Raw genomic sequence first — 111547 nt, 5'->3', positions numbered from 1 at the left:
GCGTCGCCCAGTCGAAGGTGCCGTGCCCGATCTTGTCTTCGGCGAGCGAGTACGCCCCGATCGCCGACGCCAGCATGATCAGGCCGCCGAGGAACGAGTAGAGGAAGAACTTCACCGCCGCGTACTGCCGGTTCGCGCCGCCGTAGCCGCCGATCAGGAAGTACATCGGGATCAGCATGATCTCGAACAGCACGTAGAACAGGAAGACGTCGGTCGCGGCGAACACGCCGATCGTGAGCGCCTCCTGCAGCAGGATCAGCGAGAGGAACCCGCCCGCGCTGCGGCCCGGCGGCAGCTTGTCCAGCGTGCCGAGGCCGCCGACAACGATCGGCACCAGCAGCGCGATCACCGCGATCATGATCAGCGAGATGCCGTCGGTGCCGAACGAGATGTGCACGCCGAAGCTGGGGATCCAGTCGAAGCTCGACGTCTGCTGCAGCCGTGCGCCGGAAGGCGAGTAGCTGAGCCAGAACGGGATCACGAGCAGGAACTCGAGGATCGAGAACCCCAGCGCGGCCAGCACCGCGGCGCGGTCGTTCCCCTTGAGGAACGCCAGCACCAGGGAGCCGGCGAGCGGCACCAGGATGAGGATGAGCAACCAGGTCATCAGGAGAACCTCACCAGCAGGAGAGCCGCCAGAAGCAGGAACGCGCCGCCCAGCATCGAGAGCGCGTAGGACCGGACGAACCCGGTCTGGAGCCGCCTCAGCCGGCCGGAGCCGCCGCCGAGAGAGGCGGCGAGGCCATTGACCGCGCCGTCGACGCCGCGGTTGTCGACGAACACCAGCGCCCGCGAAAGCCAGGTGCCCGGGCGGGCGACCAGCGTCTCGTTGAGGGCGTTGCCGTAGAGGTCCTTGCGGGCCGCGCGGGTGACGAACGAGACCCGCTGCGGCTGCTCGACCGGGACGTCACGCCGGAAGATCAGGTACGCGATCAGCACGCCCAGCACGGAGAACACGATCGCGGCGACGGAGATCACCCAGGCGTCGAACGGCGCGTGGTGGGCTTCCTCCAGTTCGCCGACCGAGGGAGTCAGCCACTCGGCGAAGCGGTCACCCAGGGCGAAGAACGCACCGGCGCCGACCGAGCCGACCGCCAGCACCGCCATCGGGATCCACATGATCGCCTTGGACTCGTGCGGGTGGAAGTCCCGGCCATCGCTGGACTTGATGTCCTTCCAGCGCTCCTTGCCGAAGAACGTCATCACCATCAGGCGCGTCATGTAGAACGCGGTGAGCCCGGCACCCAGCAGCGCGGCGCCGCCCATCACCCAGCCGCGCCAGCCGCCCTGGCCGAACGCTGCTTCGATGATCGCGTCCTTGGTGAAGAAGCCCGACAGCGGCGGGATGCCGATCAGGGCCAGGTACCCGAGGCCGAACGTGATGAAGGTGATCGGCATCTTCTTGCGCAGGCCGCCGAACTTCCGCATGTCGACCTCGTCGTTCATGCCGTGCATGACCGATCCGGCCCCGAGGAAGAGCCCGGCCTTGAAGAAGCCGTGCGCGACCAGGTGCATGATGCCCAGCGCGTACGCGATGGGCCCGAGCCCGACCGCCAGCATCATGTAGCCGATCTGGCTGACCGTCGAGTACGCGAGGACCTTCTTGATGTCGTCGTACGCGCAGCCGATGATGCACCCCAAGAGGAGCGTCACCGTGCCGACCAGCGTGACGATCAGCCGGCCGTCCTCGGTGGCGTTGAAGATGTCCTTCGAGCGGGCCACCAGGTAGACGCCCGCCGTCACCATCGTCGCCGCGTGGATGAGGGCCGACACCGGGGTCGGGCCCTCCATCGCGTCCGGGAGCCAGGCCTGCAGCGGGAACTGGCCGGACTTACCGCAGGCGCCCAGCAGGAGCAGGATCGCCATCGCGGTGATCGCGCCCGGCGAGAACTTGCCGTCGCCGACCGCTTGGAAGACCTGCGCATAGCCGGTGGAACCCGCGTACTTGAACATGATGAAGATCGCCAGCGCGAGCCCGACGTCGCCGACGCGGTTCATCAGGAACGCCTTCTTCGCCGCGGTCGCGGCGGACGGGCGGCCCTGGTACCAGCCGATGAGCAGGTAGGACGCGAGGCCCACACCTTCCCAGCCGAGGTACAGCGTCACGAAGCTGTTGCCCAGCACCAGGATCAGCATCGACGCGACGAAGAGGTTCAGGTACGCGAAGAAGCGGTACCGGCCCTCGTCGTCGGCCATGTAGCCGATCGAGTAGAAGTGGATCAGCATGCCGACGCCGGTGATGAGCAGCACGAACGTCAGCGAGAGCGCGTCGATCCGCAGCCCGAAGTCGATCTGCAGCGCGCCGGCCGGGATCCACGAGTACAGCTTGGTGTCCGTCGCGGTGCTCGTGTCCGCGGTGAAGAACAGGATCAGGCCGTAGACGAAGGCCAGGGTGACGGTGGCACAGCCGAGCAGATGCCCCCACGCCTTCGCGCGCTTGCCCGCCAGAAGCAGGATCAGGGCGCCGAGGGCAGGGAAGGCCACCAGCAGCCACGATGATGCGGTCACTCGGCGATCCTTTCAGTGGCGCGAAGCGCCTCCGTTGAGGGTGGGCGGTGGGGATGAGGCGGCACTAGTACTTCAGCAGGTTGGTGTCGTCGACCGAAGCCGAGCGCCGGGTGCGGAAGATGGCCATGATGATCGCCAGGCCGACCACGACCTCGGCGGCCGCCACGACCATGACGAAGAACGCCATGATCTGGCCGTCGAGCCCGCCGTTGATCCGGGCGAACGTGACCAGCGACAGGTTCACGGCGTTGAGCATCAGCTCGATGCACATGAACACGACGATCGCGTTGCGCCGCACCAGCACGCCGACCGCGCCGAGCGCGAACAGCAGCGCCGACAGCAGCAGGTAGTACGTCGGGGTCATTCCTTCTCCCCCTGGGTTTCCGAAGAGTCCGAGCCGACCAGCGCGTGCGCGTCGGGGTGCGGCGTGTCGTCCGCCACCAGCTTGCGTTCCTTCGCCAGCTCGATCGCCGAGGTGGACTCGATGATCGCCGAGAGGGACTCCGGGGCGATCGAGCCGTCCGGGAGCAGCGCCGGCGTCGCGACCGAGTTGGCGGTGGCGAAGACACCCGGGCCGGGCAGCGGCGAGGGCCGGTCGTGCTCACCGCGGAAGCGCAGCAGCACGAGCTCCTTCTGCGTGAGCTTGCCGCCCTTGCCGTGCCGGTCGGTGAAGGCCAGCACCATCGCGCCGATGGCGGCGGTGATGAGCAGCGCCGACGTCAGCTCGAAGGGGAACAGGTAGTCGGTGAAGATCAGCCGGCCCAGGCCCTTCGGCCCGCCGCCCGCGGACGACGTCGAGTCGAGCGGGATCGCCGGGGTGACGTTGGCCAGCGCCCGGTAGATGCCGGTCGCCAGCAGCGCGGCCATCCCGATGCCGAGCACGGTGGCGGCGAGCCGCTGTCCACGCAGGACCTCGACGACCGAGTCGGAGCTCTCGCGGCCGACCAGCATCAGCACGAACAGGAACAGCATCATGATCGCGCCGGTGTAGACGATGATCTGGGTGAAGCCCAGGAACGGCGCCGACTGGATCATGTACAGCGCGCCCAGGCTCAACATCGTGAGCACCAGCCACAGCGCCGAGTGGACGGCGTTGCGGGAGAAGATCATGCCGAGCCCGCCGAGCAGGCAGAGCGGGCCGAGGATCCAGAACGCGATGGCCTCGCCCGTCGAGACGCCGGCCGCGGCGCCCGTCGGAGCCTGGGCCAGGAGTGCGGCGATCACTTGACGCCCTCCCCGCGTGCCAGCTCGGGACCGTTGACGTAGTAGTCCTGCTCGTTCTCGCCCAGCCGCATCGGGTGCGGCGGCTGCTCCATGCCGGGCAGCAGCGGGGCGAGCAGGTCTTCCTTCGTGTAGATCAGCCGCTGGCGGTCGTCGTCGGCCAGCTCGTAGAAGTTGATCATCGTCAGCGACCGCGTCGGGCACGCCTCGACGCAGAGGCCGCAGCCGATGCAGCGCAGGTAGTTGATCTGGTAGTCCGCGCCGTACCGCTCGCCCGGGGAGAACCGGGCTTCCTCGGTGTTGTCACCGCCCTCGACGAAGATCGCGTCCGCCGGGCACGCCCACGCGCACAGCTCGCAGCCGACGCACTTCTCGAGGCCGTCCGGGTGGCGGTTCAGCTGGTGCCGTCCGTGGTACCGCGGGGCGGCGGGGGCGCCGGCCTCGGGGTACTCCTCGGTGGCGACCTTCTTGAACATCATCCCGAAGGTGACGCCGAAGCCCTTGACGGGATCAAGAAACCCCATCTTGCGCTCCTTCCTTTGCGGTACCGACGGCCGCCGGCTTGCGGCGGGCCGCCTTCGCCTCGGCCTTGGCCAAGGCCTTCTGACGCGGGGTGGTCTGCGGGACCTTGAGGTCCAGCGGCGGGACCGGGAAACCGCCGCCGGTCACCGGAATGGTCTCGCTCTCCTCTTCGCGGCCCGCCGCGCGGACGTAGAAGAACAGGGCGATGACGATGAAGATGGCGACCGCGGCGATGATGATCGACGCGGTGTTCCAGGTGATGACCTTCGCGAAGGTCACCATGACGATCCACACCAGGTTCAGCGGGACCAGGACCTTCCAGCCCAGGCGCATGAACTGGTCGTAGCGCAGGCGGGGCAGCGTGCCGCGCAGCCAGATGAACCCGAACAGCAGGATGAACATCTTCGCGAAGAACCACAGCACCGGCCACCAGCCGGTGTTGAGGACGTTGTTCCCGATCAGCGACAGCGGCCACGGGGCCATCCAGCCGCCGAGGAACAACGTCGTCGCGAACGCCGAGACGATCACCATGTTGACGTACTCGGCGAGGAAGAACATCGCGAACTTCATCGAGCTGTACTCGGTGTGGAAGCCGCCGACCAGCTCCGACTCGGCCTCGGGGAGGTCGAACGGGGCGCGGTTGGTCTCGCCGACCATCGAGATCAGGTAGATCACGAAGCTCGGGACCAGGTAGAGGAACCACGCCTTGTGCTGCGCGCCGACGATGTCGGCCAGGTTCAGCGAACCGGCCTGCAGGATCACCGCGACGATCGAGAGGCCCATCGCGATCTCGTAAGAGATCACCTGCGCCGCGCTGCGCATGCCGCCGAGCAGCGGGTACGGCGAGCCGGACGACCAGCCGGCGAGCACGATGCCGTAGACGCCGATCGAGGAGCAGGCCAGGATCACCAGCGCGCTGACCGGCAGGTCGAGCAGCTGCAGCACGGTCCGCTCGCCGAAGATCGACACGACCGGGCCGAACGGGATGGCCGACAGCGCGATCAGCGAGGGCACCACGCACATGACCGGCGCGAGGAAGTACACCTTGCGGTCGGCGGTGTCCGGGATGATCTGTTCCTTGAACGGCAGCTTGATCGCGTCCGCCAGGGACTGCAGGTAACCGTTCGGGCCGACGCGGTTGGGACCCGGCCGGTTCTGCATCCGGCCGACGGCCTTGCGCTCCCAGACGATCAGCAGGATCGTCAGGATCGGGCCGATCAGCAGGACGACCACGCACTTGAGCAGGATCAGCCACAACGGGTCGTCCGCCAGCAGCGCCGCCCGCGTCGCCGCGTCCGGGACGCTCCCGACAGCAGCCTCGGTCAACAACGGTGTCACTGTTCACCCCCAGCGAGGTTCACGACGGCGCCGTGCCCGGCGCCGAGCGTCTTGAACACGGCGGAGCCGTCGGAGTTGCCCGGCAGCCACACGACGCCGTCGGGCAGGTCCGCGATCTCCACCGGCAGCGTGATCGCACCGCGTTCGGTGCTCACCTTCACGGTCGTGCCCAGCCCTTCGGCGGTCTTCGCGGACAGCCGCGCGACCGACGTGCGCTGAGTGCCCTTCAGGTGCGGCTCGCCGTCCTGCAGCGACCCGTTGTCGATCAGCTGGCGCCAGCTCGACAGGACCGCCTGGCCGGCGCCCGGAGCCGCGGTGGCCCCGCCGGTCTCGGCGGCGACGTTGCCCCAACGCAGGGCCGAGGCCGGGGCGAGCTTCTCGAAGTCACCGCGGGCGGCCGCCGGCGTCTGCGTGAACAGGTCGGCGTCCATCTCGACGGCGAGGGTGTCGAGCACCCGGCAGTCCGGCAGGGCGCCGGTGCCCTCGAGGGTGACGTCGAACGGGCGGGTGCGGCCCTCCCAGTTGAGGTAGCTGCCCGCCTTCTCGTCGGAGGCGGCCACCGGGAGCACGACGTCCGCGCGCTCGGTCACCGCGCTGTGGCGGAGTTCGAGGCTGACGACGAAGCCGGCGCCGTCCAGCGCGCGCAGCGCGAGGTCCGGGTCCGGCAGGTCGAACGGGTCGACGCCACCGACGATCAGGCCGCCGAGCTCACGGCCCGAAGCAGCCTGCAGGATGCCGGTGGTGTCGCGACCCGGCGTGGCCGGGATCGGGACGCCCCAGGCGTTTTCGACGGCGACGCGGGCCGCGTCGTCGCCCACCCGGTGCCCACCCGGCAGCAGCGTCGGCACGCAGCCGGTCGCCAGCGCGCCCCGGTCGCCGGCGCGGCGCGGGATCCACGCGAGCCGGACGCCGGTGCGCTCGACCAGGTCGTGCAGCGCGGAGAACAGACCGGGCACCTGGGCGGCGCGCTCGCCGACCAGGACGATGGCGCCTTCGCCGCGGAGCCCCTCGTCGAGGTCCGGCGCGTGCTTGGCGATGGCTTCGACGGCCGCGGCCTCCTGGCCGGGGACGCAGGCGAGCAGCTCGCCGAACGTCTTGCGCACCGACGACGTCGTCCACTGTCCCAAGTGGACGACCCGGGTGCGGTTCCTGCGGGCCGCCTTGCGCAGCCGCAGGAACACGATCGGCGCCTCGTCCTCGGGCTCGAACGCCACGCACAGGACCGTGCGGGCCCGCTCGATCTCGGTGAAGGTGACGCCGGACTCCGGCGTCACGCCCACGACGTGCGAGGTGAGGAAGGCCAGCTCCTCGGCCGAGTGCGGCCGGGCGCGGAAGTCGACGTCGTTGGTCTGCAGCGCGACGCGGGCGAACTTCGAGTACGCGTAGGCGTCCTCGACGGTCAACCGGCCACCGGGCAGGACGCCGACGCCGCCGTTCGCGCGGGCCTCGACGAGACCGGCGGCCGCGGCGCGCAGCGCGTCGGTCCAGGACGCTTCCGCCAGCTCACCGGTCTCGCGGTTGCGGACCAGCGGACGCCGGATGCGGTCCTCGGCGCCGGTGTAGCGGAAGGCGAAGCGGCCCTTGTCGCAGATCCACTCCTCGTTGACCTCGGGGTCGTCGCCGGCCAGCTTGCGCTGGACCTTGCCGCGCCGGAAGTCGGTGCGCTCGGCACAGCCGGACGAGCAGTGCTCGCAGACGCTTGGCGAGGACACGAGGTCGAACGGGCGGGAGCGGAACCGGTAGGCGGCGCTCGTGAGGGCGCCGACCGGGCAGATCTGGATGACGTTGCCGGAGAAGTAGGACTGGAACGGCTGGCCGGACGTCGTCCGCGAAGCCAGGTCCAGGACGTCCGCCGTCTCCGCGGTGCCGATCTGCTGGTGGGCGCCGCGTTCGAGGAGCTCGATGAACGGGTCGCCGGCGATCTCGCTGGAGAACCGGGTGCAGCGCTGGCAAAGGACGCAGCGTTCGCGGTCCAGGAGCACCTGCGTCGAGATCGGCAGCGGCTTCGGGAACGTCCGCTTCGTGTCGACGAACCGCGACTCCGTGCGGCCGTGGGCCAGCGCCTGGTTCTGCAGCGGGCACTCGCCGCCCTTGTCGCAGATCGGGCAGTCCAGCGGGTGGTTGATGAGCAGCAGCTCCATCACACCCTGCTGGGCCTTGTCCGCGACCGGCGACGTCAGCTGCGTCTTGACGACCATGCCGTCGGCGACGGTCATCGTGCAGGACGCCTGCGGCTTCGGCATCGGCCGGCCGCCCATCTCGACCTCGACCAGGCACTGGCGGCAGGCGCCCGCCGGCGAGAGGAGCGGGTGGTCGCAGAACCGCGGGATGACCGTGCCGAGGCGTTCGGCCGTGCGGATCAGCAGCTCGCCCTTGGGGGCGATGACCTCTTCGCCGTCGATGACCAGCTTCACGTGGCCCTCGGGGACCACCGTCTCGGCCGTCTCGGGCTTGTCGGGGGCGATCGTCATGATGCCTGCGCTCCCACGAGTTCGGGCTTGGTCTGTTCGTGCCGGTTCTTCTCGCACAACGCGAGGAACTCCTCGCGGAAGTACTTGATGCCGCTCTGGATCGGCGACACCGCGCCGTCGCCGAGGGCGCAGAACGACCGGCCGAGGATGTTGTCGCAGACGTCGAGGAGGGTGTCGATGTCCTCTTCGGTGCCGTGGCCCTCGACCATCCGCTCGAGGATCTGCGCCAGCCAGTACGTGCCCTCACGGCACGGCGTGCACTTGCCGCAGGACTCGTGCTCGTAGAACTGCGTCCACTTCATCACGGCCCAGGGCACCGACACGGTCTCGTTGAAGACCTGCACGGCGGTCGTGCCCAGCATCGACCCGGCTTCCGCCGCACCTTCGAAGTCCAGGGGAACGTCGAGGTGCTCGGCGGTGAACATCGGGGTGGAGGAGCCGCCCGGGGTCCAGAACTTGAGCGGGACGCCGTCCTTCATGCCGCCCGCCATGTCGAGGAGCTCGCGCAGCGTGGTACCGAGCGGGCACTCGTACTGGCCGGGCTTCTCGACGTGACCGGAGATCGAGTAGATCTTCGGGCCGGGCGACTTCTCGCGGCCCATCTCGCGGAACCAGCTCGATCCGCCGTTGACGATGAACGGCGCGCTCGCGATGGTCTCGACGTTGTTGACCGTGGTCGGCGCGGCGTAAAGACCTGCTGCGGCGGGGAACGGCGGCTTGAGCCGCGGCTGGCCACGACGGCCTTCGAGCGAGTCGAGCAGCGCGGTCTCTTCGCCGCAGATGTACGCGCCCGCGCCCGCGTGGACGGTGATCTTGAGGTCGAAGCCGGAGCCGAGGATGTTCTCGCCCAGGTAGCCCGCCGCTTCGGCCTCGCGCACGGCCGCGTTGAGGCGGCGGATGCAGTGCAGCGCCTCGCCGCGGACGTAGATGAAGCAGTGGTTGGACCGCATCGCGTACGAGGCGATGATGCAGCCCTCGATGAGCGAGTGCGGGTCCGCCATCATCAGCGGGATGTCCTTGCAGGTACCCGGTTCGCCTTCGTCGGCGTTGATCACCAGGTAGTGCGGCTTGTCGAAGTTCGGCGGCATGAACGACCACTTGATGCCGGCCGGGAAGCCCGCGCCGCCGCGGCCGCGCAGGCCGGAGTCCTTGACCAGCTGGACGAGCTGCTCCGGCGTCCCGGCCAGGGCCTTGCGGACGGCCGTGTAGCCCTCGAGCGCCTCGTACGTCCCGATCTGCCAGGAGTTCGGCGACAGCCAGCGCTTCGTGAGGACCGGCGTAATGGGATCTGCCATTACTTCTTCTCCACTTCAGGCAGCGGAACGTCTTGCGCGACGGGCGCGACCCAGCCGCGCTCCTGCGCGATCTGCGCGCCCCGCAGGGTTTCGACAGCCTGCGAAGGACCGTCGACGTCCGTGCGGTACTGGCGTTCGTCCTCCGGGAAGAACCCGGCGAGCTGCAGCTCGGCGCCCCGGAAGCTCGACAGCGGCGCGCCGCGCGTCGGGGCCGGCTTCTTGCCCGCCCGCAGCGCGTCGACCAGCGCGACGGCCTTGTCCTCGGTCTGGTTGTCGAAGTACTCGTAGTTGACCTGGATGACCGGCGCGAGGTCGCAGGCCGCGAGGCACTCGGCGTGCTCGAGGGTGACCGAGCCCGGCTCGTTCGGCGTACCCGCGGTCTCGTTGTGCCCCAGCGGGTCTTCCTCGGAACCGAGGTGCGTCTGGAGCCTCTTGTAGATCGCGTCGCCACCCATGGCCGCGCAGAGCGTGTTGGTGCAGACGCTCACGAGGTGCTCACCGCACGGCTTGCGCTTGTACATCGTGTAGAACGTCGCGACCGCGCTGACCTCGGCGTCCGACAGCTCGAGCTGCGCCGCGCAGAACGCGATGCCCTCCTGGCTGACGTAGCCCTGCACCGACTGCACGAGGTGCAGCAGCGGCAGCAGCGCCGAGCGGGACTGCGGGTAGCGCGCGATCAGGTCGTGGGCCCGCGCGACGACGCCTTCGTCGAAGATGTCTTCGAGCGGCGTGTCTTCGATGATGCCGGCGGCGACCACGGGGTCGGGCGCGATGGCGACGACGTCGACGTCCGGCCCGGCCGCGGCGTACGTCGTCGCAGCGTCCTTCGGGCCCGGTTCGGGAACAGCTGAGGTCATCGGTCCACTCCCCCCATGACGGGGTCGATCGAGGCGATCGCGGCGATCACGTCCGCGACCAGGCCGCCTTCGGCCATGGCGGGCATCGACTGCAGGTTCACGAAGCTCGGTTCGCGCACGTGGACCCGCAGCGGCCGCGTGCCGCCGTCGGACACCAGGTGCGCGCCCAGCTCGCCGCGCGGCGACTCGACCGCCGCGTAGACCTGACCCGCCGGCACCTTGAAGCCCTCGGTGACCAGCTTGAAGTGGTGGATCAGGGACTCCATCGACTGGCCCATGATCTTCTTGACGTGCTCGAGCGAGTTGCCCATGCCGTCGCTGCCGATGGACAGCTGCGCGGGCCAGGCGACCTTCTTGTCCTCGACCATGACCGGGCCCGGCTCGAGCTTCTCCAGGCACTGCTCGATGATCTTGAGGCTCTCGTGCATCTCGTGCACCCGGATCAGGTAGCGCGACCAGCAGTCGGCGCCGTTGTCGACCGGGACGTCGAAGTCGAACTCGTCGTAGCAGGAGTACGGCTCGGTCTTGCGCAGGTCCCACGGGAGGCCGGCGCTGCGCAGCACCGGACCGGTGACGCCGAGCGCGAGGCACGCGTCGACCGGCAGGTACCCGACGCCCTTGAGCCGGTTGCGCCAGATCGGCTGGCCGGTGAAGAGCTTGTCGTACAGCGGAAGGCGTTCCTTCATCGTCTTGACGAATTCGGTGACCTTCTCGCGGTAGTCCTCGGGCATGTCCTGCGCGAGGCCGCCGGGGCGGATGAACGCGTGGTTCATGCGCAGGCCGGTGAGGTGCTCCAGCAGGTGCAGGACGACCTCGCGCTCGCGGAAGCCGAGCGTCATCGCGGTGGTGGCGCCGAGCTCCATGCCGCCGGTGGCGATGTAGACCAGGTGCGAGCCGATCCGGTTGATCTCCATCAGCATCACGCGCAGCAGCTGCGCGCGGCGCGGGACCTCGATCTGGAGCAGCTTCTCGACCCCGAGGCAGTACGCCATCTCCGTGAACAGCGGCGCCAGGTAGTCCATGCGCGTCACGAAGGTGACGCCCTGGGTCCAGGTCCGGTACTCGCAGTTCTTCTCGATGCCGGTGTGGAGGTAGCCGATGACCGACCGCAGCTGCGTGACGGTCTCGCCCTCCATCTCCAGCACGAGCCGGAGCACGCCGTGCGTCGACGGGTGCTGCGGGCCCATGTTGATGACCATGCGCTCGTCGTGCGCCGCGTCGGCGATGACGTCGTCCCAGTCGCCGCCGGAGACCGAGTAGACGCGGCCTTCGGTGGTGTCGCGGGAGTCGGCGTAGTTGACGTCGTCGGTGCTGTCGCTGCCGGTCTCGGTGGTCGACGTGCCCGTGGTGACGTCGGACAGGTTCTCAGTGCTCAATTTCGCCTCCGCGGGAGGAAGTACGTCGGCGGGTGCTCACGAGTACGACCTCCGCTGGTCCGGCGGCGGGATCTCCGCGCCCTTGTATTCGACCGGGATCCCGCCGAGCGGGTAGTCCTTGCGCTGGGGGTGACCGTCCCAGTCGTCCGGCATGAGGATGCGGGTCAGCGCCGGGTGGCCGTCGAAGACGATGCCGAACATGTCCCAGGCCTCGCGCTCCTGCCAGTCGGCGGTCGGGTAGAGCCCGACCAGCGACGGCACGTGCGCGTCCTCGACGTCGAGGGTGACCTCGAGGCGGATCCGGCGGCGGTAGGTCAGCGACGTGAAGTGGTACACCGCGTGCAGCCGCTGCGGGACGTCGACGCCGTAGTCCACACCGGACACCGAGGACAGCAGCTCGAAGCGGAGACCGCCGTCGTCACGCAGCACCTTCGCGATCGCGGGCAGCTGCTCGCGGGCGACGTAGAAGGTGATCTCGCCGCGGTCGACCGTGGTCTGCAGGATCGCTTCGGCGGGGATCTTGTGGTCCGACAGGGCCGCGTAGAACTCGTCGGCGAACTGGTCGAACCAGCCGCCGTACGGGCGCTCGGCCGGCGCGGGGCTGTAGGCCGGGAGCCGGACGCCGCCGTAGCCGGAGGTGTCGCCGGAGCCGTGCACGCCGAACATGCCCTGGCGTTCGCGGCCGGTGACTACGGGCTCGGCCGCGCCGGGACCCTTGGCCGTCAGCCCGGTTTCGGCGCGTTCGGCGCTGGACTGCTCTTCGCCGGGTTGGGGGTTCTCAGTCATCGCTCTACTTCTTCGCGTACTTGATCGACGACGCGACGAGCTCGGTGCGGGCCCCGCTGGCGGCGCGGATGGCGGCGCGGCGGGCGTTGATCGGCTCGTCCTGGATCTTGGCGTGCAGCTTGAGGATCGCGTCCAGCAGCATCTCCGGCCGCGGCGGGCAGCCGGGCAGGTACATGTCGACCGGCACGACGTGGTCGACGCCCTGGACCACGGCGTAGTTGTTGAACATGCCGCCGGAGGAGGCGCAGACGCCCATGGCGAGCACCCACTTGGGCTCAGCCATCTGGTCGTAGATCTGACGCAGGACCGGCGCCATCTTCTGGGTGACCCGGCCGGCGACGATCATCAGGTCGGCCTGCCGCGGCGTCGCGCTGAAGCGCTCCATGCCGAAGCGGGCGATGTCGTAGCGGGAGCCGCCGACGGTCATCATCTCGATCGCGCAGCAGGCGAGCCCGAAGGTGGCCGGCCACATCGAGTTCTTCCGCGACCAGTTGACGAGACCTTCGAGACTGGCCAGCAGGATGCCGTTGGGGAGTTTCTCTTCGAGGCCCATGGGTCTAGTTCCAATCCAGGCCGCCGCGCCGCCACACGTAGGCGTACGCGAAGCCGACCGTCGCGATGAACAGCAGGATCTCCACCAGGCCGAAGGTGCCCAGCGCGTCCGCCTGCACGGCGAACGGGTAGAGGAAGACCATCTCGATGTCGAACAGGATGAACAGCATCGCGGTGATGTAGTACGCCACCGGCATCCGGCCGCCGCCGACGAGCGGCTGCGGGGACGGCTCGATCCCGCACTCGTACGCGGCGAGCTTGGCCTTGTTGTAGCGGCTGGGGCCGACGAGCGGGCCCAGCAGCACCGACAGCACGGCGAAGCCGAGCGCCAGGACGAACAAGATCACGATGGGCAGGTAGGGCTTCAGGCTGGGGGCCTCTTGCGCCAGCTGCACCGTGTCGGTTCGGGTCAGCAACGTCAGCACGGGGTCTTCGCCATCCTTTCCGCGCCGATGCGGTTGTGCTTGTGGTGGGAACCGCTTGGCCTCGTCGGCACCCTAAGGGACCTGGGTCACACCGCCGAGGGTCAGGGTCTCCTTACGGCCCGTGGCTGGACCGCGCGGTGCTTGTGAAATAGTTCACAAGCCACTCGTCGCGGATGTGAAGGGATTCACAAAGCATGGGGGGAGTGTAGGACGCGACTCACATTCTTGTCCCTAGACCCCCATGTTATAAGGGTGACCTAACCTCCGGCGCCAACGTTGTCACGGCTCGGCAACGGCCCGCGCGCGACCTGCGCGAAGGCCTCTCGAGATAGCCCGTCGGCCGGACAATCCGGGCGCTGACCTGTGACCGATCCCACTGGCCGTACGGCCAACTTGCTACGCCACCCGAGTGTCCGCACGCGAAAAGCGCCCCAATGTGGCCTTCGGTGCGTTCAACGCACCCAAGGGGCCCTTCGGTGCGTTGAACGCAACCAAGGCCGCCTTGGGGCGCTCGGGAACTCGGGTCAGCGGGGGGTGGGGGTGGCGCGGGCCAAGGCCGAGATCAGGCGGTCGACGCCGTCGCCGCCCTTGGCGTCGTAGCAGCCTGACAAACCCTTGTAGACCAGCGGCAGGAGCTTGTTGATGCGCAGCCCGTACTTCGTGCAGGCGTGCATGATCTTCGGCTTGCCGATGATCCGCGCGAACACGTTCCCCAGCCGGTAGTAGCCGCCCATCAGCTCGCCGACCGCGCGCGGGTACGCCTCCAGCGCCCGCTCGCGCGAAGGTCCTTCGCGCCGGGCCAGGGCCTGGACGACGACCTCCGCCGCGATCTGCGCGGACTCCATCGCCGCGGAGATGCCTTCGCCGTTGAACGGGCTGACCATGCCGCCCGCGTCGCCCAGCAGCAGGAGCCCGTCGCGGTAGTGCGGGGTGCGGTTGAAGCCCATCGGGAGGCCGGCGCCGCCGACCTTGCCGATCGCGTTCTCCTCGCGGTAGCCCCACTCCTCCGGCGTCCCGTCGAGCCACTGGCGCAGCAGCGCCCGGTAGTCCGTGTTCCGGAACGACGCCGACGTCGAGAGCATTCCCAGGCCGACGTTCACCGTGCCGTCGCCGAGCGGGAACGCCCAGCCGTAGCCCGGCAGCAGCTTCGGGTCCCGCGGGTCCGAGCGGTCCCACAGCTCGAGGTGCCCCTCGATGAACGGGTCGTCGTGGCGCGGGCTCTTGTAGTACTGGCGCACCGCCACGCCCATCGGGCGCTTCTCGTTCTTCTGGATGCCCACGCTCAGCGCGAGCCGTGCGGACACGCCGTCGCAGGCCAGGACCAGCGGCGCGCGGTAGTGCACCGGCGTCCGCTCCGGGCCGACCTTCGCCTCGACACCGACCACGCGCCCGGCCGGGCTGGTGATCGCGCCGGTGACCGTGGTGCGCTCGTACAGCCGCGCGCCCGCCTTCACCGCGAGCTTCGCGAGGAGGTCGTCGAAGTCGTGGCGGGTCCGGGAAACGCCGTACGGCGGGTAGCTGGTCAAGTCCGGCCAGTCGAGCTCCAGCGTCAGGTCGCCGGTGAGGATCCGCAGGCCGCGGCTGTGCACCCAGCCGGCTTCCTCGCTCGTGTCGATGCCGAGGTCGATGAGCTGCTTGACGCCGCGCGGGGTCAGGCCGTCGCCGCAGACCTTCTCGCGGGGGAACTCGGTCTTCTCCAGCAGCAACACGTCGACGCCCGCTCGGGCCAGGTAGGTCGCGACGGTGGATCCTGCGGGCCCGGCGCCGACGACGATGACTTCGGCGTCCTGGTCAGGGCTACGACGACTCATACCGCGAGTTTAGGCAGGCTTCTTCGCGCGGTGGATCGCCACGACGCCGAATGTGAGGTTCAACCACTCGACGTCGGTCCAGCCCGCGCTCGCGATGATCTCGCCGAGCGTGCGCTGGTCCGGCCAGGCCAGCATCGATTCGGCCAGGTAGGAGTACGCCTCGGGGTTCGACGACGTCCGCTTGCCGACCCAGGTCAGCAGCTTCAGCATGAACCGCCGGTGGATGAACCGGATCGGGGCGAACGGCGGCGTCGAGACCTCGCAGATCACCAGCCGGCCGCCCGGCTTGACCACGCGGGCGATCTCGGTGAGCGCCGCCTTCGTGTCGACGAAGTTGCGCAGCGCGAGGGAGATCGTCACGGCGTCGAAGCTCTCGTCGGCGAACGGCAGGTTCAGCGCGTCCGCCGCGACCATCGGGACCTTGCGGTGCAGCCCGGCGCGCAGCATGCCGAACGAGAAGTCCGCGGCCAGGCACCAGGCGCCACCGCGGGCGTACTCGACGGTGGACACCCCGGTGCCGGCGGCGAGGTCCAGGACCTTCTCGCCACGGCGGGCGTCGAGCACGCGGGCGGTGGTGGTGCGCCAGCGCCGGTCGAAGCCGAAGGTCATGAACGAGTTCGCCCGGTCGTACCCGTCCGCGACGCCGTCGAACATCGCGGCGACTTCGTGCGGGTCCTTGTCCAGGCTTGCGCGTGACATGACCTGAGATTAGTCGCGCGGCTTGGTGAAGCTCGCGAGCACCAGCCAGATGAGCCCGCCGAAGCGTCCCACCGGGATCAGCGGGTAGAGCGCCGGCGTCAGCATGCCGAAGATCGAGAGCCCGGCCGCCGCGGCGACGACGTAGCCGGTGATCGCCGGCCATCTCGCCTGGGTTCCCGCCACGGCGGCGATGAGGAGCGCGAGGGGCACGGCGAACCCGAAGGCGCCGCTCGCGAAGGCCAGCGACGTGAAGGGGCGGGCGACGTCCGGAATCTGGGCGGCCGTCCAAGTGGCGAGGCCGCTGAGCAGGAGCGAGCCCGAGGCGAGCAGGCCACCGGCGAAGCCGAGCCGCGGCGGTCCGGCCGCCGCGGTCCAGGTCGCGAGGGACAGCCCGGCGCCGAAGACGACCAGGGCCAGCAGCTGGACGAGGCCCTGGTGGGTGGCGTTGTAGGCGGCGACGTCGGCGGCGGACGAGTCCGGGCGGCTGCCGGTGGCGCCCAGGACTCCCCCGGCGACGGTGAACAGGCCGTAGGCGACGACTGCAATTCGTTTCATGACGTAAACGATTACACTGGTGTAATCAATTGTCAACGACTATCGTTCCGGCCATGGAAGGCTCCCCGTTCGGCAGCGCGTTCCTGCTCGCCCAGGTCGGCGCGCACGCGGCGATGCGGTTCACCGAGCGGATCGGCGAGCTGGACCTGACGCCGCCGCAGGTCGGGCTGCTGCGGCTGGTCGCGTCGCGGCCCGGGCAGAGCCAGCAGGCGCTGGCGAAGCAGCTCGGCACGCCGGCGACGCGGCTGGTCCCGCTGGTCGACGGCCTGGAGAAGCGCGGCCTGATCGAGCGTCGGCGCAACGCGGAAGACCGGCGGCTCTACGCGCTGGAGCTGAGCTCAGCCGGTCGGGAGCTGATGGGCCGCATCGCCCGGACAGCGGCGGCCCACGACCGCACGATCACCGCGGCGCTCACCGACGACGAGCGCGCGACGCTCCACACCCTCCTGACGAAGATCGCCGACGACCAGGGCCTCACCCCAGGCGTCCACCCCGGCTACGCGCGTCCCTGAAAAGTGCCAGGTCAGCGGAAGGCGGCCAGCATTCCGGCCACTGCGGCCGCCCAGGTGAACTCCTCCGCCCGCGCCCGGGCCGCCGCGCGGCGCACGTCCTCCGGGCTCTCGAGCAGGTCCGTCACCGCCGAGGCGAACGCGGGCGCGTGGTCGTCGACCGCCGCGCCGCAGTCCGGGCGCACGATCTCCCGCAGCGCCGACGACGCCGACACCACCACCGGCGTCCCCGAGGCCAGTGCCTCCAGCGCCGCCAGCCCGAACGTCTCGTGAGGACCGGGCGCGAGGGAGACGTCCGCGCTGGCCAGCAGCCGCGCGACCTCGCCGCGGCCGGACAGGAACCCCAGGAACGTCACCGGCAGCCCCCGCGCGCGCCGCTCCAGCGCGCGTCGCCGCGGCCCGTCCCCGGCGACGGCAAGCCGGACCCGCGCGCCCGCCTCCGTCAGCTCCGCGACAGTGTCCACGCTGCGTTCCACGTGCTTCTCCGCCGAGAGACGTCCACAGTGGACGAGGAGCGCGTCCGCTCCCCCGGCGAGGCCGGTGCGCCAGCCGTCGTCGCGCATGGCGGGCCGGAACGTCGTGAGGTCGACGCCGAGCGGCACCCGGTGGACGTTCGGCGCGGCGATCCGGTCGAACTCGGCGCGCGCGAACGCCGTCGTGCAGACGACCGTGTCGTAGCTCGCGGCCATCCGGCGGTTCGCGGCGTCGGCGACGCGGCGCGCGACCGGCTCGGGCAACAGGAACTGCTCCAGCAGCCGGTCGAGGCGCTCGTGGGAGATGACCGTGCTCGGGACGCCGTGCCGCCGCGCCCAGCCGCCCATCCCCCGCAGCGTCAACCGGTCCGACACCTCCAGCCGGTCGGGTTCGAGTCTTCGCAGGACCGCGCGGACGCGGTGCGGGTCGACGGCGCGGTAGCCGCCGGTGCCCGGGAGCTTCGGCGCCGGCAAGGAAAACCGGCGGACTCCGGTCGGCAGGACCTCGTCGGCGTAGCGCGTGCCGGGCACGACGAGCGTCACCTCGTGGCCGCTCGCGACGTACCCGGCGCCGAGGTGGTGCAGTGCCGTGCGCAGCCCGCCCGAGCGCGGCCCGTAGAAGTTCGCGAGCTGGACGATGTGCATGTCAGGCCGCGCGGGCGGCCCGGCCCTGCACGGCTTCGTAGTGCCCCATCAGCTCGCGGCAGACGGCGGGCCAGGTGCGGCCGAGCACGACCTTGCGCGCCTTCTCGCCGAGCCTCGCCCGCAGCGCGGGGTCGCGCAGGGCGTCGACCTTCTCGACGAGCGCCGGGCCGAACCCCGCGCGGTCGGCGGGCAGCAGGTAGCCGGTGCGGCCGGGCAGGACGAGGTCCTTCGGGCCGCCCGCGTCCGGCGCGAGCACCGGCAGGCCGGACGCCATCGCCTCCTGCACCGCCTGGCAGAACGTCTCGTGCGGGCCGGTGTGGACGAAGACGTCGAAGCTCGCGTACGCCTTCGAGAGCTCGTCGCCGTACTTCGCGCCGAGAAAGGCCGCGCCGGGCAGCTGTTCCTTGAGCGAGGGCACCGCCGGGCCGTCGCCGACGACGACCACGCGGACTCCGGGCATCCCGGCCAGCGCGGCCAGCCGGTCGACCTCCTTCTCGGGCGCCAACCGGCCGACGAACCCGACGAGCAGCTCGCCGTTCGGCGCCAGCTCGGCCCGCAGCGCCGCGTCGGCGTGCTCCGGGGAGAACCGTTCGATGTCGACGCCCCGCGCCCAGCGGTGCACGCGCGGGACGCCGTGCAGCTCCAGCTGCTCGACCGCGTCGCTGGACGGGGCGAGGGTCCGGTCGGCGCGGGAGTGCAGCCGCCGCACCCAGCGCCAGGCGGCCCGCGCGGCGATGCCGAAGCCGTACGCGGCGGCGAACCCGGCGATGTCGGTCTGGTAGACGGCGATCGACGGCACCCGCAGCCGGCGCGCCGCGGCCAGCCCGCGCGCGCCCACCACGAACGGCGAGGCCAGGTGCACGACGTCCGGGCCGAACGCGGCCAGCGCGTTCAGCACCGTGCGCGTCGGCACGCCGATCGGCAGGGAGTTGACGCCGGGGAAGTCGAGCGCGGGGATCCGGACGACCGGGGCGCCGCGGTAGGAGTCCGGGCCGGGGCCAGGAGCGATGATCAGCACGTCGTGGGCGCGTTCGCGCAGGTGCTCGACGACCCGCAGGACGGAGTTGGTCACGCCGTTCACCTGGGGCAGGAAACTTTCGGTGACTATGGCGACTCGCACGTCTTGGACGATCGCACCCGATCCTGGCGACGGCGTGACACCTCGGCCAACGCTGCCGGAACAGATCGGCCACGACATGTCATCTCAAGGTCGTGTCCCGGAAACCAGCGGGACCCAGACTAAGCAGGCATGACCCTCTTGTCCTCCCGGCCGCCGCGGCCCGTCGAGCCCGGCCTGCTGTCGAGGGCGCTCGAAGTGGCCGGACGGCTGGCCAACGACGCCACCGACGTGATCACCGCGACCGCCGGCCGCGGCGCGCACCCTTCCACCCTGGACTCCCCGTTCGACTGGGTCACCGACACCGACCGGATCCTGGAGCGGCACACGCGCCGCGTCCTGACGGCGGAGTTCCCGGGCATCCCGGTGGTGGGCCACGAGTTCGGCGCCGACCACGGCGCGGACGTCGCCGAGTACCGCTGGGTGGTCGACTCGGTGGACGGCACGGCGAATTACGTGGCGGGAGTGCCGTGGTGCGCGTACAGCCTGGCGCTGGTCGACGCGGCGGGGCCGGTGGTGGGGGTGGTGGCGGACCCGTACCGCGCCCAGATCTACGCGGCCGCGCGCGGCCGGGGGGCCCGCGCGAACGGCAAGCCGGTCCGGCTGACGGACCGCTGCGTGACGGCGGGAGCGCTGGTCTGCACGGAGTTCGCGCGGCGAGGCCCGTGGCCGGGAATGGGCGGATTCATCGAGCGCGCGGCGGCGGCGCACGCGGGGGTGCGGGTGCTGGGGTCGGCGGCGTTGTCCATCGCCCAGGTCGCGCTGGGGCACGCGGCCGCGGCGGTGCTGCACAGCTATCACGAGTGGGACGTGGCCGGGTCCGTGGCGATGGCCATCGAGGCTGGGGCCGTGGTGCTGGACAAGCACGGGGAGGACACGGCGCTGCCGACGGACGGCTTGCTGGTGGCGGCGCCGGGGGTGGCGGACGAGGTGCTGGGGTGGTGGCAGGAGACGGCCGGGACAGGCTGAGTTGTCCACATCGGGTCCGGTTGTCCACAGATTTGCCGCGTCACCCCTTCGGGGAGCCCGGTGCCGATAAGCTGGGACAGGGCACGGCCCCCAGGGTGTGGCGGGGTTCTGTCCCGTCAGGCGGCGGCCGGAACCTCGGCGTGAGCCCGCTTGTTCAGCCGCCGGATCCACCACAGCACCGGCCCCGCCACCAGCCACGTGAAGAACACGAAGCTCCCCAGCGGCAGCAGCGTCAACGTCGCCGACCGGCCGGCCACCCGGGCCAGCTCCGGGTCCGTCGCGTCGTACTCGATGCGGACCAGCTGGCCCGCCGCCAGGCCGTCCGGGTACAGGACGCCGTTCGCCGGGCTGTGGACGATGCCGTCCGGGGTCTCGAAGTGGATGATCGTGCGGTCGAACGCCACCGAATCGACCGTCGCGTTCGCCGTGCCGAGCTGGGCCGCGATCGCGCCGTCGTTGCGGATCGCCGCGAACAACAAGCACACGCACATGACGGTGAGGAGCGAGGCGACGCCGAGGGTGACCCACCACCCGACGCGCCTCACCCGCTCACCTCTCGTGCTCACGCCGCGAGCGTAGCGGTCTCGCTCAGTGCGCGTGTTCGGCGGCGAGATTCCGGTGGTTCGCCTGAATCTGGTCGAACGACTTCGGCTTCACCGAGGCCGCACGCGCGGTGAACGCCGCCGGCGAAGCGCCGTTCGGGCCCACCGAAGGCTTGCCGGCCGTGTACAGCCACGTCTGGAACAGGTCGTACAGCGGCTTGCCCGAAACCTTCTCGGCCAGCGCGATGAACTCCTGGATCCGGCCGTCCTTGCCGCCCTTCTGGACCTGCCAGGCCTGAAGGATCTTGAAGAACGCTTCGTCGCCGACGGCCGTCCGCAGCGCCTGCAGCGTCAGCGCGCCGCGGTCGTACACGGCGTTGTCGAACTGGTTGTCCGCGCCCGGGTCGGCCGGGACGAGCTTCCACAGGTCGCCGTCGGCCGGGTTGGAGTCGTACGTGTACTGCGCGAGCTCGGCGACCGTGCCCTCGCCCTCGTGCTCCGACCACAGCCACTCCGCGTAGGACGCGAAGCCCTCGTTCAGCCAGATGTCGCTCCAGCGGCCGAGCGAGACGTTGTCGCCGAACCACTGGTGGGCGTTCTCGTGCGCGATCAACGTCGTGTTGGAGCCCGCCGCGAAGTTGCGCGCGCCGTAGGTCGGCCGGGTCTGGTTCTCCAGCGAGAACGTGATGCCGGTGGTGACGACACCGCCCTCGGCCTCGAACGGGTACGGCCCGAACTGCGTCGCCAGGAACGCGTCGATCTCCGGCGTCCGCTCGACGCTGGCCTTCGCCGCGTACAGCGAGTCGCCGAGGTCGGAGCCGTACGCCGTGATGAACGGCTTGCCGTCCGGCGTGGTCGACTGGTTCAGCTCGTACTTGCCGACGATGAACGACGTCAGGTACGTGGCCTGCGGCTTCGTGCTGCGCCACTGCCAGCGGGTCCAGCCGGCGCGGCTCTTCGTCTTGCGGACGAGCGTGCCGTTGGTGACGGCGACGTTGTCGTCCGGCGCCTCGATGGAGACGTCGTAGGTCGCCTTGTCGGTCGGGTGGTCGTTGGCCGGGAACCACCAGGCCGAGCTCTGCGGCTCGTCGACGCCGAGGGCGCCGAAGGAGCCCTTCTTCCAGGCGTTGAGGCCGTCGACCCGCTCGGTCGACGGGGTGTCGGAGTAGGCGACGACGACGGTCGCGGTCTGGCCCTTGAGCAGCGGCTGCGCCGGGGTGACGACGAGTTCGCCGTTGCCGTTCTGGTTCGCGAACTGCGCCGGGCGGTTGTTCACCAGCACGCTCGACGCCTTGAGCGCGAAGTCCAGGTCGAACCGCGAAAGGTCCTGCGTGGCGGTGAGCAGCAGCGTCGTCGTGCCCGCCAGCACGTCGCTCGCGGGCTGGTAGGTCAGGCGGATGTCGTAGTGCAGCACGTCCGTCCCGCCGTTGCCGGCGTTCGGGTAGTACGAGTCACCGACACCGGGCGCGCCGGGTGCCGGAGCCGCACTGGCGGTGCCGGCGAGCAGCACCGAGGCGACCCCGGCCGCGAGCACACCGAGGCCGGTGCGAGTTCTTGCACGCATTCGAATCCCTCCAACGGGTGAGGTTCAGCGCGCTCGAACGTAGCCAGCCAGGGAGGTGCCAGGTACAGCCAAAGGAAGGTTCTTGCCTACTGGGATCAAGATCGGAAACCGGTTGACGTGGCGGTTCGTCCCGATCAACCGGCCGAACCCCGCGGGTCAGACCGCCGACACCGCGCCGGACACCGCGGCCCGCAGCCGGCCGTGCAGGTCCCGGTGCCGCGACCGGTCCACCCGCACCTCCACCACCCGCAGCCCCGGCGCCGGCCGCAAGGCCGCGCGGAACTCCGTCAGCGTCTCCGCCACCACGTGCGGCACCCGGTACCCGGCGCACAACGCGCCCAGGTCCGCGCCGTGCGGTGTCCCGAACACCCGCTCGAAGCTCGCCGCGTGCTCCGGTGCGCCCTGCTCCAGCAGCGAGAAGATGCCGCCGCCGTCGTCGTTGCACACCACGATCGTCAGGTCCGGGCGCTGCTCCGCCGGGCCCGTCAGCAGCCCCGACGCGTCGTGCAGGAACGTCAGGTCGCCCAGCAGCGCGTACGACGGGCCGCGGTGGACGTACGCCGCGCCGATCGCCGTCGAGACCGTGCCGTCGATGCCCGCCACCCCGCGGTTGCGGTGCACCAGGACGTCCGGGCGGAGCCGGCCGGCCAGCGCCACGTCGCGCGTCGGGTTGGACGAGCCCACCACCAGCAGCGAGTCGGCCGGCAGCGCGTCCACCAGCTCGGACGCCACCCGCAGCCCCGAAGGCCACGGCTCCGCGTCCAGCACCGCCGAAACCGCCGACGACGCCGCCGCGTCGGCGCGGCGCCAGCTCGCCAGCCACTCCGGGTCGGCCGGCTTCGTCGGCTCGTCGAACCACTGCCCGACCTGCCGGACGTTGTGCGCGGGCGCCGGCCAGTCCGAGTCCGGGCGCACCAGCAGGACCTCGACCGACGGGTCGGAGATCACTTTCTGGATCTGCCGGAACACGGTCGGCCGGCCGAGGCAGAGCACCTGCTCCGGCTTGTGCTTGGCGATGAACTCCTCTACACCCAGCAGCCACGCGCCGGACGAGATCGCCGTGCCGCCGGACAGCCCCAGCCCGCCGGTCTCCGACACCACCGGCCAGCCGTGCTGCTCGGCCCACTCGCTGGCCGCCTGGACGCCGGTGTCGCACGCGATCACCAGGCCGTGGCGCGCCGAAGGCACCACGAACGACGGCAGCGCGCCGAAGTCCGGCAGCTCGGTCCAGCGGGACCCGTCGGGACGGCCGTCGAGCGATTCGTACCATTCGCCGTCGTCGTCGAGGTCCGGCACCAGCGGCTCGCGGAACGGGATGTTCAGGTGCACCGGCCCGCAGCGCCACTCGCCGTAGGCCGCGTTCCAGGCCCGGCAGATCTGGCTGCGCCAGTACGAGTTCTGGCCGGCCCGCCTCTCGGCGACGGCCAGCTCGTCGAAGTAGCGGGCGGCGCCGCCGTAAAGCTGGTGCTGGTCGATGACCTGGGACGCCCCGGCCGCGCGCAGCTCGGGCGGCCGATCGGCGGTCAGGACGATCAGCGGGACGCCGGCGCGGTCGGCCTCCAGCACCGCCGGGTGGAAGTTCGCGGCCGCGGTGCCGGACGTGCAGAGCACGGCTACCGGACGGCCGGTGCGCGCGGCGATGCCCAGGGCGAGGAAGGCGGCGCCGCGCTCGTCGATGCGGACGTGGAGCCGGAGCTTCCCGGCGGCCGCCGCGTCATACAGCGCGATGGACAGCGGCGCGTTGCGGGAGCCCGGGCAGAGGACGACGTGCGAGACGGTGTTGCGGACGAGTTCGTCGACGATGACCCTGGCCTGCGCGGTGGAAGGGTTCACCGGCAGGCGCCAAACAGATCGGATATGTCCACAGGTCCTATTCTCCCAAACGTGGATGACGCCCGAGTTTCCGAGCTGTTCGACCCCGCCGCGTGGACCGAGGTCGAAGGTTTCGCCTTCACCGACATCACCTACCACCGCTCCGCTGAGAACCGCGGCGGCAAACGCGTGGTGCGCGTCGCGTTCGACCGTCCGGAGGTTCGCAACGCCTTCCGGCCGCACACCGTCGACGAGCTCTACCGGGCGCTGGACCACGCCCGGATGAGCTCGGACGTCGGCTGCGTCCTGCTCACCGGCAACGGCCCCTCGCCCAAGGACGGCGGGTGGGCGTTCTGCTCCGGTGGTGACCAGCGTATTCGCGGACGCTCCGGGTATCAGTACGCGAGCGGCGAGACCTCCGACACGGTGGACCCCGCGCGGGCCGGCCGGCTGCACATCCTCGAGGTCCAGCGGCTGATCCGGTTCCTGCCGAAACCGGTGATCGCGGTCGTGCCGGGCTGGGCCGCGGGCGGCGGGCACTCCCTGCACGTCGTGTGCGATCTCACGCTCGCCTCGGCCGAGCACGCGAAGTTCAAGCAGACCGACGCCGACGTCGGCTCGTTCGACGGCGGCTACGGCTCGGCTTACCTGGCGAAGATGGTCGGGCAGAAGTTCGCCCGCGAGATCTTCTTCCTCGGCCGCGAGTACTCCGCCGAGCAGATGCACCAGATGGGCGCGGTGAACGCGGTCGTCCCGCACGCCGACCTCGAAAAAGAGGCCCTGACCTGGGCGTGGGAGATCACCCGCAAGTCGCCGACGGCGCAGCGCATGCTCAAGTACGCGTTCAACCTCACCGACGACGGCATGGTCGGCCAGCAGCTGTTCGCCGGCGAGACCACGCGCCTGGCGTACATGCAGGACGAAGCCGTCGAAGGCCGTGACGCCTTCCTCCAGAAGCGCGACCCCGACTTCGAGGACGTCCCCTATTACTACTGAGCTGCTCCCCGTCCACCTCGACGGCTCGCCCGAAGCGCTCGAAGCGCTGAAGGGAGCCGTCGCGGACGCTCTGGGCGGCGGCCTGGCCGTACTGCCCTTCACCGACCCCGCGCTGCGCGACGCGATGACGCCGGACGAGCCCGCCGAGCCGGACACCGCCGTCGTCATCGCCACTTCGGGCTCGACCGGCGCGCCCAAGGGCGTGCTGCTCTCGGCCCGCGCGCTGACCGCGTCCGCCGAGGCCACGCACGCGCGCCTCGGCGGGCCGGGGCACTGGCTGCTCGCGACCCCGGCGCACTACATCGGCGGCCTGCAGGTGCTGGTCCGGTCGCTGCTGGCGGGCACTGAGCCCGCGTTCCTGACCGGCGCCGGCTTCCGGCCGGACGACTTCGCCGCCGCGGCCGCGAAGCTGAAAGGCGGCCCGCGGTACACGGCTTTGGTGCCGACCCAGCTCGTCCGGCTGCTCGACGACGGCGGCGCCGGGCTGGCCGCGGCGAAGGCGTTCGACGCGATCGTGGTCGGCGCGGCGGCGACGTCGGCGGCCCTGCGCGAGCGCGCGGCCGACGCCGGCGTCCGGATCGTGCCCGCGTACGGGATGAGCGAGACCGCGAGCGGCTGCGTCTACGACGGCTTCCCCCTCGACGGCGTCCGCGTCGACGTCACCGGGGACCGGATCCGGATCGCCGGCGACGTCCTCGCGCACGGCTACCGGCTTCGGCCCGATCTCACGGCGGAGTCCTTCAGCGACGGCTGGTTCACGACGTCCGACCGTGGGGTTCGTCACGACGACGGCCGGATCGAGGTCCTCGGCCGGGCCGACGACATGATCAACACCGGCGGCGTGAAGGTGTCCGCCCACGCGATCGAGCGGGTGCTCGGCGCTCGGCCGGGCGTGCGGGACGCGTGCGTCGTCGGGCTGCCGGACCCGGAATGGGGCGAGGCCGTCGTGGCGCTGGTCGTCCCGGAAGGTGAACCTCCCGAAGCGGACGAACTGCGCGCGGCGGTCCGGGCCGAGCTGGGCGCGGCGGCCACGCCGAAACGCGTCGAGTACGGCGCTGAGCTGCCTCTTCGCGGTCCGGGCAAGATCGATCGCGCGGCGGTGAAGGCGCGACTTCTGTCGGGTTTGAGCGGCTGAACGGCCGCACTTCGTTGACATGTACGGCGTGCACCCGCTTGGCTACTCACCATGACGCGCTGGATCAGAATCGCCCTGGCAGGCACCGCCGTCACGCTGGGGCTGCTGCTCCCCGCGGGCGCCGCACTGGCCGACCCGCCCGCCGGCGAGCCCAACAGCGGCACGCTCACCTGGCAGCTGCCGACCACCGACTGACTTCCCGGGTTCCCGCTCCCGGGTGATCGTCATGGCGTTGAATGGCGCCATGGCGAGCTTGAGCGAGTGGATCGAAGGGGCCCGGCCCCGGACGCTGCCGAACGCGGTGGCGCCCGTGGTGGCGGGCGTCGGCGCGGCGATCGCGCTGGACGCGTTCTCGTGGTGGCGCTCGGCCTTGGCGCTGCTCGTCTCCCTCTCGCTGATCGTCGGCGTCAACTACGCCAACGACTACTCCGACGGCATCCGCGGCACGGACGAGAACCGCGTCGGGCCGTTGCGGCTGGTCGGGTCCGGGGTCGCCGCGCCGAAGGCCGTGCTGACGGCGGCGCTGGCCGCGCTGGGCCTCGCCGGCGTGCTGGGGTTGCTGCTGGTCGCGCTGAGCGGGCACTGGTGGCTGCTGGCCATGGGCGGCATCTGCATCCTCGGCGCGTGGTTCTACACGGGCGGCAAGAAGCCGTACGGCTACTACGGTTTCGGCGAGATCGCCGTGTTCGTGTTCTTCGGCCTGGCCGGTGTCCTGGGCACGGTGTACGTCCAGGCCGGACGGGTCAGCTGGGCCGCGCTCGCGTGCGCGGTCGCGGTCGGCAGCTTCTCGACGGCGGTCCTGACGGCCAACAACCTGCGTGACATCCCGACCGACGTCGAGTCCGGCAAGCGCACGCTGGCGACGCGCCTCGGCGACGGCGGGACGCGGCGGCTGTACCTGGTGCTGATCGCGGTGCCGTACGTGCTCGGGATCGTGCTCGGGATCTTCCACCCGCTGCTGCTGATCACCCTGCTGACGGCACCGATGCTGCTGAAGTCGGTCCGCGCGGTCGGTGGCGGTGCCCACGGGCGCGAGCTGATCCCGGCGTTGCGGGACACGGGTCTGGCGATGCTGGCCTGGGCCGTGCTGGCCGCGGTGGCGCTGAGCTTCTAGCTCTCCGGGAGGAACTTCCCCGTCGTCAGGAACTCCTCGAACAACGCCGTGTGCGGCGCCAGGTCGAGCTCCTGCTGCGCCACCCACTCGTCGTTGTAGTACGTGTGCGCGTACCGCTCGCCGCCGTCGCACAGCAGCGTCACGACGCTGCCCGCCTGGCCGTCCTCGACCATGCGTGAGATGAGCCGGAACGCGCCGTAGAGGTTCGTGCCCGTCGAGCCGCCCGCCCAGTGCCCGGTGCGCTCGCGCAGCAGCCGGATCGCCGCCAGGGAGCCCGCGTCGGGGATCTGGAACATCTCGTCGATGACGCCCGGCACGAACGACGGTTCGCAGCGCGGCCGGCCGATCCCCTCGATCCGCGAGGGCATGCCGGTCGCGTAGTCGAGCGCGCCGGTCTCCCAGGCACCGAAGAAGGACGAGTTCTCCGGGTCGACCACGCAGATCTTCGTCGTGTGGCGCTTGTAGCGGACGTACCGGCCGAAGGTCGCGCTCGTGCCGCCCGTGCCCGCGCCGACCACGATCCACGCCGGCACCGGGTGGCGCTCCGAGCGCATCTGCGCGAAGACCGACTCGGCGATGTTGTTGTTGCCGCGCCAGTCCGTCGCGCGCTCGGCGTAGGTGAACTGGTCGAGGTAGTGCCCGCCGCACTCGGCCGCGAGCCGCTCCGCCTCGGAGTACATGGCCGGCGCCTCGTCGATGTAGTGGCACTCGCCGCCGTAGAACTCGATGAGCGCGATCTTCTCCTTCGACGTGCGCCGCGGCACGACGGTGATGAAGCGCAGGCCGAGCATGCGGGCGAAGTAGGCCTCGGACACCGCGGTCGAGCCGCTGGACGCCTCGACGAGCACGGTGTCCGGCCCGATCTGGCCGTTGACGAGCCCGTACAGGAACAGCGACCGCGCCAGCCGGTGCTTCAGCGAGCCGGTCGGGTGGACGGACTCGTCCTTGAGGTACAGGTCGATGCCCCACTCCGGGGGCAGCGGGAAGACGTGCAGGTGGGTGTCGGCGCTGCGGTTCGCGTCGGCTTCGATGATCCGGACGGCCTCGCGGACCCAGCTGCGGGCGTGCAAGCGGCTCATTCGGGCCGGCCGGCGACGTCTCCGCGCAGCTGTGCGCGCAGGTCGGCCCGGGCCCGGGCGCGCTTCTCGTTGCGCTTGGCCAGGCCCGCCGTGACGCGGGCGTTCAGCGGGCGGAAGAGCAGGAGGCCCAGCGGCAGCCCCACGACGAGGCCGACGACCAGCGCGACCAGCAGCGGCACGCCGACCAGGGACAGCACCCACGCGATCACCGCGACCAGCACGAACCGCGCCAGCAGGTACAGCGTCAGGTCACGGGCCAGCTGCGGGGCCTTCTCGTCGCTCACACCAACGCAGGCTACGCGCCGCCCGCCCGGTCCCGCTGCAGGCCCGCGTTGTTCGGGCGCCCCTCGAAGCGCGTCGAGAGCACGACGGTCGTGTTCGTCCGCCCGACGCCGGGGATGCGCCGCAGCCGCCCGAGGGTGCGCTCCAGCTCGTCGACGGTCGAGACGCGCACCTTGACGACGAACGCCTCGTCGCCCGCCACCGCGTAGCAGCTCTCGACCTCGTCGAGCTCGGCCAGCGCGTCGGCGACGTCGTCCTCCGTGGCGGTGTCGGTCGGGTGGATGCTGACGAGGGCGGTGACGCCGAGGCCGACCGAGCTCGGGTCGACGACCGCGTGGTAGCCGGTGATCACGCCGGCGGCTTCCAGCTTGCCCACCCGCTCGTGCACCGACGACGCGGAGAGCCCGACCGCCCGCCCGAGGTCCGCATAAGTGGCCCGTCCGTTGATACGCAACGCCGCGATGATCTTCCGGTCCAACTGATCCACGGCATCACTCTATGCGGTTGGACAATCCCCCATTGGCACCACGCCACGCGGCCGATGACCGGGACGAACGACCTCCGGGCACGTCAGGTCACGGGAAATTAGTTGCACAACGTAAGCAACCTGTCCGTTTTGACCTTTAAGGGCTCTTTACTGTTGGACAACCGTTCGAGTACCCGACGGGTGAAGTGCAACGATTGCCGTGTTGGCTACCCCGGCGGAACGGGCCAAAAGGGCCCGGACGCCTCCGGTATAGCAGTGAGGTCGTTAAGGAGGCGGAAAATGACCGCGACGATGGGCGGACGGCTGCTCACCCCTGGTGAGGTGGCAGCACTGTTCCGAGTAGACCCCAAGACGGTCACCCGGTGGGCGACGGCGGGCCGGATCGGCTCGATCCGGACCCCGGGCGGGCACCGGCGATTCCGGGAGTCCGAGGTGAACGAGCTCCTCGCGGAGCTGACCACGGACGCCAGCGAACCGGCCCGCAAGGCCTGAACCATCTCGAGCGCCGGGCCGTGTCGGGTACGGGGGACTTTCCCCCGCCCCGCGCGGCCCTTCGTGTTCTGGTCGTCACCCCGCTCGACGGGGTTCGGGCCGAAACCGGCTCGACGGGTTAACCTCGGGGGACCCACACGGAAGGATCCGGCATGCTCGCTCTGCTCGCAGCGGTCGGCGCGCTGGTCGTCGCCCTGCTCCTGTGGCGGTCGTTCGCCGGTCAGCGGATGGTCACTTCGCCCCCGCGCCGCGCCCCGATCGCCCCGGACGACGACCCCGACTTCCTGCGTCAGCTGTCCGAACAGCAGCGCAAGCGCCGGGACGAAGACGGCTGACGCACTGAAGGCCACCTCCGGGCGGTAGCTCCCGATGGTGGCCTTCCGCGGCTTTACCTACCGGTAGCCCTGGGAGAGCGGGGTGGCGAAGCCGTCGGCCACGGTCGCGGCCAGGTCCAGCAGCGCCAGGCGCGTGTCGCCGGACAGGCGGTCCAGCTCGATCTCCGCGCCCTCCTCCAGGTGCGGGTCGAACGGCACCTTGCACACCGCCCGGACCTTCGCGCCGAAGTGGGCCGACAGCTTGTCGAGGTCGACCGAACCGCCCTTGGGACGGACCGAGTTGATCACCGCCACCGAACGCTTCACCAACTCGCCGTAGCCGTGGGCCTCGAGCCAGTCGAGCGTCGCCGAGGCGCTGCGGGCGCCGTCCACCGAGCCCGACGACACCACCACCAGCGCGTCCGCGACGTCGAGGACGCCCTTCATCGCCGAGTGCATCAGGCCGGTGCCGCAGTCGGTGAGCACGATGTTGTAGAAGTGCTCGAGCAGGTTGACCGTGCGCCGGTAGTCCTCCTCGGAGAAAGCCTCGGAGACGGCCGGGTCCTGCTCGCTGGCGAGGATTTCCAGCCGGCTGGCGCCCTGGGACGTGTACGACCGGACGTCGCTGTAGCGCGTGATACGGGCCGCGTCGCGCAGGAGGTGGCGGACCGTCGCCGTCGTCTCCAGCGGGAGCTTCTGCGACAGCGTGCCGCGGTCCGGATTGGCGTCCACCGCCACCACGCGGTCGCCGCGCAGGGAGGCGAACGTCGCCCCGAGCGTCGTCGTCACCGTCGTCTTGCCGACGCCGCCCTTCAACGACAGCATCGCGATCTTGTAGCACCCGCGCAGCGGCTGGTTGACCCGCGCGATGAGGTCACGGCGCTGGGTGTCCGCCGGGCTCTCGCCGGGGTTGAGCAGCTTGCCCGTGCCGACGTAGACGGCCTTGCGCCAGCCCGACTGCGGAGGCCGCTTGACCTGCTTGACCAGGTGCGCGGTCGACAGGTCGTGGCCGTGGCCCGGCTGCTGCGGCGCCGCGTGCCGGCCGCCCTGGGGCTGCGGCAGCCCGGACGGCTGCTGCTGCGGGTACTGGGCCTGCGCCTGGGCGTACTGCGGCTGCAGCGGCGGCAGGTTCTGGTCGTAGCCGTACTGGGCTCCGGGCACCTGGTGCGGCCCGGACACCGCCGGGTTCGGCACCTGGTGCGGCCCCGAAACCGCCGGGTTCGGCACCTGGTGGGGGCCGGACACGGCCGGGTTCGGCACCTGGTGGGGGCCGGACACGGCCGGGTTGGGGGGCGGCGCGACCGCCTGGGTCGGCTGCACGTCGAACGCCCCCGACGTCTCCGGGTGCGGATGCGAGTCCGTCCGGTCTTCGGCGAACAGGCTCACCTCAGGCTGCTTTTCGGCCTGTTCGGGGTGGCCAGGAGCCGATTCTTCGCTGGGTCCGGTCACCGGTGTAAACCTCCGCGCACTCCGCCCGACATCACTCCCCCTGAGGACGACGGTAGTCGGCGGACCCGCGGTCTGCTCAGCCCACCCCGGCGTACGAGTGCAAGCCCGCCGTGACGAGGTTCACGAAGAACAGGTTGAAGATCATCGCGGCGAACCCGACGATGTTGATCGCCGCGGCCCGGGCCCCGCGCCAGCCCGCGGTCGCCCGCGAGTGCAGGTAGGCCGCGTAGATGACCCAGGCGATGAACGCGACGGTCTCCTTGGGGTCCCAGCCCCAGAACCGGCCCCAGGCCGACTCGGCCCAGACCGCGCCGCAAAGCACGCCGAAGGTGAAGACCGGGAACGCGAAGATCGTCGTCCGGTAGGCGATCCGGTCGAGGACGTCGGCCTCGGGCAGCTTCGAAGCGAACCGCGCGAACTTCGTCCCGTCTTTTTCGTAGGCCGAGCGGAACAGGTAGAGCACGCTCGCCACACCCGGGACGAGGAACACGCCGGAGCCGATGATGGCCGCCGAGACGTGGATGACCAGCCAGTACGACTGCAGCGCGGGCTGCACCGGCGCCGCGGTCGTGTACAGCAGCGTGCCGTTGATGAACATCAGGATCACGACGGGCAGCAGCAGGAAGCCGGTGAGGTGCCGGACCGGGAACTTCTTCATCACGACGATCCAGGTGACGACCGTGATGAAGGTGACCGCCATGCCGTACTCGTACATGTTGCCCCACGGCGCGCGGTGCACGGCGAGCCCGCGCAGCACGATCGCCGACAGCTGCAGCAGCGCGCCGAGCACGAGCAGCGCCGCGCCCATCCGGCCGATCCGCTCGGGGCGGCCGACCTCGCGCTGCGCGGCCTGGACCTCCTCGATCGGCGGCCCGCCGGCGCCGACGAGCTCGCGCGCACGGAGCTTGGCGCGCTCGGTGGCGAGCCGGCCCTTGGCGCCGAAGCCCTGCTCGACCAGCGTCATCATCAGCGCGACGACGTAGATCGCCGCGGCGGTGGTGTAGAGCCAGTCGCTGTAGGTCGACAGCGTCTCGTTGATCGGCATGCCTCAGCCCTTCTGACCACTGATCAGGCGTTCACTGATCCGGTGGAACTCTTCGCCGTACCCGGCCTGGTCGGTGCGGGCCAGTCCGGCGACCTCGATCACCGTACCCGGGTCGTTCTCGGTCCCCGGCTTCACCCGCACCCACAGCCTTCGGCGCTTGACCAGCAGCGACGCGCCGAGGCCGAGGAACATCGAGATGGCGAAACCGAGCACGAACACCTGCGTCGGGTCGTGGGAGACCTGCAGGGAGACCCAGTGGTTGACGCCGTCGAAGCGGACCTTCGTGCCGTCGTCGAGCGTGATCTCCTGGCCGATCTTCATGTTCTCGCGGGCGATCTTCTTCAGCCGGCCGTCGTCCACGAGCGACTGGTCGATCTCGAACACCGACTGGCCCCGCCCGGCGTCCAGGCCGAGGTCGCCGCGCAGGATGTCGACGGCGACCGCGGGGTCGTTCAGCTCCGGCGCCGACGACGTCAGGACGTTGCCGTGCAGGAACGACGTCGGCGCGAACAGCCCGGTGATGGCGAGCTGGCGGGTCCGCCGCTGCACCTCGTCGGTGACGCCGGGCTGGTCGAACTTCGTCGCGCCCTCGGCGAGCATCGTCGTCGGGTCGACCGTGCGCCACTGGGTGTTCTGGGTGCGCTTGTCGCCGTTGGGGAAGGTCACCGTGAACTGCGGCGAGTAGCCCTGGCCGAGCAGGTAGACGCGGTCGCCGGCGGTGCGCAGCGGCGAATTGACCTCGAGGCCGTACGGGCGCCAGGTGTTCGTGTCGAGGTCTTCGCCGGACTGGTACTGGATGTTCGCGTGGTAGTACTCCGGCTCGCCGGCCGGCGTGTACCGCACGGTGAAGTCGTCGACCTTCACGCAGAACGGGTCGAGGTCGGTGCCGTCGACGCGCAGGCCCGCGTTGAAGGAGTCGTAGTTGTAGATGCCGGAGTTGCAGAAGCTGTCGCCGTCGGCCTGGACGATGACCTGGCCTTCGTAGCCGAAGAGCTTGCCCAGCGCGAAGAACACGATCAGGCCGAGCATGCTGAAGTGGAAGAGCAGGTTGCCGGTCTCGCGCAGGAACCCGCGTTCGGCGGAGATCGTGCGGACGCCGTCGGCTTCCTCGCGCTCGACCCGGCGCCAGCCGGACAGGTGCTGGTGGACGGCCGCGACCTCGGCGGCAGCGTCTGACACGTCGGACTTGCCGCGGCCGAGCCGGTAGTGCGGCATCCGCGCGAGGTTGCGCGGGGTCAGCACCGGCTTGGCGCGCATCGCCTTGACGTAGTCGAAGCTGCGCGGGGCCAGGCAGCCCACCAGGGAGATCATCAGCAGCAGGTAGATCGCCGAGAACCAGATGCTGGAGTAGACGTCGTAGAACTCGAGCTTGTCGAGCAGGGTTCCCCACCAGCCGTGGGCGCTGATGTACTCGTCGACCTTGGGGGCGTTGAGCTTGCGCTGCGGCAGGAGCGCGCCCGGCAGCGCGGCCAGCGCGAGCAGGAACAGCAGGACGAGCGCGATGCGCATCGACGTCAGGCCGCGCCAGGTGTTGCGCACGAAGGCGAAGGTGCGCTTCGCGGGTGTGGGGCCTTTCGGGGCCGCGGGCGGTGCTTCAGTGGTCGTCACAGCGGCAGCCTCAGGTCGCCCGCGAGCTCGTTGCGGAGCCAGCCCATCAGATCTCCCCACACGCCGGTGACCAACAGGATGCCGACGATCATCAGCAGCACGCCGCCGAAGATCTGCACCTGGCGGCCGTGCCGGCGCACCCAGTCGGTGGCGCGCACGGCCCAGCGGGCGCCGAGCGCGATGAGCAGGAACGGCAGCCCGAGGCCGAGGCAGTAGACGGCGATCAGCAGGTAGCCGCGGGCCTCGGCACCGCCGGTGGCGCTGGCCAGGGTGGTGACGGCCGACAGCGTCGGGCCGATGCACGGCGTCCAGCCGAGGCCGAAGACCGCGCCGAGCAGCGGGGCGCCCCAGACGCCGCCGCCCGGGACGCGGTGCGAGCGGACTTCGCGCTGCAGGCCGGGGATCCAGCCGAGGAAGACGAGCGCCATGCCGATGGTCAGGACGCCGCCGATGCGCTGGAGGAGGTCCTGGTTGAGGGTGAGCGTGTCGGCCAGCCAGACGAGGGTGCCGAGCGTGGCGACGAAGACGACGGTGAACCCGAGCACGAAGAGGAGGGCGGCGCCGAGGACGGCCCACCGGCCCTTCTTGCGCTCCTCATCGGCGCTGACCGCGGGGGCATCCGCACCGACGAGCGCGGCGAGGTACGCGAGGTACCCGGGCACCAGCGGCACCACGCACGGCGAGGCGAAGGAGATGGTTCCGGCCAGCAGCGCGACGCCCGCGGCGAGCAGCAGCGGTCCGGAGATCGCCAGCTCGGTCACGGAGTTCACCCCGTTGAGGGTAGGCAGTGAGGTCCCGGTGAGAACTCCGGGGCCGCTTCACAGGACCTCGGTCACAGCAGTTCAGGACCTTGGTCCCGCTCGTCCGGACCGTCCCGAGCGCCCCAATGTGGCCTTCGGTGCGTTCAGCGCACCCAAGGGGCCCTTCGGTGCGTTGAACGCAACCAAGGCCACATTGGAGATCAGGCCTCCGACTCCAGGCGCTGCGTGACCGGCAGCAGGTCCTGGGCCAGCACCTGCCGCAGGAACACCGCCGCCACGCGGTGCTGCTTGTCCAGCACGATCGTCGACGGGATGATGTTGCGCGGGTAGCCGCTCAGCTTGAGCAGGACCCGGCCGTCCGGGTCGTAGATCGACGGGTACGTCAGCTTCCGGTCGCGGACGAAGTCCTGCGCCACGTCCCGCGCCGGGTCGCGGACGTCGATGCCCACCACCTGGACGCCCGGTGCCTGGCGAGCCAGCGACTCCAGCTCCGGCACCTCCGTGCGGCACGGCCCGCACCACTGGCCCCACAGGTTGAGCACGACGACCTTGCCGGGGAAGTCCGCCAGCGACAGCTGCTTGCCCTCGTTCATCAGGTCGTCGCCCGCCAGCACCGGCGCCGTCTGGCGCTGGGCCAGGTCGTACGTGATGTCGACCTGGCCGCCCGGGGAGACGAAGCTGAAGCTGCTCCCTTGCACCACCGCGTCCTTGCCCGCGCTGCACCCGGCCAACGCCAGCAGCGCGAGAGCCGTGAAGAAGACCCTTTTCACGCCCCGGTCACCTTCGGGTCGGTGGTGCCCGCGGGCTCGCTGTAGACGATCTCGCGCAGCTCGTCGCCGTCGAAGACCAGCGACGTCAGGGACGCCAGCGAGCACTGGCGGTGCCGCGGGTCGTGCCACAGCCGCTTGCCCTCGAGGAACCGCCGCAACGTCCAGATCGGCAGCTGGTGCGACACGCACAGCGCCTCGTGCCCGTCCGCCGCCTCCCGCGCGCGGTGGACCGCGCCGAGCATCCGGTGGGCGATCTCCAGGTAGGGCTCGCCCCACGACGGCTTGAACGGGTTCACCAGCTTCGGCCAGTGCCGAGGCTCCCGCAGCGCGCCGTCGCCGACCGCGACGTGCAGGCCCTCGAACTGGTTGCCGGCCTCGATCAGGTTCTCGTCGGTCGCGATGTCGAGCCGGTGCGCCGCCGCGATCGGGCCCGCCGTCTCCTGCGCCCGCTGCAGCGGCGACGCGACGACGTGCACGAGGTCGTGACCGGCGACGGCTTCGGCGACCCTCAGCGCCTGCCGCTGCCCGCGCTCGGAGAGCTTGTAGCCGGGCAGACGGCCGTACAGGATCTTCTCGGGGTTGTGCACTTCGCCGTGGCGAAGCATGTGGACGACGGTGGTCACTTGACCGCCTCCGCCGCCGCGCGCGCCGCCGCCGGCAGAGCCGCTTCGATCACGGAGAACGCTTCGTCGTCCATGGCCGCGTTGACGAACCAGGCCTCGTACGCGCTCGGCGGCCCGTACACGCCGGCGTCGAGCAACGCGTGGAAGAACGCCGGGTAGCGCCACGTCTCGGACGCCTGCGCGCCCGCGTAGTCCCGCACCTCCTGGTCACCGAAGAACACGCTGACCAGGTTGCCCGCGTACTGGACGTGGTTGGCGACCCCGGCGGCGCTCAGCTCGCGGCGGAAGAGGTCGCCGAGGCGCTTGGCGTTGGCGTCGAGCGCCGCGTACACGGCGTGGTCGGCCGCGCGCAGCGTCGCGAGGCCCGCGGCCACCGCGACGGGGTTCCCGGACAGCGTCCCGGCCTGGTAGACCGGCCCGCCCGGGGCCAGCTTGGCCATCACGTCGGCGCGGCCGCCGAACGCCGCCGCCGGCAGCCCGCCGGACATCACCTTGCCGAACGTGTAGAGGTCGCCGGCCACGCCTTCGAGGCCGAACCAGCCCGCGCTCGAGACGCGGAACCCGGTCATCACCTCGTCCATGACCAGCAGCGCGCCGTGCTCGTGGGCCAGGTCGCGCAGGCCGGCGTTGAAGCCTTCGCCGGGCGCGATCGCGCCCATGTTGCCGGCCGCGGCCTCGGTGATCACCGCGGCGATCTCGCCGGGATTGTCCGCAAAGGACTGCCGGACGGCGTCGAGGTCGTTGTAGGGCAGCACGATCGTGTCCGCGGCCTGGGCGCCGGTGACGCCCGGCGACGTCGGCAGCCCGAGCGTCGCGACGCCGGAGCCGGCCTGGGCGAGCAGGGCGTCGACGTGACCGTGGTAACACCCGGCGAACTTCACGATCTTCGACCGGCCGGTGAACCCGCGGGCGAGCCGGATCGCACTCATCGTCGCTTCGGTGCCGGAGTTGACCAGGCGCACCTGCTCGACGGGCTCGACCCGGTTGATGATCTCCTCGGCCAGCTCGACCTCGCCGATCGTCGGCGTGCCGAACGACAGCCCGGACGACGCCGCCGCGCGCGCCGCCTCGACGACGTGCGGATGCGCGTGCCCCAGGATCATCGGGCCCCAGGACGACACCAGGTCGACGTAGCGGTTGCCGTCGGCGTCCCACAGGTGCGGGCCCTCGCCGCGGACCATGAACCGCGGGGTGCCGCCCACCGAGTTGAAGGCCCGGACCGGCGAGTTCACCCCGCCCGGGATGGCCGTCTTCGCGCGGTCGAACCATGCCTTGGACTGCTCGGTTCCAGTGCTCACGAGGTCCAGTCTCGCAAACCGCCCTAAGATGGCCGGACGCCGCCCGGGAGGGGAACAGCCGGTGACCGAACGTGCGTCACAGCGCAACCCGTGGCTGGTGCTGGCCTGCTTCCTCGGCGTCGTCGCCGTGGTGGCCGTGGTCGGCGCCCTGGCCGCGACCTCGTCGAAGGAGATCTACGCGCGGCTCGAGCTGCCGCCGTGGGCCCCGCCCGCGTCGCTGTTCGGTCCGGTGTGGACGGTGCTGTACGTCCTGATCGCACTGTCCGGCTGGCTGTATTGGCGCACGGACGGCGAAACCCGGGGTTTCGCCGTCTACGGCATCGGACTGCTGGCCAACCTGCTGTGGACGCCGCTGTTCTTCGAGGGCGGCGCGGCGAAGGCGGCGCTCGTCGACATCATCGTGCTGGACGTCGTCGTGATCGTCACGATCGTCCTGTTCACCCGCCGCTCGAAGCTCGCCGCCCTCCTGCTGGTGCCCTACCTCGCCTGGATCCTGTACGCGACGGCGCTCAACACCGCGATCATCGCGTACAACTAGCGCGCGGCCTCCTGGGTGATGGCCTGCGCGGCCACCGTCCCGTCGTCGCCCGCCTGGCCCTGGACGACGACCGTCGAGCCCGGTTTGAGGTCCGTGAGCTTGCCCTGCTGGGTCACGCCGACGGTGGTCGAGTCCGAAGTGGACACCTTGACGTCGGTGCCCTGCGCGGTTTTCACGTACACGGTGGTGCCGTCGACGTGGTCGACCGTGCCCGTGGTGCCGCGGCCGCCCGCGCCGCGGAAGCCGCCGCCCTGCTGCTGACCGGTGCCACCCTGCTGGCCACCTTGGGTGCCTTGGGTACCCCCCGACGGCCGGGTCGGCGTCGAGGAGGAAGACCCGAACGCCGCGTGCGTCCAGGCACCGCCGCCGAACGCGATCGCGAGCACCACGAGCCCGGCCAGCACCACCGTCGCGCGGGAGAACGGCTTCGCGGCGCGACGCATCTCGGCGTTCAGGTCACCGCCGACGGCGGGGTTGGCGATGATCTGCTCGGCGGTCGGCTCGACCGCCGGGAGCACGGCCGTCGGCTCGTCCCCCGCAGCCGGCGGCGGAGTCGTCGTGGACGAAGACATAGGCAAAGACTCCTTACTCGTGACGCACGGCGGCGGTCTATTCGTGACGCAGGGCGTCGATCGGCCGCAGCTTGGCGGCCCGGTTCGCCGGGAAGCTGCCGAAGAACAGCCCGATCAGGGCGGATACCGCGAAGGCGAGCAGGATCGACGAGGGCACCACGACGGGTTTGATCCCGGAGATGGTGAACCGGCTGCCGATCACCCCGATCGCGACGCCGAGCAGCCCGCCGAACAAGCTGAGCATGGTGGCTTCGGCAAGGAACTGGCCGAGGATGGCCGAGCGCGGGGCGCCGATGGCCTTGCGGATGCCGATCTCGCGGATCCGCTCGGTCACCGTGACGAGCATGATGTTGGTGACGCCGATCCCGCCGACGAGCAGGGAGATCGCCGCGACCGCCGCCAGCAGCACGGTGAACGTCTCGGTCGCCGACGTGCGGGTCGCGAGCAGCTCTTCGGAGTTCTGGATCTGGTAGTCGGCGGTGCCGCCGAGCCGGATGCCGTGGCGCGCGTTGAGGATCGCGGTGATCTCGGACTGGGCCAGCGAGACGGAGTCCGCGCTGGTGGCCTGGACGGCGATCTGGCTGAGGCTGCCGTAGCCGGCCAGGGAGTTCTGCACGGCCGAGATCGGCGCGATCGCGACGTCGTCGGCGTTCTGCAGGCCGGTGCTGCCCTTGGCCTGGAGCACGCCGACCACGGTGAACTGGATGCTGTTGAGCAGCACGTTCTTGCCGACCGCGTCGGTACTGCTGCCGAAGATCGACTCCGCCGTCGTCGGGCCGAGGACGACGACCTTGCGCGCGGCCGTGACGTCCTCGCTCGTGAAAAGCTGGCCCTGGGCGAGTTCGCGGTTGGTCGTCGCGAAGTACGCGGGTTCGGTGCCGGCGACGGTGGAGATGTCGTAGGACGTCTGCCCGTAGGTCGCGGTCGCCGTCGTGTTCACCACCGGGGAGGCGGCCTTGACGTCCGGCGCGCCGACGGGGTCGACGAGCGCGTGCGCGTCCTGCACGGTCAGCGGTCGCGCGGACGCGCCCTGGCCGCCGCCGCGCGCCGGGGAGACGTTGACGACGTTGGTGCCGAGGCCCTGGATGCTGGCCGCGATGGCCGCCGACGCGCCGTTGCCGACCGCGACGAGCAGGATCACCGCCGCGACGCCGATGGTGATGCCGAGGGTGGTGAGCGCCGAGCGCAGCTTGTTCGCGGTGAGCCCACGGACGGCGAAGCGCAGGATTTCGAGGAGGTTCACGAGACCGCACCCACCGCACGCGTTACTTCGTCCGACACGATGAGACCGTCGTCGACCCGGACCACGCGGTGCGCGTGCGCGGCGACCTCGTCCTCGTGCGTGATCACGACGATCGTGCGGCCGAGCTGGTTGAGCCGGTCGAACACGCCGAGGACGTCCGCGGTGCTGCGGCGGTCCAGGTTGCCGGTCGGCTCGTCGGCCAGCAGCATCGCGGGGCCGGTGACCAGCGCCCGCGCGACGGCGACGCGCTGGATCTGCCCGCCGGACAGCTCACTGGGAAGGTGCTTGGCCCGGTCGGACAAGCCGACCATGTCGAGCGCCGCGAGCGCGCGACGGCGGCGTTCCGATCGACGAAGTCCACTGTAGATCAACGGAAGTTCCACATTGGACAGAGCGGACGTCCGCGGCACGAGGTTGAACGACTGGAAGATGAAGCCGATCTTCCGGTTGCGCAGCAACGCCAGCTGCCGTTCGTTCAGCTTGCCGACGCCGAAACCGTCCAAAAGGTACTGGCCGGACGTCGGGATGTCGAGGCAGCCGAGCATGTTCAGCAGCGTCGACTTGCCCGAGCCCGAGGCGCCCATGATGGCGACGTACTCGCCGGGCCACACGGTGAGCTCGACGCCGCGCAGCGCGTGCACGGCCGTGTCACCGGCGCCGTAGGTCTTGCGCAGCCCGGAGACCGCGATCACCGGGTTCACCCGCGGCCGCCGAAGCCACCCGTGCCGCCGGTACCGCCGGTACCGCCGGTGCGGGTGCCGCCGCCGGGGAAGCCCCCGGTCCCGCCGCCGGGGAACCCGCCGGTGCCGCCCGTCCCGGTGCCGGTCCGCCCGGTGCCCGTGCCGCCGGTCGTGGCCGTCGCGGTCAGCACGACGTTCTCGCCCTCGGTCAGCCCGGAGGTGATCTGCACGGTGGACTCGCCGCGGATGCCGACCTGCACCTGGCGCGTGACGTTCTGGCCGTTCACCTGCACGGTGACGACGTTGGTGTTGCCGGCGGTCGTCACGGCCGCGGCCGGCACGCTCAGCGCGTTCTCGGCGGCGGCGACGGTGATCACGACGCTCGCCGACTGGCCGGGCCGCAGCCCGTCCGGCGGGTCGGTCAGGGCCAGCTGCGCGCCGTAGGAGACGACGCTGCCGCTCGTCGTCGGCGTCAGGTTGATGCTCGAGACGGTCGCCTGGACCGGCTTGTCCGGCAGGGCGTTGAGCGTCACGGTGGCCTTTTGGCCCGCCTTGACCTTGCTGACGTCGATCTCGGCGACCGAGGTGGTCACGACCAGGCCGGTCATGTTCGTGATGGTGATGAAGCCGGTGCTGCTACTGCTGCTGGACGACGACGCGGAGCTGGAGTTCGACGAGCCCTGCCCGCCCTGGCCGCTGCCGCTGCTCGTGGCCGGCTGGGAGCTGCTCGCCGAGCCGCTGGAGGACTGCTGCCCGACGGTGCCGTTGACCGCGGTGACGGTGCCCGCGCCGGGCGCGTAGAGCGTCGTGTTGTCGAGGGTTTCCTGGGCGGTCTGGACGTCGAGCTGGGCTTGGTCCAGCTTCGCCTGCGCCGACGTGACGCTGTTCGCGGCGGACTGCGAGCTGTTCTGGGAGTTTTGGCTGTTCTGCCCGGTCGCCGGGGTGTCTTCGGCGTCCTCGGCGGAGTCCAGGCTGTCCTGCGCGACCGCGAGATTCGCCTTCGCGACCTGAAGCTGTTTCGACGCCTGCGTGCTGTCGATCGTCGCGAGCTTCTGGCCGGCGCTCACGACGTCGCCGACCTTCACGTCGATCGAGGTGACCTTGCCGGTGCTGGAGAAGTTCGCCGCGCCGGTGTAGCTGCTGGCGAGCGTCCCGGCGGCGGAGATGGTTTCGGTGACCGTCGCCCGGCGCACCTGGGTGCTGCGCGTCTGCGCCTGCGCCGTGCTCGGTTCGGGGCTGAATGCCTGGTATATCCCGAAACCCGCTCCGGCCAGCAGTACGACCAGAGCACCGTTGATCACCCATGCCTTCGAGGCACGCACGCGCGTCATGCGGCAACAGTGGTGCCGCTGTTTAGCAATTGACTGTTCGTTCCCTGTGCGGGAGCTGTGTATCAGGCCTTGGGCTCGGAGTGCCGCGCACGCACCGCGAGCGAGAGCTGACGCACCGCGTCGACCAGCAGGATCGCGGCCAGGGTCCCGAGCCCGATGGCGGCGGCGAGCATCCCGCCGAAGTACCGGTGCGACTCGAGCGCGGCGCCGTCATCGGTGTGGGTGACGACGATGGCGGACCCGCCGTGCCAGCACAGGTAGGCGACCCACCCGGCGGCGACGGCGAGCACGACTTCCAAGACGGCGACGAGCGTCCGCCAAGGCTTGTGCAGCCGAGCGCGCGGGCCGGGCTCTTCGGGCGGCCAAAGCTCGGCCCCGGTGGGCTGCGGGAGGTCGATCACGGGAGAGATTTTCTCATGCTTCCTTCGGCGTCGCCCGCACGAGCCGGTCGAGCGCGTCCTGGAGGGCTTCGACGTCCTTCGCCCACGCCAAGACCACGGTGCCGTCCGCCAGCTCCACCGGCAGCGAGTCGTACTTCCGCGGCACCGACCAGCCGCCACCCAGCACCCGCGCCCCGACCGGGACGCCGACGTCCGTCACCGACGCCAACTGGTCCGCCGCGACCTTCTCCCGGCCCTGGCGGAGCTGCTTCGTCGTGACTTCCAGCGAAAGGAACCGGCGCCGCGCGTACACCCACGGCACCGTGATCGCACACAGCCCCGCGCCGACCATCAGCCAGCCCACGATGTGCACCGGCCCGCCCGTGGCCAGCTCGGCCAGCGCGCCGACCAGCGCGAACACCGGACCCCACACGATGGCGGCCCAGCTCACGCCGGACTCGGCGTAGAGCCGGTCGCTCACGGCTTGCGGCCGGCCTTCGGGAAGTAGCCGGCCACCGAGGGCAGGTACATCATCACCAGCGCGATCACGAACACCAGCACCGCGACCAGCGTCAGGTAGTTGATGATCGGCGCGACGACCATGATCAGCAGCACCATCACGATCGGCAGGATCGTCAGCACCGTCCGGGCCGAGCGCGTGCCTTCGCGGGCCTTGTACGCGAAGAGCAGAAACAGCAGCACGAACACGATCGACCCGCCGAGCAGGTACCAGAGCAGCGTCGTGACGCCGTCCGCGATCATCTGCGGCGTGTACTTCGGGTCCGTCGTGCCCTTGACGTACTGGTCGATGACCGCGGACTTGCTGGTCAGCAGCTGGACGTAGCTGAGGATCAGCACCACGCCGCCGACGAGCCACAGCCAGAACGAGATCGCCACCGGCCGCGGCGGCGTCGCCTTCGGTGCCTTCTGCCCCGGCATCAGCGGGTCCGGCGAACGGCCCTTTTTGCGTCGTTCGTCGTCGGTCAGACCGCTGAGGTCCTCGATGTCGGCTTTTTCGGGATTGCTGTCCGCCACGCGGGTGAATATAGCCGGTCAGTCCAGCCAGGCAGCGGCCTCGGCGGCCCAGTACGTGAGGATCATGTCGGCGCCCGCGCGACGGATCGACGTCAGCACCTCGAGGACCGTGCGCTCGCGGTCCAGCCAGCCGTTCGCCGCGGCGGCCTCGACCATCGCGTACTCGCCCGAGATGTTGTACGCCGCCACCGGGACCGGGGAGATGTCCGCGGCCGCCTTGATGACGTCCAAATAGGACAGCGCGGGCTTGACCATGATCATGTCCGCGCCCTCGGCGAGGTCCAGCTCGATCTCGCGCAGCGCCTCGCGCGCGTTGCCCGGGTCCTGCTGGTAGGTCTTGCGGTCGCCCTTGAGCTGCGAGTCGACGGCCTCGCGGAAGGGGCCGTAGAACGCGCTGGCGTACTTCGCGGCGTACGCGAGGATCGCCTTGTCGCTGTGGCCGACCTCGTCGAGCGCGCGGCGGATGACGCCGATCTGGCCGTCCATCATCCCGGACGGCCCGAGCACGTGCGCCCCGGCTTCGGCCTGCGCGACGGCCATCTCGGCGTAGAGGCGCAGGGTGGCGTCGTTGTCGACCCCGCCGTCGGCGTCCAGGACGCCGCAGTGGCCGTGGTCGGTGAACTCGTCGAGGCAGGTGTCGGCCATCAGCACGGTGGCGTCGCCGAGCTCGTGCCGCAGGTCGCGCAGGGCAACGTTGAGGATGCCGTTCTCGTCGACCGCCCCGGAGCCCTCGGCGTCACGCGTGGCCGGAATGCCGAAGAGCATGAGCCCGCCGACCCCGGCGTTCACCGCGTCGACGGCGGCTTTCCGCAGCGTGTCGCGGGTGTGCTGCACGACGCCCGGCATGCTCGAGATCGCCTTCGGCTGGTCGAGGCCCTCGGCGACGAACATGGGGAGGATCAGCTGGCGTGGCCGCAGCGTCGTCTCACCCACCAGGCGACGCATGGCCGGGGTGGTGCGGAGCCTGCGGGGACGATGCTCTGGGAACACCCTTCCAAGTTACTCCGGCCGTGATCGCCCTAGTTCCGCAAGGGTGCCCGGAAAGCCGTGAAGGCCTCCTTCCCGGCCATAAGAGCCGGTAAGGAGGCCTTCACGGACCAACGAACCTCAGGAGCGGCGGGCCCGCTTCGCCTTGCGCGGCGGCGGCAACGCACCCTCCGCGCGAAGCCGAGCGGCGTGCTCGGCCAAAGCGTCCACCAGGTGCGGGACATCCGCCTTCTCCGGCTGGACGTCGACCCGGAGCCCGAATTCCACCGCGGTCTCCGCGGTCTTCGGGCCGATGCACGCGACCAGCGTGCGGGTGTGCGGCTTGCCGGCGATGCCGACCAGGTTCCGCACGGTCGAGGACGAGGTGAAGCAGACCGCGTCGAACCCGCCGGTCTTGATCATCTCGCGGGTCTCGGCGGGCGGCGGCGCGGCCCGGACCGTCCGGTAGGCCGTCACGTCGTCGATCTCCCAGCCGCGCTCGCGCAGGCCGGCCGACAGCGTCTCGGTGGCGATGTCCGCCCGGGGCAGCAGCACGCGGTCGACCGGGTCGAGCACGTCGTCGTACGGCGGGAACTCGGCCAGCAGGCCTTCCGAGGACTGCTCACCGGAGGGGACCAGCTCGGGGATGATGCCGAACGAGCGCACCTTCTCCGCGGTGGCCGCGCCGACGCAGGCGATCTTCACGCCGGAGAACGCGCGGGCGTCCAGGCCGAACTCCTCGAACTTCTCCCACACCGCGCGGACCGCGTTGGTGGAGGTGAAGACGATCCACTGGTAGCGGCCGTCGACCAGGCCCTTGACCGAGCGCTCCATCTGCGCCGGGCTGCGGGGCGGCTCGACCGAGATGGTCGGCACCTCGTGCGACGTCGCACCGTGGCCGCGCAGGCGCTCGGCCATCTCGCCGGCCTGCTCCTTGGTGCGCGGCACCAGGACCTTCCAGCCGTAGAGCGCCCGCGACTCCCACCACGACAGCTTCGAGCGGTGCCCGGCGGCCTGGCCGATCGTGACGATCAGCGGCCCGACGAGCTCGCCCGCGTCGTTGGCGACCTTCTCGAGCGTGGTGTCGAGGGTGCGCTGGGTGTTGATGGTGCCGTTCGCGGTGACCGCGACCGGGGTCGACGCCGGGACGCCGTTGCCGGTCAGCGCCGACGCGGCCTCGGCCAGGTGGGCCGACGTCGCGTGCAGCACCAGCGGGCCCGGCGAGGCGGCCAGGGCCGCCCAGTCGACGTCGCCGCGGACGTCGACCTCGGTGTGCGTGCCACCCAGCGCGACGCCGGCGTACGCCGGGACGGCCGCGCCCGGCGAGACGCCCGGGATGACGTCGAACACGGCGCTCGTGCGCGCGACCGCCTGCACCTCGGCCACCACGGCCGGGGTGGTCAGCGGGTCGCCCGCGACGAGGCGCAGCACCAGCCGGCCGGCCTTGGCCTCGGCGGTGAGGTCCTTGGCGACCTCGGTGGCCTCGCCGACGGCGGGCCGGACCTCGGCGCCCTCGGCGGCCATGGCCAGCACGGCCTGGGGCACGTCGGGGTCGGTCACCACGACCTCGGCCTTGGCGAGCAGTTCCTGGGCACGGACCGTGAGCAGGCCGGCGTCGCCGGGCCCGGAGCCCACGAACGCTACGCGCCCGGTGGTCTTTCGCGCGGGGGTCATCTGTGCGTTTCTCCTCTTGCGGCGGCCGTGCGCGAAAGCACGGACGCAGGTCTCCTACGTCTTTTCGAAGCGCTCGGAAAAAGCGCTACTGAGCGGGGCCGGAGGGGGCTCCGGCACCGAGGTCCAGCAGCTCGGCGGCCAGGTCCTTGCCCAGCTGGGCGGCCTGGTGCTTGTCGGCCAGCGCGATGGCCCGGACCATGTCCACCGCGCCGTCCTCGCCGTCGACCGCGGCGGTGCCGCGCAGCGAGATCCGTTCCACGACCTTGCCCTCGGCGTCGAGATCTTCGACGATCTCGGCGAGCGCGCCCACGGGCGAGCTGCACCCCGCCTCGAGCGCGGCCAGCAGAGCACGCTCGGCCGTCACCGCGGCCCGCGTGCCCTCGTCGTCCAACGTGGCCGCGAGCAGCTGCTCGAGGTCCGCGTCGGCGGCCCGGCACTCCACCGCCAGCGCGCCCTGTGCGGGCGCGGGCAGCATCTGGATCGGGTCGAGGGTCTCGGTGATCACCTCGGCCAGTCCGACCCTGGCCAGTCCGGCACGCGCGAGCACCACGGCATCCAGCTCGCCGTCGGTCACCTTGCGCATGCGGGTGTCGATATTGCCGCGAATCGGCACGATTTCCAAACCGAGACCCAGCGCGCGCAGTTGCGCGGTGCGTCGCAGCGAGCCCGTGCCCACCGTGGAGCCCGGCGGCAGCTCGCCGAGAGTCAGCCCGTCACGCGCGATCAGCGCGTCCCGCGGGTCCGCGCGCGGCGGCACGGCGGCGAGCGAGATGCCCGGCTCCGGCGCGGTCGGCAGGTCCTTGTACGAGTGGACGATGACGTCGACCTCGTTGCGCAGCAACGCTTCCCGCAGCGCGGAGGTGAAGACGCCGACCCCGATCGTCGGGATCGGCGCCATCGACTTGTCCCCGGGCGTGGTCACGGTGACGATCTCGACCTCGGCGCCGGTGGCGCGCAGGGCGTCGGCGACGTTCCCGGTCTGGGCGAGCGCGAGCTTCGATCCACGCGTGCCCATGCGAATGACTCTGGTCACTACTACTTCTTCTCCGGTGGGGGCTTCGGGCTCGCCACCGCGGCGGGCGCGTGCGGGTCGAGGCAGAACAGTTCGCGCAACGCGTTCGCGTAGTCGGTTTCGGCCGTCTCGGCGGCCAGCTGCTTGACCCGCACCGTCGGCGCGTGCAGCAGCTTGTCGACCACCCGGCGGACCGTGCGGCCGACCTCTTCGCGGACGACGCCGTCGAGGTCGGGCAGGCGGTGGTCCAGCCGGAGCAGCTCGGCGTCGACGACCTCGGCCGCGCGGCGGCGCAACGCCGTCACCGTCGGGGTCACCTCGGCGCTGCGCTGCCCGGCGAGGTAGTCGCGCACCTCGTCGAGGACGATGCCGGTCGCCTTGGCCGTCTGGCGCTCGGTGGTCGGGGTGCCGGCTTCGCGCATCCGGCGCTGGATGGTGGCCAGGTCCACGACGCGCACGGCGGCCAGCTCGCCGACCGCCGGGTCGACGTCGCGGGGCAGGCCGAGGTCGCAGACGACCAGCGCCCGGCCGCCGCGCGGCAGCACGTGCTCGGGGCCGAAGACGGCGTCCTGCGCGCCGGTGCAGCAGATCACGATGTCGGCGTCGCGAACCGCGTCGGCGACGGCGGACAGCGGGACCGCGCGGGCCGGGACGCCCTGCTCGGTGACGTTCGCGGCGAGGCGGCGGGCACGGGCGTCGGTGCGGTTGGCGACAGTGATCTCGCCGATGCCGGCCTTGCGCAGCTGCGACGCGCTCAGCGCGCCCATCGAGCCGGCGCCGACGATGACGGCGTGCTTGCTGGCGACGTCCCCGGCCGCGGCGAGCGCCTCGGAGACGACCGACGCGCCGAGCTGGTCGAGGCCGGTCTCGGAGTGCACGCGCTTGCCGACGCGCAGCGTGGTCTGGATCAGCTCGTGCAGCGTGCGGCCGACGGTGCCGGCCTCGCGCGCGGTGGCGTAGGCGGACCGGATCTGGCCGAGGATCTGCGTCTCGCCGACGACCATCGAGTCGAGACCCGAGGTGACCGAGAACAGGTGCTCGACGGCGGCGCCGGCGTAGTGCACGTACAGGCTGTCGTAGAGGTCGGCCGGCTCCATGCCGGCCTGGCGGGAGAGCACCGCGGAGACGTCGTTGAGGCCGCCGTGGAAGGTCTCGACGACCGCGTAGACCTCGATCCGGTTGCACGTCGAGACGAGCATGACCTCACTGATGTGCTCGGCCTGCTGCAGCTCGTCGAGGACCTTGCCCACCTCGGGCGCGGGCACCGCGACGCGCTCGAGCGTGCTCAGCTCCGCACTCCGATGCGAAAGGCCGACCGCCAAGACGCTCATGCGGCCACCTCGCTGACGCTCGGTGAGCGCCTGACCGGCTGCGCTGCGTCGAATGATTCACTCGCAAGCTCGCTCATGAGCGCACCACCATTTCCCGTCCGCCGTCCGGGCCCGAACCGTTCCGGCCGCCCTTCCCATTCTCGGACGGCAGGCCTGTCCCGGGTAATCCGGAATTGCCCTGATTGCCGGCGGCGTCATCCGCGCGGCGGGCTACATGGAACGAGAGTATCTGCAGCTCGACGGCCAAATCCACTTTCCGGACCTCGATGTGAGCAGGAACCTGCAGCACGACCGGAGCAAAATTGAGGATGCACTGGACACCGCCCGCGACCAGGCGGTCACACACCGATTGCGCGGCGGTGGGCGGGGTGGCGATCACGCCGATGGAGATGCCGCGCTCGGCGCACACCCGCGGGATGTCGTCCATGTGCGACACCGGGAGGCCGCCGACGGGCACGCCGATCAGGTCCGCGTCCAGGTCGAACAGGGCCTCGACCGGGAAACCGCGCCCCGGGAAGCCGCCGTAGTTGGCCAGCGCGTGACCCAGGTTGCCGATGCCGACCACGGCCACTTTGTGCTGCCGGGTCAGGCCGAGGATGCGCTCGATCTGGCTGACCAGGACGCTGACTTCGTAGCCGACGCCGCGGGTGCCGTAGGAGCCCAGGTACGAGAGGTCTTTGCGCAATTTGGCGGAATTGACGCCCGCCGCTTGGGACAGTTCCTCGCTCGAAACGGTCGTCGCGCCCTGCTCGGACATCCCGGAGAGGACCCGGAGGTAGACGGCGAGGCGGGCGACGGCGGCTTCGGGAATCTGCTTCGCCCGGACGGCCTCGGGGGCATCCCCGTTGGGGCCACCGCGGCCGTTGCCGTTGGCGGGGACGGCCGGGATCTCGGCGGTCGGCGCGTTGTCGGCGTCCGGGGTGTCCTGGCGGCGCGTCCGGCGCGGCGGCCGGCCCGGGGAGCCCGCGTCGTCGCGCCTCCCCCGCTGTGTCACCACGCCGTCGTCTCCTGCCCGCTGTGCACCCGGCGGCCATCGCCACGGCCGTGCCGAACTGTGTCTTGACCCAGGGCGCGGGGTCCGGTTCGATGCGGACCGCCCGGGGGCGATGGTCCTACGGTAGACCACTTGTGAACGCGCGCACAAAGTCACTGGTCGGAGGCGGTTCCGGGTGGCGCACGATCATGACACGGCGTCAGAATCCTTGTCCGCCAGGCACTTCCGGGGCCGGCACGGGCCGAGGGGTGATCGAGTGCCGGTCGGCGGTGCCGGCCGCGGCGCGGCGAGCGGGCCGCCGGACCCGGTGAACGGCCCCGGGGCGCGGGCGGGCAAGTGAACGTCGCGAATGACTCATTCGGGACGCCGGAGGCCGCGAATGAGTCATTCGCGACGTCCGGGCCGGGGTCAGTGGGCGTCGAGGGTCACCGAGTGCCAGCCGGTCGCCCCGTCCGGGACCGGGTCCGCGCGGTTCTCCGTCTGCGTGTAGCCGTCCTGGTCGGTCGCGCGGACGGACGCCTGGTGCGTCCCCTTCGGCACGTCCAGCTCGATCCACCACATGCGCCAGGTGTCCTTGCTCACCTCGGCCGAAAGCACCGCCGGCTCCCACGCACCCTGGTCCAGCCGCACCTCGACCTTCGCGATGCCCGTGTGCTGCGCCCACGCCGTGCCGGCCAGCCGGACCTTGCCCGCCGTAACGCCGGCGAAACCGGTCGGCGTGTCGATCCGGGACTCCGTCTTGATCGGTGCCTGCTCGGCCCAGCCGCGGCTCAGCCAGTACGACTGCCGCGCGTCCCACTTCGTGAATTCGAGGGACTCGACCCACTTCGTCGCGGAGACGTAGCCGTAGAGACCCGGGATGACGATCCGCGCCGGGAAGCCGTGCTCGACCGGCAGCGGCTCGCCGTTCATGCCGATCGCCAGCATCGCGCCGCGCTGCGGGTCGAGCGCGACGTTCGCCGGGGTGCCGCACGTCCAGCCGTCGACGCTGGTGGCGAACATCTGCTCGGCGCCCGGCTGCACGCCGGCCTCGTCGAGCAGGTCCACGAGGTCGACGCCCAGCCAGGTCGCGTTCGAGATCAGCGGGCCGCCGACCTCGTTGGAGACGCAGGTGAGCGTGACGCGGCGCTCGACCAGCGGCCGGTTGCGGATGTCGGCGTAGGAGAACGTCACCTCGCGATCGACCATCCCGTGGATCTTCAGGCTCCAGTCCTCGGTGCGGATCTGCGGGACGACCAGGGCGGTGTCGATGCGGTAGAAGTCGCCGTTCGGCGTGAGGAACGGCGGCGAGCCGAGCTTGGCGAAGTCGGCGTCCGCGGGCAGCGGCGGCGCGGTGCGGGCGGGAACGAGCGGCCCGACGGCGGCCCGGGAGTCCTCGGCGTTCGAGCTGGTCCCCGCCACCTGGCCGACGACGGCGGCGATCCCCGACCCGGCGGCGACGCCGACCCCGGCGCGCAGGAACTTCCGGCGGTCGAAGCCCCGGTCGTGCACCAGGTCCACGGGCAGCGCGACCCGGTGCAGCCGGGTGAACACGACGAGCCCGGCGACGAGGGCGGCGACCGGCGCGAGCAGCGAGACCTGCCCGAGGTCGCTGCGCGCGTAGACGGCGGCGACCCCGGCGGCGCCCAGCAGGAAGACGAGGACCTGCCCGGCCCGCGGCGTCCGGCGCGACAGCTGGCCGGCGAGCACGGCGAACAGGACGAGGACCACGCCGAGCCCGATCTTGAGGATCGGCTTGTCCCAGGTGCCCAGCGTCCGCTCGGCCCACTTCACGATCCCGGTCGGGCTGTGGTCGATGACGTAGTTGGCGACCGCGATGAACGGCGAAGCGGTGTAGCCGACGAAGCCCGCGACGAGATGCCCGACCCCGAGGGCGGCGGCCAGCGCGAGAAGCCCGATGAGGGTGGCGACGGGCAGCGAAAGCCGCCTCGGGGCTTCGGGCGGCGCTTCCTGCAGAGTGCTCACGCCTCCATCTTCGGAGCACTCGCTCCGGATGGCTGCCCGATACGGCTTACGGACGTGTTACGGCTCGGCCCACCGCGGCTGAAACGTCATGAACGACCCTTTCACGGCGTCCGGCGACATGAACGAGTCGTTCATGACATCCGGAGCCGGGCCGCTCAGGCGAGGGCCTTCCGCAGCCGGTCCTCCTCCACCCGCCAGTACCCGTGCTCGGCGCCGTCCACCAGGATCACCGGGACGCGGTCGCCGTACTCCGCGCGCCACTCCGGGTCCGTGTCGACGTCTTCCGCGCCCCACGAGACACCCAGCTCGCCGCAGATCCGGGCGACGTCCGCCTCCGCGACCTCGCAGAGGTGGCACCCCACCCGGCTCATCACCGTCACTTCGTGCGCCATGCCGTCAGTACTACCGCAACCGCACGCGGCGCAGCTTGCCGGTGGCCGAGTGCGGCAGCGACTCGGCGAACTCCACCGCGTGCGGCACCTTGTACCCGGCGAGGTGGGCCGCGCAGTGGTCGACGACCTGCTGCTCGGACAGCGACGCCCCGGCCGCCGGCACCACGAACGCCTTCACCGCTTCGCCGCTTCGCTCGTCCACGACCCCGACGACCGCGGACTCGGCCACCTCCGGCAGCTGCCCGATGACCGACTCGACCTCGTTCGGGAAGACGTTGAAGCCGTTGACGATGATCAGGTCGTTGGCCCGGTCGACCAGGTGCAGGTCGCCGTCGACGTCGAGGTAGCCGACGTCGCCGGTGCGGAACCAGCCCTCGTCGTCCGGGCCGTGGCCGCCGTCGGGCCAGTAGCCGGAGAACAGGTTCGCGCCGCGGATCGACACCAGCCCGGTCTCGCCCTCGGCCTCGAAGACGTCGTCGACGTCGTCCGGGTCGAGCGGCACGGCCTGGTCGGTGCCGTCGCTGTCCACCAGCCGCAGCTCGACGCCGGGCAGCGGCCGCCCGACCGAGCCCGGTTTCGGGTAGCCGGTGACCAGTGTCGACGTCACCACCGGCGCGCACTCGGTGAGCCCGTAGCCCTCGTAGACGTCGAGGCCGGTCGCCTCGCGGAGCGCGCCCAGCACCTTCGGGTGCAGCGGCGCGGCGCCCGACGTCATCCGCCGGACCGTGGCCAGTCCCCGGGTCAGCTCCTCGGTGCCGAGCGCGGCGAACTCGCCGTACATCGTCGGGACGCCGGTGATCGTCGTGACGCCGTGTTCGGCGCAGTCGTCCAGCGTGCGCTGCGCCTCGAAGCGCTCGGACAGCACCGCCGTCGCGCCGACGGACACCGCCTGCAGCAGGCCGGGCCCGAGGCCGTAGACGTGGAAGAGCGGGATGGTGATCAGCACGCGGTCGTCGTGCGTGAGGACGCCCTCGACCCCGCTCAGCTGCTCGAGGTTCGCCAGCAGCGCGCGGTGCGAGAGCATCACGCCGCGCGGCGGGCCGGTGGTGCCCGAGGTGTAGGAGACGACGGCGATGTCTTCCCCGGAACCCGCCCGGTCGTCGTCGACGAATTCGACTGCTCCATCCGGGTCGGATTCCGGAGTGAGCCCCATCACGCCGTCCGGCAGCGCCTCTTCCGCGTCGCGCGTGATGACCACCTTGGCACCGCTGTGCTCGAGCAGCTGCTCGAGCTCGGGCCCCGGCGCCTGCGGCGACAGCGGCACGACGACCGCCCCGGCGCGCAGCGCGCCGAAGAACGCCACCACGAAGTCCGCCGCCGTCGGCAGCCGCAGCGCGACCCGGTCGCCGGGCGCGACGCCCGCGTCCGCGAGCCGCTGGGCCTGCGCCTGCACCGCCGCCTCGGCGGCGCGGTAGGTCAGCTCTCTTCCGGTACCCGTCTCGCGCACGGCCGGGTGGTCCGGCCACGTGGCCGCGGCCCGCGTGAGCAGGCCGCCAACCCCCGGCTGCGTCCTCTCTGGAGCACTCATCCGCGGTCCACCTCTCCTCGCCCGGCCCAAACCGTTGCAAGTCTGTCATTCGAAGCGACGTCATGGGTGCTGACCGCGAGCGTCGCGTTTCTGCAACCCCGGAGCCACTACCTACTTCGCGGTAACTACACGTATGCTGCACTGCGTCGCGGGGTGGTGTTGATCACCGCCGTGACCGGAGAGAGGGAGTCGCCGTGACGAACTTGCCTGCCCACGAGGTCGTGGGGCATGCGAGCCGGCAGGCCCCTGCTCGCCGGAGTTCCGGGGGTACCGTGGCCCACAGGGCCGAAGCCGCCGCCGGAGGTGCCGCCCGATGACCGTCCCCACCGCTGTCACCCGCGGGCCCGTCTTCATGTTCGCCGAGCGCGTGTTCGGCCGCTCGACGTCCGTGCCGCTGAGCAGGCAGGCGGTCGACGAGGAGCGCGCCGAGGCGGCGAAGGCCGAGGCCTGGGACCTGGTGCGCGCCGCGCAGGACGGCGACTCGTCCGCGTTCGGCCGGCTCTACGACCGCTACGTCGACGTCGTCTATCGGTACGTGCTCTTCCGCCTGGGCGACCGCGACCTCGCCGAGGACGTCACCAGCGAGACGTTCCTGCGCGCGCTGCGCCGGATCACGTCGGTGAGCTACCAGGGACGTGACGTCGGCGCCTGGTTCGTCACCATCGCCCGCAACCTCGTGCTCGACCACGTGAAGTCGAGCCGGTTCCGCCTCGAAGTCGTCACCGACGAGGTGACCGAGCCGGGTTCGGCGCCCTTCAGCGTCGGCGCGAGCGTCCAGGCGGGGCCGGAGCAGGAGGCGATCAGCCGCGCGACCCGCACCGAGCTGCTGCGCTGCGTCGCCGAACTGGGCGATGACCAGCGCGAATGCATCATCCTGCGGTTTCTGCAGGGCCTGTCGGTGGCGGAGACGGCCGAGATCATGAACCGCAACGAGGGCGCGATCAAGGCGCTCCAGCACCGCGCGGTGCGCCGTTTGGCACAACTTCTGCCCACCGGATTGCGCTGATTCCGCGAACTTTTCGGCTCGTCGACCGAAACCGGTAACCCTGACGCCTTCTGGATCGTTACCCCTGCCAGACCGGTGTTGCCGATCCGGCCGGAAGCAGGCGGACACGGTCCGCGGCGGACCTGCTCACAGCGGTGGTTCCGCCGTGGCTGCCGGTCGGATTGGCAACGATCGGCACAGCAGGACCGGCCAAGGCCCGAGATGGAGCTGCGCAGTGAGGTTTGCGCGTGAGCGAGCCGACGTAGAGCGGTTCGCGCGTGCCCTGGAGCCGTCCCCCAAGGCGCGGGACGGCGAGTTCGCCGACGAGCTGGCTCTCGTCGGCGCGTTGCGCGAGCTCGGCGCGGCCGGGGCCCCGGACCTGGAGACGCGGCAGCGGATCCGCGCGGAGATCGCGGGCCGCCTGGAGACGGCGGCGGCCACCCCGCGTCGGAGGTGGCGGCCGCGGACCGCCGACCTGGTGGCCGCCGCGCTCTTCCTCGTGCTCGTCCTTTCCGGCCTGACCTTGGTGCTCTCGCGCAACGCGTTGCCGGGTGACCCGCTGTACGGCGTCAAGCGCGCCGGCGAGTCGACGGCGCTGGGCCTGACCTTCGGCGACCAGGCGAAGGCGCGCAAGCACCTGGAGTTCGCCACCAACCGCGTCACCGAGCTCGGCGAGCTGGCCGAGCAAGGCGCGAGCGAGGCCGACTACCGGACGGCGTACGAAGACTTCGCGACCGACCTGCGCGCCGGCGTCGCCCAGCTGGCCGCGGTGGCGACCAGCGACGGCAGCGGCACGCAGGCACTGTCCGACGTCCGGCTGTGGGCGCGCAACCAGGCGGCCCGGCTCGCGGCCGACCAGCCGAAGCTCCCGGCGGACGCCGTGACGGTGTTCGGTGACGTGCGCGACCTGCTCGGCAAGGTCCAGGAGCGCACGAGCGGGCTGGTCGAGCGGATGAACTGCTACCAGATCACCACCGGCACGTCCGACGACCTCGGCCCGCTCCCGGCGACCGGCGAATGCACCCAGCGACCGGTTCCCTCGTCCGGCGGCGAGCCGACGTCGGCGTCGACCGCACCGTCGTCGGGGGAGAGCACCTCACCGACGCCGACGGGCACCGAGCTGCCGCCCACGGACGCGGCGGCGACCCCCGGCACGCCCCTGCCGACCGGCGGCGTCACGCCGCCGCCGGTGTACGGCCAGGTTCCGACGACCACGCCGCGAGCCCCGGTGACCTCGACCACGCAGCCGCCGCCGCTGGTTTCGATCCCGCCGCTGCTCCCCGGTCTACCGCCGATCGTGATCGGCTGAGGTCCGGGCCACACCTGCGACGGCTGGGTGGGCGGCTCGCTACGCTGTGCGAAGGACCGGGGAACGTGGCCGGACGTGGGCAGACGTGGAGGCGGTGTGCGTGTCAGCTTGGCGTGGCAGGGATAAGAGTCAGGAGCTGGAACGGCTCGCCGCGCTCGCGGGCGAGGCGTCGGCCGAGGCCGCCCACGCCCGTGTGGTCGCCGAACCTCCTGCCCCGCCCGCACCGCCGGACCTCACGGCGGCCGCGTTCTTCGACGTCGACAACACGATGATGATGGGCGCGTCGATCTTCTACTTCGCCCGCGGGCTCGCGGCGCGGAAGTTCTTCACGTCGTCGGACCTGGCCGGTTTCGTCTGGGGCCAGATCAAGTTCCGCCTCGGCGGCCGCGAGAACAAAGAGGACATCAAGACCCACCGCGAGCGCGCGCTGTCCTTTGTGGCCGGTCGCACGGTGGCGGAGCTGACGTCGATCAGCGAAGAGATCTACGACGAGCTGATGGCGGACAAGATCTGGTCCGGCACGCGGGCCTTGGCCCAGATGCACCTGGACGCGGGCCAGCGCGTCTGGCTGGTGACGGCGACCCCGATCGAGCTGGCGGCGATCATTTCCCGCCGGCTCGGGCTGACGGGAGCGCTGGGCACGGTGGCAGAAACTCGCGACGGCGTCTACACGGGACGCTTGGTGGGAGATCTCCTGCACGGCCGCGCGAAGGCGCACGCGGTGCGGGCGCTGGCGTCCCGCGAGGGCCTGAACCTCAAGCGCTGCACGGCTTATTCGGACTCGGCGAACGACGTCCCGATGCTGTCGGCGGTGGGTACCGCGGTGGCGGTCAACCCGGACGGCGGCCTGCGGGACGTGGCCCGGGCGCGCGGGTGGGAGATCCGCGACTTCCGGACCGGCCGCAAGGCGGCGAAGATCGGCGTCCCGTCGGTGCTGGGCGCGGGCGCTTTGGCCGGCGCGGTGGCGGCGGGCATGGCCTACCGCCGCCGCTGAGGCTCAGCCGCGGAAGACCGACTTCCGCCGCGAAAGGCGCTGGTACAGCGTCTGCTGGATCGACTCGCGCACCTGGTCCGTCAGCTGGAACACCAGCATCGGGTCCTCCACCGCCTCCGGACCGTACGAATCCGTCGGGATCGGCTCGCCGAACTCGATGCTCCACTTCGTCGGCAGCGGGATCGCGCCCAGGGCGCCGAACAGCGGGAAGAACGGCGTCACCGGGAAGTACGGCAACCCGAACATCCGCGCCAAGACCTTGATGTCGCCCAGCTTCGGGTAGATCTCCTCCGCGCCGATCACCGACACCGGGATGATCGGCACGCCCGCCCGGAGCGCCGCCGACACGAAGCCGCCGCGGCCGAAGCGCTGCAGCTTGTAGCGGGACGAGAACGGCTTGCCGACGCCCTTGAAGCCTTCCGGCCACACGCCGACCAGCTCACCGTTGCCCAGCAGGCGTTCCGCGTCCGCGTTGCAGGCCAGCGTCTGGCCGGACTTGCGGGCGAACGAACCGACCAGCGGCACCTGGAACACCAGGTCCGCGCCGAGACCGCGCAGGTGCCGGCCACCGGTTTCGTCGTGGACCGCGACCGCCGTCATCAGCGAGTCCAGCGGCAACGTGCCGGAGTGGTTCGACACCAGCAGCGCGCCACCGGACGCCGGGAGGTGCTCGACGCCGAACGTGTCGACGCGGAACCACTTCTTGTACAGCGCGCGCAGCGGCGGCAGGAACACCGCGTCGGTCAGCTCGGCGTCGAAGCCGAACTCGTCGACGGTGTAGTCGCCGGTCAGGCGGTCGCGGATGAAACCGAGCGCCGAACGCGCGGCGTCCGAAAGCGGCTCCTCGGGGGCCGGCTGGTCCGCGCGCGGGAAGGCGACGACCGGCGCGTCCGCCTCCTCGCGGAAGTCACGCTCAGCAGTAAGAGCTGCCGGCTTTTCCCGGCCCGGTCCGTGCAGGGGGATGACCTGCGCCTCGGCACCGCCCACGGTCTCCGCCTCGCTTCCGAAGTCGTCCAAGTCGTCGTGCGGTCTGCTGTAACAAGCGGAGCTTCGCTCCGGGCCGGGGGCTCCGCCACCCGGACCCCCGAAAAGCCTGCTCATCGGCTCTGCCCCGTCGCGGCCGCGACGAGCACCTTCCCGGCCAGGCTCGCCAGCTTGCCGCCGTCGAGCACCGGCCGGAGCCCGCGTCCGACGATGTAGTCGTCGAACGCCTCACGCGTGGTCCACCGCGGGGTGTACCCGAACTCGTTCTTCAGCTTCGCGATGTCGACGACCCGGCCGAAGTTCAGCAACCGGACCTGGTCGGCGGAAAAGTCCACCACGCGCGCGCCGCGCAAGACCTTGCCGACCGACGGCACCACGCTCCGCGGCATCGGCAGCTCGACCCGGCCCGCTCGCCGGATCGCCTGCGAAAGGGTGAGTACCCCTTCCGAGCCGACGTTAAAGACGCCGGGCTTGTCATCGAGGGTCGCGTGCTCCAGCACGGCCAGCGCGTCCGAAGAGTGCAGCAGCTGGATACGGGCGTCGTACCCGAAAACGGTCGGCACGACCGGCAGCGCGAAATAGCGCGAAAGGACGGTGTCGGTCGAGGGCCCGATGATGTTGGCGAAGCGGAACAGCGTCGTGGTGATGTCCGGGCGGCGCCGCACCAGGCCGCGCACGTACCCCTCCATCTCGACGGCGTCCTTCGCGTAGCCGCTGCTCGACGTCGGGATCAGCTCGGAGTCCTCGGTGAACACCGCTTGCGAGCGGGCGCCGGCGCCGTAGACCGCCGCCGTCGACTTGACCACCAGCTTGCGGACCAACGGCGAGCGCTGGCACGCGGCGAGCAGCCGCATGGTGCCGATGACGTTGACTTCCTTGATCGCGGTGCGCCGCCCGGGCCCGGCCGGGTGCGCGGTGCACGACGCGTGCACCACCGTGTCCACTTCGGCGGTGCTGATCACCTTGGCGATCAGGGGGTTCCGGATGTCCGCGCGGACGAACTCCGCGTGGCCCATGCGTTGCAGGACCGTCTTGTCCGGAGCGACCGTGTCGACACCGATGACCCGTTCGAAATCGGGGTTGTTGCCCAGCCGGGCGAGGAGTTTCCCGCCCAGTTCGCCGGCTACCCCGGTGACGAGCACGATGTTCGACGGCATGCGACTCCCTGCGGCGTAGGGCGTGGTGGGGGTGGACGGTCACCCGAAGTGCGCGGGCCTGCACTCACTGGAAGCATCGCGCGGACACCGTTGAGATGTTACCGCTCTTCAGTGGTAGGCCCGGGTTGTCTTACGTGCTATTAACCGCTATTCCCCCGGAAAGCGACGAACGCCTCACTCGAACGGGGGGACCTGCCCACCACATGGACGTGGCCCGTCCAGAGACTGGACGGGCCACGGCTACGCACTGCACGCTTCACCAGGCAGGTCTTACTTGCCGGCCTTCCGGCGCTGCACTCGCGTGCGGCGAAGCAGCTTGCGGTGCTTCTTCTTCGACATGCGCTTGCGGCGCTTCTTGATCACAGAGCCCATGGGCGCTCCTTAGGTCGTCGTCGGTCACGCTGCCCGGCGCAGCGTCCAACGGGTGGAGCGCACAGGCACGAGCGGTTTTCCAGGTTACCCGTCACCCTGCGCGGGCCGGTCGGCGGGCACGTTGTAGCGCTGCGCGCCGCTGGCCACGGCGTGCCCGGCGACCGGTTCAACCCACGTCGTAGTAGGCACCTTGGAGGTACTCGTGCACTGCTTTCTCCGGCACCCGGAACGACTTGCCGACCCTGACGGCGGGCAACTCACCCGAGTGCACGAGACGGTAGACGGTCATCTTGGAGACCCGCATCAGCGTGGCCACCTCGGCGACCGTCAGGAACTGGACCTGTCCGACAGCCGGCAGATCTTCCTTCTTGTTCGGCGACATGTTTACCGCGTCCTTAGACACGCGTCGCGCCACGAGGCTTCCCCACCTGTGGTACCGACACGCACGTGCTCCATCGAGAGTAGCGGGACTGGTGGGACTAAAGCGACGCCTGTCACCGAGATGGGCTCCTACCAGCGCTAACGCATGAGCACTCGCGCGTGCAAGATCGGCGTAATCGCCCATTACGGCGATTCCGGGCGCGCGGTACCCGGTTCGAGGGGCAGCCGCAGCGCCCGGACCGTGAAGGAAATGGCGTGGTACCAGCCGCAGACGAGCAGCAGGTCGAGCGCGCCGTCTTCGCCCACGGCGGCCACGAGGTCCGCCCAGGTCCCGTCGGAGAGGTCCGCGGTCGCGCGCAGCTCGTCGACGGCCGTCAGCACTGCGCGGTCCGTCGCGTCCCAGCACGCGTCGGCCGGCCCACCGGCGGCGAGAGAGCGGATCTGCGCGCCGTCGAGGCCGGCCTGGCCGGCGAAGGTGGCGATGTGGACGCCCCACTCGTAGTCGGCGCCGCACAGGGCGGTCGTGCGGTCGATGACCAGCTCACGCTGCCGGACCGTCAGCGCCGAACGCCCTGAGAAGTAGTAGCGACCCCACTCGGCCACGCCGCGAGCCAGCTCGGGACGCCGCGCCCAGACGCGGAACAGCCGGATGGGCGGCCCGAGCCGTTCGAGGGCGTCGGCGACCTCGGCGTCGAACGGCGGCTCGAGGGGCATGATCCGTGGCTGCTTCGATTTCAGAGGCATGACCGGCACGCTAACATCGGCGCTTCGGAAAGGAAAGCAATGACGACTCCCCTGCCCGGCCAGCCGGTCCGCGGTTCGGCCACCGGCCGCCCGGTCATGGCCCTGCTCGACCTGCTCGGCCGCCGCTGGGCCCTGCGGATCCTCTGGGAGCTGCGCGCCGGCGCGAACCCGACGTTCCGCGAGCTGCAGCAGCGCTGCGACGGCGTCTCGTCCAGCGTGCTGGCCACGCGGCTGCGCGAGCTGGGCGAAGCGGATCTGGTCGGCCACGCCGAGGGCTACTCGCTCACCGGCCAGGGGAGGTCGCTGTTCGAGACGCTCGTGCGGCTCGACGCCTGGGCGAACGAGTGGCGCCCGCGGGCTTAGGCCTCGTGGGCCTTGCCCAGCGCCTCGGACCGGTCCTTGGCCGCCTCGATCGCGTCGAGCAGGGCGGCGCGGACGCCGTGCTTCTCGAGCTCGCGGATCGCGTTGATGGTCGTGCCCGCCGGCGACGTCACGGCCTCGCGCAGCAGCACGGGGTGCTCATCCGACTCGGCCAGCATCTTCGCCGCCCCGACGGCCGACTGGATGATCAGCTGCCCGGCCAGCGCGCGCGGCAGCCCGAGCAGGATGCCGGCGTCGATCATGGCCTCGACCAGGTAGAAGAAGTACGCCGGGCCGGAGCCGGACAACGCCGTGACGGCGTCCTGCTGGCCCTCGGGCACCTCGACGACCCGGCCGACGTGCGAGAGCAGGTCGCGCACCACGGCGAGGTGGTCGGCGGTGGCGTGCCGCCCCGCCGAGATGGCACTCATGGCCTCGTTGACCAGCATCGGCGTGTTCGGCATGACCCGCACCACGGGAACGCCGTCGGCCAGGCGGCGCTCGTACAGCGAGGTCGGCAGGCCCGCGCACAGCGACACGACCAGCGACGACGGGCTCAGCAGCGGCGCGAGCTCGTCGAGCACGGGGTCGATGTCCTGCGGCTTCACGGCCACGACCAGGACGTCGGCCTGCTTGGCGGCTTCCTCGACCTCGACGCCGCGGATGCCGTAGCGCGCGGTGAGTTCTTCGACGCGCGCCGGGTACCGCTCGGTGAAGAGGAGGTCGCCCGGCTCGTGGCCGCCGTGCAGCAGCCCCGAGAGCAACGCCTCGCCGATCTTGCCCGCACCCAGCACCGCGATGACCGTCATGCCGTAAAGCGTGCCAAACGCGCCTCAGCCGCCCGGTGCCGGGGCGAGACCCAGCTGCCGGGCCTGGCACACCAGCCGGCCCTGGGAGTCCACCACCGTCGCGTCCGAGTCGAACCACGACTCGTGCACCGAGCGGGACTCCACCACCACCCGCAACCAGCCCGGGGCCGGCCGCGTGCGCAGCAGCGCCGTCAACTGGACCGTCGGCGCCCAGCCGATGCGTCCCAGGTTCATCACCACCGGCGGATTCACGTCGGACGCCAGCAGCGTGAAGTACGGGTCGACCAGGCCGTGGCGCGGCCGGACCCACAGCCGCATCCGGGGCGGCTCGCCGGTGCGCCCGGCGAGGTAACCCGCGGTCGCCGGGTCGAGCCGGACCTCGCAGCCCTTGGCCAGGTTGAACGGGCCCTCGGGACTCTCGGGCATGGCGAGCGCGCCCGGCGACGGCTCGGCGGGCATCGACGGCACGTCCGTCCACTCCGGGCGCCGCATCGGCAGCCGCCCCGTCGTCACCCTGGCCTCGACGCAGCTGCGGCCGCGCTGCTCCAGGCGCACCTCGACGACCGTCGCGCGGCGGCCGACCTTGCGGACGTCCGTGCGCAGCAGCACCGGGCCGAGCGCGGGCGCGTGCAGGAACTCCGCGCTGATGACCAGGGGCTCGGCGTGCGGCTCACCGCGTTCGTGCAGGGCGGCGATCGCCGCCTTGGCCAGCAGGGCCAGCAGGAAACCCCCGTGCGGGTGCGAGCCGATGGCCCATTCCGCACGCAGCACCGCGGTGAAGGTGCCGTCCCCCAGCGACCGCGCCGCACTCGCCGTGTCGAAGGACCCGGCGGTGCCGTCCGTTCCGCTCACGAACGCGCCATACCAATGGGGGAATCCGGAGAGGTGGCGATCAACGAGCGCGACGGTTTCACAGTCGGAACTTTACGTGTTCGACCCAGGTAAATGGACCCGGGAGTAGTCGTGTCCGCGCCGAAGTGCGCAATTACTGCCCGAGGTGGAATCGCGCGAACAGCAATGCCTCCGCCAGATCCCGGACCCGCTGGGCGCCGGTGTCGGCGTGCCGGGTGTTGATCTCCAGCACGATCTGCCCGGCGAAACCGCTGCTGACCAGCTTTTCCAGGAGTTCGGCGCAGGGCTGGCCACCGCGTCCGGGCACCAGGTGTTCGTCCTTCGGGAGGCCGGTGCCGTCCGCCAGATGGAGGTGCGAGAGGCCTTCACCCATCCGCTGCGCCAGCGCGAGTGCGTCCATCCGGGCTGCCGCTGTGTGGGACAGGTCGAGCGTGTAGTGCCGGAAACCGACGTCCGTCGGGTCGATCGACGGCCGGAACGCGGAGACACGCGAATTCTTCGAACCACCCGGCGGGCGCACCTTGAACATGTTCTCGACGGCGATTTCGATCCCGCTGGACTCCTCCAGCTCGTCGACGAGATCACCGAAGGCGTCGCCGTACCGGCGCTGCCACCGGAACGGCGGGTGCACGACGACGGTCCGCGCGCCGAGCTCGAGCGCGGCGTCGACGGACATCCGCAGCCGCACCACGGGATCGGGCGACCAGATCCGCTGGGTGATCAGCAGCGACGGCGAGTGGACGGACAGCACGGGCACCCCGGTGCGGCGCGACCACCGGCGCAGGGCGCTGACGTCCTGGCTGACCGCGTCGGCCCAGACCATGACCTCGACGCCGTCGTACCCGAGCTCGGCGGCGAGCTCGAAGGCGGTCCCGGCCTTGAGGGGCCACACGGACGCCGTGCTGAGCCCGACGGGGACCGGCTTCTCGTCTGTCACGCGCGCCATCCTGCCTCGTCACCGAGGGTGCGCTGACTCGCCGGGCCGGAAGGGGGACGCGCGTCTCACCGCGCCCACCCGGCAGCGTCATGAACGACTCGTTCACCTCGCCTGACGTCATGAACGACTCGTTCATGACATCAGGCGAGCGGGTGTCAGCGGCCGACGAGCAGCAACGCCGCCGGGGACACCGTCACGACCAGGCCCACCAGCACCGCCAGCACCGTCGTCTGCAGGTCCTCGGCCCGGCGGATCTTCCGCACGATCCAGACCAGCGCGACCACCACCAGCAGCGCCGCCACCAGGGCCGCCGCGGGGATGTTCACCCACAGCCAGTTGAAGCCCAGCCAGACGGCCGCGCCGCCCACGACGCCCATCGCCAGCTGGCCGGCCAGCGCCAGCCACGCCTTGCCCGGCGAGGTCGCGGGCTCCGGCTCCGCGACCGGCTCGGCCGCGTCGTCGTACTCGTCGTCCTCGTAGCCTTCGCCCTGCTCGTAGCCGTAGTCGTCCTGCTCGAAGTCCGGGCCGTCGGCCGGGTAGCCGTCGGCGAACTCGCGCTCGTAGGGCTCGAGGTCGTCCGGGACCGGCGCCCGCGAGGCGCGGTCGCCGGGCGCGAACGGCATCGGCGGCGGGTACGTGCCGGTCGGCGGGCCCGCGTCGTAGGCGGCCTGGTAGCCGCTGCCCTCGGGCTCGAAGTCGTCGTCGGGGTAGCCGTCGTCCGGGGTTTCGGTGGGCACCACCGGCATGACGCCGATCTCGGTGTCCTCCAGCTGCTCCTTCTGCCGGCGCTTGCGCCAGTTCGCGAGCCCGCCCGGCGACGACGGTTCGGGCGCGTCGGGCTTCTTCTTGCCCGGCGCCGGGGAGAGCGGCGGCCGCTCGCCGGCCACCGCGTCGAACTGCTCGGTGTACGCCTCCTGCTGCGGCTGCGGACGGCGCGCCGGGCCTCGGCGCTGACGGCCGGGTGCGGCCGGCGGCGTCCCGAAGGTCCCGCCGGCCATCGGGCCCGGCGGGACGTCGATGTCGGCGTCCGGCGTGCCGTTGAGGCCGTCGAGCCGGGCCGACAGCGGTCCGCCTGGTGTCCCGGGCGCCGGCAGCTGCTGGGACGGCTGCTGCGGCGGCGGGGTCGGCAACTGCTGAGAAGGGGGCGGGCGGCGCCGGACCGGCGGGACGGCCCCGCGGGTCTCCTCGGCCGCGGGCGGCGGCGGGGCCGGCAGCTGCTGCGACGGCTGCGGGGGCGGCGGCTGGCGCCGGGGCGCGCGCGGCGGCACGGGCAGCTGCGCCGACTCCTGCGGGCTCGCGAACGGCCCGGACTCCTGCGGCGGCCGCGCCGGCGGGTTCGCGAACTGGCCGGACTCCTGGGGCGGCCGGGCGAACTGGCCCGACTGCTGCGGCGGCGCCGGGGGGCGCGCGTACTGGCCGGACTCGGCGCCGCCGGGGGCGGGCCGGGCCGGGGGCGGCGGGACCGGCCGCGGCTGGGAGTCCTGCGGGACCGCGCGGGGCGCGGGCGGCGGCGGGGACGGTGGCTCGGCGCGACGCCGTCCGGCGGGCCGGTTCGGCGGCGGCGGCGTGCCCTCGCCGGCGACCCGGTCGATGATCGCCTGCGGGCCGGTGTCGCTCACGCCGGGGCGCCGGTGGGAGCCGGTCGCGCCGGGCGGGGCCTCCGGGGTGGCGGGCTCGTCGTCGTCCTCGGCCGCGCGCCGCCGTCGACGGCGGCTGCCGCCCTCGACCTGCGCACCGTGCTGGGCGAGCAGCTCAGCCACGGTCTTCTGCGGCTGGTCGCCTCCGGTCTGGTCCGTCATACCTGGTCGTCCCCTGCGCGCTCCGGGTCCTCGGCACTCGGCGAAGTGGTACCCGACGGCACGCCGGCGGCGCCGCGCGCGCTGTACGCCGACCTCTGCATGTCCGTCACCTCTCCACCGTGCCCGTTTACGTTCCGGGAAGTCCAGCCGCGTGCTTTCACCGGTCCTCCTGTGCGCCGAAGCGCGCCACGAGGGCGGCTCCAGTTTCATCCGCGCCGTTGGAATGGTCCAGCCGTCGCAGGATGACACCTTCTCGCAGAGCCCACGGGCAGATCTCGAGTTCCGGCAAACCGAGCGCCCGCATCGTGGCCTGCGCGACGAGCGCGCCCGCCACCAGCTGGTGCGACCGGCTCGAGCTGACGCCCTCGAGCTGCGCGAGATCGGCCGACGGCATCCGCGAGATGAACGCCAGGAGCTGGCGCAATGCGGTGTCCGTGAGCGTACGTCGCACGCGCGGGCCCGCCGCCGAGGGGGCGGCGCCGGTCAGCCGGGCGAGGGACCGGAAGGTCTTCGACGTCGCCACGACCCGATCGGGTTCACCCCATTTGGTGACCTTCCGCGCGAGCTCGGTGAGCTGGTCGTCGAGCCACGCCGACGTCGCGACGAGCTCGGAGCGCGTCGGCGGGTCGTGCTTGAAGCGGGTGCGCGTGGTGCGGCCCGCGCCCAGGGGCAGCGACTCGGCCAGGACGGGCTCTTCGTCGCGGCCCATCGCGATCTCCAGCGAGCCGCCGCCGATGTCGAGCACCAAGAGCTGACCGGCCGACCAGCCGTACCAGCGACGGACGGCGAGGAAGGTCAGCCGGGCCTCGTCGGTGCCGGAGAGGACCTGCAGCTCGACGCCGGTGCGGTCGGCCACGCGGGCCAGCACCTTGGCGGAGTTCTTCGCTTCGCGGACCGCCGACGTGGCGAAGGCCATGACTTCTTCGCAGCCGAGCCGCGCGGCGGCTTCCTTGGCGGACTCGACGGCCGTTACGAGGTCGTCGGCGCCGGCCTTGCTGAGTTCGCCGCCGGGGGTCAGCTGCTCCGCCAGGCGGAGCACGGACTTCTCGGAATGCATCGGCGTCGGGTGGGCGCCACGGTGGGCGTCGACCACCAGCAAGTGGACGGTGTTGGAACCGACGTCGAGTACCCCTAGGCGCACGGGGGTCCAGCGTACCGGGCCCAGCGCCAGGTCTCGAACATGTAACCAACAACACTCGGTGCGGTACCGCCCCGGCGCGCCTCCCACCGAGGCGGTACCGCCCGAAAAGCCCGCTTACGTCTCGAACTTGTAGCCCAGGCCGCGGACCGTCACCAGGTGCCGCGGCGAGCCCGGGTCCGGCTCGATCTTCGAGCGCAGCCGCTTCACGTGGACGTCCAGCGTCTTCGTGTCGCCGACGTAGTCCGCGCCCCACACCCGGTCGATCAGCTGCCCGCGCGTCAGCACCCGGCCGACGTTGCGGAGCAGGTACTCCAGCAGGTCGAACTCCTTGAGCGGCAGCGACACCTCGGCGCCGTCCACCGTCACGACGTGCCGCTCGACGTCCAGCCGCACCGGGCCCGCCGACAGCACCAGCGGCGCCAGCTCGCCTTCGGAGCCCGGCTCGCCGCCGCGGCGCAGCACCGCCCGGACCCGCGCGATCAGCTCACGCGCCGAGTACGGCTTCGTCACGTAGTCGTCCGCGCCCAGCTCCAGGCCGACGACCTTGTCGATCTCGCTGTCGCGCGCCGTCACCATGATCACCGGCACGGCCGAGCGCTGGCGCAGCTGCTTGCAGACGTCGGTGCCGCTCATCCCCGGCAGCATGACGTCGAGCAGCACGATGTCGGCGCCGTTGCGGTCGAACTCCTCCAGCGCCGCCTGGCCGGTGCCGGCCACGGCCGCGGTGAACCCTTCCTTGCGCAGCAGGAAGGCGAGGGGGTCGGCGAACGACTCCTCGTCTTCGACGATGAGAACCCTGGTCACAGGTTTCCTCCATGATCTGGGCTGTCCTGCCCGGTAACCACGAGCCTCGGGGTGCGCTCGGGGGTCTTCTCCTGCCGTGGTGCAGGCGAGGTCTTGGCGTTCCGCGCCGGCTCGGGGGCCGGCTCGGGACGGAGGTGCGCGGGGATGCGCAGCGTGAACGTCGAGCCGGTGCCGGGGCGGCTCCACAGCCCGACCGAGCCGCCGTGGTTGGCCGCCACGTGCTTGACGATCGCCAGGCCCAGCCCGGTGCCGCCGGTGGCGCGCGAGCGGGCCTTGTCGGCGCGGTAGAAGCGCTCGAACACGCGCTGCTGCTCGTCCTCGGCGATGCCGATCCCCCGGTCGGTGACGGCGACCTCGACCATCCCGTCCGCGAGCCGGCGCGAGATCGACACCGGGTTGCCGGCCGGCGAGTACGCGACGGCGTTCTCCAGCAGGTTCGACAACGCGGTGACCAGCAGCGTCCGGTCGCCCTCGACGAGCAGGCCGCTGGGGGTGTCGGTGGTGATCCGGATGTCGGCCGACTCGGCCGAGAGCGTCGTCCGGCCGAGCGCCTCGCGCACGACCGCGTCGACCTCGACGACGTTGAGGTCCGGCAGCCGCTCGGCGCCCTGCAGCCGCGAAAGCGCGATCAGCTCGGTGACGAGCTGGCCGAGCCGGGTGGACTCGCGCAGGATCTTGCCGCCGAAGCGGCGGACCTCCTCGACGTCCTCGGCGGCGTCGAGCACGGCCTCGGTGAGCAGCGCGATCGCGCCGACCGGGGTCTTGAGCTCGTGGCTGACGTTGGCGACGAAGTCGCGGCGCACGGCCTCCAGCCGGATGGCCTCGGAGTGGTCGACGGCCTCGACGACGGTGAAGCCGTCGCCGAGCGGCCGGACCTGGCCGAGCACCGCCTCCGGCTGGCGGCCGCGCGCTTCGAGCGGCGAAAGGTCGATCTCCATCGGCTCGTCGGTTTCGGCGACCTGCTCGGCGGCCTTGCGGGCCCGCGGGTCGGCCTGGTTGACCCGCACCAGGCCCAGCTCGTAGGCGCGCGGGTTGTGCAGCACCATGTCGCCGAACTTGTTGAGCACGACGACGCCGTTGTGGGACGACCGGACCAGCCGCTCGAGGAGCTCCGCGACGGTCGGGCCCGGCGGCCGGGCCTCTTCGCGGCGGGTGCGGGCCCGCGCGACGAGGTAGCCGACCACCGCACCGGCCACCAGTGCCCCGATGGCCAGTGCGAGGGAAACAGGCGTGGTCACAGGCCGATCGTAAGCTGAGTAGTGGCCCTTCGGCCTAGCGTTGTCCGCCTTGTCGTGAGCACCGCGACACCTGGCGATGACATGTTCGCCGGTGCTTCAGCCGGCGTTCACCCGATCGATTCCCCGGCGAGACATTCCGGGTGAATCACCCCTCGCCGTCGAGGGTCTTCAGGTCGTCGCCGGTGAGCTCCAGCGCCGCCGCGGCGACGTTCTGCTCGAGGTGCGCGACGTCGCCGGTACCCGGGATCGCGAGCACGTGCGGTCCTTGGTGGAGGGTCCACGCGAGCCGCACCTGGGCCGGGGTGGCGTCGTGCCGGCGCGCGACCTCGGCGACGCGGGCGTCCTCGCCCGTCCCGCTCGCGACGGCGAAGAACGGCACGAAGGCGATCCCGTGCTCGGCACACATCCGGACGATCTCGTCGTCCTCCCGGCGGGCGGTGAGGCCGTACTGGTTCTGGACGCAGACGACCGGCGCGATCTCGAGGGCCTCCGTCAGGTGGTGCGGCGCGACGTTGGAGATCCCCAGTTCGCGGATCAGGCCCTTCTCGCGCAGGTCGGCGAGCGCGCCGAAACCGTCGGCGAGGAAGCCTTCCCCGCGGTCGAGGCCCTGGCCGATCCGGTAGTTGGCGACGTCGAGGTGGTCGAGGCCCAGCTCGCGCAGGTTCTCTTCGACCTGGTCCCGCAGCTGGTCCGGCCGGGCGGTGTAGAACGCGCCGGTGAAGTCGCGGCCCGGGCCGACCTTGGTGGTGATCGTCAGGTCGTCGTACGGCGCGAGGGCCCGGTTGATCAGCTCGTTCGCCGACCGTGGACCGGCGAAGTAGAACACGGCGGTGTCGATGTGGTTCACGCCGAGCTCGACGGCGCGGCGGAGCACGGCGATCGACGTCTCGCGGTCGCGGATGCCGCCGTCCGAAGTGGACATCAGGCGCATGGCGCCGAAGCCGAGGCGGTTGACTTCGAAGGAGCCGAGCTTCCAGGTGCCCGCCGCGGCGGCGGGGAGGGTGTTCGTGGTCATGGCTCCAGCCTTCCCACCTGGCCGGGAAGCCGCCGGGAATGGCAGTTTGCTGCCACACTGGAATGCGTGGAGAGAGTCAGTGACGTCGTCGTGGTGCGGGGCGAGGCCGAGCTGTTCGAGCGGACGGCCCACCTGTTCGCGGCCGCGACCGAGGTTTCGTGCGCGGCCCGCGACCTGCACACCTGGTCGGTGGCGCACCCGACGGCACCCGAGCGCGCGCAGGCCGTGCGCGAGACGAACGTGCGCAAGATGTACCTGCCCGGGGTCCTGTTCGACCCGGCGCTGGCGGAACACCTGCGGTTCATGGCCGAGCACGGCGCGCGGATCCGCATCACCGAGCGCGAGGTCAACGAGACGATCCTGCTGGACCGCCGGATCGCGATCGTGGCCGGCGACGACCTCGGCGGCGTCCGCAACTACACCGTGATCAGCAGCCCGGAGCTGGTCCAGGGCATCCAGTCGCTGTTCGAGGCGGCCTGGGCCGGCGGCACCGACCTCGAGTCCTACCAGGCGCGGTTCACCGAGCTGGGCGCGCGCGAGATCCTCGAGCAGCTGGCGTCCGGCTGCAAGGACGAGACGGCGGCCCGCGCCCTCGGCGTGGGCTTGCGGACCTACCGGCGGCGGGTGGCGGAGGTGATGGAGATCCTCGGCGCGTCGTCGCGGTTCCAGGCCGGGGCGAGGGCACGCGAGGCCGGCCTCCTGTGAAGCGAGCGCTGCTGGCGCTGGTCCTGGTGACGTCGGCGTGCTCCTCGGCGGTCTACGGCACCGCCGCGCCGATCCCCGGCGCGGAGAACCTGGCGGTGATCGACGCCCCGGGCACGGCCGCCGCGCTCGCCGCCGTGAAGACCGCGGCCGAGGCCGTGTTCAGCTACGACTCCACCGACCGGGCCGCCTTCGACCGGACCGCCGAGGAGCACCTCACCGGCTCCGCCAAAACCCAGTACACCGCCCTGTTCGAGCAGGTCAGGAACAACCCGCAGCCGGTGCGCCTGACCACCCGGGTGCTGACGGCCGCGGCCCTCGAGCTGACCGGGAACCGGGTGCGGGCGCTGACCGTGCTCGAACAGGTCAACGGCACGTCGAAGGGCCTGGCGACGGTCGCGTTCACCGCGCTCGCGGCCGGCGGGCGCTGGCGCCTGTCGGACATCGCGGTCAGCCCGGCCCAGCCGCCGCCCGCGCCGCACGCCGAGGACGGCAGTGCGGCGGGCCTGCGCGACTCGGCGCTGGCCGGCGCGCGGGCCGCAGTGACCGCGCTGGCGTCGGCGGACAGCGCCGATCCCGAAGGCACCTACGCGCGGGCCGAAGCCGTCACCGCCGAGCCGCTGCTGAGCGAATACCGGACGAACAAGACCGCGTACGTCGACGGGATCCGCAAGAGCGGTGTGCGGGCGGTCGTCCCGCCGGACCTGATGACCGGCGTGACGACCGTGACCGGCGCCAAGGCGACCCTGCTGGTCTACGTGAACGTGCAGGTGACGGACGCCGCGGGCCAGACGACCACCAAGCCCGTGACGGCCACGCTCGACCTCGTCCGCGCGGACGGCCGTTGGAAGGCGTCCGGCCTCCGGTCCGTCACCGCGTCCTGAAGTCTCAGCGGCCCTGGTTGGCGACCGCGGCGGCGGCTTCCTTCGCGGCCTCGGGGTCGAGGTACTCGCCGCCCGCCTTGACCGGCTTCAGGTCGGCCGTCAGGTCGTAGCGCAGCGGGATGCCGGTCGGGATGTTCAGGCCGGCGATGTCGGCGTCGGAGATCCCGTCGAGGTGCTTCACCAGCGCGCGCAGCGAGTTGCCGTGCGCGGCGACCAGCACGGTCTTGCCCGCGCGCAGGTCCGGCACGATCTCGGACTCCCAGTACGGCAGCAGCCGCTCGACGACGTCCTTCAGGCACTCGGTCAGCGGCGCGGCGTCGCCGAGGTTCGCGTACCGCGCGTCGCCCGCCTGGCTCCACTCGTCCTTCGGGTCGATCTCCGGCGGCGGGGTGTCGTACGAGCGGCGCCAGAGCATGAACTGCTCCTCGCCGAACTCCTCGAGGGTCTGCTTCTTGTTCTTGCCCTGCAGCGCGCCGTAGTGGCGCTCGTTGAGGCGCCAGTCGCGCTTCACCGGGATCCAGTGCCGGTCGGCGGCGTCCAGCGCGAGGTTCGCGGTGGAGATCGCGCGCCGCAGCAGCGAGGTGTGCACCACGTCCGGCAGCAGCCCGGAGCCGGCCAGCAACTGCCCGCCCTGGCGCGCTTCGCCTTCGCCCTGCTCCGAAAGCGGTACGTCCACCCAGCCGGTGAACAGGTTTTCCGCGTTCCACGTGCTCTGCCCGTGCCGCAGCAGCACCAACGTCCCAATCTCGGCCATGGCACCCAGCCTGCCAGAACGGACCACCGCGCCCACCGGTGACCTCCGGCAAAAGGCCTGTCCTACGCAGAGTGTGTTACTTAGGAGTAACACCTCACTCTTCGACAAGTCCGACCGCCAACAACGCGCAAAATCCGGGCGGCAGACTGCACACCGTTATCGCCGCTGAGGAAGTTCACTCGAACAGACTAGTGAGTAGTCTTGTGATTACAGGTCGAGATCTGACAGGTTGACTACGTCCCGAGCGGCCGGATTCCACGCACTCCCCGGCCGGTTTCGGGCTTCGACCGCGGCTCGTCTCCCCCTGCCGAGCCGCGGCCCGCCGGCCCCGATGGCACCCCCCTCGTCACCGGGTCCTGATCGGCGGGAACTTCAGCGGGGCGGCTCGAGATCGCGACTCCCCCCTCCCTCGAGCCGTCCCGCCTGCCCGCTCACACCTCGGGGGGCGACTCCCCCACGTCAGCGGCGCCCCACCTCACGCCTCGCCCGGCTCCGGCCCGACCGGCCGGGCCGGACGGCGGCGGCGGTTCAACCGCCGGCCCAGCCACGCCAGCGGCACCACGAGCAGCAAGAACGGCGCCACCGCGCCCAGCACCGTCAGCAATCCCCCGCCGAAAGTCAGAAACGCGTCCCAGCCGCCGGCCAGCCCGCCGAGGAAGCCGCTGTGGTCCTCCTGCGCCGGCGGTGGCGCCGCCACGCTGCGGATGCTCATCGCCACCGTCGCCATCGCGACGCTGCCCGCCAGGGAGTTCCGCTGCTGTTCGAGCGACTCGAGCGCCGACTCGCGGCTCGTCAGCTCGCTTTCGATCGACGTGATGTCCGACACGGACGTCGCCTGGGACAGCAGTGCGCGGATCCGCTCCACCGACTTCCGCTGCGTCGCCAGCCGCGCTTCGACGTCGACGACCTGCTCGGTCACGTCCTGGGTGTTCAGCTCCCGCTTCACCATGCTCGAGCCGAGGTGCGAGAGCTGGTCGAGCACCGGGTCGAGCTTGTCCGCCGGCACCGCCAGCGACAGCGTCGCCGAGTCGTCGCCGGTGCTCTCCTGCCCGGTGTAGCCGCCGGCGCCGAGCGCGATCCCGCGGGCCTGCGCGACGACGTCGACGACCTTCGTGGCGGTCAGCTCGAGCCGCGCACTGCGGGAAAGCTTGCGCTCGGTGGCGCCGGCCTGCGGCGGCGTCACCTTCGAATTCTGCTCGGCCTTGCCCGTGCCCCCGGTGCCCTGCTGGGGCGCGGCGGGCACACGCCCCGATCCCGCACTGTCCGCCGTGGACGATGCCCCGTTCTCCGCCGACGAGCAGCCGGCCAGCACGAACGCCACCGCGGTGATCGCCAGCGCCGCTCTCCATCGAGTCCGCATCCTGGTTCTCCCTCCAGTTTCGACTGGCGGTGAGACGGATGTCCGGCTCAGGACCGTTGCACGGTCCGGGTCACGACTCGGTCAAGCCCGGTTCGTGCGGCTGCGCGGGCGCCACGAGGTGCTTGAACGCCTGCAGGTTGGCCAGCGACTCGCCGCGGGAGACGCGCCAGTCCCACTCGCGCTTGATCGACGTCGCGAAGCCGATCTCCAGCAGCGTGTTGAAGTCGCCGTCGGCGGCTTCCAGTACCTGGCCGAGCACCTTGTCGAGCTCGTCGGCCGACATCGTGTCCTTGCCGAACCGGCCGACCAGGTAGATGTCGCCGAGACTGTCCACTGTGTAGTGCACGCCGTAGAGCTTCGCATTGCGCTGCAACAGGAACCGGTAAACGTCCTCATGGGACTCGTCGGGCCGCCGGCAAACGAAGGCCTCCACCGAAAACGCGTGGTCGCCGTCGACGAGCCACGCGTTCGTCTGCAGCTTCTTCGTCCCCGGCAGCGTGACGAAGTACTTGCCCGGGCCGCGTTTGTCGTACTCCAGCTCCGAAGAGTCCAAAGTAGACTGGATCAGCTCGTCCAGGCTCACACCGCCACCTCCGCGCGCAGGTCCAGCGCGTGCCGGAACGCGCTGGTGGCCTGAGCATAGATGTCCAGGAGCGCGTCCGTCGTGCGACGCCAGGAGAACCGCCGCGCGTGCACGACGGCGTTCGCGCCGAGCTCGGCGCGCCGGTCCGGGCGCAGGGCGACCGCGGCCAGCGCGTCCGCCCACTCCTCGGCGCCGTGCCCGGGGACCAGCAGGCCGGACACGCCGTGCGGCACCGCCACCGGCAGCCCGCCGACCTCGGCCGCGACCACCGGCGTCCCGCAGGCCTGCGCCTCCAGGGCGACCAGGCCGAACGACTCGTTGTAGCTGGGCACCGCGACGACGTCGGCCGCGCGGAACACCCCGGCGAGTGCCTCGCCCGGCTGCGGCGGCAGGAACCGGACCTGCCGCTCGATGCCCAGCGAAACAGCCAGCTCGCGCAGCGCCTGCGGCTGCGCCAGCCCGGTGCCCGACGGCCCGCCGACGATCAGCACGACCAGGCGCGGCGCCAGCTCGGGGCGCCGGCGCAGCATGGCGGCCGCGGCGTGCAGCAGGACGTCCGGCGCCTTCAGCGGCTGGATCCGGCCGGCGAAGGCCAGCACGACGTCGTCGTCGGCCAAGCCCAGCTCGGCTCGCGCGAGGGCCTGGGGCCCCGGGGTGAAGCGTTCGAGGTCGACGCCCGGCGGCACGGTGTGCACGGCGTGCGGCTCGGCGTCGTAGAGGTCGACGAGCTGACGCGCCTCGACCGCGGTGTTGGCGACCAGCCGGTCGGCCTCGGCGACCACCTGCTCCTCGCCGATCACGCGGGTGCGCGGCTCGGGCTTGTCGCCCTCGGCGAGCGCGGCGTTCTTCACCTTCGCCAGGGTGTGCGCGGTGTGCACCAGCGGGACCGACCACCGGTCGCGCGCGAGCCAGCCGACCTGGCCCGAGAGCCAGTAGTGCGAATGGATGAGGTCGTAGTACCCGGGCTCGTGGAACGCCTCGGTGCGCAGGACGCCGGAGGTGAACGCGCACAGCTGCGCGGGCAGCTCGTCGCGGCTCAGCGGCTCGAACGGGCCCGCCTGCACGTGCCGGACGGTCACGCCCGGCGCGAGCTCGACCACCGGCGGCTGGTCCGACGCCGTCGCGCGGGTGAACACCTCGACCTCGACGCCCTGGCGGGCCATCTCGGTCGCCGTCTGGCTGACGTAGACGTTCATCCCGCCCGCGTCGCCGGTGCCTGGCTGCTCGAGCGGCGAAGTGTGCACGGAGAGCACCGCGACCCGACGCGGCGCAGCACGGAACCCCCGGATGGAGCTGGTCACCTGGTCGTCTCCCGCGTTACGTCAGCATTCCTCGGCGAACTGCCGGAGTACCGCGTCGAACTCGTCCGCGGACTCGGCGAAGGGCGCATGCCCCCCGTCAAGGAACCAACGCCCGGTGGCACCCGGAATCTTCCCGATCGTGTGCTCCGCCGTCGAAGGGTCGATCACGCGGTCGTGCGAGCCGTGCACGACGAGAGTGGGCTTGTCGACCGCGGCCAGGACTTCGTCGCCGCCGATGTCCCGGCGGAACAGGGCCGCGCGGACCGAAGGTGGCACGCTCAGAGAAGCCCCGAGCAGGGCCTGGACCTGCGCTCCGGGCACCGGGCCGCCGGCCATGTCGCGGCTGAACGCGGTGAGCGCCGGAACCGCGATGTCCGGATCGTCCGAAAGCATCGCCCGCATGTGGTCGCGCATCAGCGGGCCGACGCGCCCGCCCGCGCGGTCGCGGCCGATTTCGGTGATGGCGCCGACGAGCACGATCCCGCGCAGCCGTGCGGTGCCGTGCACGCGGATGTGGTCGGTGAGCACCAGGCCGCCGTAGGACCAGGCGACGACGATCGCGTCGGGTCCGGCGAAGTCGAGCACCGCGGCGAGGTCGTCGGCCCAGACCACCGGGTCGTCGTAGTCCGCGGCCGGGACGTCGGACGCGCCGTGGCCCCGCAGGTCCATCGCGACCAGGCGGAACCGCTCGGTCAGCGCCGGGTCGGCGAGCTGCGCGGCCCAGCACCCCGCCGACTGCGCCCAGCCGTGCACGAACACGATCGGCCTGCTGTTTTCGGTGCCTTCGACCCGCAGGCCGAGCCGCGTCCCGCCGTGCCCGACGACTTCGGTGCGCACGGGCTACTTCGCACCCAGCCCTTTCCAGGCCGCCCAGCTGTAGTTCCAGTCCTTGACGTCGGAGGCCATCGGCGCGCCCAGCTGGGAGCCGGTGATCTCGACCGGGTCGCCGACCAGCGCGGAGTCGAAGTAGTCCTTGGCGTCGGCCTCGAGGAGGTTGACGCAGCCGTGGGAGTTGTTGTTCTTCCCGATGTTGGCCGCGTTGTCCTGGTTCTCGTGGATGTACTCGCCGTGGTTGGAGAAGCGGCAGGCCCACTTCTTGTTGACGTTCGTGTAGCCGTAGCGGGCGTTGTCGAAAACGGCCGTCGGCTCCTTGCTCATGATGATGTAGGTGCCGTTCGGGGTGTTGCGGTCGACCTCGGCGTCCAGTCCGTTCGCGCACGGGTAGCTCTTGACCTGCGAGCCGCCGCGGTAGACGTGCATCTGGTGGTCCGGGGTGTTGACCTTGACCACCTGGTTGCGGCCGATCTTGAACTTCGTGGTGACGTCGGCCTTGCCGTACGCGCCGCCGCCCAGCTCGACGCCGTACAGCTTCGCCTCGACGCTCACGGTGATGTTCTGCGGCCAGTACTCCTTCGGCCGGTAGTCGACCTGGCTGTCGGACAGCCAGCCCCAGGCGCCTTCGACGTCCTTGTCCGTCTTCACCGACAGCGCCTTCTCGACGGCCGCACGGTCCTTGACCGGCGACTGGAACTTGACGCTGATCGGCATGGCCACACCGACCTGCTGGTTGTCGGACGGGTTGAGCGTGGCGCGGATCTGCTTGGCCGGGGTGATCGTGCCGAAGGTGCCGGTGAGCTCGACCGGCTTGCCGTCGGTGCCGGTGGCCTTGGCCGCGTAGGTGTAGGTCTTGCCGTAGCCGAGCGGCTCGGCGCTGGTCCAGCTGAGCCCGTCCGGCGCGGTGTCGCCCTTGACGGCCTTCCCGCCGTCGGCGGTCACCTTGCACTCGGTGAGCTTGCCGTCGGCGACCTTGATGGTGACCGGCTTGAGGACCGGGGCGTCCTTGGTGTTGACGGCGGGCTCGGCCGTGATCTTCGCCACGGGCTGGGCCCCGCCCTCGCCGTCGGCGCCCGCGGCGCCGGTGGGGAACGCCGTCCCGTCGTTCGTGCTCGAACACGCCGCGGCGACCAGGGCGGCCCCCGCCGCCAGAGCGGCCTTGAAGACCGTACGCCGTTCGATCACCGAAACCTCCTGTGTCTTGCAGGGGCCGAGCCCCCGCACCCCGCCGTGGGGGCGCTGCCCCCCGGACCCCCCGAGGCTCGGGGTCCCCCGCCGACCAGCGGGGCACACGCCCTTAGCGCTGGTAGCCCAGCCGACGTTACCCGCCGAAAGGTAAAGACCATCCGATCAGGTGGCGCCGCCTATGTCGACAATGACGTCCTACACACGTCCAGGTTGCCCGGTTCGGCTCAAATCACGCAGTTGATCAGCAACGGTTCCGGGTGCAGCCGGACCCCGAAACGCTCGTGAACGCCGTCGCGGACTTCGCGGGCCAGGGCGAGCAGGTCTTCGGTCGTCGCGTTGCCACGGTTGGTCAGCGCCAGGGTGTGCTTCGTCGACAGCGAGACGCGGTTCCCCGGTCCGGGGTGCCCCTTCGCGAAGCCGGCGCGCTCGATCAGCCAGGCCGCGGACAACTTGACGCCGCCCTCGGCCGGGTACTGCGGGACTTCGGCGCCGACGCGGTCCGTGATGCGCCGCAGAACCGCTTCGGCCTCGGCCGACGGGACGATCGGGTTCGTGAAGAACGAGCCCGCGCTCCACGTGTCGTGGTCGTCCGGGTCGAGGACCATGCCCTTGCCGCGACGCAGCTTGAGCACGGCTTCGCGCGCTTCGGCCGCCGGGACGCGTGCGCCGATCTCGACGCCGAGCGTGCGCGCCAGCTCGGCGTAGCGGATGGGCGCGGAGAGGCCGTCTTCACGGACCTCGAAGCGGACCGACAGGACGACACCGGAGTCGGTGCCCTTGAGGACACTCGTGCGGTAGGCGAAGCCGAGCTCGTCCGCCTTGAGCGTGCGCACTTCGCGCGTCCGCCGGTCGTACAGCTCCACCGAGACGATCGACTCGGCGACTTCGCAGCCGTACGCGCCGACGTTCTGGATCGGCGTCGCGCCGACGCTGCCCGGGATGCCGGAGAGGCATTCGAGCCCGCCCAGGCCCGCTTCGACGAGCCCGGCGACGAACGCGTCCCAGTTCTGGCCGGCCTCGACCTCCACGACGGCACCGTCACGGCGCCAGCCGGTGTTCGCCACCTCGATCAGCGTGCCCTCGAACCCCGCGTCCGCGACCACCAGGTTCGAGCCGCCGCCGAGCAGCAGCGCCGGCTCGCCCGCCGCGTCGGCCTCGCGGACCGCCGCCACGAGGTCTTCGCTGGTCACGGCGCCGACGAAGTGGCGGGCCGGCCCGCCGAGGCGCAACGTGGTGTACGCGGAGAGCTTCGGGAGTGCGGGAGTTCGGGCGGTGTTCACGGGTCTGACGGTACTGTCCGGCGCATGGGATCCCGGATCGAGCACCGTGCTGAGTTCTCCGCCGACGTCGCCGCGACGTACGCGGCGGTCGCCGGCGAAGCGGCGCTGCGAGCGCGGCTCGAGCGGCTCGGCGGGCACGGCGCGGCGCTGCTGTCGTACGAGGTCTCCGGCACGGATCTGCGGTACGCCCTGCGGCAGGGGATCAGCGCGGACAAGCTGCCGCAGGCGGTGCGGACGCTGCACAAGGGCGACCTGCTGGTGACCCGCACCCAGACCTGGCGCGTGAGCAACGACGGCACCGGCCGGCAGGGCAACGCGACGGTCGAGGTCGGCGGCGTCCCGGGCGAGATCACCGCGCGCACGGCGTTGCTGGCCAACGGCGACAAGACGGTGCTGCGGATCAGCGGCGAGGTGACGGTCCGGATCCCGCTGCTCGGCGGGAAGCTGGAGAACGTGATCGCCGAGCAAGTCACGAAGCTGCTGGAGCACGAGTCCGAATTCACGGCGAAGTGGCTCACCGAAGCAAACTGAGCCCGGTCGGCGCCCCGACCCGCGGCACGACCAACCCGAACCGCCTCCGCCGGGTCGACCGGTGGATCACGTCCGCGCCCGCGACGACCCGGCTGCTGCGCGCGGCCGGCCCGCCGCTGGTCGTCGACCTCGGGTACGGCGCGTCCCCGGTGACGACCGTCGAGCTGGCGCGGTGGCTGCGGCGCGTCCGGCCGGACGTCCGGGTGCTGGGCCTGGAGCTGGATCCTGCTCGCGTGGCTTTCGCGCAGCCCGCCGCGTCACCGCCGTTTTTGGACTTCCGCCGCGGCGGGTTCGAGCTGGCCGGGACGCGGCCGGTGCTGGTGCGCGCGTTCAACGTCCTGCGGCAGTACGCGGAGGACGAGGTCGCCGGCGCGTGGGGGCTGGTGCTGGATTCGATGGCACCGGGCGGCCTGCTGGTCGAGGGCACGTGCGACGAGATCGGCCGGCTGTCGACGTGGGTGCTGGTTTCGGCGGCCGGGCCGGTGTCGCTGACGCTGTCGATGCGGCTGGCCGGGCTCGAGAAGCCGTCGACGATCGCCGAGCGGCTGCCGAAGGCGCTGATCCACCGGAACGTCCCGGGTGAGCGGGTGCACGCGCTGCTCATGGCGCTGGACGCCTGCTGGGCGACGGCCGCGCCGCACCAGGCGTTCGGGGTCCGGTCACGGTGGCTGGAGACAGTCCGGCTGCTGGTCGCGCGCGGCTGGCCGGTGCCGGACCCGCGGATCCGGCCGGGTGAGCTGACGGTCCCCTGGTCCGCGGTCGCCCCCGCCTGAACGTTCATCAGGCCACCCCCGCTGCGTCACCCCGAAGTGACCTGCGGTGATCACCATTGAGCTGTGGAACTCCTGGCGCACGTCACCGAGCTGCTGCGCAACGCCGTGGGGTCGCCGTGGCTGTGGGTGCTCGTCTTCGCCGTGTCCGGGTCGGACGCGCTGCTGCCGTTCATGCCCAGCGAGACGACCGTCGTCACCGTCGCCGTGCTGCTCGGGCCCGACCCGGCTCGACTGGCACTGCTCGCGGCCGTGGCGGCGGGCGGGGCGTGGGCGGGCGACTGCCTCGGGTACGCCGTCGGCCGGGCGGCCGGACCGCGGGCGATCGCGCGGCTGCAACGCGGACCGGAGGGGCAACGGCGTTACGCGTGGGCGCAGGACCAGGTGCGGCGCAACGGCGGCCTGCTGATCATCGCCGCGCGCTACCTGCCCGGCGGACGCGTCGCCAGCGCGCTCGCCAACGGCGGCCTCGGGTATCCCCTGCGCCGGTTCGTGCCGCTCGACCTCGCCGGCGCGGCGATCTGGGCGGTCTACAGCGTGCTGATCGGCTTGGCCGGCGGAGCGGCTTTCGCCGACGAGCCGATGAAGGGCCTGTTGCTGTCCTTCAGCCTCGGTCTCGGCCTGGTCTTCGCCATCGAGGCCGGACGGCGGCTACGGTCGGCCCATGCAGCTGCTGGAGGCGATCGACGTCCACGCCGACGCGCTGAAGCGGGCGGCGCTGACCGCCGGTCCGACGGCGCCGGTCCGGAACTGTCCGAAGTGGACTGTCCATGACCTCGTGGCGCACATCGCCTTCGTGCACGGCTTCGTCGTCGGCCTGGCGGTGCACCGCCCGGTGAAACCGTAGCCGCCCGCGGACTGGGCCGACGTCCTCAGGTGGTGGGACGGCCAGCGCCTGGCCCTGCGCGAAGCTCTCGCGAGAGAGCCGGGATCCCCGGCGTTCTCGCCCTACCCCGGCTTCGACACCACGGTCGGCGACCGGACCCGCCGGATGGCCCACGAGACGGCGATCCACCGCCTCGACGCCGAATCAGCCCTCGAAGACGCCCCTCGCGGCGCCCTGACCAGCGCGGGGGACAATGCCCGTCGTGACCGCTCCCGAACGCCGCTACGTCATCACCTTCGGCTGCCCCGACCGCACCGGCATCATCGCCCGGATCTCCGGGTTCCTCGCCGAGCACGGCGGCTGGATCGTCGAAGCGGCTTACCACACCGATCCGGACACGGGCTGGTTCTTCACGCGCCAGGTCGTCCGGGCCGACTCCCTGCCGTTCGACGCCGACGAGGTGCGCGCCCGCTTCGGCGACGTGGCCGCGGACCTGTCGGCGGAGTCGAGCTGGCAGGTCAGCGACACCGGTGAGCGGCGCCGCGCGGTGGTGCTCGTCTCGAAGGCCGGGCACTGCCTGTACGACCTGCTCGGCCGCGTCGCGTCCGGTGAGCTGGACGTCGACATCGCCGCGGTGATCGGCAACCACGAGTCGCTGGCCGACATCACCCGCGCGCACGGCATCCCGTTCCACCACGTGCCGTTCCCGGCGGGCGACAAGGCTTCGGCGTTCGAAGAGGTCCGGAAGCTGGTCGACGAGCACGAGCCGCACGCGGTGGTGCTGGCCCGGTTCATGCAGATCCTGCCCGCGGACCTGTGCCGCGAGTGGGCCGGCCGCGCGATCAACATCCACCACAGCTTCCTGCCGTCGTTCATCGGCGCGAAGCCGTACCACCAGGCGCACACCCGCGGCGTGAAGCTGGTCGGCGCGACGTGCCACTACGTGACGGCGGACCTCGACGCGGGCCCGATCATCGACCAGGACGTCATCCGCGTCGACCACGGCGACTCGGTCGAGGACATGGTTCGCAAGGGCCGGGACATCGAGAAGGTGACCCTCGCCCGCGGCCTGCGCTGGCACCTGGAGAACCGGGTGCTGGTGCACGGCAACCGCACCGTGGTGTTCTGACGCGGTTGCCGTGCGGGTGCATCACGCGCCGATGGTCGAGGCGTCGATGACGAACCGGTAGCGCACGTCGGAGTTCTCGACGCGCTCGTAGGCCTCGTTGACCTTGTCGGCCGAGATGGTCTCGATCTCCGCGCCGATGCCGTGCTCCGCGCAGAAGTCCAGCATCTCCTGGGTCTCGGCGATGCCGCCGATCATCGACCCGGCCAGCACCTTGTTGCCGCCCAGCAGCGAGAAAGCGTTGTACGACAGCGGTTCGCCGGGCGCGCCGACGTTCACCATCGCGCCGCCGACCTTCAGCAGGCCGAGGTAGGCGTCCACCGGCAGCTTGGCCGACACGGTGTTGAGGATGACGTCGAACTTGCCCTTGAGGACGTCGAACGTCGCTTCGTCGCTGGTCGCGTAGTAGTCCGTCGCGCCGAGCTTGAGGCCGTCTTCCTGCTTCTTGAGGCTCTGGCTCAGCACCGTGACCTCGGCGCCCATCGCGGCGGCGATCTTGACGCCCATGTGCCCGAGCCCGCCGAGACCGATCACGGCGACCTTCTTGCCCGGCCCGGCGCCCCAGTGGTGCAGCGGCGAGTAGGTGGTGATGCCCGCGCACAGCAGCGGCGCGGCGATGTCGAGGCTGATGCCCTCGGGGATGCGGCAGACGAAGGCGTCCTTCACGACGATCTGGTTGCTGTAGCCGCCGTAGGTGTTCTCGCCGTCGAAGCCGACGCCGTTGTACGTCTGGACGTTGCCCTTGACGCAGAACTGCTCGGTGCCGGCCCGGCAGTACTCGCACTCGCCGCAGGAGTCGACCATGCAGCCGACGCCGACGCGGTCGCCGACCTGGTACTTCGTGACGCCGGAGCCGACCGCGGCGACGACGCCGGCGATCTCGTGCCCCGGGACCATCGGGAAGATCGCCTGGCCCCAGTCTTCCTTGGCCTGGTGGATGTCGCTGTGGCAGATGCCGGCGTAGGCGATGTCGATGAGGACGTCGTCCGCGCGCAGGTCACGGCGCTCGATCGTGGTCGGTGCGAGCGGCGCACCCGGCGCCGGTGCGGCGATGGCGTGCGTGGTGGTGCTCATGGAACCCTCCAGGTTCAAGTACCGTTGGTCCTCGTAAGAGGTCTCTTACATGCCTACGTAAGAGAGGTCTTACATATTTCGATCGGGAGATGTGATCCAGGTCATGGGCGGCAAGTACCACCACGGCGACCTCCGGGCCGAGCTCGTGCGCGTCTCGCTCGACCTGATCGCCGAGCAGGGCCTCGAGGGCTTCTCGGTGGCGAAGGTCGCGAAGCTGGCGAACGTCAGCCCCGGCGCGCCGTACCGGCACTTCCCGACGCGCGAAAGCCTGCTGGCCGAGGTCGCCTGCCACATCGCCTGTCAGCTGGGCGACCGCGTCGCGACGGCGGCGGCCGAGCACGAAGACCCGGCGGACGCCCTGGCGGCGGGCGCGGGCGCGTACACGCGCTACCTGATCGAGCGACGGGCCGGGATGAACGTCATCTACGCCGACGGCCTCCACGGCCCGGAGCACGTGGAGCTGCTGGAGCAGACCCGCCGTCTGACGGACGAGTTCCTGATGCGCTGCCTGGCGGTCGCCCCCGACCCCGCGACGGCGCTGGAGCTGATGGAGCAGCTGTTCACCCAGGCCCACGGCTACGGCACGTTCCAGCTCGACGGCGTCTTCGTGAAGCACGGCTACTCGGTGGACCTCGTGGTGAAGAAGTCGACCGAGGCGGCGCGGATCGCGATCGCGGGGAGAACTGTCGGTGGTCCGCGCTAGCTTGGCTCCATGGGGATCATCGACACACATGAGGCCTTGCGCGAACTGCTCGGCGACGCGAAGCCGACCACGCGGCAGAAGGTCATCGACCACCTCGACGAGCACGCGCGAACGCTGATCGCGCACTCGCCGTTCGTGCTGCTGGCGACGTCGTCGCCGGACGGCAGCTGCGACGTCTCACCCCGCGGCGACCCGGCGGGTTCGGTCCTGGTGCTCGACGACCGGACGCTGGTGCTCGCGGACCGGCCGGGCAACAAGCTGATCGACAGCTTCCGCAACATCGTCGACAACCCGCACGCGGGGTTGCTGTTCCTGGTGCCGGGCATGAACGAGACGCTCAGGGTGAACGGCCGCGCTCAGTTGGTGTCGGACGCGCCGTTCTTCGATTCACTGGTGGTGAAGGGAAAGCGGCCGAAGCTGGCGGTGGTCATCGAGGTCGAAGAGCTGTACATGCACTGCGCGAAGGCGTTCCTGCGGTCGTCGCTGTGGGACCCGTCGACGTGGCCGGACCGCTCGGCCCTGCCGACCCTCGGCACGATCCTGCGTGACCAGATCGCCCTGTCGATCTCAGCGGCCGAACTCGACGCGAGCCTCAACGAACGGGCGCTGACCGAGCAGTACTGATTCCGGCGACGACGTCCAGCAGCCCCGGGAACTTCGCCTCGAACTCGTCGCGGCGCAGCCGCACGAACGTGCCGTTGCCCGCGTCGCGCTGCCGGACCAGGCCGGCCTCGCGCAGCACTCGCCAGTGGTGCGTCCGGGTCGACTTGGCGATCGGCAGCGGGAACGACGAGCACGCGCGCTCGGTGCCGTCTCCGTCGACGAGTTCCAGCACGACCGCACGTCGGTGCGGGTCGGCGAGGGCGGACAGGACAGCGCCGAGGTCGACGGCGGCCATCTCCGGGATCGGCAGTTCACCGGGCATGCTGGACATGGTACGGCAGCTGTCGTACCTTCGACGAGGTACGAGAACCTTCGAACCTCCGGAGATCCGCATGCTGTGCGTGTTCGACGTCAACGAGACGCTGCTCGACCTCGCCGCCATGGACGACCTCGTCGGCGGCCCCGAGCTGCGGCGCGAGTGGTTCGGGCTGGCCATCCACACGGTACTGACCGTCACGGCGACCGGCGCCTACCGCGACTTCGCGGGCATCGCCGGCGAGGCCGCGGTCGAGGTCGCCGCCCGGCACGGGCGGGAGCTGGACCTCGCGAAGGTCGGCGAAGGACTGCGCTCGCTCCCCGCCCACCCGGACGTCGAAGCGGGTCTCGCGAAGCTGCGCGAAGCCGGCCACGACGTCGTCGCGCTGACGAACTCGCCGCTCACCACGGCCGAGGCGCAGCTGCGGAACTCGGGCCTGGCCACGCTCTTCGACCGGATCTTCTCGGCCGAGCAGGTGGGCAGGCTCAAGCCCGCGCCGGAGCCGTACCGGCAGGTGCTGGAGGCCTACTCCGCCGAACCGCGGGACGCGGTGATGATCGCCGCGCACGACTGGGACATCGCGGGCGCGCAGGCGGCCGGGCTGCGGACGGCGTTGCTCGCCCGCCCCGGCGTCCGCCCGCTGCCCGGCTCTCCCGAGCCGACGTACACGATCTCGACGCTGCCCGAACTGGCCCCGCTGCTGGGTTAGTCCGCGATCCGGACCAGCATCTTGCCGGTGTTGGCCCCGGACAGCAGGCCGAGGAACGCGTCCGGCGCGTTGCGGATGCCGTCGACGAACGTCTCGGAGTACTTGATCCGCCCCGAGTTCACCAGCGGCGCGATCTCGCTGACGAACTGCTGCTGCAGGCCCCAGTGGTCGAGCACCAGCAGGCCGCGGATGGTGATCCGCTTGGCGATGATCTGCGCCAGGTTGCGCGGCGCCGGCGTCGGCTCCGTGGCGTTGTACTGCGAGATCATGCCGCAGACGGCGATCCGGCCGTGCAGGGTGATCGCGCTGATCGCGGCCTCGAGGTGCTCGCCTCCGACGTTGTCGAAGTAGACGTCGATGCCTTCCGGCGCCGCCTTGTGCAGCTGCTCGGCGACCGGGCCGTCCTTGTAATTGAAGGCGGCGTCGAAGCCGAGGTCCTCGACCAGGTGACGCACCTTCTCCGCCGACCCGGCCGAGCCGATGACCCGCTTGGCGCCCTTCAGCTTCGCGAGCTGCCCGACGAGCGAGCCCACCGCGCCGGCCGCGCCCGACACGAACACGGTGTCGCCCGGCTTGAACTCGGCCGACTCCAGCAGGCCCGCGTAAGCGGTGAGGCCCGGCATGCCGAGCACGCCGAGGTAAGTGGAGAGCGGAGCGGCGTCGGCGTCCACCTTGACGAACCGCTTGGCGTCGAGGACGGCGTGGGTGCGCCAGCCGGCCTGGTGCAGCACGTGGTCGCCGGGTCCGACTCCGTCCACATGGGACTCGACGACCTCGCCGACCGCCCCGCCGGACATGACCTCGCCGACCTCGAAGGGCGGCGCGTACGACTTGACGTCGCGCATGCGGCCCCGCATGGCCGGGTCGACGCTCATGACCAGGTTGCGCACCAGGATCTGCCCCTCGCCGGGGGTCGGGATCTCGGTGTCCACGACGTCGAAGTTGTCGTGCGTCGGAACACCTTCCGGACGCGAAGCCAGCCGGATTTCGGTCGCCTGGGTGGGTGCGTTCACCGTCGAACTCCTCAAGTCGGTCGAAGCGGGGCAGGCGCCCCGGATTCCACCGGGTAGAACCGGCTAACCGGGGCGCACATTCCGATTGTGACTGGTCACACGATCTCCGCAAGTTTTCCGAGGACGCCGTCGTAGATCTTCTTGAGGCCGCCGGGCGCGAAGGTCTTCTCGAAGAAGCCGCCGATGCCGCCGGCGCCGTCCCACGACGTCTCGATTTTCACGACGCTGCGCTCGCCGGACTCCGTGACCGTCCAGGTGGTGACCATGCTGGAGTTCGCGTCGGTCTCGACCAGGGTGCCGGGCTTCGGCTCGCTGACGGTGGCCTTGACGTCGCGCACGCGCTTGGACGTCGCCTGCAGCTTCCAGCCGGCCTTGGTCCCGGCGCCGACGCCGCCCTCGGTCACCTCGTAGTCGCGGTAGTGCTCGGTGAGCAGCTTCGGGCGCGTTTCGGCGTAGTCCGCGACGAGCGCGCGCACCTTGTCGGCCGGGGCGTCGATCGTCCGCTCCGCGGTGGCCGTGACCTTTCCCATTTCGCTCCTTCTCCTTCGGGCGTCGATTGTGGTCCACGATTCCACCACCGGCCGGGACGCCGTCCACCGCGTTAGGCTGACGCCCATGAGTCCCCCCTCGGACGCCGTCGTCCGGCGGCGCGCGACCGTGGCGCTCAAGGACGCGCTGCGAGACCTGCGCAACCAGCTCTCGCTGCTGAACCACCAGGTCAGCGCCCACCTGGCACTCAAGGACGTCGACCTGGACTGCCTGGAGCTGATCGCCCGGCACGGGCCGTTGAGCCCGAGTGCGCTGGCGCGGCGGGCCGGGCTGCACCCGGCGACGACGACCGGCATCCTCGACCGCCTCCAGAAGGGCGGCTGGATCGTCCGCGAACGCGACCCCGAGGGGGCCGACCGCCGCGCGGTCGCGGTGCGCGCGGTCCGCGGCCGCAACGCGGAGCTGTTCCGGCTGTATGCGGGGATGAACACGGCGATGGACGAGCTCTGCGACGACTACAGCGAGGAGGAGCTGGCGCTGATCGCCGGTTTCCTGCGGCGCGCGACGTCGGCGGGCAACACGGCGACGGGTGATCTGGCTAACGGCTGACCAGCGGTTTTTATGCTGTACTCCCAAGCATGTGGCAGACGGGCGACGCGTACGAGGCCTACATCGGGCGGTGGAGCCGGCGCGTCGCGGAGACGTTCGTCCGGCAGCTCGGCGTCCCGGCGAGCCGCCGCTGGCTCGACGTCGGCTGCGGCACGGGCGCGCTGACGTCGGCGGTGCTGGCCGCGGCCGATCCCGTCGGGGTCACCGGCGTCGACCCGTCTTCGGGTTTCCTGGCGACGGCCCGGCGCCAGGTGGCCGACCCGCGGGCGTCGTTCGAGGTCGCCGACGCGCGTGAGCTGCCCTTCCCGGACGACAGCTTCGACGTGGTGGTGTCCGGGCTGGTGCTGAACTTCGTGCCCGACCCGGCCCGTGCGGCGGCGGAGATCGCCCGGGTGACGCGCGGCCCGGCCGCGGCGTACGTCTGGGATCTGGCGGAGGGCATGGAGCTGATCCGGCACTTCTGGGAGGCCGCGGCCGAGCTGGACCCGGCGAAGGTCGCCGAGCTGGACGAAGGCCGCCGGTTCACGCTGTGCCGGCCCGAGCCCCTGGGCCGGTTGTGGACGGAAGCGGGCTTCACCGGGGTGGCGGTCGGCGAGATCAAGATCCCGACGGTGTTCACCGGCTTCGACGACTACTGGCAGCCGTTTTCGGGAGCGCAGGGCCCGGCGCCGGCGTACTTGGCGACGCTCCCGGAGGCCCGCCGCGGCCAGATCCGCGAGCTGCTGCGCAGCCGCTTGCCGACCAACCCGGACGGCTCGATCCCGCTCTCGGCCCGCGCTTGGGTGGTCCGCGGAACGGCGTAGGACCAGAGGAAGCGCCCCAATGTGGCCTTCGGTGCGTTCAACGCACCCAAGGCGGCCTTCGGTGCGTTGAACGCAACCAAGGCCACCTTGGGGCGCTCAGCTCAGAGACCGGCCTGCGACAGCCAATCCTTCGCGACATCAGCAGCCTTCTCGCCGTCCGAGTCGACTCGCTTGTTCAAATCGCGCATCACGTCCGTCGTCAGCTTCGCGCTCACCGCGTTCACCGCGGTCGCAAAATCAGCGCCACGCTCGTCGAGCACCTTCTTGTTCACCGCCGGCACGACGTTCTCCGTCGGCACGATGTTCAGGTCGTCCTTGAGCACCGTGTAGTTCGAGTCGCCGGTCAGCGGGCTGACCGAGTCGACCGGGATCACCGTCACCGCGCCCGACTTCAGCTGCTCGGCCCGCGGCCCGGCTTCCTGGACCGTCTGGAACGTCGCGTTCGTCAGCTTGTAGACGTCCTTGAAACCCAGGAAGCACGGCAGGCGCTTCTCGCACTCCGGCGGCCCCGCCATGACGACCTTGTCCAGCTTCTTCAGGTCGCTGATCGACGCGATGCCCTTTTCCTTGGCCAGGTCGGACTTGATGATGTACGTGTTCTTGTCCTCCGCCGCGGCGAAGTCCAGCAGGCCCACGCCGCTCGGCTCGAACAGCTTGGCCAGCTGCTCGTGCTCCTCCTGCGCGGTCTTGCCGGCCTCCTTGCCGAAGCCGGTGGTGATCGCCGCACCCTGGTACTCCGGGATGAACTGCAGCTCACCGGACTTCAGCGACGGGTAGATCAGCTCCCGCGAACCCAGGTTCAGCTTGCGCGTCACCGGGTAGCCCTTGGCCTCCAGCGCCTGCGCGTAGATCTCGGCGAGGATCTGGCTGTCGGTGAAGTTGAAGGACGCGACGACGATCGGCGCCCCACCCTTGCTCTGCGCGGCGGGCTTGTCACCGCTGTCGCTGCCACCCCCACAGGCGGCCAAACCGAGCGTCGCCGCGACGGCCACCGCCACCACGGACGCGTTTCGGAACCAGCGCACGAATCCCACTCCCTCGTCACTCGAACAGACGAAAGGACCCTAGCCCTGCCCACCGACAAGTATCCACATGCTGGGAGAAAAGCACTCGAATTCCCAAACTTCGGAATGAGCCCCCACCAAACGGGGTAGGGTCGCCAGGTGCACGTGACCGCGGTGACCCCGCTGGCCGCCGACAGTGTCGATGGCGGACCCCCGATCTTCCAGTGGAAGTGGGTGGACCGCAACGCGGACGACATCGTCCAGCGCCTCGGCGAACACATCTCGCTGACCGCCGCCGCGCTCGGGGCCGGGCTCGTCGTCTCGATCGCGCTCGCGGTGCTCTCGCTGCGGTACCGCTGGTCGTACCCGGTCATCCTGGGCACGGCCGGCGCGCTCTACGTCATCCCGAGCCTCGGCGCGTTCGCCGTGCTGGTGCCGTTCTTCGGGCTGACGTTCCTCACCGCGATGATCCCGCTCGCGACGTACACGCTGCTCATCCTGGTCCGCAACATCGTCACGGGCGTCGACCAGGTGCCGAACGAGGTCCGCGAGGCCGCGGTCGGCATGGGCTACACGCGCGGCAAGCTGCTCTGGCAGATCGAACTGCCGCTCGCGCTGCCGGTGGTGATCGCCGGGCTGCGCGTCGCCGCGGTGACGACGATCGGCCTGGTCACGGTGACGTCGATGCTCGGGCTCGGCGGCCTGGGCTACTTCATCCGCGCGGGCATCCAGACGGCGACGCCCAACCCGACGGAGATCATCGTCGGCGTGGTGCTGTCGGTGGTCCTGGCGGTGGTCGTCGACCTCGTCCTCTGGTTCAGCGAGCGCCTGCTGGCGCCGTGGTCGCGGAAGGTGCGGGCGCGATGAGCTTCCTCGACCAGCTGAACGCCTGGCTCGCGGACCCCCACCGCTGGAGCTGGACCGACAAGGCCGGCATCCCGTACCGGACGCTGGAGCACCTCCGGTTTTCGTTGCTGGCGCTGGTGATCGCGGCGGTCCTGACGATCCCGGCGGCGCTGTGGCTGGCCCACTACCGCAAGGGCGCGTTCCTCGCGAGCAGTGCGGTGAACATCGGCCGCGCGATCCCCAGCTTCGGCCTGATCATCCTGTTCTGGTTCCTGGCCAGCCGCTGGGAGTTCGACACGACGTTCTGGCCGCTGCTGCTCGCGCTCGTCGCGCTGGCGATGCCGCCGCTGTTCACGAACACGTACGCGGGCGTGGTGTCCCTGGAGCAGGAGACCGTCGACGCGGCTCGCGGCACGGGGTACCGCGAGTGGCAGATCATGCTGCGCGTCGAACTGCCCCTGGCGTCGCCGGTACTCCTGGCGGGCGCGCGGGTGTCCTTCCTCCAGCTGATCGCGACGGTCGCGATCGGCGCGATCGTCAACGACGGCGGCGGCCTCGGCCGCTACATCGTCGACGGCTTCGCCCTCGGCGCGGCGGGCTACGGCGAGATCTTCGCGGGCGGCTTGGCCGCGGTGGTCCTGGCGCTGGTGTGCGACGGCGCGTTCGCGCTGATCACCCGTTGGGCAACGCCCCGAGGTCTGGCACTGCAGAACGCCCGCCGCGAGTCATAGCCTGGTGCCACATCGGGGAAATCACCCGCTGAACGAGCGGCAAGCCGCGGCCAGCCGTTCGACCTCGGGCCCGAGCGGACGGTCCTCGTCCACCGGCGGCACCACCGACCGCACCCACTCGTAAGCGGCACCCAAGCCCGGAACCCCGTCCACAGCCAGGTAGCGCGCCTGCGATCCGGTGATCAGCTCGCACGCCGTGATCGCGAACAAGTGCGTCGCGGCCGCCCGAAGCTGTTCCCCCGCCGCCCACGCAAACGCTTGCACGTCCTCCTGACCAGCCGACGTGTCGATCGAACCGAGCGTCGCGGGCGCCGCGAGCCGGCGCAACGCGTGCAGCTCGCCGACCGCCCGCTTGTGCAGCGGGACCAACCCCGCGCGCGGGCCCGGATCCGTCGTGAGCTGCGCCGGGAGCCCGCTGAAGCGTTCGTCGAGCAGCCGGTGCATCCGCTGCACCGAGATCTCGCCGAGGTGCACCAGCGCCGCCGTCACCGCGTCCATCCGCAGGCCCAGGTCCACCGCGTGGTAGGCCGTCCCCGGGAGAAAGTCCCCGTCGACGAACGACGGCGAGTCACCCGGCATCGTCTGCCAGCGCGCCACTGTCTCGCGCAAGTCGTCGTCGACGCGGGACGCGTGGGCCAGCGCCCGCGGCGCGACCCGCACCGACAGCGGCGCCTGCACGACCCCGTCGCGCACCGGCCCCGCACCCACCATCCCGGTCAGGGCCGTCAGCAGCCGCCGGAGGTGGTCGTCGCCGCCCGCCATGACCGGCGAGAACACCTCGCGCGGCGCGCCGAGGACGTCGATCGCCATCGCCTCGGTGAGCGTTTGCAGCTGGATGAGCTGCCGCGCTTCGGCCCAGCCGCGCTGCGCGTGCATCACGGCCAGCGGAGAACCCTGAAGCAGCGAAGCACCTTCCTTGGGCCCCAGCACATACGGCTCGGCGCCCCGGCGAGCGAGCGCCTCCGCCGCGGGGGTCTCGACGCCGTCTTCGAGGACCGTGCCGATGCCGACGAACGTCTGGAAAGCGTGGGACAGCGGGATGATCTCGCCCGAGCTGCCGAGGCCGCCGCACGGAACCGCCGGGGTGAAACCGTCGTTCAGGCGGTCCACGAGGAACTGCACCAGCTCCGCGCTCACTCCCGACCACGGCTGCAGGAAATCACGCAGCCGAGCGACGAGCAGCGCGCGGACGTCTTCCGGCGGGAGCCACGGCGGCCCGCCGACGGCGCGGCCGATCAGCAGGTTGCGCTGGTGTTCGGCCTGCTGCCGCGCGTCGAGCGCGACGCCCGCCAGCCTGCCCATCCCGGTGGTGACGCCGTAGACGGGCTTTTCTCGGCTTTCGAGCGCCGTCAAGAGCTCGTTCCGGCGCTGCCGCAACGTCTCTACCAGCGGTTTGTCCAGAATCAACCGTTCACCGTCGGCGAACTCGCTTCCGTCGACGATCATCGGTACGGCAGCATGGTGCCGACGCCGGAAGCCTCGGCACGGGCCAGGATCATGTTCGCCACCGCGATGTCCGTTGTGGACAGTCCGCGGTGCCAGAACAGGATCCGCTCGGCGTCGTGCTCGCGGCCCGGCTTCTTCCCGGCCACGACGTCGCCGATCTCGGCGTGGACCCGGTCCGCGGTGAGGAGGCCGGCGTTGAGCTGCGGGCGCAGGGCGCCGAACCGCGGGTTGCCGGACTGCGATTCGCGCCAGTCGTCGACGACGACCTTGTCGACGTCGTCGAGCAGCGTGAGCTCCAGCGCGCTGATCGTGCCGTAGGGCACCAGGAAGGTGCCCGGCCGGAGGAACTCGCGCCGCACCAGCGGCTCGGGCTCGACCAGCCGGGAGGCCTCGACCTGGATGTCCGCGCCGTCCAGGGTCTCCTCGGCCGTGGCGCAGACGCGGACGTCCTTGCCGAGCCGTTCGGAGAGCCGGCGGCCGAAGTCCTCACGGGACTCCGGGCGCTTGCTGGTCACGCGGATCTCCGCGAAGTCGAACAAGGAGTCGAGGAGGACGACGTTCCACCAGGCGGTACCGCGGGCGCCGATGTGCCCGAGCACCCGGGAGTCCGGACGCGCCAGGTACTTCGCGCCGACGGCGGTCATCGCGCCGGTGCGGGCCTCGGTGATCATCGTGCCGTCGACGATGGCCCGCGGCATGCCCGTGTCCGGGTCGAGCAGCAGGATCAACGCCATTTCCGAAGGGAGGCCCCGTTCGAAGTTCCCCACGAAGTCACCGACGACCTTCACGCCACTGACCTCCTTCGCGGACAGGTGGCCGCGAAGGATGTTGAAGTGGCCCTTGCCGCCGTTGTCCGGCACGAGGTGCGTACGCGGCTCGAAGACGACCTGGCCGCGGCCGTGGTCGGCGAGCACGTCCTCGACCGCGCCGACGATGTCCGCGTCCGTGACGCCGAGCGAGTCGATGTCGGCACCGGTGAGGTACCGGAGCCAGACGGACGTCACTTGGCGAGGTCCTCGATGACCTCGGCCCCGGGCAGCGAGGCCAGCGCGGTGCCGGAGATCAGCAGCTTGCTGCCGCGGATCCCGCTGCCGATGACGAGCTCGGGCGCGTCGGCGACCCGCTGGTCGATCAGGATCGGCCAGTCGGCGGGCAGGCCGACGGGCGTGATGCCGCCGTACTCCATCCCGGTCAGGGAGACGGCTTCGTCCGTCGGCGCGAACGACGCCTTGCGGACGTCGAGGCGGCGCTTGATCACGCCGTTGACGTCGGCGCGGGTCGTCGCGAGCACGAGCGCGGCCGCGAAGCGGACTTCGCCGGCGCGCTTGCCGGCGACGACGACGCAGTTCGCGGACGCTTCGAGCGGCGAACCGTACGTCTCGCAGAAGGCGGCGGTGTCGGCCAGCGACGGGTCGATCTCCGCGACGCCGACGGCGTCCGGGTCGGCGAGCGCGGCGAGCGCCTTGGCTACGGGATCGGCGAGCAGGTCGGTACGCGTGGGGGCGGGAACCACGGTGAGGCTCCCGGCAATCGTCCAGGTCACCCAGCCAGCGTAGCTACCAGTTCGAGCCGCCGCGCTGGACCTCGATCAGCTTGGGGCGGACGTCCACGATGTAGACCAGGGCCGCGGCCATGGCCGGCACCCAGAAGATCATCCCCGGGCCCATCACGCTGAAGAGCGCCATCGCGAGCGTCGCGCCGCCGGTGATGAGCATCCAGATGGGCTTGGTCTTGCGGTCGGCCGCGGAATAGGCGTCAGCACGCTGAAGGAGCGCGTGCACGAAGGCGAAGAGCCCGACCAGCGCGCTGCCCCAGTGGACTACTTCGAGGATCCAGATGGCAACCAGCACAGCGACAGCTTACGGCAAACCGCCCGAACGACCCCGGCCCCGCCACCGGGGTGCGGTGGCGGGGCCGGGGTGTTCACGGCGTTTTACCAATCCGGCCAAAAGCAGGCCGCCCCCCCACGCGGCACGTGACCGTTGCTACGAAGCCATTCGGCCGTGACTGTGGTCGGATTGGTAAAGATCGGCTCAGTTACTTGTCGGTCTTCGGCGCGGCCGGCTTCTTCGCGGCGGCGCTGGTGGTCGTGCCGGTGGTGCTGCGGCGGGCCGGGGCGGCCGTCTTCGGGGCCGTCTTGTTCGCGACCTTGCGGCTCGTGGAGCGGGTCTCGTGGGCGACGTCGTCACCCAGCTCCTCGATGGCCTCGGCGGCGTCGCCGGCGACCTCGGTCACCTTGCGGGCGGTCTTCTCGCCGACCGAGCGGGTGCGCTTGGTGAAGGTGCCCAGCACGCCGTCGACGCGCTCGCGGACCTCGGTGGTCACGCCCTCGACCTGGCCCTGCGCGGTGGCGACGGCCTCCTCGAGCTGCTCGATGGCCTTCTTGACCTGCGGCTGGGTGGAGAACTTGTCCCACGCCTGCTCGCCCGACTCGGCCAGCTTGTTGTACAGCTTGAGCGCGGCCTCGGTGTACTCGTCGATGACCTTGCGCAGCTCGGCCGGGTCCAGCTTCTCGCGGAGGCTCTCGACGTCGGTCGGCAGCTCCTGCAGGTTCTTGCGGGCGGTCTCGCTGCCCTTGGTCACGTTCTCGCGGGCCTTCGCCACGGCGTCCGTGACGGCCTGGCCGGCCAGGTTGCCGGCGCCGAGCGCGGCGAGCAGCGGGGTGCGGACCTGGTCCAGGGCGCTGGTCACGGCCTTCTTGACGTCTTCGGTGGTCTTGGGGGTCGTCATGCTGACTCCTTGGTGTTCGCGGCTGGAGTGGTGTCTGGGGTGTCTGTGGTGGGAGAAGGCTCGGCGGCCGGCCGTGCCGCGGCGTTCTCCCGGCGGAAGGACTCGTAGACGTCGAGCAGGACCTGCTTCTGCCGTTCGGTCAGCTCGGCGTCGGCGCGAATCGCGTCGCCCACCGGCCCACCCGTCGGCAGATCGAGGATCCCGGCCTGCACGTACAGCGCTTCCGCCGAAATGCGCAGTCCCTTGGCGATCTGCTGCAGGATCTCCGCGCTGGGCTTGCGCACCCCGCGCTCGATCTGGCTCAGGTACGGGTTGGACACGCCGGCGAGCTTCGACAGCTGGCGCAACGAAATCTTCGCGGTGCTGCGCTGCTGGCGGATGTACTCGCCGATGTCGGAGGCGATGTCCGCGACCTTCTCCATGGGGCTGCCGGATCCTGACGTCCCACCGGTTTCTGCCATCCGGTCACCTCCTCGCGACACCTTCGACGGTACGCGCGAGTGCTAGCTACTGCAAGCACCCTGCTTGCAATAGCTGGTGTGGTGGTCCTCACCGCTGCTGGGCGGATGGTTACCAATCCGACCACAGTCACGCCGAACGACCTCGTAGTTCCGGTTACGTACCGTTCGAGGGTCGGCCTACTTTTGGCCGGAGTCAGTAACGTGGTCGCATGACGCGCTCGGCCCGGCTGCGGCGACGCCTCGTCGAGCACCTGCTCGACGAGGACGTCCTGCACGCCCCGGAATGGATCGCCGCCTTCCGCGCGGTTCCGCGCCACGTCTTCCTGCCGCGGTTCTTCGCGCCGGCGGGCGGGCTGTGGGCGGCGGTCGACCGGGACGACCCGGGCTGGCTGGAGACCGTCTACTCGCGCGACGTGCTGGTCACGCAGCTGGACGACGACCCGGACCGCTGGGAGCTCGCCCGGCGCACCGGGCCGGTGGCGGGGACGCCGACGAGCTCGTCGAGCATGCCGTCGATCATGGCGATCATGCTCGAGGAGCTGCGGGTGCGCGGCGGGCAGCGCGTGCTCGAGATCGGCACGGGCACCGGCTACAACGCCGCGCTGCTGAGCCACCGCTGCGGCGCCGGCCAGGTGTCCACAGTGGACATCGACCCGGTGATCGTCGAGGAAGCGCGCGAACGGCTGGCCGTGGCGGGCTACCGGCCGGCGTGCGCGGTGGGCGACGGCGCGCTCGGCTTCCCGGCCGGCACCCTGTTCGACCGGGTGCTGTGCACCGCTTCGGTTTCCTCGATCCCGCTCGCGTGGCTGGCGCAGACGGCGCCGGGCGGACTGATCGTGACGACGCTGAACCGGCCGATCGGCGCGGGGCTGGTCCGGCTCGTCGCCGGCGAAGACGGCACCGGCCAGGGCCACGTCCTCGCGCGCGACGGCCGCTTCATGCCGCTTCGCGCGCACCGGCTGGCGCAGGCCGACCCGCTGCCGATGCCGTCGCGGGACGACTGGGAGCAGACGCGGCTGCCGATGTCGGCGGTGATCCAGCCGCGCAGGCAGTTCGAGTTCTTCGCCGGGCTGGCGCTGCCGGGCGTGCGGCCGGTGCGCGACCACGACGGCACGGACCCGCACGCGGCGGGCGGCGCGGGCGAGAGCGGCGTGGCGCTCGTCCACCCGGACGGTTCGTGGGTCCGCCACCGCAAGCGCGCGGGCGCGGACGAGGTGGCCCAGGGCGGCCCGCGGCCGCTGTGGGAGCTGGCGGAGGCGGCTTACGTCGAGTGGTGCGAGCTGGGCAAGCCGGACCGCGACCGCTTCGGGGTGACGGTCACCGCGGACCGCCAGGAGTTCTGGCTCGACGAACCGGGCGGCCGGGCCTGGCCGCTCGGCTGAGGGAGCCTCTCCCGGATCCACTTCTCGACGTGGTCGGCCGTCGTCTCGACATCGGCCTCCGTCGTGTCGAAGAGGTCCACCCCGATCTCCGGCGCGGACTTCCGGAGCCAGTCGTTGAACTCCAGCATCTCCGCGATCCGCGGCTCGTCCCACTCCCGCCACGCCGGCCGGGCCCGCAAGCGCCGGGCCAACGACGATGGCGTGCCGACCAGCGCCAGGTAGTGGATGTCGCTGAAGAAAGCTCGCTCCGGCAGTGGCTCGAACTCCGGGGGCACCACCGTCCCGCACAGCACGACCGGGCGGCCGTTCTGGTGCAGCATCGCCGCCATCCGGAGCCAGACCGCGCGGAACGCCGCGACGTCGTCGCGCAGGGCGCCCGTCCAGAGCACGTCCTGCTCCAGCACCACGACTTCGCCGCCGAAGCGCGCCGCCAAGAGGGGCCCGAGCGTCGACTTGCCGGCGCCGCTCGGGCCGGTCAGCGCGAACAGCGGCAGCCGCCGGAACGGCCACCGGTGACCGCACCGGGCGCACTCCAAGGATCCCCCGGCGGCGACCGGGCGGTCGGCCCGGTCGCCGCAGGACGGGCAGATCCGCAGGTCGAGACCCACCTCAGTCGAAGAGGTTCTCGAGGAAGCCGCGCTTGCGTTGGCCGTGCCCGTACGGCCTCGGCGAATCCGAGTACCCGCGGTGCGGCCGCGGCGAGTCCGCGTACCCCCCGCGGTACGCCTTGGGTGAATCCGGATGGCCGCCGCGGTAGGGGCGCGGCGAGTCGGGACGGCCGTGGCCGCCCTGGTACTGCGGTGGCTGGTGGCCGTAGAACGAACTTTCCGCACCGGCGATCGCTTCGAGCTCACCGCGGTCCAGGAAGATCCCGCGACAGCCCTCGCACTGCTCGATGTGGACGCCGTTCTTGTCCACGGTCCGCATCTGGTTCTGACACTTCGGACAAATCACACATGCGAGCCTACGCACAAATCGGTCAGCAGGCGCAGAGGCAGAACGGGTGGCCCGCCGGATCGGCGTAGACGCGGAACGTCTCGGGTGCGTCGTCCAGCAGCTTCGCGCCCAGGCCGAGCACGCGCTCGTGCGCCGCTTCCAGGTCCGTGACGTTCAGGTCCAGGTGCAGCTGTTGCGGGTTCTCCGCGGACGGCCACGCCGGCGGCCGGTAGTCGGAGACGCGCTGGAAGGCGATGCCCGCGCCGCCCGCGGGGTTGGCGAGCGTGACCCAGTGGCCGTCTTCGGAGACTTCGGGCGCGTCCCACTCCAGCACCGCCCGGTAGAAGCCGGCCAGCGCCACCGGGTCGGGGCAGTCCAGGGCCACCACACCCAGCGTCGGTACCGCACTCATCGTCGCTCCCTTCGATCGCGAATAACCGGCTATCTGAGTATGTGGGTTAGCGCACGCGGAGGCAACCACCGACCGCCGTACACTGGGTTCGTGCACACCGACGCCTCCCTCGTCGTGGAGTTCCTCAACACGGTCAACGTCGAAGAGGGCACTGACCTGCTCGAAGATCCCGGGCAGTGGCGAAGGTGGGCGTCCGGGAGGTCGTTGACGGCCAACCCCGCGGCCGAGGCCCGCGCGGCGCGGGACGCTTTGCGTGCCGCGATCGGTGACCCGCGGCTGCCCGGCGGAAGCCTCGACGTCGGCACGCGGATCTCCTTGACCGACGACGGCCCGGCGTTGATGGCGGACGACGTCGTGGGTGCGGTGTTCGCGGCCTGCGCCCGCCTGGTGGTGCGCGGCGACTGGATCCGGCTGAAGATCTGCCCGGCCGACACGTGCCTGTGGGCGTTTTACGACGAGTCCCGGAACCGGTCGCGGACGTGGTGCTCCATGCGGGTGTGCGGCAACCGCGAGAAGGCGCGCGGCTGGCGGGCGCGGGCGGCGGAGACCGCGGCCGGCTGAGGCCCCCTCGGCTCATCCGAGCGGTGGACCCTCGAAGGGCTGTGGACAACTCCGCCACCGGGCACCACATATCCACGACCCCGACCGCCTCACCCCCACACGTTGTGGACACCGATTAGGCCATCACCGTGAAAACCTGTGGATAACCCCGGGGATAACTCAGCTTCCTGTGGACAACTCGTTTGAACCTCCCCCAGGTGTGGTATACGAGTCAGCCGCTCAGAACAGCAGCTCCGCCACCGCGTAGATGAGGAGCCCGGCCAGCGCGCCCACGACCGTGCCGTTGATGCGGATGAACTGCAGGTCGCGGCCCACCTGGAGCTCGATCTTGCGGGACGTCTCCTCGGCGTCCCAGCGCTCGACCGTGTCCGTGATGATCGTCGTGATCTCGCGCGAGTAGTTCTTCACCAGGTACGTCGCCGCGCCCTCGACCCAGCCGTCGGCCTTCGAGCGCAGCTGGTCGTCCGACTCCAGCCGCGACCCCAGCGACACCAGCCCCGCCCGGACGCGCCGGCGCAGCTCGCTCGACGGGTCCTCCGCCGCCGTCAGCAGCATCTCCTTCGCCGTGCTCCACGCCGAGCCGATCAGGCGCTGGACCTCCTCGTGGTGCACGATCTGGCCCTTCACCTGCTCGGCGCGGGCCATCACGTCGGGGTCGGTCTGCAGGTCCTGGGCGAACTCGCCGAGGAACTTGTCCAGCGCCAGCCGCATCGGGTGGTTGACGTCGGTCTTCACCGCCCACGCGAACGAGAGCACCTCGCCGTAGACCTTGTCCGCGAGCATCTCGTCGACGAACTTCGGCGACCAGCTCGGCGCGCGGTCGGACACCACGCGCAGCATCGTCGTGTGGTTGTCGCGGACCCACTCGTACGCGCGGTCGCACATCAGGTCCACGAGCTTGTGGTGCGCTCCGTCGGCGAACACGCCCTGCAGGATCTTGCCCAGCGGCGGACCCCACGGCTTGTCGATGATCCGGCGCGCGACCGCCTGCTCCATGATCGCCTGGACGTCCTCGTCGCGAAGGACGCGAACCGCCGCCCGGACCACCGTGGCCAGCTCCGACGTCACGCGCTCGGCGTTGTCCTCCTGCGCCAGCCACGCACCCAGGCGCCGAGCGATCTCGACGCGCTTCAGCTTGTCGCGGATGACCTCCTCGGAGAGGAAGTTCGACCCGACGAACTCGCCGAGGCTGTTGCCCAGCGCGTCCTTCTTGTTCGGGATGATCGCCGTGTGCGGGATCTTCAGCCCGAGCGGGTGGCGGAAGAGCGCCGTGACGGCGAACCAGTCGGCGAGCGCGCCGACCATGCCGGCCTCGGCCGCGGCGCGCACGTAGCCGACCCAGCCCGGCCAGCCGCTCGACTGCGCCCAGCTCGTCAGCAGGAACACGACGGTGGCGCCGATCAGGAACGACAGCGCGACCAGCTTCATCTTGCGCAGCGCGCGCCGTTTTTCCTCTTCGCCTGCCGCGCCGCCGGGCGGGTCGGCGGGCGTCACCTTGGCGGGGGTCAGTTGCTCCACATCCCCATTGTCCGTGAGGATGGCTGATCGTGCGCGAACCTGCTCTCGTCCCCCGCCTCCGGCCGTTCACCTCGACCATCTTCGCCGAGATGACCGCGCTGGCCGTCCAGCACGGCGCCGTCAACCTCGGCCAGGGTTTCCCGGACACCGACGGCCCGGCCGGCATGCTCGAAGCGGCCAAGAACGCGCTGTTCGGCGGGGCCAACCAGTACCCGCCCGGACCGGGACGGCCCGAGCTGCGCGCGGCGATCGCGCGCCACCGGCTGCGCTACGGCACCGAGTACGACCCGGACACCGAGACCCTCGTCACCGTGGGCGCGACCGAGGCCATCACGGCGGCGCTCATCGCGCTGACCGGGCCCGGCGACGAGGTCCTCGTCATCGAGCCGTACTACGACTCCTACGCCGCCGCGGTCGCGATGGCGGGAGCCGAACGCCGCGTCGTCGGGCTGGTCGAGGACGAGGACGGCCGGTTCAGCCTTGACGTCGAGGGCCTGCGCGCCGCCGTCACGCCGCGGACGCGGGCGATCCTGGTCAACTCGCCGCACAACCCCACCGGCACGGTGTTCACGCGCGCCGAGCTGGAGGCGCTGGCCGCGCTGTGCGTCGACCACGACCTCATCGCGATCTGTGACGAGGTGTACGAGCACCTCGTGTTCGACGACGCGGAGCACATCCCGCTCGCCACGCTGCCCGGGATGCGCGCGCGGACGGTGAGCGTCTCGAGCGCCGGGAAGACGTTCAACTGCACCGGCTGGAAGATCGGCTGGGTCTGCTCGACGCCGGAATTGGTCGCGGCGGTGAAGGCGGCGAAGCAGTTCATCACCTTCGTGTCCGGCGGGCCGCTGCAGCCGGCCGTCGCGCACGCGCTCGACCACGAGCTGCCCTGGGTCGACGGCCTGCGGTCCAGCCTCCAGGAAAAGCGCGACCGGCTTTCGGCCGGGCTCGCCGACGCCGGGTTCGCCGTGCGCCCGACGGCGGGCACCTACTTCGTCTGCGCCGACGTGCGGCCGCTGGGCTTCACCGACGCCGCCGACCTCGCGTGGGAGCTGCCCGGGCGGGTCGGGGTCGCCGCGGTCCCCGTGAAGGCGTTCACCGATCACCCGGACGAGTGGAAACACCTCCTGCGTTTCGCGTTCTGCAAGCGCAACGACGTCATCGACGAGGCCATCACCCGATTGCGCAAACTGGTCTGACGACCGCGGTCATCGGGCGGAAATTTTCCGCTGCGAATTCGGGGGCGAAAAGCCGACCGGACGCACGAGCCGAGGCCGGGCGCGGGCGGCGCCCGGTGCGGCACCGGCGGAGGGGTCGACCCGTTGCCGTAACCGGTAGTCACGCTCCGCGATCATGAAGGCGATTCCGTGTCTGGGGCGCCGCCTGGCGAGCTCGGTCCGGACCAGGCGGCAGCCGGCCGTCGGCGATCACGGACCGGAGCGGTCCGCGCGGCGCGGATCCGGGCCCGCGGACCACTGTGGACCCATTCGGCCCAGCGTGTGTCCCCTCCGCCGGCCGCCTTACCGAACGTCCGGCCGAAACGTGGTCAGCCGTACCCAAAGCCACTGTGTCGGCACGTAAAGCGACCAGGTAGCCGGAAACATCAGGTCAACGCTCAAATGTGCAAATTGCAGAACTGGTCCGAATGGCCGTAGTGGAACCCCCGAACGGCACTGAGAGTGATCAACTCGTCGGCCGCAGATGCCTTGCCCGGTAGGGCCGTTCCGCCTTGCGGGCTGGATCGAACGCGGGAGAGATGAAAGACTCCCGAACGGTGCTGGAACGAGTGCGGCCCCGGGGGATCTGCGACCTGGCCGGAGAAAGACCCCAGCAAGAACAGACTCGAGCAGGCATCGCGAGAGTTTCGGGCGCGGACGGTGGTGGTGGCGGTGAGCAGCACGGCGAACGCGCGCCGCGGCGCTCCCGTGCGGCCTGCGCTCGCAGCGGGTGAATCCGCGCGCACGCCACGGCCGTGGGCGGCCGCGCTGCAGCGGCCCGCCGCCAAGATCCTCGTCGCCGGGGGTCTGACCCTCGCCGGCTGGCTGCTCACCGGTGCGCTCTCCGGCTCCACCGCGGCCGCCGCCGAACACGCCGCCTGCCCGGACGCCCCCGCTGTCTCCACTGTGGACCAGTCCGCGAAGCCGGCCGCGCACGGCAGGCACCACAAGAGCCACCGCGAAGCCGCGGCCACGTGCACGCGAACCGAGACCCCGGCCACGGACACCGAGCCCGCCGCGGAGCAGCAGTCCACGAAGGACACTCAGTCCGCCGAAGATGAGTCCGCCGATGAGCAGCCCGCCGAAGAGCCGTCGACGGAACCGGCCGCGAAGGCGACCTCCTCCGGCGGCCTGCTCAACGGACTCGTCGGCGGCCTCGCCTCCGCGACGCAGCCCGCGGCGAAAGCCACGACGGAACCGGCGACCACGACGAAGGCGACCTCTTCCGGCGGCCTGCTCGGCGGGCTCGTCGGCGGTGTCCTCAACGTGGTCGGCGGCACGCTGAACACGGTCACCACCACCGTCAGCGGCACGCTGAGCACCGTCGGCGCCGTCACGGACACGCTGTCCCACACCATCCTCGCGCCGCTCACCCAGCCGCCCGCGGACAACCCGGACGCGCCCGTCCTGCTCCCCCTCGACGACCTCCTCGGCCCGATCCTCAACGGCGGTTCGAACTCGGGCGGCGTCACGGTCACCGTGCCCGGCGTCGTGGGCGACACCGTCACCCAGGTGACCACCCCCGCGGTCGCCGAAACCGCTGCCGTCACGACCGAAGCGGCGACGACCTCGCGGACCTCCCGGGTCGCGGTCGTGCACCTCATCGAGCGGCAGAACACGCTGTCCGCCCAGCAGGAGCAGCCGCGCGACTCCGGTGTCCACGCTCGCAACGGCGGCGGCGACTCCACCCCGGGCCTGCCCGGCGGCACCAGCACCCCGAGCGCGCCGGCCCCGACCGCGGCCCCCGGCCACGACGGTCCCGGCGGCGCCCGCCACCCGTTCGCCGTCCACACCGACGACGTCACCACCACCCAGCTGAAGCTCATCGGCGCCAGCCGCGACCACGACGTCGACGGCGCGGGCAGGGAAGCCGCCCTGCCCACCACCTCTCCCGACTGACCCCGAACCGGGCAGCCGGGGAGAACTGCGTCCAAAACAAGATCAACTAGACGCACGCGCACGTCGTGAAGACGTGACACTTCCCCAGCTCCAGTACGCGATCCGTGACTCTTTCACGTCTCGTGACGCTCAATCGCGTCCGACGTACTCCAGGGGCGGACACCCATGCGAAACCACAGTCTTTCCGACCGGCCGACCGCGCCCGGCCGGGTCGGATCCCGGTCCCGGCGCCGCGCTGCCCCCGCGGCGCCGGGACCCACACCGGGTGCGCTCCGGGAGTTTTCGCTCACCGCGCCGAGCGAGATCTCGCAGTACCGAGAGCGCACCTGAACCGCGGGCTTCCCGGCACGTCGAGGGGCTGTGCCGGGAAGCCAGCGGTTACCCGCGAGCGGGGTCACGTCCGCGAACGGGGGGTGTGAACACCGAACCGGTGCGCTGGATGCACATGAACGCCGCCCATCCCTGGGAGCAGGCTCGCATCCAGCGCACCGGTTCGTTCTGCACGGACCTAGGCGATCGGCGCGTCCAGCGAGGCCGGAGTGCCGCTGACCGACGCCGCCGCGGCGCTCAGCCGGCGGACCGCTTCGTCGATCTTGTCCGGTGGCAGGGAAAACGGCAGCCGGATCCAGCGCTCCAGGCCACCGTGGACGCCGAAGCGGGAGCCGGGCGCGACCTGGACGCCGTGGCTCGCCGCCGCCACCGCCAGCCGCGAGCTCACCGGCTCCGGCATCCGGCACCACAGCGACAGGCCGCCCTTCGGCAGCGTGAACGTCCAGTCCGGCAGGTACCGGTGCACCGCGCCGGCCAGCGCGTCGCGGTAGCCGCGCAGTTCCTCGCGGCGGCGGGCCAGCGCGGCTTCGTCGGCCAGCAGCTCGGTGAGCACGATCTGTTCGAACACCGGCGACCCGAGGTCGACCGCGTAGCGCGCCGAAACCAGCCGGCCGAGCAGGTCCTCCGACGCCCGGATCCAGCCGAGCCGCAGCCCGCCCCAGTGCGTCTTCGACGCCGACCCCACGCAGATCGCCAGGTCACCGGCGAACGCGGCCAGCGGCGGCGGCCCGGTCAGCGGGTCGCCCTCCAGATCCAGCTCGACCAGCGTCTCGTCCACGACGACCGGTGTCCGGGCGCGGGCCAGCACGGTGCCGAGCCGTGCGCGGCCTTCGGCGTCCAGGCGCAGGCCGGTCGGGTTCTGGAAGTCGACGACGAGGTAAGCGAACCGCGGGTTCGCCTGGCGCAGGGCCGCGTCGATGCCCGCGATGTCCCAGCCGCGCGGCCCGGCCGGGTCGAGCGCCACCGGCACCGGGATCGCGTGCGCGGCGCGGATCGCCTCCAGCGCGTTCGGGTACGTCGGCTGTTCGACGAGCACGCGGTCGCCGGGACCCGCGAGCATCCGCAGGACCAGGACGAACGCGTGGTGCGCGCCGTTGGTCACCATGACCTGCGCGGGCGTCGTCGGCAGCCCGCGTTCGGTGTAGCGCTGCGCGATCTTCTCCCGCAGGCCGAGCAGCCCGCGTTCCTGGTAGCCGTGGTCGCCCAGGTGGTCGGCGAGCCGGACGCGGGCCGCGTCGACCGCCGCGGCGGTGCCCGCGATGGCCGGCGAGGACGCGTGGGTGAAGTCGATCGAGCCCTCGCCCACCGGCGCGAGCGGCCCGCGGCGGCGACGTCCGGGTGCGGCGACCCACGACCCCGCGCCCCGGCGGCTCGCGACGAACCCGTTCTCCCGCAACCGGTCCAGGGCCGCGCCGATCAGCGTCCGGCTGGCGCCGAGCGCGTCGGCCAGCTCGCGCTCGGCGGGCAGCCGGGTGCCGAGCGGAAGCTGGCCGTCCAGCACCTGCAGCTCGATGGCCGCGGCCAGGTCGGCCGCGCCCTGCCGGGACCCGCCTTGCCGCCACGAGCCCAGCATGACGGCCAATCGGGGACCAGAGATGCGTCCACCTACCGGGATGACGGGTTCCATAAGACCAATATCCTGAAAGTGGCTATGGTTTACAAGACCACTTTGCCCCGATAGTGGGAGTGTGGCTCAGATCGATCTCCGGCCTGTCCGGATCTCCCGCGACCCCGTCCGCCGCAGCTTCCAACTGTTCGGCGGCCTCGCCCTCTACGGCGCCAGCGTCGCCCTCGTCACCCGCGCCGGACTGGGCCTCGAGCCGTGGAGCGTGCTGGCCGAAGGCGTCCTGAAGCACACCGGCCTGACGTTCGGCACGGTCACCGGGCTGATCTCCGTGGTCGTGCTCCTGCTGTGGATCCCGCTGCGCCAGCGGCCCGGGATCGGCACCATCGCGAACGTCGTCGTCATCTCGGTCATGGTCGACGTCGTCCGGGCATTCCTCCCGGACCAGCACGACCTGGTGTGGCAGATCGCGTTGCTGGCCGGCGGGGTGGCGCTCAACGGCGTCGCGACCGCCACCTACGTCGGCGCCCGGCTCGGCCCGGGCCCCCGCGACGGCCTGATGACCGGGCTCGCCGGACGCACCGGCTGGTCGGTCCGGCTGGTGCGCACCGGCATCGAGGTCACCGTGGTCGGCATCGGCTTCCTGCTCGGCGGGACCGTCGGGGTCGGCACCGTGCTCTACGCCCTGGCCATCGGCCCGCTCACCCAAGCGCTGCTGCCGATGACCACGTGGCGCGACCGGACGGCCTAGCCCGCCTTCCGCTGCTGCATGGCCCGGCGCAGCGTGGGGTAGTCCGCGCCGCGCCGGGCGAGCACGTCATCGGTGTCGCGCTGCTGGGCCAGCGCCAGCAGGATGTGCTCCTGGCCGAGGTGCTTGTCCCCCAGCCGGACCGCTTCCTTGAGGCTCAGCTCCAAGGTCTTCTTCGACTGGGACGTGAACGGGATGTGCCCGCGCTTGACCGGCCCGAGCCGGCCCGCGAGCGCGCCCTCGCCGTGGGCCTGCTCGATGCGTTCGACGATCTGCTCGACGTCGACGCCGAACTCGGCGAGCGCCTCGGCGTCGGCGTCGCTGACCCCGCCGCGGCGGCGGGTGCGCGCCAGTTCGGCAGCGATCTCGTCCGGCGAGATCCCCAGCTCGGCGAGCAGGGGAACGTCGGTTTTGACCAGCCCGGCCAGCAGGTGCACCGGCCGGATCTCCACCGAACCGGACTCCCGCGCCACGATCTGCGCCTCGACGACCGCCATCCGCGCGTCCGCCGTGAACCTCTCGAACATCAGTGCCTCCCGTACTTCTTGTGCACGGCCTGCCGACTGACCCCCAGCTCGGCGGCGATCTCCTGCCACGACCAGCCGTTGATCCGCGCACTGCGGACCTGCACGGCCTCCAGTTGTTCCACCAGCCGCCGGAGCGAGGCGATCGCGCGCAGTCCCACCCGGGGATCGCGGTCGCCGGCCCGGGCGGCCAGGTCCGTCGCTTCCGTCATGTCTGTCAACCTACGTTGACATCCGGGCCGTGTCAACCTGGGTTGACAGTCTTCAGCGCGAAGGTCCCGGACCGGCGACGTAGAGTCGGGTGATGCCCGAGATCGTGATCGCCGAGCGGGCCGGGGTGGGCGCCGACGGCCACCCCCGCCCGACCGAAGACCACGTCGTCGTCCTGGACAACGCCGTGTTCCTCCTCGACGGCGCCACTTCGTCGGACCCCTCGCAGCCCCCGGGCGGCTGGTACGCCGAGCGGCTGGCCCGGCGCCTCGCCGACGACCTCCGCGCGGCGCCCGAAGCCGACCTGACGGACCTCCTGACCAGCGCGATCGCCGTCGTGACGGCGGAGAACGCCCTGCGCCCGCAACGGTCGCCGTCGAGCACCGTCGCCGCCGTGCGGTGGCTCGAAGACCGCGTCGACGCGCTCGTGCTGGCCGACAGCCCGGTGGTCGGCTTCGGCGGTTTCGGCGTCGACGTCGTCTCCGACGACCGCCTCGCCCGGCTGCGGCGGCGCGGGATGCTCCAGACCGGCGCCGACGTCCGGCGCCGGCGCAACGCCCACGACGGCTTCTGGGTCGCCGAAGCCGACCCCGGCGCGGCCGCGCACGCCGTCCGCCGCAGCTGGCCCCGGACCGACGTCGACGCCGTCCTGCTCGCCAGCGACGGCGTCTCCATCGGCGTCGACCAGTACGACCTCTTCGACTGGCGCGAGGTCCTGGTGACCACCCGCGCCGACGGCCCGGACGCCGTGCTGGACGCCGTCCGGACCGCGGAGAAGCAGGACCCGGACGGCGAACGCTGGCCGCGTCCGAAGCGCCACGACGACCAGGCCCTGGTGCTGATCGACTTCGCATCCGGGGGAATTCAGGGTCTTCCCTGATCACGGCCGTCCCGTTCTCCGAGAACCTGGAGAGCATGGGGACGGAACAGGGGAAGCGCACGAGACCGTGGCGGCTCGTGGCGCTGGGCGCGATCGGCTGGGGGCTGTTCACGGCCGTGGTGCTGCACATCATCAGCGCGCACGACCCGGTGTACGACACGCTGTCGAGCTACACCGTGACCGACCGGGGCGAAGGCATGCTCGCGGCGAGCGTGTTGTCGCTGGCCATCGGCTCGCTGGCGGTGCTCGGCGCGCTGCACGTCGCCGGGGTGCCGCTGTCGCGGACGACGCGGCTGCTGCTCATGCTCTGGTCGCTCGGGATGGCCGCCGCCGCGGTGTTCCCGGCGAGCTATCCGGAAGCGCCGGACCCGGTGAGCGGCGAGATCCACCTCTACGCGTGCCTGGTGGCGTTCCTGAGCCTGCCCGGAGCGGCGATCTCGCTGCTGGAGCCGTTGCGCGGACGGCCCGAGCGGGTCGCCGTCGTACGGGCGATCCGGCTGAGCGCGGTCGCGTTCGGGCTGTTCGCGATCAGTTTCGTGCTGGTCCGGCTGAGCGAGGCCGAAATCGGGCCGTTCCCGGCGATCTCGGACGCGTTCCCGATCGGCGTCACGCAGCGGCTGCTGCTGCTCGCCGACGTCGTGTTGCTCCTCACGCTGCTGCGGGTCGCGACCCGGCTGGAGTCAGCCTTCGACGGCGGCCGCGAATTCGGGCGCGTAGCCGTAGAGGCCGGGCATCCCGCCGGTGTGCAGGAACACCACGTGGTCGTCCGGGGCGAAGTGGCCGGCCCATTCGACCAGCGCGGCGGCCACCTTGCCGGTGTAAACCGGATCGAGCACCACTCCCTCGGTACGGCCGAAAAGCCGTAGGGCGTTCCAGACCGCGTCGGTCGGGATGCCGTAGCCGGGGCCGAGGGTCGAGTCGCTCATCTTCGCGTGCGTGAACGGCGGCGGTTCGACGCCGAGGAGCTTGGCCGCGCCGTCGACGAGGTCGCGGAGGTTCTCCGTGGCCTCGTCGAGCGGGTGGCTGACGCAGGCGATGCCGACGCCGAGGTTCCCGAGCAGCGCGGCAGCCAGCACGACACCGGCCGCCGTGCCCCCGCTGGCGTGCGGGACGACGAGGTGAGCGCGCTCGACCCCGCGTTCTTCGAGCTGCTTCGCGAGTTCATGCGTGGCGCGGACGTAACCGAGGGCACCGAGGTCGTTGGAGCCGCCGACCGGGACGGTGGCGACCTTCCGGCCTTCGGCGGTGGCTTCGGCGACGAGCCGGTCGTAGGTGCGGCCGGTCTCCTCGCCGTCTGCGCAGACGTGGACGGTCGCGCCGAAGAGCTTGTCGAGCGGGATGTTGCCGCCACGCTCGTACGCTTCGCCGTCGCGCGGGACCTTCGCGGTGAGGACGAGTTCGCAACGCAGGCCGAGCTTCGCGCACGCGGCGGCGGTCTGGCGACCGTGGTTGGTCTGGAGCGCGCCGAAGGTGATCACGGTGTCCGCGCCGGCTTCCTGGGCCGCGCCGAGGTGGAACTCGAGCTTGCGGAGCTTGTTGCCGCCGGCGCCGAGCGGGTGGACGTCGTCGCGCTTGAGCCAGAGGTTCCGCAGGCCGAGGGCCTCGCCGAGCCGCGGCGCTTCGTGCAGCGGCGTCGGCCAGCCGCCGAGGTCGACGCGGGGGATCGCGGCGAGTGCGGCGTCGGGGAATCCGGCGAAGTCGAACGTCATCGGCCCTCCAGGCTCGGCTTCCCCCACTCTAGAGCGCCCCAATGTGGCCTTGGTTGCGTTGAACGCACCGAAGGGCCCCTTGGGTGCGTTGAGCGCACCGAAGGCCACATTGGGGCGCTCGGGAGTAGCCGGAGACCGTCGGTATCCGGTAACGTTCGTTCGAACGAACGAGAACCTCCGGGAGGTGCCATGACCGCCGCGAGCCTCGACTTCACCGGTCTCGCCGCGCAGGCCGCGCAACTCGCCGCGGGTGCGGTCACCTCGGCGGAGCTGACCGCGACGGCGCTCGGGCGCGCGCACGCCAGTCAGCCCACGCTCAACGCCTTCCGGCACCTGCGCGACGACGCGGCTCTCGCCGAAGCGGCCGAAGCGGACCAGCGGCTCGAGGCCGGGGATCGCCGTCCCCTGCTCGGCGTGCCCGTCGCCATCAAGGACGACGTCGACCTCACCGGCCTGCCCACGTCCTTCGGCTGCGTCGGCGAGTTCCCGTGCGCCACCACCGACGCGCCCGCCGTCGCGCTGCTGCGCGAAGCCGGCGCCGTCATCATCGGCAAGACCAACACCCCCGAGCTGGGCCAATGGCCGTTCACCGAGGGCCCGGCCTTCGGCGTGACGCGCAACCCGTGGCACACCGGCCACACCCCCGGGGGTTCTTCAGGCGGGAGCGCGGCCGCGGTGGCGTCGGGGGCCATCGCGGCCGCGCTCGGTTCCGACGGCGCCGGCTCGGTGCGCATCCCGGCCGCGTGGACCGGGCTCGTCGGCATCAAGCCCCAGCGCGGCCGGATCCCGACCGACGGCGAGCTGTTCCACGGCCTGACCGTGCTCGGCCCGCTCGCCCGGACCGTCGAAGACGCCGCACTGCTGCTGGACGTCGTCGCCGCCACCGGCACGACGTTCCGGACCGCCGCCGCGCGCGAACCCGGGCGGCTGCGGATCGGCCTGTCGACGCGGATCCCGTTCACCGCCACCAAAACCCGGCTCGACCCGGTGGTCGAAGCCGCTGTGCGCCGGCTCGCGGAGTCGCTCGCCGGGCTGGGCCACGAGATCGTCGAGGTCGAGCCGGACTACGGGCTGATCGGCCTGACGTTCCTGCCGCGCTCGCTCACCGGCGTCCGCGACTGGACGCTGCGCGTGCCCGACCGCACCGGGCTCGACCCGCGCACGCGCAGCAACGCCGGCCACGGCCGCCTGCTGGCCGGCCCCGCGCTGCGGCTCCCCGCGCGCTCGAGCCGGGACTGCACCGCCGGATCGGCTCGGTCTTCGGCCGCGTCGACGTTCTGCTGACCCCGACGACCGCGACCCCGCCCCCGCCGATCGGCACGTTCGACGGGCTGTCCGGCTGGGAGACCGACCAGGCCATGATCGCCGCCTGCCCGTACGCTTGGCCTTGGAACGTGCTGGGCTGGCCGGGGGTCAACGTCCCGGCCGGGCTGACGGACGGCGGGCTGCCGCTGGGTGCGCAGCTGCTCGGACCCTCGCACGCCGAGGAGCGGCTGGTTTCGCTCGCCGCGCAACTGGAAGAGGTCGAACGGTGGCCGGAGCGGCATCCCGAGACAAGCTGGTAAGCACCCGGGACGCCATCCTGCGCGGCGCGCTGACGGTCGTCGGCGAGCACGGCGTCGGCGGGCTGACGAACCGCCGGATCGTGGCCGCCGCGGGCGTTTCGCTCGGCACGCTCACCTACCACTTCCCCAGCCAGACGGCGTTGCTGCGCGAAGCGATGCTGATGTTCGTCGAGGACGAGACGGCGAAGCTCGGCGCGATCGTCGACGGCTACCGCTCGGAGGGGCTCAGCGTCGAGCAGGCCGCGTCGGTCGTCGAGCACGTGATCGCTCAGCTCCCGTTCGGCGCCGACGAGCTCGGCGCGCACGAGCTGTACCTCCAGTCCGCGCGAGACCCCGAGCTGCACGAAGCTTCTTCGCGCTGCTTCGCGGCGTACGACGAGCTGGCCGTGACGATCCTGTCGGCGGTCGGTGTCCCGGAGCCGCGCCGGCTGGCCGGGCCGGTCGTCGCGTTGATCGCCGGGTTGCAGCTGCGCCGGCTGGCGACCGGCGAGGCCGACACGCCGGTCGCCGAACCGCTGATGATGCTGATCCGCGGGGCTTGATGGCGCGGGCGATCGTCCGCGGCACGGCGGCGTGGAAGTACTTCCGCGACGCGCTGCCGGCGGGGCAGTGCTGGTGCTGCCGGTGGCGCACCCGGTCGTCGCCGCCGGGGTGCGGACCACTCGGGCTACACGTCGGCGTCGCCAGAAGTCGCACTGCGGAGGCGAAGCGCGAGAACCGGCGCTGGGCGGCAACGGCCCAGGTTCGGCGGGCTAGTTGTATTGACCACGGAGGTTGGGTACGGGGCGACACGTGATCGGATGATCTTGGCGTGAGGGAGGGCCTCCGGGTTCGGTGTGGATTGCGACATCTACCCCGGTGACCTGGAGGCCCTCGTGACCCACGCTAACGCACCCCTCACCCCGACCGGCAGACTCCGCCTGGCCCGCTGCATCGTCGACGACGGATGGCCCTTACGACGAGCCGCGGAACGATTCCAGGTCTCGGTCACCACCGCCGTGCGGTGGGCCGGCCGCTACCGCGACCTGGGCGAGGCGGGGATGGACGACCGGTCCAGCCGGCCGCAGAGCAGCCCGAACCGGACCCCCACCCGCACCGAACGGCGAATCATCAAAGTCCGCGTCCTGCGCCGCTGGGGCCCGGCTCGCATCGCCTACCTGCTCAGGTTGAATCCCTCCACGGTGCATCGGGTCCTGACCCGCTACCGGCTGGCCCGCCTGACCCACCTCGATCGAGCCACTGGCCGCCCGGTCCGCCGCTACGAACACCTCGCACCCGGTGATCTGGTGCACGTGGACATCAAGAAGCTGGGCAACATCCCCGACGGCGGCGGTCACCGCGTTCACGGACGTGCTGCCGGTGGACGCAACAGCGCCGCTCACCGTGATCCCGCCCGG

At 71.3% G+C, this 111547-nt stretch carries 119 protein-coding genes and 3 pseudogenes (1 of these 122 cut by a window edge); 37 read left to right on the top strand and 85 right to left on the bottom strand.

Annotation, left to right across the window (positions count from 1 at the left end):
- The 16 genes from AB0N03_RS14605 to AB0N03_RS14530 all read right to left on the bottom strand — a co-directional run.
- Window positions 1-607, bottom strand: the 5' portion of a protein-coding gene (locus tag AB0N03_RS14605; RefSeq protein WP_364370668.1) for an NADH-quinone oxidoreductase subunit M. Its footprint begins 983 nt before the window's first position; 607 of the gene's 1590 nt are visible here — the first part of the coding sequence; it begins with the start codon at window positions 605-607; its stop codon lies off the left edge, out of view.
- Window positions 607-2508 carry an NADH-quinone oxidoreductase subunit L gene (gene nuoL, locus AB0N03_RS14600; protein ID WP_364370665.1) on the bottom strand — a complete coding sequence of 634 codons (1902 nt, stop codon included), beginning with the start codon at window positions 2506-2508 and terminating at the stop codon, window positions 607-609. Before nuoL ends, AB0N03_RS14605 begins: the two co-directional genes overlap by 1 nt.
- A gap of 64 nt (window positions 2509-2572) precedes the next feature.
- Complete coding sequence (nuoK, locus tag AB0N03_RS14595; protein ID WP_003081840.1) at window positions 2573-2872, bottom strand: NADH-quinone oxidoreductase subunit NuoK; 300 nt, start codon at window positions 2870-2872, stop codon at window positions 2573-2575.
- Complete coding sequence (locus AB0N03_RS14590; protein ID WP_364370662.1) at window positions 2869-3732, bottom strand: NADH-quinone oxidoreductase subunit J; 864 nt, start codon at window positions 3730-3732, stop codon at window positions 2869-2871. The genes nuoK and AB0N03_RS14590 overlap by 4 nt, the downstream gene beginning before the upstream one ends.
- Entirely contained in the window at window positions 3729-4253 is a 525-nt protein-coding gene (nuoI, locus tag AB0N03_RS14585; RefSeq protein WP_020643108.1) for an NADH-quinone oxidoreductase subunit NuoI, read from the bottom strand. Before nuoI ends, AB0N03_RS14590 begins: the two co-directional genes overlap by 4 nt.
- On the bottom strand, window positions 4240-5589 hold the full coding sequence (gene nuoH, locus AB0N03_RS14580; RefSeq protein WP_364370659.1) for an NADH-quinone oxidoreductase subunit NuoH: 1350 nt from the start codon (window positions 5587-5589) through the stop codon (window positions 4240-4242). Before nuoH ends, nuoI begins: the two co-directional genes overlap by 14 nt.
- On the bottom strand, window positions 5586-8060 hold the full coding sequence (locus AB0N03_RS14575; RefSeq protein WP_364370656.1) for an NADH-quinone oxidoreductase subunit G: 2475 nt from the start codon (window positions 8058-8060) through the stop codon (window positions 5586-5588). Before AB0N03_RS14575 ends, nuoH begins: the two co-directional genes overlap by 4 nt.
- On the bottom strand, window positions 8057-9355 hold the full coding sequence (gene nuoF, locus AB0N03_RS14570) for an NADH-quinone oxidoreductase subunit NuoF (protein ID WP_364370653.1): 1299 nt from the start codon (window positions 9353-9355) through the stop codon (window positions 8057-8059). Before nuoF ends, AB0N03_RS14575 begins: the two co-directional genes overlap by 4 nt.
- Window positions 9355-10212, bottom strand: a complete 858-nt coding sequence (gene nuoE, locus AB0N03_RS14565) for an NADH-quinone oxidoreductase subunit NuoE (RefSeq protein ID WP_364370650.1) — start codon at window positions 10210-10212, stop codon at window positions 9355-9357. The genes nuoF and nuoE overlap by 1 nt, the downstream gene beginning before the upstream one ends.
- Window positions 10209-11588 carry an NADH-quinone oxidoreductase subunit D gene (locus AB0N03_RS14560; RefSeq protein WP_364370647.1) on the bottom strand — a complete coding sequence of 460 codons (1380 nt, stop codon included), beginning with the start codon at window positions 11586-11588 and terminating at the stop codon, window positions 10209-10211. The genes nuoE and AB0N03_RS14560 overlap by 4 nt, the downstream gene beginning before the upstream one ends.
- Before the next feature lie 36 nt (window positions 11589-11624).
- Window positions 11625-12374 carry an NADH-quinone oxidoreductase subunit C gene (locus AB0N03_RS14555; RefSeq protein ID WP_364370644.1) on the bottom strand — a complete coding sequence of 250 codons (750 nt, stop codon included), beginning with the start codon at window positions 12372-12374 and terminating at the stop codon, window positions 11625-11627.
- A gap of 4 nt (window positions 12375-12378) precedes the next feature.
- Window positions 12379-12927 (bottom strand): NADH-quinone oxidoreductase subunit B, encoded by a 549-nt coding sequence (locus AB0N03_RS14550; protein WP_155548771.1) that lies wholly within the window; start codon window positions 12925-12927, stop codon window positions 12379-12381.
- Between the two features lie 4 nt (window positions 12928-12931).
- Window positions 12932-13351, bottom strand: a complete 420-nt coding sequence (locus AB0N03_RS14545) for an NADH-quinone oxidoreductase subunit A (protein ID WP_364370641.1) — start codon at window positions 13349-13351, stop codon at window positions 12932-12934.
- 524 nt (window positions 13352-13875) lie between these two features.
- Window positions 13876-15162, bottom strand: a complete 1287-nt coding sequence (locus AB0N03_RS14540; RefSeq protein WP_364370638.1) for a geranylgeranyl reductase family protein — start codon at window positions 15160-15162, stop codon at window positions 13876-13878.
- A 9-nt stretch (window positions 15163-15171) separates the two neighbouring features.
- Entirely contained in the window at window positions 15172-15861 is a 690-nt protein-coding gene (locus AB0N03_RS14535; protein ID WP_364370635.1) for a demethylmenaquinone methyltransferase, read from the bottom strand.
- Between the two features lie 9 nt (window positions 15862-15870).
- Window positions 15871-16416: a DUF4386 domain-containing protein gene (locus AB0N03_RS14530; protein WP_364370632.1), complete on the bottom strand. Its 546-nt coding sequence runs from the start codon at window positions 16414-16416 to the stop codon at window positions 15871-15873.
- Between the two features lie 53 nt (window positions 16417-16469).
- On the opposite strand from AB0N03_RS14530, the gene AB0N03_RS14525 reads away from it, so the two are divergent.
- Window positions 16470-16928 carry a MarR family transcriptional regulator gene (locus AB0N03_RS14525; RefSeq protein WP_364370629.1) on the top strand — a complete coding sequence of 153 codons (459 nt, stop codon included), beginning with the start codon at window positions 16470-16472 and terminating at the stop codon, window positions 16926-16928.
- An 11-nt stretch (window positions 16929-16939) separates the two neighbouring features.
- Here the strand turns inward: AB0N03_RS14525 and AB0N03_RS14520 are convergent, their stop codons facing one another.
- Window positions 16940-18043 (bottom strand): glycosyltransferase, encoded by a 1104-nt coding sequence (locus tag AB0N03_RS14520; protein WP_364370626.1) that lies wholly within the window; start codon window positions 18041-18043, stop codon window positions 16940-16942.
- A gap of 1 nt (window position 18044) precedes the next feature.
- Window positions 18045-19115 (bottom strand): glycosyltransferase family 1 protein, encoded by a 1071-nt coding sequence (locus AB0N03_RS14515; protein ID WP_364370623.1) that lies wholly within the window; start codon window positions 19113-19115, stop codon window positions 18045-18047.
- Window positions 19116-19292: 177 nt separating this feature from the next.
- On the opposite strand from AB0N03_RS14515, the gene AB0N03_RS14510 reads away from it, so the two are divergent.
- Window positions 19293-20129, top strand: a complete 837-nt coding sequence (locus AB0N03_RS14510; RefSeq protein ID WP_364370620.1) for an inositol monophosphatase — start codon at window positions 19293-19295, stop codon at window positions 20127-20129.
- A gap of 116 nt (window positions 20130-20245) precedes the next feature.
- Here AB0N03_RS14510 and AB0N03_RS14505 read toward each other — a convergent pair whose 3' ends face one another.
- From AB0N03_RS14505 to menD, 3 genes are all read right to left on the bottom strand, one after another.
- The gene (locus AB0N03_RS14505) at window positions 20246-20695 is read right to left on the bottom strand and encodes a DUF3592 domain-containing protein (protein WP_364370617.1); all 450 of its coding nucleotides are present in this window, start codon (window positions 20693-20695) and stop codon (window positions 20246-20248) included.
- A 22-nt stretch (window positions 20696-20717) separates the two neighbouring features.
- Window positions 20718-22235, bottom strand: a complete 1518-nt coding sequence (locus AB0N03_RS14500; protein WP_364370614.1) for a M1 family metallopeptidase — start codon at window positions 22233-22235, stop codon at window positions 20718-20720.
- 156 nt (window positions 22236-22391) lie between these two features.
- On the bottom strand, window positions 22392-24068 hold the full coding sequence (menD, locus tag AB0N03_RS14495) for a 2-succinyl-5-enolpyruvyl-6-hydroxy-3-cyclohexene-1-carboxylic-acid synthase (protein ID WP_364370612.1): 1677 nt from the start codon (window positions 24066-24068) through the stop codon (window positions 22392-22394).
- A 51-nt stretch (window positions 24069-24119) separates the two neighbouring features.
- Here menD and AB0N03_RS14490 point away from each other — a divergent pair, with 51 nt between their 5' ends.
- Genes AB0N03_RS14490 through AB0N03_RS14475 form a run of 4 tightly spaced genes read left to right on the top strand, consistent with a single transcriptional unit; the run spans window position 24120 to window position 27292 of the window.
- Window positions 24120-25043 carry a 1,4-dihydroxy-2-naphthoyl-CoA synthase gene (locus AB0N03_RS14490; RefSeq protein WP_364370609.1) on the top strand — a complete coding sequence of 308 codons (924 nt, stop codon included), beginning with the start codon at window positions 24120-24122 and terminating at the stop codon, window positions 25041-25043.
- 1 nt (window position 25044) lies between these two features.
- The gene (gene menE, locus AB0N03_RS14485; RefSeq protein WP_364370999.1) at window positions 25045-26178 is read left to right on the top strand and encodes an o-succinylbenzoate--CoA ligase; all 1134 of its coding nucleotides are present in this window, start codon (window positions 25045-25047) and stop codon (window positions 26176-26178) included.
- Between the two features lie 51 nt (window positions 26179-26229).
- Entirely contained in the window at window positions 26230-26373 is a 144-nt protein-coding gene (locus AB0N03_RS14480; RefSeq protein ID WP_364370606.1) for a hypothetical protein, read from the top strand.
- Between the two features lie 49 nt (window positions 26374-26422).
- Window positions 26423-27292, top strand: coding sequence for a 1,4-dihydroxy-2-naphthoate polyprenyltransferase (locus AB0N03_RS14475; protein ID WP_364370603.1), 870 nt, complete (start codon window positions 26423-26425; stop codon window positions 27290-27292).
- Here the strand turns inward: AB0N03_RS14475 and AB0N03_RS14470 are convergent.
- The 3 genes from AB0N03_RS14470 to AB0N03_RS14460 are packed head-to-tail and all read right to left on the bottom strand — an operon-like array spanning window position 27289 to window position 29140.
- On the bottom strand, window positions 27289-28371 hold the full coding sequence (locus AB0N03_RS14470; RefSeq protein WP_364370600.1) for a PLP-dependent cysteine synthase family protein: 1083 nt from the start codon (window positions 28369-28371) through the stop codon (window positions 27289-27291). The genes AB0N03_RS14475 and AB0N03_RS14470 overlap by 4 nt on opposite strands.
- Window positions 28368-28655 carry a DUF4229 domain-containing protein gene (locus AB0N03_RS14465; RefSeq protein WP_364370597.1) on the bottom strand — a complete coding sequence of 96 codons (288 nt, stop codon included), beginning with the start codon at window positions 28653-28655 and terminating at the stop codon, window positions 28368-28370. The genes AB0N03_RS14470 and AB0N03_RS14465 overlap by 4 nt, the downstream gene beginning before the upstream one ends.
- A gap of 11 nt (window positions 28656-28666) precedes the next feature.
- A complete protein-coding gene (locus tag AB0N03_RS14460; RefSeq protein WP_364370594.1) occupies window positions 28667-29140 on the bottom strand; it encodes an Lrp/AsnC family transcriptional regulator in 474 nt (157 codons plus the stop codon).
- A 279-nt stretch (window positions 29141-29419) separates the two neighbouring features.
- On the opposite strand from AB0N03_RS14460, the gene AB0N03_RS14455 reads away from it, so the two are divergent.
- Together AB0N03_RS14455 and AB0N03_RS14450 are read left to right on the top strand one after the other, a co-directional pair.
- A complete protein-coding gene (locus tag AB0N03_RS14455; RefSeq protein WP_072474890.1) occupies window positions 29420-29632 on the top strand; it encodes a BldC family transcriptional regulator in 213 nt (70 codons plus the stop codon).
- 152 nt (window positions 29633-29784) lie between these two features.
- The gene (locus AB0N03_RS14450; protein WP_360472197.1) at window positions 29785-29967 is read left to right on the top strand and encodes a hypothetical protein; all 183 of its coding nucleotides are present in this window, start codon (window positions 29785-29787) and stop codon (window positions 29965-29967) included.
- Window positions 29968-30024: 57 nt separating this feature from the next.
- Here the strand turns inward: AB0N03_RS14450 and AB0N03_RS14445 are convergent, their stop codons facing one another.
- The 7 genes from AB0N03_RS14445 to hemL all read right to left on the bottom strand — a co-directional run bounded on the left by AB0N03_RS14445 (window position 30025) and on the right by hemL (window position 37500).
- Complete coding sequence (locus AB0N03_RS14445) at window positions 30025-31395, bottom strand: AAA family ATPase (protein ID WP_364370591.1); 1371 nt, start codon at window positions 31393-31395, stop codon at window positions 30025-30027.
- A 76-nt stretch (window positions 31396-31471) separates the two neighbouring features.
- Window positions 31472-32440 (bottom strand): c-type cytochrome biogenesis protein CcsB, encoded by a 969-nt coding sequence (gene ccsB / locus AB0N03_RS14440; protein ID WP_364370588.1) that lies wholly within the window; start codon window positions 32438-32440, stop codon window positions 31472-31474.
- A gap of 3 nt (window positions 32441-32443) precedes the next feature.
- A complete protein-coding gene (locus AB0N03_RS14435) occupies window positions 32444-34048 on the bottom strand; it encodes a cytochrome c biogenesis protein ResB (RefSeq protein ID WP_364370585.1) in 1605 nt (534 codons plus the stop codon).
- Window positions 34045-34818, bottom strand: a complete 774-nt coding sequence (locus tag AB0N03_RS14430; protein ID WP_364370582.1) for a cytochrome c biogenesis CcdA family protein — start codon at window positions 34816-34818, stop codon at window positions 34045-34047. Before AB0N03_RS14430 ends, AB0N03_RS14435 begins: the two co-directional genes overlap by 4 nt.
- A 191-nt stretch (window positions 34819-35009) precedes the next feature.
- On the bottom strand, window positions 35010-35579 hold the full coding sequence (locus AB0N03_RS14425; RefSeq protein ID WP_364370579.1) for a TlpA disulfide reductase family protein: 570 nt from the start codon (window positions 35577-35579) through the stop codon (window positions 35010-35012).
- Window positions 35576-36202 (bottom strand): histidine phosphatase family protein, encoded by a 627-nt coding sequence (locus AB0N03_RS14420; protein WP_364370576.1) that lies wholly within the window; start codon window positions 36200-36202, stop codon window positions 35576-35578. The genes AB0N03_RS14425 and AB0N03_RS14420 overlap by 4 nt, the downstream gene beginning before the upstream one ends.
- Window positions 36199-37500 (bottom strand): glutamate-1-semialdehyde 2,1-aminomutase, encoded by a 1302-nt coding sequence (gene hemL / locus AB0N03_RS14415; protein ID WP_364370573.1) that lies wholly within the window; start codon window positions 37498-37500, stop codon window positions 36199-36201. The genes AB0N03_RS14420 and hemL overlap by 4 nt, the downstream gene beginning before the upstream one ends.
- Window positions 37501-37561: 61 nt before the next feature.
- On the opposite strand from hemL, the gene AB0N03_RS14410 reads away from it, so the two are divergent.
- Window positions 37562-38038, top strand: a complete 477-nt coding sequence (locus AB0N03_RS14410) for a TspO/MBR family protein (protein ID WP_364370570.1) — start codon at window positions 37562-37564, stop codon at window positions 38036-38038.
- On the opposite strand, the gene AB0N03_RS14405 is transcribed toward AB0N03_RS14410, so the two are convergent.
- The 15 genes from AB0N03_RS14405 to AB0N03_RS14335 all read right to left on the bottom strand — a co-directional run bounded on the left by AB0N03_RS14405 (window position 38035) and on the right by AB0N03_RS14335 (window position 53141).
- Window positions 38035-38610, bottom strand: coding sequence for a hypothetical protein (locus tag AB0N03_RS14405; RefSeq protein WP_364370567.1), 576 nt, complete (start codon window positions 38608-38610; stop codon window positions 38035-38037). The two genes, AB0N03_RS14410 and AB0N03_RS14405, sit on opposite strands and share 4 nt — an antisense overlap.
- Before the next feature lie 37 nt (window positions 38611-38647).
- Window positions 38648-39853 (bottom strand): ABC transporter permease, encoded by a 1206-nt coding sequence (locus tag AB0N03_RS14400; protein ID WP_364370564.1) that lies wholly within the window; start codon window positions 39851-39853, stop codon window positions 38648-38650.
- Entirely contained in the window at window positions 39850-40554 is a 705-nt protein-coding gene (locus AB0N03_RS14395; RefSeq protein ID WP_364370561.1) for an ABC transporter ATP-binding protein, read from the bottom strand. Before AB0N03_RS14395 ends, AB0N03_RS14400 begins: the two co-directional genes overlap by 4 nt.
- Window positions 40551-41864, bottom strand: a complete 1314-nt coding sequence (locus AB0N03_RS14390) for an HlyD family efflux transporter periplasmic adaptor subunit (RefSeq protein ID WP_364370558.1) — start codon at window positions 41862-41864, stop codon at window positions 40551-40553. The genes AB0N03_RS14395 and AB0N03_RS14390 overlap by 4 nt, the downstream gene beginning before the upstream one ends.
- A gap of 62 nt (window positions 41865-41926) precedes the next feature.
- A complete protein-coding gene (locus tag AB0N03_RS14385) occupies window positions 41927-42265 on the bottom strand; it encodes a hypothetical protein (RefSeq protein ID WP_364370555.1) in 339 nt (112 codons plus the stop codon).
- 13 nt (window positions 42266-42278) lie between these two features.
- Window positions 42279-42725, bottom strand: coding sequence for a hypothetical protein (locus tag AB0N03_RS14380; RefSeq protein WP_364370552.1), 447 nt, complete (start codon window positions 42723-42725; stop codon window positions 42279-42281).
- Window positions 42722-43279, bottom strand: a complete 558-nt coding sequence (locus AB0N03_RS14375; protein WP_364370549.1) for a hypothetical protein — start codon at window positions 43277-43279, stop codon at window positions 42722-42724. Before AB0N03_RS14375 ends, AB0N03_RS14380 begins: the two co-directional genes overlap by 4 nt.
- 18 nt (window positions 43280-43297) lie before the next feature.
- The gene (hemB, locus tag AB0N03_RS14370; RefSeq protein ID WP_364370546.1) at window positions 43298-44269 is read right to left on the bottom strand and encodes a porphobilinogen synthase; all 972 of its coding nucleotides are present in this window, start codon (window positions 44267-44269) and stop codon (window positions 43298-43300) included.
- A 117-nt stretch (window positions 44270-44386) separates the two neighbouring features.
- On the bottom strand, window positions 44387-45919 hold the full coding sequence (locus tag AB0N03_RS14365) for a bifunctional uroporphyrinogen-III C-methyltransferase/uroporphyrinogen-III synthase (RefSeq protein WP_360680187.1): 1533 nt from the start codon (window positions 45917-45919) through the stop codon (window positions 44387-44389).
- Window positions 45920-46004: 85 nt separating this feature from the next.
- Window positions 46005-46934 (bottom strand): hydroxymethylbilane synthase, encoded by a 930-nt coding sequence (gene hemC / locus AB0N03_RS14360; protein ID WP_364370543.1) that lies wholly within the window; start codon window positions 46932-46934, stop codon window positions 46005-46007.
- Window positions 46935-46954: 20 nt separating this feature from the next.
- The gene (locus tag AB0N03_RS14355) at window positions 46955-48262 is read right to left on the bottom strand and encodes a glutamyl-tRNA reductase (RefSeq protein WP_364370540.1); all 1308 of its coding nucleotides are present in this window, start codon (window positions 48260-48262) and stop codon (window positions 46955-46957) included.
- A 73-nt stretch (window positions 48263-48335) separates the two neighbouring features.
- The gene (locus AB0N03_RS14350) at window positions 48336-49259 is read right to left on the bottom strand and encodes a redox-sensing transcriptional repressor Rex (protein ID WP_364370537.1); all 924 of its coding nucleotides are present in this window, start codon (window positions 49257-49259) and stop codon (window positions 48336-48338) included.
- A gap of 405 nt (window positions 49260-49664) precedes the next feature.
- A complete protein-coding gene (locus AB0N03_RS14345; protein WP_364370534.1) occupies window positions 49665-51221 on the bottom strand; it encodes a molybdopterin-dependent oxidoreductase in 1557 nt (518 codons plus the stop codon).
- 155 nt (window positions 51222-51376) lie between these two features.
- Window positions 51377-51613: a glutaredoxin family protein gene (locus tag AB0N03_RS14340; RefSeq protein ID WP_364370531.1), complete on the bottom strand. Its 237-nt coding sequence runs from the start codon at window positions 51611-51613 to the stop codon at window positions 51377-51379.
- 10 nt (window positions 51614-51623) lie between these two features.
- The gene (locus tag AB0N03_RS14335) at window positions 51624-53141 is read right to left on the bottom strand and encodes an AMP-binding protein (RefSeq protein WP_364370528.1); all 1518 of its coding nucleotides are present in this window, start codon (window positions 53139-53141) and stop codon (window positions 51624-51626) included.
- Window positions 53142-53454: 313 nt separating this feature from the next.
- Here AB0N03_RS14335 and AB0N03_RS14330 point away from each other — a divergent pair, with 313 nt between their 5' ends.
- From AB0N03_RS14330 to AB0N03_RS14320, 3 genes are all read left to right on the top strand, one after another.
- Window positions 53455-54147, top strand: coding sequence for a sigma-70 family RNA polymerase sigma factor (locus AB0N03_RS14330; protein WP_364370525.1), 693 nt, complete (start codon window positions 53455-53457; stop codon window positions 54145-54147).
- Between the two features lie 214 nt (window positions 54148-54361).
- Window positions 54362-55435, top strand: a complete 1074-nt coding sequence (locus AB0N03_RS14325; RefSeq protein ID WP_364370523.1) for a DUF5667 domain-containing protein — start codon at window positions 54362-54364, stop codon at window positions 55433-55435.
- A gap of 85 nt (window positions 55436-55520) precedes the next feature.
- Window positions 55521-56429 (top strand): HAD-IB family hydrolase, encoded by a 909-nt coding sequence (locus AB0N03_RS14320; RefSeq protein ID WP_364370520.1) that lies wholly within the window; start codon window positions 55521-55523, stop codon window positions 56427-56429.
- Between the two features lie 3 nt (window positions 56430-56432).
- On the opposite strand, the gene AB0N03_RS14315 is transcribed toward AB0N03_RS14320, so the two are convergent.
- The 5 genes from AB0N03_RS14315 to AB0N03_RS14295 form a co-directional block, all read right to left on the bottom strand.
- Entirely contained in the window at window positions 56433-57446 is a 1014-nt protein-coding gene (locus tag AB0N03_RS14315) for a lysophospholipid acyltransferase family protein (protein WP_364370517.1), read from the bottom strand.
- 80 nt (window positions 57447-57526) lie between these two features.
- A complete protein-coding gene (locus AB0N03_RS14310; RefSeq protein ID WP_364370514.1) occupies window positions 57527-58570 on the bottom strand; it encodes an NAD-dependent epimerase/dehydratase family protein in 1044 nt (347 codons plus the stop codon).
- 270 nt (window positions 58571-58840) lie between these two features.
- Window positions 58841-58942 (bottom strand): AURKAIP1/COX24 domain-containing protein, encoded by a 102-nt coding sequence (locus tag AB0N03_RS14305; RefSeq protein ID WP_007030867.1) that lies wholly within the window; start codon window positions 58940-58942, stop codon window positions 58841-58843.
- A 166-nt stretch (window positions 58943-59108) separates the two neighbouring features.
- Window positions 59109-59324 (bottom strand): helix-turn-helix domain-containing protein, encoded by a 216-nt coding sequence (locus AB0N03_RS14300; protein ID WP_013222402.1) that lies wholly within the window; start codon window positions 59322-59324, stop codon window positions 59109-59111.
- Between the two features lie 182 nt (window positions 59325-59506).
- Window positions 59507-60067, bottom strand: coding sequence for a carboxymuconolactone decarboxylase family protein (locus tag AB0N03_RS14295; protein WP_364370511.1), 561 nt, complete (start codon window positions 60065-60067; stop codon window positions 59507-59509).
- Between the two features lie 39 nt (window positions 60068-60106).
- On the opposite strand from AB0N03_RS14295, the gene AB0N03_RS14290 reads away from it, so the two are divergent.
- Window positions 60107-60430, top strand: coding sequence for a helix-turn-helix domain-containing protein (locus tag AB0N03_RS14290; protein WP_364370508.1), 324 nt, complete (start codon window positions 60107-60109; stop codon window positions 60428-60430).
- Here AB0N03_RS14290 and proC read toward each other — a convergent pair.
- From proC to AB0N03_RS14250, 8 genes are all read right to left on the bottom strand, one after another.
- Window positions 60427-61236 carry a pyrroline-5-carboxylate reductase gene (gene proC / locus AB0N03_RS14285; RefSeq protein WP_364370506.1) on the bottom strand — a complete coding sequence of 270 codons (810 nt, stop codon included), beginning with the start codon at window positions 61234-61236 and terminating at the stop codon, window positions 60427-60429. The two genes, AB0N03_RS14290 and proC, sit on opposite strands and share 4 nt — an antisense overlap.
- A gap of 24 nt (window positions 61237-61260) precedes the next feature.
- Window positions 61261-62088 (bottom strand): thioesterase family protein, encoded by an 828-nt coding sequence (locus tag AB0N03_RS14280; protein WP_364370503.1) that lies wholly within the window; start codon window positions 62086-62088, stop codon window positions 61261-61263.
- Window positions 62089-62221: 133 nt separating this feature from the next.
- Window positions 62222-63034 (bottom strand): sugar phosphate isomerase/epimerase family protein, encoded by an 813-nt coding sequence (locus AB0N03_RS14275; protein WP_364370500.1) that lies wholly within the window; start codon window positions 63032-63034, stop codon window positions 62222-62224.
- A 146-nt stretch (window positions 63035-63180) separates the two neighbouring features.
- A complete protein-coding gene (locus AB0N03_RS14270; RefSeq protein ID WP_364370497.1) occupies window positions 63181-64824 on the bottom strand; it encodes a hypothetical protein in 1644 nt (547 codons plus the stop codon).
- A gap of 157 nt (window positions 64825-64981) precedes the next feature.
- Window positions 64982-65965 carry a Ppx/GppA phosphatase family protein gene (locus AB0N03_RS14265; RefSeq protein WP_364370494.1) on the bottom strand — a complete coding sequence of 328 codons (984 nt, stop codon included), beginning with the start codon at window positions 65963-65965 and terminating at the stop codon, window positions 64982-64984.
- A 114-nt stretch (window positions 65966-66079) separates the two neighbouring features.
- The gene (locus AB0N03_RS14260; protein WP_364370491.1) at window positions 66080-66769 is read right to left on the bottom strand and encodes a response regulator transcription factor; all 690 of its coding nucleotides are present in this window, start codon (window positions 66767-66769) and stop codon (window positions 66080-66082) included.
- Window positions 66766-68007 (bottom strand): ATP-binding protein, encoded by a 1242-nt coding sequence (locus tag AB0N03_RS14255; RefSeq protein WP_364370489.1) that lies wholly within the window; start codon window positions 68005-68007, stop codon window positions 66766-66768. Before AB0N03_RS14255 ends, AB0N03_RS14260 begins: the two co-directional genes overlap by 4 nt.
- 145 nt (window positions 68008-68152) lie before the next feature.
- A complete protein-coding gene (locus AB0N03_RS14250; protein WP_364370486.1) occupies window positions 68153-69022 on the bottom strand; it encodes an oxidoreductase in 870 nt (289 codons plus the stop codon).
- Window positions 69023-69088: 66 nt separating this feature from the next.
- Here AB0N03_RS14250 and AB0N03_RS14245 point away from each other — a divergent pair, with 66 nt between their 5' ends.
- Both AB0N03_RS14245 and AB0N03_RS14240 read left to right on the top strand, forming a co-directional pair.
- A complete protein-coding gene (locus tag AB0N03_RS14245; protein ID WP_364370483.1) occupies window positions 69089-69727 on the top strand; it encodes a DNA-binding response regulator in 639 nt (212 codons plus the stop codon).
- Window positions 69724-70608, top strand: coding sequence for a hypothetical protein (locus tag AB0N03_RS14240; RefSeq protein WP_364370480.1), 885 nt, complete (start codon window positions 69724-69726; stop codon window positions 70606-70608). The genes AB0N03_RS14245 and AB0N03_RS14240 overlap by 4 nt, the downstream gene beginning before the upstream one ends.
- Window positions 70609-70612: 4 nt before the next feature.
- Here AB0N03_RS14240 and AB0N03_RS14235 read toward each other — a convergent pair whose 3' ends face one another.
- The 7 genes from AB0N03_RS14235 to AB0N03_RS14205 form a co-directional block, all read right to left on the bottom strand.
- On the bottom strand, window positions 70613-71362 hold the full coding sequence (locus AB0N03_RS14235; protein WP_364370477.1) for a phosphoglyceromutase: 750 nt from the start codon (window positions 71360-71362) through the stop codon (window positions 70613-70615).
- A gap of 475 nt (window positions 71363-71837) precedes the next feature.
- The gene (locus AB0N03_RS14230; protein WP_364370474.1) at window positions 71838-72722 is read right to left on the bottom strand and encodes a DUF4349 domain-containing protein; all 885 of its coding nucleotides are present in this window, start codon (window positions 72720-72722) and stop codon (window positions 71838-71840) included.
- Between the two features lie 70 nt (window positions 72723-72792).
- Complete coding sequence (locus AB0N03_RS14225; RefSeq protein WP_364370471.1) at window positions 72793-73305, bottom strand: YbjN domain-containing protein; 513 nt, start codon at window positions 73303-73305, stop codon at window positions 72793-72795.
- Complete coding sequence (gene mshA / locus AB0N03_RS14220) at window positions 73302-74606, bottom strand: D-inositol-3-phosphate glycosyltransferase (RefSeq protein ID WP_364370468.1); 1305 nt, start codon at window positions 74604-74606, stop codon at window positions 73302-73304. The genes AB0N03_RS14225 and mshA overlap by 4 nt, the downstream gene beginning before the upstream one ends.
- Window positions 74607-74627: 21 nt before the next feature.
- On the bottom strand, window positions 74628-75443 hold the full coding sequence (locus AB0N03_RS14215; RefSeq protein ID WP_364370465.1) for an alpha/beta hydrolase: 816 nt from the start codon (window positions 75441-75443) through the stop codon (window positions 74628-74630).
- A 3-nt stretch (window positions 75444-75446) separates the two neighbouring features.
- Window positions 75447-76625: an Ig-like domain-containing protein gene (locus AB0N03_RS14210; protein ID WP_364370462.1), complete on the bottom strand. Its 1179-nt coding sequence runs from the start codon at window positions 76623-76625 to the stop codon at window positions 75447-75449.
- A gap of 227 nt (window positions 76626-76852) precedes the next feature.
- Complete coding sequence (locus AB0N03_RS14205; RefSeq protein WP_364370459.1) at window positions 76853-77908, bottom strand: UDP-N-acetylmuramate dehydrogenase; 1056 nt, start codon at window positions 77906-77908, stop codon at window positions 76853-76855.
- A 24-nt stretch (window positions 77909-77932) separates the two neighbouring features.
- Between AB0N03_RS14205 and AB0N03_RS14200 the strand changes: the two genes are divergently transcribed.
- The 5 genes from AB0N03_RS14200 to purU all read left to right on the top strand — a co-directional run bounded on the left by AB0N03_RS14200 (window position 77933) and on the right by purU (window position 81164).
- Window positions 77933-78439, top strand: coding sequence for a DUF2505 domain-containing protein (locus AB0N03_RS14200; protein WP_364370456.1), 507 nt, complete (start codon window positions 77933-77935; stop codon window positions 78437-78439).
- The gene (locus AB0N03_RS14195; protein ID WP_364370453.1) at window positions 78418-79212 is read left to right on the top strand and encodes a class I SAM-dependent methyltransferase; all 795 of its coding nucleotides are present in this window, start codon (window positions 78418-78420) and stop codon (window positions 79210-79212) included. Before AB0N03_RS14200 ends, AB0N03_RS14195 begins: the two co-directional genes overlap by 22 nt.
- A gap of 63 nt (window positions 79213-79275) precedes the next feature.
- Window positions 79276-79983, top strand: a complete 708-nt coding sequence (locus AB0N03_RS14190; protein WP_364370450.1) for a VTT domain-containing protein — start codon at window positions 79276-79278, stop codon at window positions 79981-79983.
- On the top strand, window positions 79928-80056 hold the full coding sequence (locus AB0N03_RS14185; RefSeq protein ID WP_364370996.1) for a maleylpyruvate isomerase N-terminal domain-containing protein: 129 nt from the start codon (window positions 79928-79930) through the stop codon (window positions 80054-80056). Before AB0N03_RS14190 ends, AB0N03_RS14185 begins: the two co-directional genes overlap by 56 nt.
- A gap of 232 nt (window positions 80057-80288) precedes the next feature.
- Window positions 80289-81164 carry a formyltetrahydrofolate deformylase gene (purU, locus tag AB0N03_RS14180; protein WP_364370447.1) on the top strand — a complete coding sequence of 292 codons (876 nt, stop codon included), beginning with the start codon at window positions 80289-80291 and terminating at the stop codon, window positions 81162-81164.
- A gap of 21 nt (window positions 81165-81185) precedes the next feature.
- On the opposite strand, the gene AB0N03_RS14175 is transcribed toward purU, so the two are convergent.
- On the bottom strand, window positions 81186-82235 hold the full coding sequence (locus AB0N03_RS14175) for an NAD(P)-dependent alcohol dehydrogenase (protein ID WP_364370444.1): 1050 nt from the start codon (window positions 82233-82235) through the stop codon (window positions 81186-81188).
- Window positions 82236-82326: 91 nt separating this feature from the next.
- Here AB0N03_RS14175 and AB0N03_RS14170 point away from each other — a divergent pair, with 91 nt between their 5' ends.
- Window positions 82327-82938: a TetR/AcrR family transcriptional regulator gene (locus AB0N03_RS14170; protein ID WP_364370441.1), complete on the top strand. Its 612-nt coding sequence runs from the start codon at window positions 82327-82329 to the stop codon at window positions 82936-82938.
- 9 nt (window positions 82939-82947) lie between these two features.
- Window positions 82948-83562 carry a pyridoxamine 5'-phosphate oxidase family protein gene (locus AB0N03_RS14165; protein ID WP_364370438.1) on the top strand — a complete coding sequence of 205 codons (615 nt, stop codon included), beginning with the start codon at window positions 82948-82950 and terminating at the stop codon, window positions 83560-83562.
- On the opposite strand, the gene AB0N03_RS14160 is transcribed toward AB0N03_RS14165, so the two are convergent.
- Window positions 83531-83863: a helix-turn-helix transcriptional regulator gene (locus AB0N03_RS14160; RefSeq protein ID WP_364370436.1), complete on the bottom strand. Its 333-nt coding sequence runs from the start codon at window positions 83861-83863 to the stop codon at window positions 83531-83533. The genes AB0N03_RS14165 and AB0N03_RS14160 overlap by 32 nt on opposite strands.
- A gap of 70 nt (window positions 83864-83933) precedes the next feature.
- On the opposite strand from AB0N03_RS14160, the gene AB0N03_RS14155 reads away from it, so the two are divergent.
- Window positions 83934-84566 (top strand): haloacid dehalogenase type II, encoded by a 633-nt coding sequence (locus tag AB0N03_RS14155; RefSeq protein WP_364370434.1) that lies wholly within the window; start codon window positions 83934-83936, stop codon window positions 84564-84566.
- Here AB0N03_RS14155 and AB0N03_RS14150 read toward each other — a convergent pair.
- Window positions 84563-85579, bottom strand: a complete 1017-nt coding sequence (locus tag AB0N03_RS14150; RefSeq protein ID WP_364370432.1) for an NADP-dependent oxidoreductase — start codon at window positions 85577-85579, stop codon at window positions 84563-84565. The two genes, AB0N03_RS14155 and AB0N03_RS14150, sit on opposite strands and share 4 nt — an antisense overlap.
- 95 nt (window positions 85580-85674) lie before the next feature.
- Window positions 85675-86109 (bottom strand): SRPBCC family protein, encoded by a 435-nt coding sequence (locus AB0N03_RS14145; protein WP_364370429.1) that lies wholly within the window; start codon window positions 86107-86109, stop codon window positions 85675-85677.
- 85 nt (window positions 86110-86194) lie between these two features.
- Between AB0N03_RS14145 and AB0N03_RS14140 the strand changes: the two genes are divergently transcribed.
- Together AB0N03_RS14140 and AB0N03_RS14135 are read left to right on the top strand one after the other, a co-directional pair.
- Window positions 86195-86677: a MarR family transcriptional regulator gene (locus AB0N03_RS14140; RefSeq protein ID WP_364370426.1), complete on the top strand. Its 483-nt coding sequence runs from the start codon at window positions 86195-86197 to the stop codon at window positions 86675-86677.
- A 29-nt stretch (window positions 86678-86706) separates the two neighbouring features.
- Window positions 86707-87480: a class I SAM-dependent methyltransferase gene (locus AB0N03_RS14135; protein WP_364370423.1), complete on the top strand. Its 774-nt coding sequence runs from the start codon at window positions 86707-86709 to the stop codon at window positions 87478-87480.
- 101 nt (window positions 87481-87581) lie between these two features.
- Here the strand turns inward: AB0N03_RS14135 and AB0N03_RS14130 are convergent, their stop codons facing one another.
- Window positions 87582-88505 (bottom strand): ABC transporter substrate-binding protein, encoded by a 924-nt coding sequence (locus tag AB0N03_RS14130; RefSeq protein ID WP_364370420.1) that lies wholly within the window; start codon window positions 88503-88505, stop codon window positions 87582-87584.
- A 138-nt stretch (window positions 88506-88643) separates the two neighbouring features.
- Between AB0N03_RS14130 and AB0N03_RS14125 the strand changes: the two genes are divergently transcribed.
- Window positions 88644-89351, top strand: a complete 708-nt coding sequence (locus AB0N03_RS14125) for an ABC transporter permease (RefSeq protein ID WP_364370418.1) — start codon at window positions 88644-88646, stop codon at window positions 89349-89351.
- Window positions 89348-90061 (top strand): ABC transporter permease, encoded by a 714-nt coding sequence (locus tag AB0N03_RS14120; protein ID WP_364370416.1) that lies wholly within the window; start codon window positions 89348-89350, stop codon window positions 90059-90061. Before AB0N03_RS14125 ends, AB0N03_RS14120 begins: the two co-directional genes overlap by 4 nt.
- 21 nt (window positions 90062-90082) lie before the next feature.
- Here the strand turns inward: AB0N03_RS14120 and AB0N03_RS14115 are convergent, their stop codons facing one another.
- From AB0N03_RS14115 to AB0N03_RS14090, 6 genes are all read right to left on the bottom strand, one after another.
- Window positions 90083-91507 carry an aromatic amino acid lyase gene (locus AB0N03_RS14115; RefSeq protein ID WP_364370413.1) on the bottom strand — a complete coding sequence of 475 codons (1425 nt, stop codon included), beginning with the start codon at window positions 91505-91507 and terminating at the stop codon, window positions 90083-90085.
- A complete protein-coding gene (locus AB0N03_RS14110) occupies window positions 91504-92511 on the bottom strand; it encodes an ornithine cyclodeaminase family protein (RefSeq protein WP_364370410.1) in 1008 nt (335 codons plus the stop codon). The genes AB0N03_RS14115 and AB0N03_RS14110 overlap by 4 nt, the downstream gene beginning before the upstream one ends.
- Complete coding sequence (locus AB0N03_RS14105; RefSeq protein WP_364370407.1) at window positions 92508-93050, bottom strand: YbaK/EbsC family protein; 543 nt, start codon at window positions 93048-93050, stop codon at window positions 92508-92510. Before AB0N03_RS14105 ends, AB0N03_RS14110 begins: the two co-directional genes overlap by 4 nt.
- A gap of 13 nt (window positions 93051-93063) precedes the next feature.
- Window positions 93064-93357: a DUF2516 family protein gene (locus tag AB0N03_RS14100; RefSeq protein WP_155548692.1), complete on the bottom strand. Its 294-nt coding sequence runs from the start codon at window positions 93355-93357 to the stop codon at window positions 93064-93066.
- Window positions 93358-93544: 187 nt separating this feature from the next.
- Window positions 93545-94237: a hypothetical protein gene (locus tag AB0N03_RS14095; protein ID WP_364370404.1), complete on the bottom strand. Its 693-nt coding sequence runs from the start codon at window positions 94235-94237 to the stop codon at window positions 93545-93547.
- Window positions 94234-94659 carry a helix-turn-helix transcriptional regulator gene (locus AB0N03_RS14090; protein WP_364370993.1) on the bottom strand — a complete coding sequence of 142 codons (426 nt, stop codon included), beginning with the start codon at window positions 94657-94659 and terminating at the stop codon, window positions 94234-94236. Before AB0N03_RS14090 ends, AB0N03_RS14095 begins: the two co-directional genes overlap by 4 nt.
- Window positions 94660-94907: 248 nt before the next feature.
- Here AB0N03_RS14090 and AB0N03_RS14085 point away from each other — a divergent pair, with 248 nt between their 5' ends.
- Window positions 94908-96080 (top strand): methyltransferase domain-containing protein, encoded by a 1173-nt coding sequence (locus AB0N03_RS14085; RefSeq protein WP_364370401.1) that lies wholly within the window; start codon window positions 94908-94910, stop codon window positions 96078-96080.
- A gap of 2 nt (window positions 96081-96082) precedes the next feature.
- Here the strand turns inward: AB0N03_RS14085 and AB0N03_RS14080 are convergent.
- From AB0N03_RS14080 to AB0N03_RS14070, 3 genes and pseudogenes are all read right to left on the bottom strand, one after another.
- Window positions 96083-96688: pseudogene (locus AB0N03_RS14080) on the bottom strand (nucleoside kinase); the annotation flags it as partial.
- A gap of 1 nt (window position 96689) precedes the next feature.
- Complete coding sequence (locus AB0N03_RS14075; protein ID WP_364370398.1) at window positions 96690-97052, bottom strand: zf-TFIIB domain-containing protein; 363 nt, start codon at window positions 97050-97052, stop codon at window positions 96690-96692.
- Between the two features lie 7 nt (window positions 97053-97059).
- A complete protein-coding gene (locus tag AB0N03_RS14070; RefSeq protein ID WP_364370395.1) occupies window positions 97060-97428 on the bottom strand; it encodes a VOC family protein in 369 nt (122 codons plus the stop codon).
- A 90-nt stretch (window positions 97429-97518) separates the two neighbouring features.
- On the opposite strand from AB0N03_RS14070, the gene AB0N03_RS14065 reads away from it, so the two are divergent.
- Window positions 97519-97989 carry a CGNR zinc finger domain-containing protein gene (locus tag AB0N03_RS14065; protein ID WP_364370392.1) on the top strand — a complete coding sequence of 157 codons (471 nt, stop codon included), beginning with the start codon at window positions 97519-97521 and terminating at the stop codon, window positions 97987-97989.
- A gap of 219 nt (window positions 97990-98208) precedes the next feature.
- On the opposite strand, the gene AB0N03_RS14060 is transcribed toward AB0N03_RS14065, so the two are convergent.
- On the bottom strand, window positions 98209-99507 hold the full coding sequence (locus tag AB0N03_RS14060) for a DUF445 domain-containing protein (RefSeq protein ID WP_364370389.1): 1299 nt from the start codon (window positions 99505-99507) through the stop codon (window positions 98209-98211).
- Between the two features lie 29 nt (window positions 99508-99536).
- Here AB0N03_RS14060 and AB0N03_RS14055 point away from each other — a divergent pair, with 29 nt between their 5' ends.
- Together AB0N03_RS14055 and AB0N03_RS14050 are read left to right on the top strand one after the other, a co-directional pair.
- Window positions 99537-100703, top strand: coding sequence for a pyridoxal phosphate-dependent aminotransferase (locus tag AB0N03_RS14055; protein WP_364370386.1), 1167 nt, complete (start codon window positions 99537-99539; stop codon window positions 100701-100703).
- 690 nt (window positions 100704-101393) lie between these two features.
- The gene (locus AB0N03_RS14050) at window positions 101394-102620 is read left to right on the top strand and encodes a hypothetical protein (protein WP_364370383.1); all 1227 of its coding nucleotides are present in this window, start codon (window positions 101394-101396) and stop codon (window positions 102618-102620) included.
- A gap of 508 nt (window positions 102621-103128) precedes the next feature.
- On the opposite strand, the gene AB0N03_RS14045 is transcribed toward AB0N03_RS14050, so the two are convergent.
- Window positions 103129-104577 carry a PLP-dependent aminotransferase family protein gene (locus AB0N03_RS14045; protein ID WP_364370380.1) on the bottom strand — a complete coding sequence of 483 codons (1449 nt, stop codon included), beginning with the start codon at window positions 104575-104577 and terminating at the stop codon, window positions 103129-103131.
- A 61-nt stretch (window positions 104578-104638) separates the two neighbouring features.
- On the opposite strand from AB0N03_RS14045, the gene AB0N03_RS14040 reads away from it, so the two are divergent.
- Window positions 104639-105265 (top strand): hypothetical protein, encoded by a 627-nt coding sequence (locus tag AB0N03_RS14040; RefSeq protein WP_364370377.1) that lies wholly within the window; start codon window positions 104639-104641, stop codon window positions 105263-105265.
- Here the strand turns inward: AB0N03_RS14040 and AB0N03_RS14035 are convergent.
- Both AB0N03_RS14035 and AB0N03_RS14030 read right to left on the bottom strand, forming a co-directional pair.
- Window positions 105262-105789: a Clp protease N-terminal domain-containing protein gene (locus AB0N03_RS14035; RefSeq protein ID WP_364370374.1), complete on the bottom strand. Its 528-nt coding sequence runs from the start codon at window positions 105787-105789 to the stop codon at window positions 105262-105264. The genes AB0N03_RS14040 and AB0N03_RS14035 overlap by 4 nt on opposite strands.
- Window positions 105789-105998 (bottom strand): helix-turn-helix domain-containing protein, encoded by a 210-nt coding sequence (locus AB0N03_RS14030; RefSeq protein ID WP_364370371.1) that lies wholly within the window; start codon window positions 105996-105998, stop codon window positions 105789-105791. Before AB0N03_RS14030 ends, AB0N03_RS14035 begins: the two co-directional genes overlap by 1 nt.
- A gap of 92 nt (window positions 105999-106090) precedes the next feature.
- Between AB0N03_RS14030 and AB0N03_RS14025 the strand changes: the two genes are divergently transcribed.
- Both AB0N03_RS14025 and AB0N03_RS14020 read left to right on the top strand, forming a co-directional pair.
- Window positions 106091-106876: a protein phosphatase 2C domain-containing protein gene (locus AB0N03_RS14025; RefSeq protein WP_364370368.1), complete on the top strand. Its 786-nt coding sequence runs from the start codon at window positions 106091-106093 to the stop codon at window positions 106874-106876.
- Window positions 106877-106911: 35 nt separating this feature from the next.
- A pseudogene (locus tag AB0N03_RS14020) lies at window positions 106912-107475 on the top strand (DUF998 domain-containing protein); the annotation flags it as partial.
- Between the two features lie 81 nt (window positions 107476-107556).
- Here AB0N03_RS14020 and AB0N03_RS14015 read toward each other — a convergent pair.
- Window positions 107557-108585 carry a D-cysteine desulfhydrase family protein gene (locus AB0N03_RS14015; RefSeq protein WP_364370365.1) on the bottom strand — a complete coding sequence of 343 codons (1029 nt, stop codon included), beginning with the start codon at window positions 108583-108585 and terminating at the stop codon, window positions 107557-107559.
- Window positions 108586-108774: 189 nt separating this feature from the next.
- On the opposite strand from AB0N03_RS14015, the pseudogene AB0N03_RS14010 reads away from it, so the two are divergent.
- From AB0N03_RS14010 to AB0N03_RS14000, 3 genes and pseudogenes are all read left to right on the top strand, one after another.
- Window positions 108775-110150, top strand: a pseudogene (locus AB0N03_RS14010) (amidase).
- Window positions 110117-110692, top strand: a complete 576-nt coding sequence (locus tag AB0N03_RS14005) for a TetR family transcriptional regulator (protein WP_364370362.1) — start codon at window positions 110117-110119, stop codon at window positions 110690-110692. Before AB0N03_RS14010 ends, AB0N03_RS14005 begins: the two are co-directional and overlap by 34 nt.
- 333 nt (window positions 110693-111025) lie before the next feature.
- A partial coding sequence (locus AB0N03_RS14000) for a leucine zipper domain-containing protein (protein ID WP_364370359.1) occupies window positions 111026-111547 on the top strand: 522 nt, incomplete at its 3' end.

The sequence above is a fragment of the Amycolatopsis sp. NPDC051061 genome (assembly GCF_040682935.1).
Taxonomy (GTDB): domain Bacteria; phylum Actinomycetota; class Actinomycetes; order Mycobacteriales; family Pseudonocardiaceae; genus Amycolatopsis.
This window is presented reverse-complemented; position numbering and strand designations above follow the sequence as displayed.

Excerpts from the sequence above, each read along its gene's own strand:
- nuoK (WP_003081840.1), bottom strand. The coding sequence starts at position 2,872 with ATGACCCCGACGTACTACCTGCTGCTGTCGGCGCTGCTGTTCGCGCTC.
- nuoI (WP_020643108.1), bottom strand. The coding sequence starts at position 4,253 with ATGGGGTTTCTTGATCCCGTCAAGGGCTTCGGCGTCACCTTCGGGATG.
- AB0N03_RS14575 (WP_364370656.1), bottom strand. The coding sequence starts at position 8,060 with ATGACGATCGCCCCCGACAAGCCCGAGACGGCCGAGACGGTGGTCCCC.
- nuoF (WP_364370653.1), bottom strand. The coding sequence starts at position 9,355 with ATGGCAGATCCCATTACGCCGGTCCTCACGAAGCGCTGGCTGTCGCCG.
- nuoE (WP_364370650.1), bottom strand. The coding sequence starts at position 10,212 with ATGACCTCAGCTGTTCCCGAACCGGGCCCGAAGGACGCTGCGACGACG.
- AB0N03_RS14555 (WP_364370644.1), bottom strand. The coding sequence starts at position 12,374 with ATGACTGAGAACCCCCAACCCGGCGAAGAGCAGTCCAGCGCCGAACGC.
- AB0N03_RS14550 (WP_155548771.1), bottom strand. The coding sequence starts at position 12,927 with ATGGGCCTCGAAGAGAAACTCCCCAACGGCATCCTGCTGGCCAGTCTC.
- AB0N03_RS14540 (WP_364370638.1), bottom strand. The coding sequence starts at position 15,162 with ATGAGTCGTCGTAGCCCTGACCAGGACGCCGAAGTCATCGTCGTCGGC.
- AB0N03_RS14535 (WP_364370635.1), bottom strand. The coding sequence starts at position 15,861 with ATGTCACGCGCAAGCCTGGACAAGGACCCGCACGAAGTCGCCGCGATG.
- AB0N03_RS14530 (WP_364370632.1), bottom strand. The coding sequence starts at position 16,416 with ATGAAACGAATTGCAGTCGTCGCCTACGGCCTGTTCACCGTCGCCGGG.
- AB0N03_RS14525 (WP_364370629.1), top strand. The coding sequence starts at position 16,470 with ATGGAAGGCTCCCCGTTCGGCAGCGCGTTCCTGCTCGCCCAGGTCGGC.
- AB0N03_RS14520 (WP_364370626.1), bottom strand. The coding sequence starts at position 18,043 with ATGCACATCGTCCAGCTCGCGAACTTCTACGGGCCGCGCTCGGGCGGG.
- AB0N03_RS14510 (WP_364370620.1), top strand. The coding sequence starts at position 19,293 with ATGACCCTCTTGTCCTCCCGGCCGCCGCGGCCCGTCGAGCCCGGCCTG.
- AB0N03_RS14500 (WP_364370614.1), bottom strand. The coding sequence starts at position 22,235 with ATGCGTGCAAGAACTCGCACCGGCCTCGGTGTGCTCGCGGCCGGGGTC.
- AB0N03_RS14480 (WP_364370606.1), top strand. The coding sequence starts at position 26,230 with ATGACGCGCTGGATCAGAATCGCCCTGGCAGGCACCGCCGTCACGCTG.
- AB0N03_RS14475 (WP_364370603.1), top strand. The coding sequence starts at position 26,423 with ATGGCGAGCTTGAGCGAGTGGATCGAAGGGGCCCGGCCCCGGACGCTG.
- AB0N03_RS14470 (WP_364370600.1), bottom strand. The coding sequence starts at position 28,371 with ATGAGCCGCTTGCACGCCCGCAGCTGGGTCCGCGAGGCCGTCCGGATC.
- AB0N03_RS14455 (WP_072474890.1), top strand. The coding sequence starts at position 29,420 with ATGACCGCGACGATGGGCGGACGGCTGCTCACCCCTGGTGAGGTGGCA.
- AB0N03_RS14450 (WP_360472197.1), top strand. The coding sequence starts at position 29,785 with ATGCTCGCTCTGCTCGCAGCGGTCGGCGCGCTGGTCGTCGCCCTGCTC.
- ccsB (WP_364370588.1), bottom strand. The coding sequence starts at position 32,440 with ATGCCGATCAACGAGACGCTGTCGACCTACAGCGACTGGCTCTACACC.
- AB0N03_RS14405 (WP_364370567.1), bottom strand. The coding sequence starts at position 38,610 with ATGTCTTCGTCCACGACGACTCCGCCGCCGGCTGCGGGGGACGAGCCG.
- AB0N03_RS14390 (WP_364370558.1), bottom strand. The coding sequence starts at position 41,864 with ATGACGCGCGTGCGTGCCTCGAAGGCATGGGTGATCAACGGTGCTCTG.
- AB0N03_RS14365 (WP_360680187.1), bottom strand. The coding sequence starts at position 45,919 with ATGACCCCCGCGCGAAAGACCACCGGGCGCGTAGCGTTCGTGGGCTCC.
- hemC (WP_364370543.1), bottom strand. The coding sequence starts at position 46,934 with ATGGGCACGCGTGGATCGAAGCTCGCGCTCGCCCAGACCGGGAACGTC.
- AB0N03_RS14355 (WP_364370540.1), bottom strand. The coding sequence starts at position 48,262 with ATGAGCGTCTTGGCGGTCGGCCTTTCGCATCGGAGTGCGGAGCTGAGC.
- AB0N03_RS14340 (WP_364370531.1), bottom strand. The coding sequence starts at position 51,613 with ATGGCGCACGAAGTGACGGTGATGAGCCGGGTGGGGTGCCACCTCTGC.
- AB0N03_RS14335 (WP_364370528.1), bottom strand. The coding sequence starts at position 53,141 with ATGAGTGCTCCAGAGAGGACGCAGCCGGGGGTTGGCGGCCTGCTCACG.
- AB0N03_RS14330 (WP_364370525.1), top strand. The coding sequence starts at position 53,455 with ATGACCGTCCCCACCGCTGTCACCCGCGGGCCCGTCTTCATGTTCGCC.
- AB0N03_RS14310 (WP_364370514.1), bottom strand. The coding sequence starts at position 58,570 with ATGCCGTCGAACATCGTGCTCGTCACCGGGGTAGCCGGCGAACTGGGC.
- AB0N03_RS14305 (WP_007030867.1), bottom strand. The coding sequence starts at position 58,942 with ATGGGCTCTGTGATCAAGAAGCGCCGCAAGCGCATGTCGAAGAAGAAG.
- AB0N03_RS14300 (WP_013222402.1), bottom strand. The coding sequence starts at position 59,324 with ATGTCGCCGAACAAGAAGGAAGATCTGCCGGCTGTCGGACAGGTCCAG.
- AB0N03_RS14295 (WP_364370511.1), bottom strand. The coding sequence starts at position 60,067 with ATGCCTCTGAAATCGAAGCAGCCACGGATCATGCCCCTCGAGCCGCCG.
- AB0N03_RS14290 (WP_364370508.1), top strand. The coding sequence starts at position 60,107 with ATGACGACTCCCCTGCCCGGCCAGCCGGTCCGCGGTTCGGCCACCGGC.
- proC (WP_364370506.1), bottom strand. The coding sequence starts at position 61,236 with ATGACGGTCATCGCGGTGCTGGGTGCGGGCAAGATCGGCGAGGCGTTG.
- AB0N03_RS14275 (WP_364370500.1), bottom strand. The coding sequence starts at position 63,034 with ATGGCGCGCGTGACAGACGAGAAGCCGGTCCCCGTCGGGCTCAGCACG.
- AB0N03_RS14270 (WP_364370497.1), bottom strand. The coding sequence starts at position 64,824 with ATGACGGACCAGACCGGAGGCGACCAGCCGCAGAAGACCGTGGCTGAG.
- AB0N03_RS14250 (WP_364370486.1), bottom strand. The coding sequence starts at position 69,022 with ATGACCACGAACACCCTCCCCGCCGCCGCGGCGGGCACCTGGAAGCTC.
- AB0N03_RS14235 (WP_364370477.1), bottom strand. The coding sequence starts at position 71,362 with ATGGCCGAGATTGGGACGTTGGTGCTGCTGCGGCACGGGCAGAGCACG.
- AB0N03_RS14230 (WP_364370474.1), bottom strand. The coding sequence starts at position 72,722 with ATGCGGACTCGATGGAGAGCGGCGCTGGCGATCACCGCGGTGGCGTTC.
- AB0N03_RS14200 (WP_364370456.1), top strand. The coding sequence starts at position 77,933 with ATGGGATCCCGGATCGAGCACCGTGCTGAGTTCTCCGCCGACGTCGCC.
- purU (WP_364370447.1), top strand. The coding sequence starts at position 80,289 with ATGCCCGTCGTGACCGCTCCCGAACGCCGCTACGTCATCACCTTCGGC.
- AB0N03_RS14175 (WP_364370444.1), bottom strand. The coding sequence starts at position 82,235 with ATGAGCACCACCACGCACGCCATCGCCGCACCGGCGCCGGGTGCGCCG.
- AB0N03_RS14165 (WP_364370438.1), top strand. The coding sequence starts at position 82,948 with ATGGGGATCATCGACACACATGAGGCCTTGCGCGAACTGCTCGGCGAC.
- AB0N03_RS14160 (WP_364370436.1), bottom strand. The coding sequence starts at position 83,863 with ATGCCCGGTGAACTGCCGATCCCGGAGATGGCCGCCGTCGACCTCGGC.
- AB0N03_RS14155 (WP_364370434.1), top strand. The coding sequence starts at position 83,934 with ATGCTGTGCGTGTTCGACGTCAACGAGACGCTGCTCGACCTCGCCGCC.
- AB0N03_RS14145 (WP_364370429.1), bottom strand. The coding sequence starts at position 86,109 with ATGGGAAAGGTCACGGCCACCGCGGAGCGGACGATCGACGCCCCGGCC.
- AB0N03_RS14140 (WP_364370426.1), top strand. The coding sequence starts at position 86,195 with ATGAGTCCCCCCTCGGACGCCGTCGTCCGGCGGCGCGCGACCGTGGCG.
- AB0N03_RS14135 (WP_364370423.1), top strand. The coding sequence starts at position 86,707 with ATGTGGCAGACGGGCGACGCGTACGAGGCCTACATCGGGCGGTGGAGC.
- AB0N03_RS14120 (WP_364370416.1), top strand. The coding sequence starts at position 89,348 with ATGAGCTTCCTCGACCAGCTGAACGCCTGGCTCGCGGACCCCCACCGC.
- AB0N03_RS14115 (WP_364370413.1), bottom strand. The coding sequence starts at position 91,507 with ATGATCGTCGACGGAAGCGAGTTCGCCGACGGTGAACGGTTGATTCTG.
- AB0N03_RS14095 (WP_364370404.1), bottom strand. The coding sequence starts at position 94,237 with ATGACGACCCCCAAGACCACCGAAGACGTCAAGAAGGCCGTGACCAGC.
- AB0N03_RS14090 (WP_364370993.1), bottom strand. The coding sequence starts at position 94,659 with ATGGAGAAGGTCGCGGACATCGCCTCCGACATCGGCGAGTACATCCGC.
- AB0N03_RS14085 (WP_364370401.1), top strand. The coding sequence starts at position 94,908 with ATGACGCGCTCGGCCCGGCTGCGGCGACGCCTCGTCGAGCACCTGCTC.
- AB0N03_RS14070 (WP_364370395.1), bottom strand. The coding sequence starts at position 97,428 with ATGAGTGCGGTACCGACGCTGGGTGTGGTGGCCCTGGACTGCCCCGAC.
- AB0N03_RS14045 (WP_364370380.1), bottom strand. The coding sequence starts at position 104,577 with ATGGAACCCGTCATCCCGGTAGGTGGACGCATCTCTGGTCCCCGATTG.
- AB0N03_RS14035 (WP_364370374.1), bottom strand. The coding sequence starts at position 105,789 with ATGTTCGAGAGGTTCACGGCGGACGCGCGGATGGCGGTCGTCGAGGCG.
- AB0N03_RS14030 (WP_364370371.1), bottom strand. The coding sequence starts at position 105,998 with ATGACGGAAGCGACGGACCTGGCCGCCCGGGCCGGCGACCGCGATCCC.
- AB0N03_RS14025 (WP_364370368.1), top strand. The coding sequence starts at position 106,091 with ATGCCCGAGATCGTGATCGCCGAGCGGGCCGGGGTGGGCGCCGACGGC.
- AB0N03_RS14015 (WP_364370365.1), bottom strand. The coding sequence starts at position 108,585 with ATGACGTTCGACTTCGCCGGATTCCCCGACGCCGCACTCGCCGCGATC.